Source organism: Pseudomonas sp. E315 (genome assembly GCF_055406205.1).
Genome location: NZ_JBUZPJ010000015.1, coordinates 1 through 112,299, shown reverse-complemented (window position 1 = coordinate 112,299; position 112,299 = coordinate 1). Strand labels below are relative to the sequence as shown.

Below are 112,299 nucleotides of genomic sequence, written 5' to 3'. Positions count from 1 at the left end.
AAGATAAGAATGACGAGGATCTATATCTATTCCCGTTACCTCAAGCAATCGCTGTTTAAGCTGTCTAATCCCGAGCCTTTCAAAATCTTCCTTTATTTTTTTATGCTCACGTTCAACCTCAACCAAGGCGTCTGAATACTGTCGAAATAAATTTCGATAGTTGAGCTGCTCTGCATGATTGAGCGGCGATAACTTAACGCTTAATTGGTCACGTAAAAACTCAATGACCCTTTGTTCAGACCACGCCTCCTCTGACAATAGAAGAGGCCCATTCAATACATCGCTTGGTTGAGTCATTTTTTTAGCTCATAAAATAAGAACCCATGAGCCTAACCACCTACCCGTTAAATAGTGGCTACATAACTACCACCTGCGGTCTCCAGCGTATGAGCATTTATGCCGTGTGCGTTGCAATTGCAGCCTGAGGTGCAGGCTTGGGCTTACGAAACACCAATACGTTGCCCAACATCACCAATACCAAGCCTGCTAACGCAGGGGCAGTCCACTGATAGCCTTCAGCGAAGGCCGACACATTCAGCGCCACCAACGGGAACAGGACGGTGCAGTAAGCAGCCCGTTCCGGCCCCATGCGCCCCACCAGTGTCAGATAAGCCGTGAAGCCAATCACCGAGCCCGGAATGACCAAATACAACAACGAGCCGATATAACGCGTGTTCCATTCCATATTGAACGGGATGCCATTGAGTGCGCAGTAAAGCGCCAGCATGCTTGCGCCATAGAGCATGCCCCAGGCGTTGGTGGTCAGCGGTCTGAGGCCCGCTTTTTGTTGCAGGCTCGACAGCATGTTGCCCGCCGAAAAACACATCGTGCCGAGCAATGCCAAGCCCAGCCCAAGCAGGGTTTGAGGGGTTGCGCTATGGCCGCTCAGTTCTGGCCAAAACAACAGCCCCAAGCCCATTAACCCCAGCGCGCCACCCATCACGACATTGCGCGCGACTTTTTGCTTGAAGAAAATCCGTGCGTTCAGCGCGTTCCATAAGGTGGCGGTCGAGAACACCACGGCGATCAAACCGGTGGTCAACCATTGGCTCGCCGTTAAAAAACACATGAAGTTCACACAGAACAGGCACAACCCCTGCGCTACACAAATCAGGTGCCCTCGCCTGTTCATCACCTGTAATTTGCGGCTGAGCAACAACAGGGCAAACAGCACCAGCGCTGCCAAACCGAAGCGATAAACGATCGATACAGGGATGGCAACCACCCCCAGCTGCAACTTGAGGGCGATCCACGTGGTGCCCCAAATCAGCACAGTCAACAAATACAAGGATAGGTTCATGGCACGCTCCAGAAGATGGCCTTCAGTGTGAGCCGCCTAACCTGCGCGCACTTGCACATTCTTGCGCTTTTGTCTGCCTGGGGCTGGCAGGGCCGTGGCGACAGAGTAGGATCAGCGCGGTGCGCAAACTAATTGAGAACACCCCCTGACCATGCACCCACTCGACACCTTGCAAGTCTTTCAGTCCATGAGCCGCTCGCCCAATGCTCGCCTTGAGCACAGTGCGCAGTTGGGTGATGGCATGGCGGCCGCCTTGTGGACCAACCATCACGACGCCCGCGACTATGAGGCCCCGACGCACCATACGTTGTCGTGTTACATCTCGGGTGGCACCGGAACCTTTCGCCGCGGACAACCCAGCGCCAAGGGCGCGCCGGGCAAACTCTGCGTGCTCCCCGCCGAACAGAGGTCGGCCTGGGTAATCAATGGCGCCATACGCCTGGCCCATGTGTATGTCAGTCAGGAGCAATTTGCGTTGGGCTGCATCCGCTTGCTCGATAAAGAGCCACGTACCTTGCAACTGCGCGAGTTCACGTTTGTGGATGATGCGCAGCAAACTCAGCGCTTTCATCAGTTGATCACGCTGAACTGGAATGAGCCCGGCGAGCGCATGTTAACCAGTAGTCTGGCCAACGAACTGCTGGATCATGCGCTGCTCAGTCAGGTGGGATTACGAGCGGGGTTGCAACTCAAGGGCGGTTTGGCCGCGTACCAGCGTCGCCAGTTAGTCGAAACCATTGAACACCAACTGGCCGAGCCCTTGAGCATTGGTCAATTGGCGGCGCAATGTGCCTTGTCGCCGTATCACTTTGCGCGCATGTTTCGCGAGAGTTTTGGCGTGCCGCCCCATCAATACCTACTGGCCCGACGCCTTAGCCGTGCCCGTCATTTGCTACGCAACAGTTCGTTGGCACTGGGCGACATTGCATTAGCCTGCGGCTTTGCTAGCGCCAGCCACTTCACCAATCGGTTCAAGCAAGCGCTGGGCGCAGCACCGGGCGAGTATCGGGCAGCGTTCAGGTCGTAACCTTGTCGTCGCTGCCGCAGACTGCGAGAGTTTTCGAATCCTTTCGCAGCCTGCGCTAGCGACGACAAGGGTGGGGCGTGATTAAAACTCTAACGTGCTGGACACCGACACTTGGCGCGAATCGCCCATCGACACGAAGGTGCGACTGGCGGCCGAGGTGTAGTAAGTGCGGTCGAACAGGTTTTTGACGTTGAGCTGCAATTTGACCTTTTGCCCTTCGACCTGCGTGTCGTATGTGGCAAAGGCATCCGCCACGGTGTAACTCGGCAAGTCGAAATCGTTCAGCGCATCTCCCGGCCGTTCTCCCACGTAGCGCGCACCCGCGCCAACCCGCAGTTTGTCCCCTCCAATGATTGAACCGAAGTCATACACCGCCGACAGCGAACCACTGTTTTTAGCCACGTTCTGCAAGCGCATGCCTTTGTAGATCGGGTCTTTGGTGACCTCAGCATCGGTGTAAGCGTAGCTGCCAATCAGGCTCCACTGATCGCTCAACTGGCCACTGACATCCAGCTCCAGCCCGCGGGAACTCACTTCCCCGGCTGCCGAGTACACGGTCTCATCCTCGAATGTTGTGGACACCAATACGTTGCGTTTTTTGATGTCGTACAGCGCCAGCGTGCCGGTGATGCGGCCCGGCATGTCGAGTTTGGCGCCAACTTCCCACGACTTGGCTTGCTCTGGCGCAATGGCCGAGTCCAGCACCACTCCCCCGGTGAGCGGGGCGATGGTGGAGTTGGGCTTGAACGATTCGGTGTAGCTGCCGTAGAAGGACAACTCATCGGTGTAGCGGTACACAAGGCCCGCACGCGGTATCCATTTTTGGCCATTGTTGTCGGTATTGGCCTTGAACGGGCGCCCCTTGCCTGCCAGTTGGTCGTACTTTTGGAACCGCCCGCCAGCGACCAAAATCCATTGATCGGTGAGGTGAATCGAGTCCTGCGCGAACAATGAATCACTGCGCAGCAGGTCAGTCTGGTTGCTATCACTGGCGCTGACGGTGGTGCCTGCTTCTTCTCGGCCATACACCGGGTCGAGGTAGCTGAACGGGTATTTGCTGTTTTGGCGAATCAAGTCGGCGCGGTAGATTTTTCGGTACTCATCATCCACGCCAAACACTAAATCATGCTGCATGCCCGCCGCCTGAACCTTGCCTTGCAGGCTGACGGTGGTGAAGCGATCCGTGGTGATTGCGCCTTGGGTGCCGTCCATTTTGCGGGTCAGCGTGCCTTTATCCGGGTCGACTGCGGTGACTCGTACTTGACTGGCATCGTAGGTTTCGCGGTTCCAGCTGTAACCGAAATGAGCTTTCCAGTCGTCACTCAAATCGTGATCGACTTCTAGGCGATACAAGTCCGAACGCCCTTCCATGTTGTTGAACGGCTCATCAAGACGGCGTGTGGCCGGGATATCCAGCGGGTGGTTAGTGTTTGGATTAATTGCCGTGCCGCGATCAAAGGGCGAGAGAAACTCACGGTGCTCGTATGCCAGCAACACTTGGGTGTTGTCGCCGTACCACGCCAGCGACGGCGCGATCAGCGTCTCGCGATGCGTGCCAAAGTTGCGCCAGTAATCTTCGTCTTCGTGATCGACGATCATCCGATAGGCCAACCCCGAATCCCCCAAGGCGCCTGTGCTGTCAAAACTGGCGCCGCTGCCATTTTTGCCCGAGCCGTACGTGGAGCCCCGCACAGTCAGTGCGTTGTACTGTTCCAGTTGCGGCTTTTTGCTAACCACGTTGACCACCCCGCCCGGGTCTTGAATTCCATAGAGCAACGAGGCCGGCCCCTTGAGGACTTCGACCCGATCCGCCGTGGCATTGAGCGCGCGGCCCTGCACGATGGGCATGCCGTCGCGCATGATCGAGCCATCACGGTTGTCGCCAAAGCCGCGCTTCATGACTGAGTCTTGAGTGCTGCCCAGCGTGTTGCCTTGGGTGATGCCACTGATGTTGTTCAGTGCATCATCCAGATTGCGCGGGGCCTGATCGCGAATCACTTGGGCGGCGACCACATTGATGGTCTGCGGGATGGCCATCGTATCGCCTTGGCCGCGCATCACCGAAGTGACTGCGGGTGGCTGATAGCTGGTATCACTTTGCGCCAGCGACGTGATGCTGGTAGCGCCGAGGTTCAAGGCACCCGAGGCAGGCTGGGGTTCAAGGGCAAAGGTATTGGCATCAGTGCGCCGGGCATTAAAGCCAGACTGCCCGAGCAACTGCTGCAAGGCCTGTTCGGCACTCAAGCGGCCTTTAAGCGCCGGGGCTTGCAGGCCAAAGGGGGCTTCGTCGGTGTAGACCACGCTCAAGCCCGTCAGGCGACTGAAGTCATTCAAAGCTTGAGGCAGAGGTTCGGCGGGCTGATTGAACTCAAATACCGCGCCGCCTTGCTGCTGGGCAACGCCTTGAGCCAGTGCAACGTTCAACGGGCTTAACGCCAAGCCCGCCATCATCAACCCACAAGCACCCAACCATTGTTTAACCGAACCGCCTGCCGCTGACGTTGCCCTGGACTTCATGCTCATGACCTGTGTGTGACCTGTAACGGAATGCGAATTTTTCGCATTTTCAAGCACTACACGGATGGCCCGAGGGTTTACCTCACCTCGCCGTCAAAAATAATTTTTCAAATCCTGAGTTAGAGCGCGCCATAAGGCTCAGCGCAGCACAATCACCCGACCAAACAGACTGTGTTGCTCAAAACCAAGCGCGCTTTGCAAAGAGTTGATGACCGCCTGCGGGTCTTGACTTGGGAAGCTGCCACTGATGTGACGTGTGCCCAATTGGGCATTGAGCAGCATAATTTTCCCTGGGTAGTAACGCTTGAGATCGGCCACAACGTCGGCCAGAGGGGTTTTGTAGTAGGTCAGCCAACCCGCACGCCAGCCCAGTCGGCCTTGGCTGTCGACGTGATGAACAACATCAGTCACCCCGGCGTCGTAAGCCAATTGCTGATTAGCGGTAAGAACCTGCTGCGGCGCACCTTTAGCGGCCGTGACCCCCACCCGCCCGGACAACACCGTGACTTGCGCACCGCCCGGCTGCAAGCGCACCTCAAACTCAGTGCCCAGCACCCGCGCTTCGCCACCTTGGGCGTCTACGACAAACGGCTCGCCCGTGTGAGTGACATGAAAAAACGCCACGCCTCTGCGCAGTTGCACATGGCGCTCGCCACCGCTGAAGTGCACTGCAATGGCACTGTCGGCATCCAGCGTCACCTGCGACTGGTCGGCCAGAGTCAGTGTGCGCACTTGCCCCGGCGCACTCACGTAATCGGCCCCAAGGTCGTCCAGCCAACGCTCAGGCTGCCAACCTGCAAAAACACCCACCATCATCAACAAACACGCGGCAATCGCAAGCCCACCCGACCACCGCGTCAAGCGCCTGGACTTAGACACCTTCATCGCCGACAGATACCGCTGCAAGGCCAAGGCCTCTTCATCCGCCAATTGGCTGCCCGCCACCTCGGTCAGTTCCCACAGCACTTGCGCCTGAGCGTAGGCCTCGATGTGAGCGGGGTCGGCCTGAAGCCAGCGGCTAAACGTTGCCTGATCGCCGCTGTCGGGCTGGTCGTGCAGCACGCTTAGCCAAGCCAAAGCCGTGCGCTCTTGCTCGGGAGTGACCTTTGGGCTCGAAGAATTCATCGCTGAGTGGTCTCTGGCGGCTCGCGCAAACTGGCCTTGCAGGCCTCTAGGGCGCGCATCATATGTTTTTCTACCGCACTTTGGGACACGCCCATGACGTTGGCGATGTCAGCGTAGGTACGGCCGTGAATCCGGTTAAGCAAAAATATATGCCGCGTGCGCTCAGGTAGCCCGCGCAAGGCCAGCTCAACCCGGCGCAGATCATTGCCGGCTTCAAGTGCGGCCTGAGGTTCGCACTGTTGAGTCTGCGTCTCCGGTTGCCAATGCTGGTTAACCCGCTCGCGAGAGCCTTCGCTGCGCAAATGGTCAATCGCAATGTTGCCGGCGCAACGCAATAAATACGTGCTGAGTTCTTCTACCTGCACCAAAGGCCGGCGCCAAAAGCGCACGAACAAGTCCTGCACCAAATCGGCAGCAGTTGCCCGGCATCCCACACGGCGGCTCACCAGCGCTTCCATTTGCGGGCGCTGGGACAAAAACACTTGCAGGAAATGCGCACGTCCATGACGCGATTCAGTGCTGGGGCCATCCGGAAATTCGGGAGGATTCATGGGCATCAGGATGAGGGGGAAGAAGGCAAAGGATATTAATGATAAATATTCTCATATGCAAAACCCTGTTAACTGTTGGCTTCATGTTGGCGATCATCGGTGATTGCTCAACGGCATGGCGCGCCCCTACAATGCGAACAATTCTTGTTCTCTAAAGCGTTATCAGCGCAGCTGGAGTGGTCGTTGTCGCAGTCAAACACCGTCGAGACGCTGTATCAGGCCCATAACAGCTGGCTTACGGGCTGGCTGCGGCGCAAGTTAGGCTGCCCGCAAAATGCTGCCGATCTGGCCCAAGACACCTTTATGCGCCTGCTGACCGCTCGCGAAACCTCAGCCATCACCGAGCCCCGCGCCTTTTTGACCACTGTGGCCAAACGCGTGCTGTTCAACCACTACCGACGCCAAGATCTAGAGCGCGCTTACCTGCAAGCGCTGGCAGATATGCCTGAACAAGTGGCGCCCTCTGAAGAAGACAAAGCCATCATCCTGCAAACCCTGCTGGAGTTAGACCAATTGCTCGACGGCCTGCCCGCTCAGGTTAAGCGGGCTTTTTTACTGGCACAGATCGATGGCCTGAGTTACGCCCAAATCGGTGCCCAATTGGGCATTTCCATCGCCACCGTCAAACGCCATTTGAACAAAGCCGCCATGCGCTGCTACTTCGCCCTGTGAACGGCGCATTCAACAGCCCGCCCGACATTTCTTCCGGCGTCGCGGAGCAAGCGGTGAACTGGCTAATAGAAATGCAGGAAGGCGCACTCAGCCCACGGCGTCAGCAAGCATGGGAACACTGGCTGCTGGCGCACAGCGAGCATCAACGGGCATGGGACCATATTCAGCGCATTAACCAACGCTTGCGCGGCCTGTCATCGCCCTTGGCCCACGCCGCTTTAAATGCACCTAAAAGCAGCAGCCGTCGGCAAGCGCTCAAAGTCTTACTGCTATTGGGCGCGGGCTCTGCACTGACTTACGGCCTGCGTGATCAACTGCCCATCACCCCATTAATGGCCGACTACAGCAGCCCGGTTGGCCAGCGCCGCACGTTGCAACTGGACGATGGCAGCCACGTGCGGCTCAACACTGCTAGCGCCATTGATGTGACGTTTGATGCGCAACAGCGCGTGATCCGATTGTTGGAAGGCGAGATGCAATTGATCTGTGCTGCTGACAGTCGCCCGCTGCACGTGCTTACCGCTCACGGCCGTGTGCAGCCGCAACAAGCGCGCATCAACCTGCGCCGCTACCGCGACCACACGCATCTGGCAGTGTTCGAAGGCCGTGTACAACTCACACCTGCAGCTTATGCAGGTGATCCGCTGTGGGTACAGAGCAACCAGCAGTTGAGCTTTAATCGCCAAACTTGGGACACCCCCAAGCCGCTGGATGCAGGCAGCGGCGCATGGGCTGACGGCATGCTGGTCGCCGCACACATGCGCTTAGGCGATTTCATCGCCGAATTAGGGCGTTATCGTCGCGGCCAATTACAGTGCGATCCGGCAGTCGCCAACCTACTGATCTCAGGGACTTACCCGCTGGACGACAGCGAGCGGATTTTAAAGATGATTGAAGTCAGCCTGCCTGTACGAGTCAGACGTTTTACCCGGTACTGGGTGACGGTTGAGGCGCGGGTGTAAGCACACTTTTGTAGTGGCTGCCGAACGCTGCGATAACCCCTTTAGCACCTTCATCTTTTAAAAACTGCGACCGCTCGCAGCCTTCGCCAGCGACAACATTTTATTTATTTCAAATACTGTGAGCTGTTTTCAAATCTGGCGTGACAGAGAAGGAAAGCCACTTCGATTCTTCTCTTTCTCAGGATCTTTGCATGCACGCCCTGTCTTCTCGTCTTACGCCTTTGGCCCGCTCGTTACGTCACTTGTTGCTGGGTGCCAGTTTGAGTTTGAGTGCGTTACCTATGGCCCATGCCGCCACCTCCGATGCCAAGCCTTATCACATCGCGCCGTCGTCATTGGAGACCGCGCTGAACCAGTTTGGGCGTGAAGCCGGGGTGTTGATTTCGTTCAGTTCAGCCGCTGCCAGCGGCATTCAAAGCCGTGGCCTGCAAGGTAATTTCACCCCGGAACAAGGCCTGCAAGCACTGCTCGAAGGCACCGGTTTACACGCTCTCGCACAAGGCCAAGACGCTTTCAGCCTGCAACCGGCGGCGCCCCTCTCAACACCAGTGAGTATTGAATTAGGCACCTCCAGCGTGGTCGGCGACTGGCTGGGCGATGCTGCGCAAATCAATGTGTTCGAACACCCCGGCGCACGGGATGTAATCCGCCGCGAAGAGTTCGAACGCCAGGGCGCCACCACTGCACGCGACGTGCTCAACCGCATCCCCGGCGTCAATGCTCCCGAAAACAACGGCACCGGCAGCCATGACATGGCGCTCAACTTCGGCATTCGCGGGCTCAATCCGCGTCTGGCTACCCGCTCAACAGTGCTGATGGACGGCATTCCGGTGCCCTTCGCGCCCTATGGTCAGCCGCAGCTGTCGTTCGCCCCTGTCAGCATGGGCAACATGGACGCCGTAGACGTGGTTCGAGGCGGCGGTGCCGTGCGTTACGGCCCGCAAAACGTCGGCGGCATCGTCAACTTCGTGACCCGTGCGATTCCCGATGAGCCAACGGTCAAAGCGGGGTTTCAGACCGAAACCAGTCCGTCCTCCACTCAGGACGGCTTCAAAAAAACGGCCAATCTGTTGGCTGGCGGCACCGCAGACAACGGCTTGGGGGGCGCGTTGCTGTATTCCGGCACCCGTGGCGGCGATTGGCGAGAACACAGTGACACGCGCATTGATGACTTGATCCTCAAGGGCAATTATCAGATCGACGAGGCCAATAGCCTTCACGCAATGGCGCAGTACTACGATGGCGAAGCGGATATGCCGGGCGGCCTGAGTACTGCTGCCTACAAAGCTGATCCCTATCAGTCCACTCGCCCGAACGACAAGTTCTGGGGCCGGCGCACGATGGTCAATTTCGGTTATCGCTATCAAGAGGATCGCCGCGAGTTTACGGTTAACAGCTTCTTCACCAAAACCCTGCGCAGTGGCTATCTGGATCAGACCAAATTTTTGTCGCTGTCACCCCGCGAGTACTGGGTGCGCGGGATCGAGACTCGCCTCGCCCAAGGTTTCGATCTGGGCAACACCTCCCACGAGGTCGGCGTGGGTTATCGCTACATCAACGAAGCGGGCCACGAACTGCGCTACCAAACCCCCATCGCGGCTAATCAGTTGCCCACAACCAGCAGCCTGAACGATCGAGATACCCGCGGCGCCACCGAGGCCCATGCGTTCTTCATCGACGACAAAATTGACATCGGCAAGTGGACACTCACCCCTGGCATTCGTTACGAGATGATCGAAACGCAGCAAACCAACAAGCTGACCAACGTTAAATACAAAGGCGACTACAACACCCCGCTGCCGGCGCTGAACGTGATGTACCACGTAAATGACAACTGGAATCTCTACGCCAATACCGAAGGTTCGTTCGGCAGCGTGCAGTACAGCCAGATGCCAAACCGAGTCAAAGGCAGCGAAGTAAAACCCGAAAAAGCCCGCACTTGGGAACTGGGCACACGTTACGACAATGGCAACCTACGCGCGGAAATCGGCGCCTTTTTGATTAATTTCGACAATCAGTACGACAGCAACCAAACCACTGACACGGTGATTGCCCGAGGTGAAACCCGGCACCAAGGTATCGAAGCCAGCGTCAATTACACGCTGGATGGCTTGAGCCCGGTGCTGGCCGGTTTTGACGTTTACGCCAGCTATGCCTATGTTGACGCAACCATCCGTGAAGATGGGCCGAACAAAGGCAATCGTGTGCCGTTCTCCTCCAAAAACAAAGGCACTCTAGGGGTTGGTTATACCGAAGGCCCGTGGAAGGCGAATCTGGACAGCACCTTCCAAAGCAATCAGTTCGCTGACAACGCCAACACACGCACAGAGAGTACGGATGGCAGCACAGGTCTGATCCCCGGTTACATGCTGTTCAACAGCCGTGTGGCCTATGACTTTGGCCATCAACTGTCTGACTTAAACGTGGCCGTTGGGGTGAAAAACATCCTCAACCACACGTACTACACCCGTTCATTTGACGATAACAACAAAGGCAAATACGTAGGTGAGCCTCGCACCCTGTACGTCCAGACCTCTGTTGCATTTTGATTTAAATCAGCCATAGCCCGCACACGCGGGCCCTTGTACCCGTCAAAGGCTGACATCGATCACAGGTTGTTATTTTTCCTGAAAATAGTGCTTGAAATATTTGCTCATCGGCTCAAACACTGTAACTGAGCGATGACGATGAACCTTTAAGCACATAAGGCCGTCAGAACTCACACGAGCACGCTTAGATAAGGGAAGAATTATGCAAATTAACGTCTTTTCCGATAAACACATCAACAGTGACGAACGTACCCAAAACTGGGTTAAAGCGACTGTTGAAGTCACGCTCGAACGCCATCTTGAGGATCTGACTCGAGTCGAAGTCCACCTCAGCGATGAAAATGGCGGCAAGTCCGGGCCGAAAGACAAACGTTGCAAAATGGAGGCTCGACCAAAAGGTCACCAACCGATTTCTGTATCCCACGACGCTGATGAGCTGACGCTCGCCGTTGAAGGTGCTGCGACCAAACTGGAGCATGCTCTGGAGCATTTGTTCGGCAAGCTACGTGGCAAACACACGCCAAAACTGGCCGTAGAAGGCTTTGAGGAAAAAGAGCCAAAGCAGAGCCCTGACGCTTTGCTGGAAGAAGAGTTTTTAGAGAAAGAAAAAGAACTCGAACTCAATAGCTGATCCTGCATTCAGGAGGCACTAAAAAGGCGGGCTTACTTCGGTAAGCCCGCCTTTTTTGCAGCGGCACTGAACGAGCAATTACAGCTCGCCTTTCTCCACTTCCGGGTGTTCGCCCGAACCTGCGCCCGTCTTGCGATGTGGGTTTTCGATCTTCACCGACGGAAACTGCGACGACGCATATCGCACCACCAAAATCGCAAACGCCAGCAACAAAATAGCCCCAGTCAAATACACAACCCCCATATCTGGCGGGTTGTGATGCGACACATTGGAAATCAACAAGCGGGTTAGCGCCGTGATCGCCACATAAATCAGAAAGCGTACGGGCATGTGGTTGGTCTTGACGACACCGAAAACCTGCACTGTCACAAAAAAGACATCTTCAAAACCTTGAGAAGATTTTTCAGTATTTTATGAAAATATCTACTCGAAATTCCACTATCTATCACACACATACAAGGCAGCGACCAAAAAACCTATTCTGGAAAAAGGGTATCTGGACACCATAGGAGCTGATAGCCATAAACATTACGAAATCTGATGACTGCACGCCTACCGCTACAAAAAACCCTGAAAAAATGTAGGAAATTTCTCACATTTTTTTACCGGATGCCGATAAGCAGGAGAAGCCATAAAAATAGGAAGTTCTTGTGAACATTACGGAAGCATTAGAAAAGCTGGGCGAGAAGGTAGAAGAATTCAAAACCACCAAGGACTTAAACATCGCTCGAATCATCGGAGAGGGACTATGTAAAGTTCTTATTCTGAATACTGGAATCGACGAACTAATTCAAAAGTCGGCAGGCAAGACACTACAGCCCTTAACCGACCTGCTTAAAGCGGACACCCTTAACATTGCGGAAGCCCATTTAAAAAAAATTAAATCTTCATTGAATACCATTCAAACTTTTGGAAATATTGAATCTCATTTTGATCAGGCGTTACCCTCAACTCTAGACGAGATCAATAGAGTAGAAACCGCTATTGAAGCGCTACTGGGATATATATTTAACTCCAAAGAAATAATCTATATAGATCAAAAACTCCCAGAAAATCTTTACTCATTCATACATAAGCTAAAAATCAGTAACGAAAACTGGCAGTGTGAAAAAATAATTTCCCTTGTTTATCCAAACCGAGCAAAAACCTTAGAAAGCTCCAGCAAGGAACACAATTTCTACTCCATAAAAGATGCGGACAAACGGAAATTAGGTTTATTTTTTCTGGGGAGAAACGTTTCATTTAAAAATGTTTTAGAAAAATCTCTAAAGAGTTTTGACATAAACTCTCTGTCTAGTTTAACTTTTTTATTCCCTAATGAAATCAGCACAACAACAGGACAGCCAGTAAAAGGCCGGAAGGAATACATAGCAAATCTTTCAATCGCGCTGATCAAAGAGCACACATCAAACAATAAGTCCTTAGAGACCAGACACGAGTTCATCGAGGACTACATTTGGGATATGTGTTTGAGCGATGAAGCCAAGGGCACAACAACAAATCGAAGCGAACCATACTTTATAGACCAGAAACTGCACACTGCTGACTCAGAGATTTTGAGTCTAGATTTCGTCGACGACATTATAGCCAACAAGATACTTGACAAAAAGCCACTTTACCTGATCATCGGCGACGGCGGCGCAGGTAAAACTACTTTCTGCAAACAAGCCGTTCGCAAAATAAACGAACTGCAACACAAAAACAAAAAGAAAGCGGCGATACTAATATCCTCTTACGACATCCCGAACGACATCAGCTCCACAGATACGCAAATTGACTCACTACAAAGCTTATATAACTTAACCTCTAAGACCGCGCATAACCCGATAAGCATTAATAGCCTTTCCCTTAACATCAGTTCTGGAAATCTTCTCGTAATTATCGATGGCCTTGACGAAATACAATCCAAGCTCAAAGAAAAATTTTCGCTTGAACGATTTGTCAATTCTGTAAGAGAGCTAAACGACACCTACCTAAACTGCTCAGTTATAATCGCATCGAGAGAAATCAACAGAACAAACCTTAAGGCCGATGACATAAGCATCTTAAAGCTGAAAGGCTTTGACGACGCGCTAATAGAGCAGTATTTAACGAAGCGTTTTCCAGAGCAGCCGGAAGCAATTTCAAGAGCAAAAAACATAATATCGGAAATCAAAGGAGGAGAGGAGTTAACCCCTTTAATTCTGCGCTTCATTTCCGAACTCGCGGCAGACCCACAACAAGTAAAAATTAGTGATGGCGCTAGCTTATACTTACGAAAAGAAAAACCACTGGACAACGTTATATTCCAGTTAATAAATCGGGAAACAAAAAAGCAAAATCTACCCGCTTCATGCGACCAATACTTTGAAATCCTTAAAGATATAGTCTTTGAATACGGCGGCCAAATTTCCCCGGAAAACCTTAACTACCTAACTGAGATAACGCTCGCCGGAAGTGACAATTTAAACTCATCCCTATATTACGAGAACATAGACAATTCATCTTTCCTTTCTAAAACCTCCGACACCACAGACAGCACCCTAAAACTGAAACATGACTCATTAATTCAGTGGATAAAGTCAAGATACCTCGCTTACCTCATCAATAACAACTCATCAGAAAATGACAAACAGGTCATTAAGGCATTGGCACAAGACTGCTACAAAGGCGGATCTCTAGTTGTAGATATATGCAGATTCAAAAATCAAGAAAGCAACTATGAAAAGTCTGTAATCCTAGCAATAACCCAACAAATTAACGGCTCCGAAAAAGAGCAATCGCAACGGGCAGTCTCTGCGCTAACTTATATTTACTTCCAAAACAAGGCTGGAGATCGCTCTCACAACGTAGAACTACTCACTGAATTATTTAATCCAGATGGGAGTCGCGACTTCAAAAAAATCTCTATCTATGGAGATTTTTATCCGCTAGACTTCTCCAAGTCGGTCATTTCAGATTCTTATTTTAATTCTTTTACCAACCTGTCAAAATCCAACATAACAAATGAAACAAAATTTAAAAATTCAAAATTCGAAAATTTCAGTCGTAACAATTTCGGCAAAAATACCATTTCCAGCAGCAACTTCATCCAATGCACCTTATGCCCCGAACTTAGGCATGTGGTAGAAGCCTCAGAAAATAACGCAGAAAAAAATAGAATCAATATCAAAAACGATATTGAAAAGGTATTGAAAGTAGGTTTTTGGTCCAGTTCTTTCCTATGGAAATCAGAGAAGCTTTATTTACAACAGTGCGCATCACTAAATTCCAAACTCACACTAAAGAAAATACTTGAGACCTTAGTAAATAAAGGAGTTTTAATTAAGGAACGCGCTACTGCATCATCCGATCATGGATTTATCGTTGCAGTTTCCCACCAAAACGAAGTAGAGGACTTCTTAACTCAAGACATAGTTGGAAAAGCCATAAGCGATTTGATTATGGACCTAGCATAAACAAACGATTAAGATGCGAAAAACTCGCATCTTAATATTCATCACTCTTCAAACTTACTTAATTGTTACACACTGAACTATTTAGAACCTCCTTCAGACCGGGCACTTAAAGTCGCGGTCAAAATATCAATCTGTCTTTTCTTTGACTGATGGAAACCGAGCTGAAGCATACCGCACGACCAGAATCGAAACGGAAAGCAACACCACGCCACCTGCCAGGTAGAGAATCCCTTCATCTGGGGATTTGTGATGCGACACATCACTAATCAGCAGTCGGATCAGAGCCGTTACGCCGATGTAGAGCAGGAACCGCAATGGCATATGATTTGTGCGGAAATAGATTCCGCTCATAGCCAGCAGCTCGAGATAGATAAACAGCAGCAGAATGTCATCGACGCTAATTTTTTCCTGATGAAGCATTTCGATGAAAGTGGTAATGCCTGCGTAGACTGTGATCGCCCCAATCCCAAATAGCGCAAGATAATGGAACAGCTCAACCCCGAGGTTCCCAAGACTGTTTGCCCCAGCATGAACCCTTACGCGCATACGATCCGCCCATTTCATACCTACTCTCCCCCGCATACGCCGAAATCGGCAGAAAAACTCAACACAGCAATTTAGAACCAAATAAAGAATACTTACGCCATAAGCCAATGATTTTTATTGATTTTTTGAAAAATAAAGCACTTGGAAAAAATGTTAGATACAGGGGGGGTCGTCTTGAAATAAATCCCGACCATTGCCCCCAGTTCCAGATAAATGAACAGCAGCAGGATGTCATCGATGGTGATGTTGCCCTTCTCCACCATCTGCAAAAACTCCATCACCGCCGCCCAGGCTGTGACAGCGCCGATGGCGAACAGAGCCAGGTAATGGAAGGTTTCAACAAACAGGTTGCCCATCGACTCGGCTAACTCATGAACCTGACGCCGTAGTTTCTCGGCTTTATTTACTCTCACGATGCAGCTCCTTGAATCGACACAAACGGATGATCCGCGATACCCATGACACTTTTTGCATGCAGGAAAAAGGCCAGCCATCGCCAATGAGAAGATGACTGGCGGCTATTAGACACTTCACGCCATCACCCCGCACCTGCTTCACACCTCAATTGCAGCTAGAGTGAAAAAGCCGCTATTCAAAACTCAGCGTTTGGCTTATCCTTTTCGCTGTATATAAATACAGTAATCGCAAGATAACTTATCGTGAAGGCATATGAGGTGGTAAATGGCCGTCGAAGTGGTATACCGCAGCAGCCGAGATCTGGAGCGTTTGTTCATGGATAAAGCCGAAGCTGATCGTCATGACAAAATGCTCGAATTGGCTGAGCTACTGGCAGAAGTTCTGCAAAAAGCTGTGCCGTCGCTGAGCGAGCAGCAAGTTGAAGAAGCGGGTATTTACATGGCGAAAAATCGCGATGTGTTTGCCAAAGCATTCAAAAGCCAGCCCGACGCCTTGTCCGAGCTGCTGGTCGATAGCGAGTAAATCACTCGTTAGCCCCTCCCCTGAATGTTTTTTCAGGGGTGTGATATGGGCGCTGAGCACCACGGGTTTTCTGTCCCACCTCGGAGTAATGTTTTGCGTAGCCTTGGCAACGCTTGATAGCGCCGATGAAACAAAAATTACGGATAAAGCAGCCGTTGCGCCAACTCATCCGAGACCCGTGCCGGTGAGCGCTTTTCTGCTTGGGCATGGGCATAAATACCCGTCAGCCGCTCACTGATACGCAGCAATTGCTGATTGATGGCTTCGGGCTGGGCACCTTGGTGGGTCAGCGCCATGAAGATCAACCCTCCTGAGTTAATGACGTAATCAGGCGCGTACAAAATTCCTCGACGCTCCAATTGATCGGCCACTTGCAGATTGGTCAGTTGGTTATTGGCGCAACCTGCTACCGCCGAACAGCGCAGTTGCGCGACGCTGTGCCAATTGAGCACGCCGCCAAGACCACACGGCGCAAGAATGTCGCAAGGGGTGCTTAACAGGGCCTCACACGCAATCGGGTGCGCGCCCAATTGTTCCATGGCCAAACGTACTTTGCCTGGGTCTGTGTCACTGACCAACAGCTCAGCACCGGCTGCATGCAACTGCTCGGCCAGTGCAAAACCCACCTTACCCAAGCCCTGAATCGCAACGCGCAAGCCTTCCAGATTGTCACTGCCCAGACGCGCCGAAGCCGTGCTGCGAATACCCGCAAATACCCCCATTGCTGCGTGGGGTGAAGGATCACCTGCCGCTGTGGTGCTACTCACGTGTTGAGTGTATTGAGCGATGCAGTCCATATCTGCCGTGGATGTTCCACTGTCGATGGCCGTGATGTAACGACCATGAAGCTGTTCAACACATCGGCCAAAAGCTTCAAATAAAGCCGCGCGGCTCTCCACATGAGCGGCACGCATAATCACCGCTTGACCGCCCCCGGCAGCCAAGCCCGCCAGCGCGGCTTTGTAGCTCATATCTTGGGATAAGCGAACCGCATCGGCTATGGCGCTTTCATCATCGGGATACGCCAGATAACGGCAACCGCCCAGTGCTGGCCCCAGACGAGTACTGTGAATGGCGATCACTGCTTTGAGCCCAGTAATAGGGTCAACACTCAGGTGTAAAGACTCAACGCGAGCGCTTTGCATGAGAGAAAACATGAACAAGCCCTCGAACGGTTATGGGTAATCGCCAGTATAGGCGGCACCGCAAAAAGCGTTGAAGCGCCCGGGCATAAGCCCGGGGCATTTTTGCTTATTAGTGCATAACCTTGCGGCTAAGCACCGCTCAAACAGGTGTGTCTGGTTGGTGTGCAGGGTGTGCTTTGAGGAAAGCCGGGTGATGATCAGCCAATTGCGCCACCCGACTAATGCGCGGGTAAGGTGCCAACGGCACGTTGAAACGCTGCGCCGCATATAACTGCGGGATCAAGTACACATCGGCCAGGCCCGGCTGCTCACCAAAGCAATAACCGTTGTCGCCAATCAGTTGCTCAATCGCTGCCAAGCCTTGGCTGATCCAATGATTAATCCACTGCGTGACTTGCTCTTCGCTTTGCCCCTGATGGCGCAATTGGTTAAGCACGCTGACGTTGTGCAGCGGGTGAATGTCGCACGCGATCAAGGCCGCCACGGCGCGCTCATGCGCACGGGTGGCGAGGTCTTGTGACAGCAGCGGCAACTGTGGGTAGCGCTCTTCAAGGTATTCAATGATTGCAGGCGATTGCGTAATCAACAGACCTTCATCTGTGCGCAAGGCCGGCACGCGGCCTTGCGGGTTGATGGCCAGATACGCAGGCTGACGCTGTTCACCGCCAAGGGCGGCAATCAGGTTGACCGCGGTTGCCTGATAATCCAGCCCCTTGAGCCCCAGCGCGATGCGCACGCGATAAGACGAGGTGGAACGGTAATAGGTGAAGAGTTCCATGACTCGCTCCTTTAGCGCGCCGCGATGACCCGGCCCCGGCACTCACCAAAACCAATGGAGGCGTAACCTTCACGCGTGCAGCGGGCACGCAGGATGATTTCGTCGCCATCTTCAAGGAACTTGCGCACCTCGCCCGAAGCCAACTCAATGGGGTGTTTACCGCCTTCGGTGATTTCGAGCAAGCTGCCCAGCTGCGTACGATCCGGCCCTGACAACGTGCCGGAGCCGAACAAGTCACCCGATTGCAATTGGCAGCCGTTTACGCTGTGGTGCGTCACCAACTGCGCAGCCGTCCAGTACATATTCAAGCTGTTGCTCAAGCCCAGACGATGAGCCGGCAGATTTTGCTCGCGCATCGACTCGGTCAACAGCAACACCTCCAGCTCGATGTCCAAAGCGCCATTGGCTTGATCCTTGGCATCCAGCAAATAGGCCAGAGGCTGCGGGTCCCCTTCAGGGCGAACGGGCTGGGCTCGGCGGAAGGGCTCAAGTGCTTCAGCCGTCACGACCCACGGCGAAATGCTGGTAATAAAACTTTTGGACAAAAACGGGCCAAGTGGCTGGTATTCCCATGCCTGGATATCACGGGCCGACCAGTCATTTAGCAGGCAGAACCCCGCAATGTGCTCAGCCGCGTCGCCGATAGCGATAGCGTCGCCCATTTCGTTGCCTTGACCGATCCAGATCCCCAGTTCGAGCTCGTAGTCCAAACGTGCACACGGGCCAAAATTCGGCTCGGTCTGGCCTGCGGGCATGGTTTGACCTTTAGGTCGACGCACCTGCGCGCCTGAGGCGCGAATGGTCGAAGCACGGCCGTGATAACCAATGGGCACGTACTTGTAGTTCGGCAGCAGAGGGTTGTCTGGACGGAACAATTTGCCAACGTTTTTCGCATGCTCGATGCCGACATAAAAGTCAGTGTAATCACCTATTTTGGCGGGTAGATGCAGCTGACAATCAGCCGCAAGAGGCAGCAGCGTTGCACCTTGAGCCTCGATCTTGCCGCGCAAGGTGCTGCCCTCGCTCAGCAATTCAAGCAAACGTTCGCGCAATGCAACGCGGGCACTTTTACCTAGCGCAAAAAAGCCATTCAACGTGCCACCGATTGCCGCTTCTACTGCCGCTTTAGCCTGACCTTCAAACAAACCCGCTGCCAGTGCGGCCTCCAGATCAAAAATATGCTCGCCAATAGCAACACCACTGCGCGGCGCCGAGCCGTTGAGGCTAAATACGCCCATCGGCAAATTCTGTAGTGGGAAGTCGCTGTGACCATTGGCGGAGGCGATCCAGCTACGGGCATGTGGGGTCTGGGTCATGTTTTATCTCCGGTTCGGGGTGAAGGTTGAGGGCAGCGCGGCCCAACAAGCGTCGTAATCAGATTGCAGTTGAGAGCATTCGAGGGCGAACTGACTAGGACGTAGCACTTGGCTGGTCTCAAACATGAAGGCCATGGTGTTTTCGATCTTGCTTGGCTTTAGCTCGGCTTCAATGGCTTTAACACAGGTTTCGCCGTCGGGGCCGTGGGCGCTCATGCAGCTGTGCAGCGATGCTCCGCCAGGTAAAAAGCCTTCTGCCTTGGCGTCGTAACTGCCCTGAATCAAGCCCATGAACTCGTTCATCAAGTTGCGATGGAACCACGGCGGACGGAAGGTGTTTTCAGCCACCATCCAACGCGGCGGGAATATCACAAAGTCGAGATTGGCCAAGCCCGGCACGCTGGTTGGCGAGGTCAGCACAGTAAAAATAGACGGGTCGGGATGATCAAAACTGACAGTGCCAATGGTGTTGAAGCGCCGCAGATCATATTTGTACGGCACGTTATTACCGTGCCAAGCGACCACGTTCAGTGGCGAGTGATCCAACTCGCAGCCCCACAGCTCACCCAAGAACTTTTGCACCAACGTGACCGGCTGTTGCGAGTCTTGGTAGTGCGCCACGGGGGTCAAAAAATCACGGGGGTTAGCCAGCCCATTGCTGCCAATAGGCCCTAAGTCAGGCAAGCGTAAGGGCGCGCCGTGGTTTTCGGCGACATAGCCCCGTGCTTGTGCGTCGAGCAACTCAACCCGAAATTTCAGGCCACGCGGGATGACCGCAATTTCTAACGGTTCAAGGTCCAAAAGCCCCAATTCGGTGGCAATACGTAAGCGGCCCTGCTCGGGCACCAGCAGCAGCTCGCCATCGGCATTGAAAAATACACGCTGCATCGAAGTGTTGGCGCAATAGTTATAAATGCTGATGCCTGCTGGTTTTTGCGAACCGCTATTGGCAACCATGCCCACCCAACCATCGATGAAGTCTGTGGGCTCAGCCGGTATCGGCAATGGGTTCCAGCGCAAACGATTAGGCGTTACAGCGCCCAGTGGTCCGCCAGTCAATTGCCGCTCAAGCTTGACGAACGCCGGATGACTGGCAGACGGCTTGATTCGGTACATCCAGGTGCGCCGTGATTCACTGCGAACCATGGTAAACGCCGTCCCGGATAGCAACTCGGTGTACAGGCCATAAGGGGCTTTTTGCGGGGAGTTTTGACCAACCGGCAAAGCGCCGGGCAGCGCTTCGCTACTGAATTCGTTGCCAAACCCGGATTGATACGCGAGGGATGACAAAGGCGAGTCGAGGTTCATGGAGCCTCCAGAGTGGAGAATGCAGTTGACTTCGCTCGGCCCTGAAACAGCTTGCGCGTCGCTGCGTTATTTTTGTCGTAATTAGATTACGCATAACGTAATTTGATTGACATTAAGCGTCAAGCTATAAAGACCCCCATTCAATCCGAGAACCAAGCACCTTCATGGAAAAGCCCCGCAGCAGCCCCGACAACACAGGCAAACAAACAGTACGCTCCGCCGAGGTTGGTACTGAGATTCTTAAGGCCTTGGCCGAGTTGTCACCTTCAACCTCTCTGTCGCGTTTGGCTGAACACGTGCAAATGCCTGCGAGCAAGGTGCATCGCTACTTGCAGGCGCTGATAGCCAGTGGATTTGCCGAACAAAATGCCGCCACCAACCATTACGGGCTAGGACGCGAGGCGTTGCGCGTGGGCTTGGCCGCGCTCAACAGTATGGATGTGCTGAAAGTCGCCGCCCTGCCATTGGCCGAATTGCGTGATGACTTGAATGAGACATGCTTCTTGGCTGTGTGGGGTAACCAAGGTGCAACTGTGGTGCATATTGAGGCAGCCGTTCGTGCCGTCACTGTCGTGACCAAACTGGGCTCGGTTTTACCGTTACTCAGTTCATCAACGGGACTTGTGTTTAATGCCTTTCTGCCGGACCGCGAAACGGCTGATTTGCGTGAACAAGCATTCAATACCGAACAGCCCCACCCGCTTCAAACAGCTGACGCCTATGCAGCAATAAGTGAACAGATACGTCAGCGTGGCCTGCATTTTGTTAATGGCTTATTGATGCCCGGCGTCGATGCGTTATCGGCGCCGGTATTTGACGCTACCGGTAAAGTTGCCGGCGTACTGACCGTGGTAGGCCCAACGTCACTGTTCCATGCGGATGAAAACGGGACCGCAGCGCAGCGCTTGCTGGCCACGGCCCGCGCCATCAGTTGGCGGATGGGTTACGAAATGATGGCCTGAAACTTCCATTGGGTTTGAGCTTCTTCCAGCAAGGCGCGCATCAGTTTCTCAGCCGCAGGAATATCTAATGGGGCAAAACGATATTCATCGGCAAAGGTTGAACGCTCAGTAAAAATACCCGTCAGGCTCTGATCGTGAACCTCAACATTGCCCCACTCCAGCGTATTACAACCCAAATGCCACAAGTCTTGGCTGAACGTAACTCGCGGGTTATTTAAGTCAGCAATTTTATTGAAATGAAGGCTTTCGCAATCAATATTGTATTGAGCAAGCTGCTCATTTAAGTACTGACGTACTTTCTCAATCATCTCCGGGGTAACTTTGAAGTTGATGAGGGTATTTTCAACAGCGTCATTGCTAATAGTGTTCAAGATAAAGCTCCTTTTAATACTCCCAGTCCATCCAGCTTCATGCTGTGACTAATTTGACCGGGAGAAACCTTTCGATAGGTCTATTGAACACCTTGCGGCGACGCATAATGCACTACATATGTATCGCACCCCCTATTGCCATTTAAATTAAAAAAGCCACGAAAGCACCGGAGTAGAGCGCTCAAACGCAAAAACGTACTATTACCGATGTTGTAACAGAGATTGTCGTAAACCGGGCTTACTCCCCTTTGAGGGAGCCACTATTCTTGTTGCACTTTCCAAGGGTGTTGAGCGTAGAAAAAGAGCATTGAGTCACCCCCCGACTCTGTCCTTACCAGCATCGGTTCATCACTGGCCACGCCCTTGAACCCAGGTTCACCTTGACGTTGATTTGTAGCTCCTTGATCACACGTCTTCCTTGGCCGCTGTCATTACAGCGGCCTTTTTTATGCCTGCGATTCAAGCGAGTTGCCGAACAAGTGCTAAAGGATCAGGGCCAGCAAAGGTGCCGCGAACAAGTTAAGAATGCCTGTCAGAACCATGACCAGCCCGGCCACAGAACCTTCTTCGCTGCCCACTTCTCGGGCGCGGCTAACACCGGCTCCATGAGCGCCAATGCCAAACAGCGCTCCTCGTGCCAAGCTGCTGCGCAGCGGCAACCACTTAAGCAGGATGCCACCCAAGAGTGCGCCAAATACCCCGGTGAACATCACAAACACAGCTGTGAGTTCGGGCACGCCACCCAGGTCCTGCGCCAGGGGCATCGCGAAAGGCGTCGTAATGGAGCGAGGCACCAATGACAACGCCAGCGAAGTGTCGAGTGACAGCGCCTTGGCCAGCCAAAATGAACTGCCAATAGATGCTGCACTGCCCGCTAGCATGCCCAGCATCAATGCGGCCCAATGTCGCGCCAACAGTTGACGTTGTTGCCAGATTGGCACAGCAAACGCGACAGTTACTGGCCCCAACACCAGCATCAGCCAATGGGTGTTACGTGAGTATTCGGCATAGCCGGTGTGCAGCGGCACGGCCACCGCTAGCAACAAGGCAGGCACCAAAATCAGTGGCGACAAAAGATACCGCCCTGTGCGCCGGTACAACCATCGGCTCAAGCCGTAAGTTGCCAAGGTGAGCATCAGCCAGAACATAGGCATCAGTTCAAACTTCATGGCGCAACCTCCAGCGGCACACCGCTTCGACTGTAAAGGCTGTGACCACCATCACCAGCAGCGTGCTCACACCGATCACTAGCAAAATGCGCCAGCCTTCGTCGCGCACCAGCACGCCATAGTCGAGCAGGCTCATCAACGCAGGTATAAAAAACAACAGCATTTCAGCCATCAGCACACCGGCGCCCAGTTGCAACGCTGCAGGCTTAACCCAACCCAAAGCAAACGCCAGCAACAACAGCGCCATGCCGATCACGCCGCCAGGTATAGGCAAATCCCACCACGCGGCAATCTGACAACCCAGAAAATAAATAGCCAGTAATACGGCAACTTCACTGACCAACCGACCCAAGCGTTTTACATCGAAGCGTTTCATGATGTTTCCATTCCAGACAGGGCTTCAGTTTAAAGACCCCCCTTCCATCCCGAAAACGAATTGTTAGACTGGCAACCATTCCAAGCTGGAATCATGATCATGGAATTCAAACAACTTCGCACCTTTGTTGAAGTCGCCCATCAAGGCGGCTTTACCCAAGCCGCCCAGCGCCTGCATATCAGCCAGTCCGCCGTGAGCAAACAAGTGGCCCAACTTGAACAGCGCTTAAGCACACCTTTGTTTGATCGACTGGGCTCACACGTACGCCTCACGGCTGCGGGTAACGTGGTATTGCAACGCGCCGAAAGCATGCTGCGTTTGCATAACGAGCTGCTCAATGAACTTGATGACTTAAGCGAGCTAAAGCGCGGTGAACTAAGACTGGGTTTGCCGCTGCTGGGCAGTGATGCATTGTTTGCCAGCCTGTTTGCCGAATACCGGCGCCGCTATCCAAATATTCGAGTGCAATTGCTCGAAGGCGGCAGTTTGAATATCGAACAAGCCGTACTCAGCGGCGAGCTGGAACTGGGCGGCAGCTTGACGCCGAAGAACTCGGTGTTTGCCTATCAACCTTTTTGTGATGAACCACTGGATGCGCTGCTCCCGGCTGATCATCCGCTGGCACAAGATGGCAGCGTGCGGCTGGAGCAATTGGCCGATACGCCGTTTTTGCTCTATCAACGCAGTTTTGTGCTCAATGACCGCTTGCTTCAGGCATGCCAACAAATGGGCTTCACCCCCAAAGAAGGTGGCCGCAGTGGGCAGGCAGATTTTTTAGTGGCGCTGGTGGCCGCAGGGCAAGGCGTGGTGCTGCTGCCCAGCGTGGTAGCACGTGGACTGGTGCGCCCTGGCGTGGTGCGTTTAAAGCTCATCGCACCGGATTACCTGCGCTGGGACATTGCGTTTATCTGGCGCGACGGGGCTTATTTGTCGCGAGCAGCTCAAGCCTGGCTGGAGCTGCTTCGCGAACGACCGGTTACTGGGTCAGTGATTTAATGAACTGCTCCACCCACGGCTCTGAATCGCTTTCAGGCGTGACGCTTTCGCTGGAGTCCAGACGCAGCATGGGTTGCACTTCACGCAGGCCCAGCTCAGCGAACAACTCGGTGATGAGTTGGCCGCCGCCGCAGAAGGTGTCGCCGTAGCTCGAATCGCCCAACGCGATCACTGCGCCAGGCAGGCCACGCCAAGCGGCAGGCAGCAGATCACGGATCTCGCTGTACAGCGGCGTAAGGTTGTCAGGCAGTTCGCCCATGCCTGTAGTCGAAGTGACAGCCAAAAAAGCGTCAGGGCCAAATGCCTGAACATCGGCCAGTTTGGCCCGAGGATTGAGCAACACCTCAAAACCTGCATCGCTCAGCAGTTGCTTAGCATGACGAGCGACTTCTTCAGCGGTGCCGTACACCGAGCCGGAAAGGATGGCGACTTTCATCAATCTGATCCTGTAACTGACTAAAAGGCTGGGATATTAACAGGTGAGCGCCGGGTTTCGGTGATAGCGAGTAGACAGCTTGTCGTGATGCCATAAAATGCGTCGACTTAGCCTGACCTCTGGAGCGCTTCGCCGTGATCAATGCCCATTTGCTGCAACGAATGATCGACGCCTCTCAGGACGGTATTGTCATTGCAGAACAAGAAGGCGAGGACAACATCCTTATTTATGTAAACCCGGCGTTTGAAGCGCTAACGGGTTACAGCCGCGACGACGTTCTGTATCAGGACTGCCGTTTTTTGCAGTCCGGAGATCGCGATCAAGGCGCTCTGCAACTGATCCGCGAAGCCATTGCCAGTGGCCAACCCACACGTCAAGTGCTACGCAACTACCGCAAAGACGGCTCGCACTTTTGGAATGAACTGTCTATTACGCCGGTGTTTAATGACAGCGATCAGCTGACTTACTTCATTGGCGTGCAAAAAAATGTCACCCAGCAAGTCAAAGCCCAGCAGCGGGTGACTCAGTTGGAAGCTGAGTTGGCTAGCGTCAAGGCCGAGCTGAACGCACTAAAAGCGACGAATGGATTTAACAAATCGCCAAACTGAAGGTCGTATGCTCACGATCACTGCTTTGTAATCATAATTTTCGAGCCAGATCATGTCACATGACACCCTTCTGACTCAGGACGAGTTGGACTTCATTCAGACAATGCACCACAACCCGTTACTCAACCAGCGGGATGTATCGTCGAGCCTGATGGTCAATGGCATTGCACAAATACGTGACTTGCTCACGCGCTTGGCCGCTCACGAGCAGATCACCATTCAAGCTCAAGTTGCCAACCAGAAGATGAGCTTTCCGCTGCACTTGGTTGAAGATGAATTCCATGCCCAACACCTTCAGGTGGGCGCGCCGAGTATTTTCGAAGACGGGCCAATGATACGTCCTTGGCGCCTGACACTGGCTGAACCAGTGCCGTTGGAAAACATCCGTTCCAGACCCGCAAATTTATGGGTCACGGAGGTGTCGTTCAAGGGATTACTGATTGAAGTGCGTAATGACTCCAGCCCTCCCCGCCAGTTTGCCAAGTGGTTCAGCCCCACAGGTTATGAGCGAATCGCGGTACGTGGCACGCTTGAGTGCAAAACCGAGACAGGTTTGTACGCCTACCGACTAAGCCAAAATGACAAAGATGAAACCGAACGACTGCGTCAGTTCATCTTGCAGCAACACCGATTGGCACACCCAAGCCTGCATGCCTAACCCCACCCGTTCAGGTGTCCAGCGTGCCTTTGAGATAAGCCGCCAAGCGTTGGCTCATTTCTCGCCCTTCACTGCCCAACCAGCCAAAACCCGAGCCTGCCAGCGTTTCGCACGCTAGATCCGTTGCAGCACCCGCTAACAACGTCGAGCAATTCAACGTCTGTGCCAATCGGGTCAAGCGACGATGATGAACTGTGCTCAGCGGGCGGCTGGCAAACACGACAACCGCTTCGGGTTTGATCTTGTCAGCAATCAGCGACAACTCATCCAGCGGCTGCCCCATCGCCAACAACCTGACGGCCAGATCATTGTGACTGAGCAACAACCCGGCAATCAGCAATTCAAGCTCACGGCTCAGTTCTGGCATCGCCACCAGCAACACGCTGCGTGGGGTATTCCATGGTTGCAACTGCAAACGCTGCTGAACTCGCGCCCGCAAAAACTTGTCCAGTAACAACCATTCGCTGGTGCGCCCAAACTCATCCTGCGCACGCATGAGTTGTCGCCACAATGGCAAAAAGATGCTCTGGAATACGACTTCAACCGGATAGCTGGAAAAGATCTGTCCGTACAGACGATCAAGCTCAGCCTCGTCAAACGCACTCAAGGCACTTTGAACCCGCGCTTGCCATTGTCCATGTTCGTCCAAACAAGCGTCTTGAAGCGTCGGAAGGGGCGCTGAGCGGGCGAGCAATTCAGCTACTTTGCTGACAGCAACCCCACGTTCAAGCCAACCCATTACCTGATGCACTGTCTCAATATCGCTCACAGAATAGAGACGGTGCCCACTTTCGGTGCGTGTTGGCTGTATCAAACCATAGCGCCGCTCCCAGGCACGAAGCGTCACTGGGTTAATGCCCGTAAGCCGAGCCACTTCCCTGATGGGGTACAGGGCCTGGGCGTCGGCAGTCGCTGCAACGGGTTGAACATCAGTAATCACAGGCATTGGCAGGGTAAGGACCAAAAGTAGATGGCCGCATTGTACGCCTCATAAAGCACCCCAGGGCCTCAAATCCCCGACTCTCAGCGCAAACAACGGTGTGTGGCGTTATGTTTCAGGAACAATCCTTGCTTGTTTTTAAGGACGCAGCCCACTACCCCGGCGCTACGTTTTGTGACTGCCTTACCCCGGCAGCATCAGCCCCCTGGAGATACACAATGTCTACCTCCCCTGTCACCTTGCTGGTTGCGCGCCGTGTTGCGAAAGGCCGCTATCAAGAATTGATCGCCTGGCTGCACGAAGGCGAACAACTGGCCACGGACTTCCCCGGCTACTTGGGTTCTGGTGTGCTGGCCCCGCCACCCGGCGACGATGAATTTCAAATTATTTTCCGCTTTGCTGACGAAGCTACGCTGCATGCGTGGGAGCATTCCGTATCGCGCAAGGCTTGGCTGCTGCGCGGCAGTGACTTGTTTGCTCACCCATCGGAACATCGTGTCAGCGGAATTGACGGCTGGTTTGGCGCCACAGGGCAACGCCCCCCGCGCTGGAAACAAGCCACTGCCATCTGGCTGGCTTTTTTCCCGGTCTCGTTGCTATTTAACTTTTTGCTAGGGCCGTGGCTGGGCGAACTCGGCTTATTGAGTCGCGTGCTGTTGAGCACCTTGGCCCTGACGCCGTTGATGGTGTATTGGTTTATTCCGTTATCAACTCATTTGCTGGCGGGCTGGCTTCACAGCACACCGAGCAAACGCTTGCCCACTGCCATCGCCCCGCATCGCAGCTAACCAACGACAGGATCGGACTTGGCCTCGGCTCTATACGACATGTTTTTTTACGCTCGCTTAGGCCGCGTTGAAAACATTTCGTAGAGACCCTAACGTCGCGGACGCTGGTATAGTTTTGCCATTACGCCGCGACTGTTTCCGGCATTCCAATACCGAGTCCGTCATGTCCTCTTCGTGTGCTCCGATTCTGATCACGGGTGCTGGCCAGCGCATTGGCTTGCATTGCGCCAAACAATTGCTGGCTGACGGCCACCCCGTGATCATCAGCTATCGCAGCGACAAACCCGGCGTGCAAACCTTGCGCGAGCTGGGTGCTACGACGCTGTTTGCTGACTTTTCGAGCGAAGGCGGTATTCTCGATTTCATTGAGCGCCTTAAAAACCACACCGACTGCTTACGGGCGATTGTCCACAATGCGTCGGCGTGGCTCGCTGAAACCGCTGAAACAGAAACCAGCGCATTCACCCAAATGTTCAGCGTTCACATGCTGGCACCCTATTTGATCAACCTGCATTGCAGCGAGCTACTGACACGCTCAAGCCCGGCCGACATCGTACACATTAGCGACGATGTCACGCGCAAGGGCAGCAGCAAGCACATGGCGTATTGCGCAACAAAAGCCGGTCTCGACAGCCTGACCTTGTCATTCGCGGCTAAACTGGCGCCCCACATCAAGGTCAACGGCATCGCCCCGGCCTTGCTGATGTTTAACCCTGACGACGACGCGGCGTACCGCGCCAAGGCCTTGGCCAAGTCAGCATTGGGGATCGAACCCGGTGCAGATGTCATCTACCAAAGCCTGCGTTACCTGCTGGATAACCCCTATGTGACCGGCACCACATTGACCGTCAATGGCGGTCGGCACCTTATATAAGCCGCCCGCGAGGAAGTATTTTCATGAGCGCATCACTGCCCGAGCATTACCGCGAGATCCTCAAAAGTCTCGGTGAAAACCCTGACCGCGAAGGCTTGCTCGACACTCCAAAGCGCGCCGCCAAAGCCATGCAATACCTGTGTCACGGCTACACCCAAAGCCTTGAAGACATTGTGAATGGCGCCTTGTTTTCCTCTGACAGCGATGAAATGGTGATCGTCGCCGATATCGAGCTGTATTCACTGTGTGAGCATCACCTGCTGCCGTTTATTGGCAAGGCGCACGTGGCCTATATTCCGACTGGCAAAGTGTTGGGGTTGTCTAAAGTGGCGCGCATCGTCGACATGTTTGCCCGACGCCTGCAAATTCAGGAAAACCTCACCCGAGAAATCGCCGAAGCCATTCAGGGCATTACTCAAGCCGCTGGCGTGGCCGTGGTGATTGAAGCCAAGCACATGTGCATGATGATGCGCGGCGTAGAGAAACAAAATTCGACCATGAACACGTCGGTCATGCTGGGTGCGTTTCGCGAACCGAGCACCCGCATGGAGTTCTTGCAATTGATTGGACGGAGCAAGTCGTAATGCCACAACTTCAGCCAGGAATGGCCCGTATTCGCGTCAAAGATCTGTGCCTGCGCACCTACATCGGCATCAATGAGGAAGAAATCCTCAACAAACAGGACGTGCTGATTAACCTCACCATCCTCTATGCCGCGCAGGACGCTGTGCGCGACAACGACATTGATCACGCACTTAACTACCGAACCATCACTAAAGCGGTCATTCACCACGTTGAAGAAAACCGTTTCGCCCTGCTTGAGCGCCTGACTCAAGAACTGCTCGATCTGGTGATGAGCAACACAACCGTGCTGTATGCCGAAGTCGAAGTCGACAAGCCACATGCGCTGCGTTTTGCCGAGTCGGTGTCGATCACGCTCGCGGCCAGCCGCTAACCTGCAACCTTTTGAATCTCGGTGCCCGCCATGACAGCCCAAGAACACCTGGAACTTGAAGCCGCCGCCTTTCGCCGGCTGGTCGCACATCTGGACAGTCGCAAAGACGTGCAAAACATCGACCTGATGAACCTCTCGGGTTTTTGCCGCAACTGCTTGTCCAAGTGGTACAAGGCCGCCGCCGATGAGCGTCAGATTGATCTGAGCCTCGATGACGCCCGCGAAGCTGTGTACGGCATGCCGTACGCCGAATGGAAATCCCTCTACCAGAAAGAAGCCAGCGCCGAACAACAAGCGGCGTTTGCTAAAGGAAAACCGAATGACTGATTTGAATACTCTGCGAGCCAGCCTGAACAGCGGTGAACATTTGTTTGCGGACACGCTGGCGTTTATCGCAGCGCACTACGATTACCAGCCTCAGGCCTTCAACAACGGCGGCGTAGAGAATGCAGCCGGTCAAAATGAAGGCTCGTGCAAAACGTTGGGTTTGGCTCTGCTCGAAGGGTTGAGCGATCAAGAGGCCCTACTCGCCTTTGGTGAGCACTACCGCTCGGTAGTGGCCACCCCGCAAGGCACTGATCACAGCAACATCCGGGCGTTAATTAGCCACGGTTTGGCGGGGGTAAAATTCGACGCCCTGCCGCTGACACGCAAAGCGTAATGGCATTGATCGCGTAGCGCCAAAAGGCTGCGCAGGGGATGCGTCACGCACAAAAAAACCGGCCTGAGCCGGTTTTTTTGACTGCGCGTTATCAGAGTGCTGCGTTTTGCAGACCGTCCAGATAACGCTCAGCATCCAGCGCGGCCATGCAACCGGCGCCTGCCGAAGTAATGGCCTGACGGTAAACGTGGTCAGCCACGTCACCCGCAGCAAACACACCTTCGATGCTAGTAGCTGTCGCGTTACCTTCACGGCCGCCGTGCACAACCATGTAGCCGTCTTTGAGTTCCAATTGGCCTTCGAACAACGAAGTGTTCGGGGTGTGGCCAATGGCGATGAACACGCCGTCGACTTTCAGCTCATCAAAGCTGCCGTCGTTGTTTTTAAGACGAGCACCGGTCACGCCCATGTTGTCGCCCAACACTTCATCCAGCGTCGCGTTCAGCTTGAGTTCGATCTTGCCTTCAGCCACGCGGGCATGCAGCTTGTCGATCAGGATTTTCTCGGCGCGGAACGTGTCACGGCGGTGAACCAGCGTTACTTTGCTGGCGATGTTGGCCAGGTACAGCGCTTCTTCCACCGCCGTGTTGCCACCGCCCACCACCGCAACAGGCTTGTTGCGATAGAAGAAACCGTCACACGTAGCGCAGGCCGAAACACCTTTGCCCATGAACGCTTCTTCAGACGGCAGGCCCAAGTAACGAGCACTGGCGCCAGTGGCAATGATCAGCGCGTCGCAGGTATAAGTGCCGCTGTCGCCGGTCAGGCTGAACGGTTTGTTTTTCAGATCAACTGCGTTGATGTGATCAAACACGATCTCGGTTTCAAAACGCTCAGCGTGTTCACGCATACGCTCCATCAGCGCCGGGCCGGTCAGGCCGTGAACATCACCCGGCCAGTTGTCGACTTCAGTGGTGGTGGTCAGTTGACCGCCAGCCTGCATGCCCGTGATCAGCAGTGGTTTGAGGTTGGCGCGCGCCGCATAAACTGCTGCGCTGTAACCGGCAGGGCCGGAGCCCAGAATAATCACTCGCGAATGACGTACTTCAGACATGACTCACTCCTATGACCGCCCGCATCAAGCCGGGTCGGATCGCCGTTGTAGCGGCTGGAATAAAAAGAGACCGCGAAAGCCTTCAGGCTGTGCCTGAAACTCGCCGATCCTGAAAAAATTGTGGGTGCAGCGTATCGAGGTGGCAGAGATTAAGGAAATACCGTTTAACAATCCAGCTCATAGCAGGTCTCTATATGACTGGATGCGTTTCATAGACGCCTTTGTAACAGTTATTGTCGATCCTGATCCCGCGCTTTCGCTGAACACACAAAGCCGTTAAGGTCGGCCCGTTTTTAACTTGCTCGGAGCACACTATGCCCGCCCCCGTTCTCTCTGGCCCGCACTACCTTCGTGAAGGCCTCAAGCTGGTTCTCAGACCCGGCCTGCGTTTATTCGTGTTGCTGCCGCTGCTGATCAATCTGGTGCTCTTCGTCGGCTTGATATATTTCGCCGGCCATCAGTTCAGCGTTTGGGTCGACGCCTTGATGCCATCGCTGCCCGGCTGGCTGAGCTTCCTCAACTACGTGCTTTGGCCCCTGTTTGTACTGCTAGTGGCTTTTATGGTGTTTTTCACCTTCACCATGCTGGCCAATATCGTCGCCTCACCGTTCAACGGGTTTCTGTCAGAAAAAGTCGAAGTGGTGATACGCGGCACCGATGATTTTCCTGCTTTTAGCTGGGCGGAACTGGTCGCTATGGTGCCGCGCACCTTGGCTCGTGAAATGCGCAAGCTGGGCTACTTTCTTCCTCGGGCGATTGCCTTGCTGATCTTGTCGTTTATTCCGGTGCTCAATCTGATTGCTGCCCCGCTTTGGTTGATCTTCGGCATCTGGATGATGGCGATTCAGTACATCGACTACCCGGCAGACAACCACAAGCTGGGCTGGAACGAAATGCTCGCCTGGCTGCGAGAAAAACGCTGGCAGAGCATGAGCTTTGGCGCAATTGTTTACGTGGTATTGCTGATCCCGGTGGTCAACCTGCTGATGATGCCGGCGGCTGTAGCCGGGGCGACCCTGTTTTGGGTGCGTGAAGGGGGCGAAGACAAACTGACAAGCACCCGCCAAACTCGAACTTCATAAATCCATCATCCCCGTGACACATCGTCGTCATGGCCCCAGCCCACACTGGAGCCATGACCACAGCCTTATTTATCTCCCTGATAACAGAAACCTTCCCGCCTGAAATCAACGGTGTTGCTACCACGCTTGGCCGTTTGTTCGATGGCCTGCGCGCACGTGACCATCAGGTAGAGCTGGTTCGACCGCGCCAAACAACCGATGGCAACCAACGCAGCAGCAAAGGCCTGATGCTTTGCCGTGGCTGGACCGTGCCCGGCTACCCGGGCCTGCAATGGGGCATGGCTTCAACCCACAGGTTGATGAAACGCTGGCAGCAGCAGCGCCCGGATGTGGTGTACATCGCCACCGAAGGCCCGTTGGGGCTTTGCGCATTACGTGTTGCCAGACGATTGGGAATTGCAGTGGTCAGTGGTTTTCATACCAATTTCCAACAGTATTCAAGCCTGTACGGCTTGGGGTTTTTTACCCGATTACTGACCCACTATTTACGCTGGTTTCACAATCGCTCGACCTTGACGCTGGTGCCCAGTAGCAGCCAGCGCTGCGAACTCGAGCGCAGGCACTTTGAGCGTTTGGAGTTGCTTGCGCGTGGAGTCGACAGCAGCCTGTTTAGTCCGGCTAAACGCCACAGTGCATTGCGCCAAAGTTGGGGGCTCAAAGAAGGCGACATCGCCCTGTTGCATGTAGGGCGACTGGCACCCGAAAAAAACCTGACCGCACTCAAACGCTGCCTGGATGCACTGCAAACGCGCTACCCGCAACGTACATTTCGCTTGATCGTAGTGGGTGACGGGCCCAAACGGGCGGCTTTAGAAGCCTCGTTACCAGAAGCCATTTTTTGTGGGACACAAACTGGCGAGGATCTGGCTTGCCACTATGCCTGCGGGGATGTGTTTTTATTCCCCAGCCTCACCGAGACCTTTGGCAATGTGGTGCTGGAAGCCCAAGCGTCAGGTTTGGGAGTGGTGGCCTATGACGAGGCCGCGGCGGGTCAGCATATACGTCATTGCCACAACGGCGTTCTGGCAATGCCGGGCGATGAACATGCCTGGATCGAGGCCGCTTGCTGGTTGCTGGATGACCCAGAAACCTTGCGTACAGTGCGCCTCAATGCGCGCCAGCATGCTCGCCGCCAAGGCTGGCCGGGCATCATCGCGCAATTTGAAAGCCAGTTGCAGCGGGCATGCCAAGGCAAAAAGAATTCAGCCTCGCTGCAAGCACCCGCCACTGCAAAAAAGCGTTAAGCCAACGCTTTTTCAATTGCCTGAATCACACTGGCGTCATCCGGCGCAGTCCGTGGCGAGAAACGCGCCAGCACGCGGCCATCTGGCCCCACCAAAAATTTCTCGAAGTTCCAGGTAATATCCCCGGGAAACTCTGCGCCCTCACCTGCCAGCAGGCGATAAAGCTGATGGCGATCCGGGCCGTTAACCTCCAGCTTGCTGCTCAAGGGGAAGCTAACGCCATAGTTAAGGCTGCAGAACGCTTGAATCTCTTCTTCAGTGCCCGGCTCTTGCCCGGCAAACTGGTTGCAAGGCAAGCCCAGCACGCTGAAGCCTTGATCCTTGTGCTTCTGGTAGAGGTTTTCCAGCGCGGCATATTGCGGCGTCAAACCACATTTGGAGGCGACGTTCACTACCAACACCACTTTGCCCTTGAAGGGTTCCAGTGGTAGCGGCTTGCCGTCCAGCGCGTCTAAGACAAGTTCGTGAAAAGCACTCATGACGGACTCCAAAATTCCGGGATCAGGTTCAGACAATCGCTCCAGATGCCGATTGCCATACGCTTGAAGGATGAAAAAAGGCGCCCGTAGGCGCCCTTTCCTGGCTAGCTCAAGTGAGCTTAGCAGCTGTTATCAGTGCTGATGACCGCCTTCACCGTGAACGTGGCCGTGAGCAACTTCTTCTTCGCTCGCGTCACGAACAGCAACAACCTTAACCTTAAAGTTCAGACGCTGACCAGCCAATGGGTGGTTGCCGTCAACTGTTACGTCGTCGCCGTCCAGATCACGGATCGTCACGATCTGCATTTGGCCGTCTGGCGCGGAAGCGTGGAACTGCATGCCCACTTCCAGTTGGTCAACGCCTTCGAACATGCTGGCGCTCAAAGTACTAACCAGTTCAGCCGAGTATTCGCCGTAAGCGTCTTCTGGCTCAACGGTTACTTCCAGCTCGTCACCAACAGCTTTACCGTCCAGTGCCTTTTCCAGACCCGGAATGATGTTACCTGCGCCTTGCAGGTAAACCAGCGGCGCGCCGCCGGCGGAGCTGTCGATGACCTCACCAGCGTCGTTGGTCAGGGTATAGTCGATGGAGACAGCCTTATTGGCGGCGATCGTCATGGGGCGAGACCTTTTGCAAAAAATAAAGAGTGCGCAAGTTTAACCAAGCAAACGCCCGAAAGCGAACACAACCCAACACAACCAAGACCAACGGATTACTTTGAAAACTTCAACGATCATTGGCTGGCGTCAAGACGAAGAGGAGCACTGGGTCGCTGTACTTTCCTGCGGCCACACCCAGCACCATCGTCATCTACCGCCCTGGCAATCACGCGCTTGGGTACTTGACCCACAACAACGTCAGGCAAAAATAGGCCAACCCTTTGCCTGTGGCTGGTGTGCTCAAGGCGCAGATAGCGCTAATCTTGGCAATTGATTCAGGCACAGGCACCGTTGATGGGCCCTTGCCCTTGCACTGCTCACGTCAGGAAGCTCGCATGCAAACTTTCTTTATCGCCCCCACCGATTTTGGTGTTGGCCTGACATCTATTAGCCTGGGGCTAGTTCGAACGCTAGAACGCGCGGGTTTGAAAGTCGGATTTTTCAAACCCATTGCCCAACCGCATCCGGGCGATACAGGCCCTGAGCGCTCCACCGAACTGATCGCCCGTACTCACGGCCTCAACCCACCCAAGCCATTGGGTTTGGCCCATGTTGAGCGCATGCTCGGTGACGGCCAACTCGACGAGTTGCTAGAAGAAATCATCAGCCTCTATCAAGAAGCCGCTATCGGCAAGGATGTGCTGATCGTCGAAGGCATGGTGCCAACCCGCAGCGCCAGCTACGCCGCACGGGTCAACCTGCACTTGGCCAAAAGTCTGGATGCCGAAGTGATTCTGGTCTCGGCACCTGAAAACGAAGTGCTGACTGAACTGTCTGGTCGAGTAGAGCTGCAAGCACAGTTATTTGGCGGGCCTAAAGACCCGAAAGTGCTGGGCGTCATCCTTAACAAGGTGCGCACCGAAGAGAGCATGGATGCCTTCGCAGCGCGCCTTAAAGAACATTCACCCTTGCTGCGCAGTGGCGACTTCAAGCTATTGGGCTGCATTCCGTATCAGCCTGAGCTCAATGCCCCGCGCACCCGCGATGTGGCCGAGCTGCTTGGCGCTCAAGTGCTCAATGCCGGGGATTATGAAACCCGACGCATGTCGAAAATCATCTTGTGCGCCCGCACGGTGCTCAACACCCTGCAATTGCTTAAGCCCGGCGTGCTGGTCGTCACCCCCGGCGACCGCGATGACATCATTCTGGCCGTGAGCCTGGCCGCGATGAACGGCGTGCCACTGGCGGGCTTGCTGTTGACCAGCGACACCAAACCCGACCCGCGCTTGATGGAGCTGTGCCGTGGCGCGCTACAGGCCGGGCTTCCGGTGTTGTCGGTCAGCACGGGTTCTTACGACACCGCCAATCAGCTTAATCAGCTGAACAAGGAAATCCCGATTGATGACCGCGAGCGTGCCGAAATCATCACCGACTTTGTGGCCAGCCACCTCGACGCCAACTGGCTGCATCAGCGCTGTGGCACCCCGCGGGAAATGCGCCTGACGCCTGCTGTGTTCCGCTATCAATTGATTCAGCGTGCCCAGCAAGCCAATAAACGCATCGTCCTGCCAGAAGGCAGTGAACCGCTGACCGTGCAAGCAGCTGCTATCTGCCATGCTCGCGGCATTGCTCGCTGCGTGTTGCTGGCCAAACCCTCGGACGTTGAGGCCGTGGCCAAGGCGCATGGCTTTGAGTTGCCAGTGGGGTTGGAAATCCTCGACCCGGATTTGATTCGTGCTCGGTACGTTGAACCGATGGTGGCGCTGCGTAAAACCAAAAGCCTCAATGCCCCAATGGCCGAGCAACAACTGGAAGACCCAGTGGTAATCGGCACCATGATGCTGGCGCTAGACGAAGTCGACGGGTTGGTCTCGGGGGTTATTCACTCCACCGCCAACACCATCCGCCCTGCCTTGCAGCTGATTAAAACCGCGCCCGGCTGCACGCTGGTGTCGTCAGTGTTCTTTATGTTGTTTCCTGAACAAGTGCTGGTGTACGGCGACTGCGTGATGAACCCGCATCCATCAGCCACAGAGCTGGCCGAAATTGCCCTGCAAAGCGCTGATTCTGCTGCTGCGTTCGGCATCACGCCACGTGTGGCGATGATCAGCTACTCCAGCGGCGAGTCGGCCAGCGGTGAAGAGGTCGAAAAAGTCCGCGAAGCCACACTGCTAGCACACGAAACGCAGCGCACGCTGCTCATTGATGGCCCCCTGCAATACGACGCAGCAGCCAACGAAGCGGTGGCTCGACAATTGGCGCCTAACAGCCCAGTGGCAGGCCGCGCTACTGTGTTTGTATTCCCGGACTTAAATACCGGCAACACCACCTACAAAGCCGTACAACGCAGTGCTGATTGCGTCAGCCTAGGCCCTATGCTGCAAGGCCTGCGTAAACCGGTGAACGATCTGCCACGCGGCGCGCAAGTGGACGACATCGTCTACACCATCGCCCTTACGGCGATTCAAGCGGCCAACCGACCTATGGATGTGTAAATGCTGGACTTCCTGCCTGCGCCGCTACGCGGCGTCATTGCTTCCCTGCTGTTGGCGATCAACACCATCGTGTGTTGCACGCCATTATTTGTGGTCGCCATTTTTAAACTGTGCCTGCCGTTTGCAGCCGCGCAACGGGTTACCGATTGGCTGATGCGCCATATCCACGAGGCCTGGGTCAGCAACAACAAACTGTGGATGGACTTGCTGCGCAACACCCGCTGGCACATCAAAGGCCTTGAAGGGCTGGACTACGAGCATTCGTATCTGGTGACCAGCAACCATCAGAGCTGGGTTGACATCATGGTGCTGCAATACGTGCTCAACAAACGTATTCGCCCGTTAAAGTTCTTTCTCAAGCAAGAACTGATCTGGGTGCCAGTGATTGGTTTGGCGTGGTGGGCACTGGGCTTTCCATTCATGAAACGCTATTCAAAAGCGTATCTGGCCAAACACCCGGAGAAAAAAGGCGCGGATTTGGCCACCACGCGTAAAACCTGCGCGAAGTTCAAAAATCAGCCGGTGGGGATTTTCAATTTCGTTGAAGGCACCCGCTTCACTGAAGCCAAGCACGCGCAACAAAACTCCCCGTTCCGCTACCTGCTCAAACCAAAAGCGGGCGGCATTGCCTTTGTGCTGGACGCAATGGGCGAACAGCTCAAGTCCATCGTCAACGTGACCATTCACTACCCGGGCGGGCGTCCGGGGTATTGGGATCTGCTGTGCGGCAACGTGAAAGACGTGGTGGTGGTATTTGAAGAGCTGAATATCCCGGCTGAATTTATTGGCAAAAACTACGACCAGGACGCCGAATACAAATTAGCGTTTCAGGGTTGGATCAACACCCTGTGGGAAGACAAAGATCAGTTGCTGGATGAACTGCATCGCGAGTACCCGAAAACCTGATACAAATCCTGCGGCAGCTGCTACAGCGGTTGTGTTGAACCTAAAGTCGTCTCAACAAAAAGCCCGCCACCGATCACTCGGTGGCGGGCTTTTTGGTCACGCCGGCGTTTAAATCGCGCCGCGCTGACGCAACAAGTCCAACACTAACTTGACGCCTTCATCCAAGGTCAGTGACTGGGTGTTTACCACCAAGTCAGCATTGAGCGGTACGTCATACGGGAAGGACTCACCCGGAATGTTGTCGCCGCCCGCTGCGTACAGCCCCTGCGGGTCACGTTCGGCACACACTGCCGGAGACGCCTGAACGTAGACGGTCAGCAAACGATCGCTGCCGATCAGCGCTTTGGCCTGTTCACGCCCCTCAGCATCCGGTGCAACGAACGCCGCCAGTGTCAGCAAGCCAGCTTCGTTGAACTGACGTGCCACGTGGGCGGCACGACGCCAGTTTTCGGTGCGTCCAGCGCGATCCTGCGGCAAACCTTTGTTCAGGTCATGGCGCAGGTTCTGGCCGTCCAATACAAACACTGCACGCCCCATGTCGAACAACTTGCGCTCAACGGCATACGCCAACGTGCTTTTGCCCGCGCCCGACAAGCCGCTGAACAACACGGTGGCCGGTTGCTGACCGAAACGCTGAGCACGTTCTTCAGTCGTCACATGCGCCAACGGGCCGTGATGCGTCGCGGTGCCGTGACTCAATGGTTGAGCGACGATCATGCCCGCGCCCACTGTGCCGTTGGTCAAACGGTCGATGATGATGAACGAGCCCGTCGTGCGGTTGCTTTCATAACCATCCAACGCGATCGGGGCGTCCAGGCTGATTTTGACTTTGCCGATCTCGTTCAGTTGCAAAGCACTGGCCGGGCCTTCTTCGAGGGTGTTCACATCGACTTTGTTAACGATGCTGGCAATCGAACCCGGCACGTAGCTAGTAGCGCGCTTGATGTCGTACTTTTTGCCCGGCAGCATTGGCTCTTCGGCCATCCACACCAGCATGGCTTCGAAGCTGTCGGTCACTGGCGGCACATTGTCGGCATGCACCAACAAGTCGCCACGAGAAATATCAATTTCGTCTTCCATAGTCAGCGTGACCGCTTGACCCGGCCCTGCGTGCTCCAGCTCGCCCTCAAAGGTGACGATGGATTTGACCCGACTGCTTTTGCCCGACGGCAGCACAACAATTTCGTCACCCTTGTGCACGATGCCGCTGGCCAAGGTGCCGGCAAAGCCTCGGAAGTTCAGGTTCGGACGGTTGACGTATTGCACCGGGAAGCGAAGATCGGTCAGGTTGCGGTCGGCGGCGATTTCTACGGTTTCGAGAATCTCCATCAACGACTGGCCGGTGTACCAAGGCGAACGCTCGCTCTTGTTCACCACGTTGTCACCTTTAAGGGCAGACATCGGCACAAAGTGCAGGCTGGTCGGCTTCATCTTCAAGCCTTCAGCAAACGCCAGGTAGTCGGCCTTGATCGACTCAAACACACCTTCATCAAAACCTTTGAGGTCCATTTTGTTGATGGCCACAACGATGTGTTTTATGCCCAACAACGAGGCGATAAAACTATGACGGCGGGTTTGGGTCTGCACGCCATAACGGGCGTCGACCAAAATGATCGCCAGATCGCAGGTGGACGCACCGGTGGCCATGTTGCGGGTGTACTGCTCATGGCCCGGGGTATCGGCGATGATGAATTTGCGCTTGGCAGTCGAGAAATAACGGTACGCCACGTCGATGGTAATGCCCTGCTCACGTTCAGCTTGCAGGCCATCTACCAGCAGCGCCAGGTCGATATCATCGCCCGTGGTACCGCTTTTTTTCGAGTCGCGGGTAATGGCTTCCAAATGGTCTTCGTAGATCATTTTGGAGTCGTGCAGCAGGCGCCCGATTAGGGTGCTCTTGCCGTCATCGACGTTGCCACAGGTCAGAAAGCGCAACATCTCTTTGCGCTCGTGCTGGCCCAGGTAGGCGAGGATGTCCTCGCTGATCAAATCAGATACGTGCGACATGACAACCCCTTAGAAATAACCCTGACGTTTTTTATCTTCCATGGAGCCGGCGCCATCGTGATCGATGACTCGGCCCTGGCGCTCGGAAGTACGCGTCAGGAGCATTTCCTGGATGATGTCCGTCAGCGTTTCGGCCTCGGACTCTACCGCGCCAGTCAACGGGTAGCAGCCAAGTGTACGGAAACGGACCTTTTTCTTGACGATACGCGCCTTGTCTTCATCAGACAGGTGCTCAAGGATGCGCTCGTCGTCGATCATGATCAGCGTGCCGTTCTTCTCGATAACTTCACGCTCGGCCGCAAAATACAGCGGCACAATCGGGATGCCTTCAAGGTAGATGTATTGCCAGATATCGAGTTCGGTCCAGTTGGACAACGGGAACACACGAATCGATTCGCCCTTGTTGACGTTGCCGTTGTAGACGTTCCACAACTCAGGGCGCTGATTTTTCGGGTCCCAGCGGTGCTTGCTGTCACGGAACGAATACACACGCTCTTTGGCGCGGGATTTCTCTTCATCACGACGCGCGCCACCGAAGGCAGCATCAAAACCGTACTTGTCCAGCGCCTGCTTAAGGCCCTCGGTTTTCATGATGTCAGTGTGTTTAGCGCTGCCGTGAGTGAAAGGGTTGATGCCCTGCGCCACGCCGTCCGGGTTGACGTGAGTGATCAACTCAAGGCCCAGCTCAGCGACCATCTTGTCGCGAAAGCTGTACATCTCCTGGAATTTCCACTGGGTGTCGACATGCATCACCGGAAACGGCAACTTGCCAGGGAAAAATGCCTTGCGTGCAAGGTGTAGCATCACGGCGGAATCTTTACCGATCGAGTACAGCATGACCGGGTTATCGAACTCGGCAGCCACCTCGCGGATGATGTGGATGCTTTCCGCCTCCAGCTGTTTCAGATGCGTCAGTTTGTCGACCATGGCTACTCACGAAAGCTATCTTATGAACGGCCTGCGGGCCGTGTTCGAGGGTCGAATGCTAGCACAGCACCTTCTTCTATTGAGGGCGCCAACTAGATCGAAAAGGTCTAAGAATAGATCGACGGGTTTGGCCATTCACGCTCGATCCGTAGGCGCTGGCGCAGCCTGCGATCTTTTATGTGGATCAAAAGATAGCAGGCTGCGCCAGCGACTACGGACCAAGGGTCAGATTGGGTTAGGGCAATCGATAAACAGATGTTCCAGCGCAAATCGTCGGGCCAAATAGTCGCCCAAGGCTTGCACGCCATAACGCTCGGTGGCGTGATGCCCGGCGGCAATAAAGCTGATGTCGTTTTCGCGGGCGCTATGAAAGGTTTGCTCTGACGCTTCGCCGCTCAGGTACAAATCAACACCCGCCAGCACTGCTTGGTCGATGTAACCCTGACCGCCGCCGGTGCACCAACCTACGCGGCGAATCATCTCGCTGCCTTCGATCAGCAAGGGCTCGCGCCCCAAGGCGTCCTGCACGCGGCGGGAAAAATCGCGAGCACTCACCGGCTCGCTCAAAGACCCCACCAGCCCCACCACTTTGGCGTTGCTGGGGTCCAGCGGGCCTTCAACTGTAATGTCCAACTGACGCGCCAACTGCACGTTGTTGCCCACGTCAGGGTGTAAATCCAACGGCAGGTGATACGCCAACAAGCTGATATCGTGCTTGAGCAGGGTTTTGAGGCGGCGCTGCTTCATGCCGGTGACACATGGGTCTTCGCCCTTCCAGAAATAGCCGTGGTGCACTAACACCAAGTCAGCCTTGGCCTCGACCGCCGCATCAAGCAATGCCTGACTGGCCGTGACGCCGCTGACAATGCGCAGCACTTGCGGGCGACCTTCAACCTGCAAGCCGTTGGGGCAGTAATCGCTGATTGCAGCGCAATTGAGGTAACGATTTGCTTCTTCTACCAGCGTGCTCAGGGCGACAGCCATAAAAGACTCCTAAATATAGCGTTCAGAGCCGTTCGGCCCTCGTATAATGGCCGCCATTATGGGCCGTCATGGTGGCTCTGCAACCTTCAGGACTTAGTTCAATGCTCAAGGCTTTGCGTTTTTTTGGCTGGCCGCTGCTGGCCGGCGTACTTATCGCTTTGCTGATTATTCAGCGTTACCCCCAGTGGGTCGGGCTGCCGAGCCTGGACGTTAATCTGCAACAAGCGCCTCAGACTGCGTACATGCAACAGGGCCCGGTGACTTACGCCGATGCCGTTACCCGCGCAGCCCCCGCAGTGGCCAACCTGTACACCACCAAAGTGGTGAACAAAAACGCCCGCCCCTTGTTTGAAGACCCGCAATTTCGCCACTTTTTTGGCAACAACGCGCCCAAGCAAAAGCGCATGGAGTCCAGCCTGGGTTCGGCCGTGATCATGAGCCCCGAAGGCTATTTGCTGACCAATAACCACGTGACCGTGGGAGCTGATCAAATTGTGGTGGCACTTAAGGACGGCCGCGAAACACTGGCTCGCGTGATCGGCAGCGATCCCGAGACCGACCTGGCCGTGCTCAAAATTGACTTGAAAAACCTGCCCTCCATCACCATTGGCCGCTCCGACACCCTGCGTATCGGCGACATTGCACTGGCCATTGGTAACCCGTTCGGGGTGGGCCAAACCACAACAATGGGCATCATCAGTGCCACAGGCCGTAACCAGTTGGGCCTCAATAACTACGAAGACTTCATTCAGACCGATGCTGCGATCAACCCTGGTAATTCCGGAGGCGCGCTGGTGGATGCCAACGGCAATCTGACCGGGATCAATACAGCGATTTTTTCCAAGTCGGGAGGGTCACAAGGCATTGGTTTTGCCATTCCAATCAACCTCGCAATGGAAGTCATGAAGTCGATCATCGAGCATGGTCAGGTAATTCGCGGCTGGCTAGGGATTGAAGTGCAACCGTTGACGCCTGACTTGGCGGAGTCGTTCGGCATGAGCGGGCGCCCAGGCATTGTAGTGGCGGGGATCTTCCGAGACGGCCCGGCGCAAAAAGCGGGCCTGCAATTGGGCGATGTGATTATGAGTATTGATGGTGCGCTGGCGAGCGACGGTCGTCGCTCGATGAATCAGGTGGCACGTATCAAGCCATCGGACAAAATCAGCATTCAGGTGATGCGTAACGGTAAAGAGCTAAACCTCACCGCCGAAGTTGGCCTGCGGCCACCGCAAGAACAGCCACCGCAGTCTGAAGATTGACCCATTAGCCCGTGGGAGCTGCCGTAGGCTGCGATTTTTTAGATTAAAAGATCGCAGCCTGCGCCAGTATCTACAGGTTCTGATTACAAATCAGACAACCCTTCAATCAACGCCGCGTTCTGCTCTGGCGTACCAATGGTGATACGCAAGAACTGTGCAATACGCAGTTGCTTGAAGTGGCGCACGATCACGCCTTGCTCGCGCAACTTGGCTGCCAGCGCCGCTGCGTCATGCTCCGGGTGACGCGCGAAAATAAAGTTCGCCGCCGAGGGCAACACCTCAAAGCCTAACGCCTTCAATTGCCCCACCACCTGCTCACGGCTGTCGATCACGGCCTGACAGGTTTGATTGAAGTAAGCACGATCTTCAAACGCAGCCGCCGCCCCCACGATAGCCAAACGATCTAGCGGATAAGAGTTAAAGCTGTTTTTGATCCGCTCCAGAGCTTCGATCAAATCCGGATGCCCTACCGCCAGCCCCACACGCAATCCAGCCAGCGAGCGAGATTTTGACAAGGTTTGCGTGACCAACAGGTTTGGGTAGCGATCCACCAGACTGATGGCCGTTTCGCCGCCAAAGTCGATATACGCCTCATCCACCACAACCACGGAGTCAGGGTTGGCCTTGAGCATGTGCTCGATAGCGTCCAACGCTAACAGGCAACCCGTTGGCGCATTTGGATTGGGGAAGATGATCCCGCCGTTGGGCTTGGCGTAGTCCGCAGGTTGAATCTGAAACTGCGCATCCAACGGTACCGCGTCGAACTCAATGCCGTACAGGCCGCAATAAACCGGATAGAAGCTGTAGCTGATGTCCGGGAACAGCAGCGGTTTATCGTGCTGAAACAAACCATTGAACACGTGCGCCAGCACTTCATCAGAACCGTTACCGAGAAACACCTGATTGGTCTGCACATCGTAATAGTCAGCGACCGCCTGCTTAAGCAGGTCGCTGTTAGGGTCGGGGTACAAACGCAGGTTGTCGTTGATCTCGGCCTGCATCGCGGCCAACGCCTTAGGCGAAGGCCCGTAGGGGTTTTCGTTGGTGTTGAGCTTGACCAGCTTGGCCAGCTTCGGTTGCTCACCCGGCACGTAAGGCACCAGTGCTTTAACGAATGGACTCCAAAACTTGCTCATAGTTATTGCCCCTGTTCGGTGTCAGCGATGATCCGGTATTCGGCGCTACGGGCGTGCCCTGTCAGCGACTCACCGCGGGCCAGAATAGAGGCCGTTTTGCCCAACTCAGATGCGCCTTGCTCGGAGCAAAAGATGATCGACGAACGCTTTTGGAAGTCATAAACACCCAGCGGCGACGAGAAACGCGCTGTGCCGGAAGTAGGCAATACGTGGTTCGGGCCTGCGCAATAGTCACCCAACGCTTCGCTGGTGTGACGCCCCATAAAGATCGCGCCCGCGTGGCGGATCTGCGGCAGCCAGGCTTGCGGGTCAGCGACAGACAGCTCCAAGTGCTCAGGCGCAATGCGGTTGGCCACGTCGATGGCTTGCTGCATGTCTTTCACCAAAATCAGCGCACCCCGGCCATTGATTGAGGTGTTGATGATGTCGGCACGCTCCATAGTAGGCAGCAGTTTGGCGATACTCGCGGCCACTTTATCGAGGAACTCGGCATCCGGGCTGACCAAAATGGCTTGTGCGTCTTCGTCGTGTTCGGCCTGGGAGAACAAGTCCATGGCGATCCAGTCCGGGTCTGTCTGACCATCACACACCACGAGGATTTCCGAAGGCCCGGCAATCATGTCGATGCCCACCTGACCAAAAACGTGACGTTTGGCAGTGGCGACATAGATGTTGCCCGGCCCAACCACTTTGTCGACTTTCGGCACGCTCTCGGTGCCGTAAGCCAGCGCAGCCACTGCTTGCGCGCCGCCGATGGTAAACACACGATCCACACCCGCGATGCAGGCCGCTGCCAGCACCAGTTCATTGATCTCGCCGCGCGGAGTGGGTACGACCATCACCACTTCGGTGACGCCTGCCACTTTTGCAGGAATTGCGTTCATCAACACCGACGATGGGTACGAGGCCTTACCACCCGGCACATACAGGCCTGCCCGATCCAGCGGCGTGACCTTTTGGCCCAACACGGTGCCGTCGGCTTCGGTGTAAGTCCAAGAGTCTTGTTTCTGCTTTTCGTGGTAGCTGCGCACACGTTGAGCGGCTTTTTCCAGCGCTTCACGTTGAGGCGCGGTGATGCGGGTCAGCGCCAGTTCGAGTCGTTCGCGTGGCAGGATCAAGTCCGCCATCGAAGCCACTTGCAAGCCGTCGAAACGCTGGGTGAACTCAACCAGTGCTGCGTCACCGCGCTCACGCACGGCCTTGATGATGTCGAGCACACGCTGATTGACCGAGTCGTCGGACACGCTTTCCCAGCTCAGCAAATGATCCAGATGCTGCGCGAAGTCCGGGTCAGCAGCGTTGAGTCGGCGAATGGCAGTGGGAGCGGTCATAGCGAGGGCCTCGGTAATTGGCGAATGCTTAGAATTAATGATGTTGCTGAGCTCAGGCGCCCCAAGACTACCAAGCTGTCCGCGTGGGCACCTGAGATTTCTGGCTATTACGCGGATAGATGGGCGCGACTCAAGGTCGCGCAGATGAGTCAGCCGTGATGTCGCGATTCCACTGCTTTGCGCAGGGTGTCGATCAGGGCTTGAATGCGGGCGTGTTGCATTTTCATGGATGCCTTGTTAACCACCAGACGGGAGCTGATGGCGGCAATGAATTCCTGAGGTTCCAGGCCATTGGCACGCAAGGTGTTACCGGTATCGACTACGTCGATGATTTTGTCGGCCAAACCAATCAGCGGGGCCAGTTCCATCGAGCCATACAGCTTGATGATGTCGACCTGACGGCCTTGTTCGGCGTAATAGCGCTTGGCTACGTTGACGAACTTGGTCGCCACTCGCAGGCGACCCTTAGGCTCTACAGCGCCAACGGCACCTGCGGTCATCAGTTTGCATTGAGCAATTCGCAGATCCAGCGGCTCGTACAACCCTTGGCCACCGTATTCCATCAGCACATCTTTGCCCGCGACACCCAGGTCTGCGGCGCCATGCTCAACGTACGTTGGCACGTCAGTGGCACGTACGATCAATAGACGTACATCAGGCTGGGAGGTCGGGATGATCAGCTTGCGGCTTTTGTCCGGATTCTCGGTCGGCACAATGCCCGCTTCAGCCAGAAGCGGCAACGTGTCGTCAAGGATACGGCCCTTGGACAGTGCAATGGTCAGCATGGGAAACGTAAGTCCTTATCAGGGTACTTATGCCCGGGCACAATCGGTGCCGGACAAGCATCGAGCCTGATAAGCAGGCTCGATTTGAACGATTCAAGGCCAGGTAAAGTAGCGCTTTTGGGCGTTTACGTCACCTGGCGACTGGACACGGTCCGTGTGCCCAAGATGTCTGACACCAAAAACTAGCCCGGAACGCGGCGAATTTTGGCACCCAGCATTTGCAGTTTTTCTTCGATGCACTCGTAGCCACGGTCTATGTGGTAGATGCGGTCGATCAGGGTGTCGCCTTCAGCAACCAGTGCCGAAATCACCAAGCTGGCCGAAGCACGCAGGTCGGTCGCCATGACAGGCGCGCCCTTGAGTGTTTCAGTACCGGTGACGATGGCAGTGTTGCCTTCGACCTGGATTTTGGCGCCCATGCGGTGCAGTTCGTACACGTGCATGAAGCGGTTTTCAAAGATGGTCTCGATCACAGCGCCTGTGCCTTCGGCAATGGCGTTGAGCGAAATGAACTGTGCCTGCATGTCGGTCGGAAATGCCGGGTACGGCGCGGTGCGCACGTTCACAGCTTTAGGACGCTTGCCGTGCATGTTCAGCTCAATCCAGTCTTCGCCCGTGGTGATCTCGGCACCGGACTCCTTGAGCTTTTCAAGCACCGCTTCAAGGATGGTTGGATCGGTGTCCTTAACCTTCACACGGCCACCGGTCACGGCAGCAGCAACCAGATAAGTACCGGTCTCGATACGGTCTGGCATCACCTTGTAAGTAGTTGGGTGCAACTTCTCAACGCCATCGATCGTGATGGTGTCAGTGCCTGCACCACTAACCTTGGCGCCCATAGCGTTCAGAAAGTTAGCCAGGTCGACGACTTCAGGCTCACGCGCCGAGTTTTGCAGTACGCTGCGGCCCTTGGCCAATGCAGCAGCCATCATGATGTTTTCAGTACCAGTCACACTGACGGTATCGAAGAAGAAGTTGGCGCCACGCAAACCGCCTTCAGGCGCCTTGGCTTTGATGTAGCCGCCTTCGACGTCGATGATTGCGCCCATGGCTTCAAGACCACGGATGTGCAGATCAACAGGACGCGAACCAATAGCGCAACCGCCAGGCAGAGCTACTTCGGCTTCACCGAAACGCGCAACCATCGGGCCCAGCACCAGAATCGAAGCACGCATGGTTTTAACCAATTCGTACGGAGCGATCAGAGTTTTGATGGTATTGGGGTTGATCTCGACGCTGAGTTTTTCGTCGATCACAGGCTCAATGCCCATGCGACCGAACAACTCGATCATGGTGGTGATGTCGTGCAGGTGCGGCAGGTTGGCTACGGTAACCGGGCCATCGCACAGCAAGGTTGCAGCCAGAATCGGCAGGGCAGAGTTTTTTGCCCCGGAAATGCGGATCTCGCCATCAAGACGGGCACCGCCAGTAATAATCAATTTATCCATAACAATCTCGACGCCAATGGGCTCAGGGGGCTCAGGTGCGCTCGGCCCAGGCCGCGCTGCTGAAGAATTTCATAGTGACCGCATGGATGCTGCCATCAGCGATCCACGGGTTCAAATGGGCATAGATGCTTTGTTGACGCTTAACCGGGCTCAAGGCCACCAGTTCGTCACTAATCACGTTCAGCTGAAAGTTGCAGCCTTCGCCCTCAACTTCTACCTGGGTTCCAGGCAGCTTTCCCTCAAGAAAGCTCTTCACTTCTACGGCCTGCATGCTCAACCTCAATCGGCGCCCAACGCGCGCGGGTCGGCCATCATACAAAAAAGCCCCGCGCCTGCGAACCCCGGATAACAGGACTCTGACGGGGGGCCTCTCTATAAGTGGCTATTAATGATGTGCCAACAGCTCGGTCAAACCCGAAACCTGAGCGATTTCGCGCATGTCTTCGGGCATCGCACGAATGCTCAATGGCTTGTTCAAGGCTTGTGCATCACGCATGAAGCACAGCAACAGCGACAAACCGACGCTGCTGGATTTGGTAACCGCCGAGCAATCTACCACCAAGGTTTTAGCCAAGGCTTTATTGATTAGCGCCTGACCTTCCTTGCGCAAGCGCGGCCCGGTCTGGTAGTCGAGCACACCGCTGAGGCGCAACTCGCTCTCACCCGCCAGGGTGACGGCGGCGTCACTCATTTTTCAATGGCCTTATCGGTCACTTCTTTCGCTTTGGCCACTTCGCCAGCCCAACCATCGATGGTTGCATCCAGGTTGTTGCCATTGCGTTGCATGGCATCGGCGAACTGGTCACGGAACAGCTTGCCAATATTGATGCCATTGATGATCACGTTGCGCACTTTCCACTCGCCGTTAACCTTGTTAAGGGTATAGGACAGAGGATAAATGGCCCCGTTGTCGCCCTTGACGGTCATGTCGACGCTGGTGCGATCGCCGCTTTCATCTTTGGCTGGCCCAACGGTGATGCCCTGATTCTTGAATTCGAGCAAGGCATTGCCATAGAACTGCATCAGGCTGCGTTTGAAGTTTTCTTCAAAGCGGTGCATTTGCGCAGGCGTCGCCTTGCGCGAATACTTCACGGTCATGATGCTTTTGGAAATACCTTCCACGTCCACCGCAGGCCCGACGATGCTGTTCAAGGCATCGTAAAACTTACTTGGGTTCTGCTTGTACTCTTCTTTATTGGCAGCAAGATCTGCCAGCAATCGAGTCGTGGTATCCGACACAATGTCATGGGCCGATTGCCCCGGTGCAGCATTTGCCATCAACGGAAGTGCTGCCGCCAGAATCACCAGCAGGCCACGGCGCAAGAGAGAAATCATCAAAACACTCCTTATTTGGCGTCTTTGCTAACGGTATTGAGCAGGAACTTGCCGATCAGGTCTTCAAGAACCAGTGACGATTGCGTGTCGTGAATCGTTCCGCCGTCTTTGAGCAGGGTGTCTTCCCCGCCCACGCTGATACCGATGTACTTCTCGCCCAGCAGGCCTGCTGTGAGGATAGACGCTGTCGAATCAGTCGGCAGGTTATCCACTTGCTTTTCAATTTGCAGCGTGACGCGAGCTGTGAAGTTGTCACGATCCAGGTCAATGGCTGTAACTTTACCGATAGTGACACCCGCCATAGAGACCTTGGCGCGCACGGTCAGGCCGGCAATATTGTCGAAATAGGCATACAACTTATAGGTGTCGTTGCTGGCGGTCGGGGACAGTCCACTGACCCGAAGGGCGAGCAATAGCAAAGCCAGGATGCCAGCCAGCAGGAACAGGCCGACACCGATTTCCATGGTGCGGTTTTGCATCAGAAATCTCCAAACATCAAGGCGGTCAAAATAAAGTCCAGCCCGAGTACAGCCAAAGAGGCATACACCACGGTCTTGGTAGTGGCACGGCTGATCCCCTCTGAAGTGGGCTCGCAGTCATAACCTTGAAACACGGCAATCCAGGTCACCACAAAAGCAAAGACGATGCTTTTGATGATCCCGTTAAGCACGTCACCATTGAAGGTCACGCTGTTCTGCATGTTGGCCCAGTAAGAACCGTCGTAGACGCCCAACCAGTCCACCGCCACCCATGAACCACCCCAGATTCCGACCACGCTGAAAATCATCGCCAGTATGGGCAGGGAGATAAACCCGGCCCACAAACGTGGCGCGATGATGTACTTCAGTGGGTCGACCCCAATCATTTCCAGGCTGGACAGTTGCTCGGTCGATTTCATGTTGCCGATTTCAGCGGTCAATGCAGACCCGGCTCGCCCGGCGAACAACAGCGCAGTCACCACTGGCCCCAGCTCACGTAACAGGGTCAAGGCAACCATTTGCCCTACCGCCTGCTCGGAACCGTAACTGGACAAGATACTGAAGCCTTGCAGCGCCAATACCATGCCGATGAATACGCCGGAAACCACAATAATCACCAGCGACATGACGCCTACGGAGTGCAGTTGTTTGAGCAACAGCCCAAACCCACCGCCAAGACCGCCACGCCCCAGCAATGCGTGAAACAGGAAAATCGTCGAACGCCCCAGTACCGAGACAATGTCGATCCCGGCCCGCCCGAACAATCCGACGCGGTCCATAATTGATTGTTTGCGCATCAGCGCTTCCCCAGAAGATCGGTTCGGTAGTCCGACGCCGGAAAGTGAAACGGAACCGGGCCATCGGGGTCGCCCGTCATGAACTGACGAATGCGCGGGTTATCGGCGTTCATCAGCTCTTGCGGCGTACCCTGCCCCAGCACCTGACCATCCCCGACCACATATAAATAGTCGGCGATACTCGCTGTTTCGGCCAAATCGTGAGAAACCACAATACTGGTGATCCCTAACGCATCATTGAGCAGACGAATCAGTCGTACCAGCACACCCATAGCAATTGGGTCCTGGCCGACAAACGGCTCGTCATACATCAGGATTTGCGGATCAAGAGCAATGGCTCGCGCCAGCGCTACACGGCGCTTCATGCCTCCGGACAACTCGTCTGGCATCAGATCAATGGCACCGCGTAGCCCTACCGCCTGCAGTTTAAGCAGCACGATGTCGCGGATCATTTCTTCCGGCAGCTCGGTATGAACCCGCAGCGGGAAGGCAACGTTCTCGAATACATCCAGATCGGTAAACAGGGCACCGCTCTGAAACAGCACGCCCATATGCTTGCGAGCATCGAACAAATCGCTGCGCGACAGCGTCGGCAGGTTCTGATCGTTGACCCACACCTCACCGCTGCTGGGACGCAGTTGCATTCCCATCAAGCGCAAAAGGGTGGTCTTGCCGCAGCCGGAAGGCCCCATGATTCCCGTGACTTTGCCACGTGGAATTCGAATATCGACGTTATTGAAGATGCTGCGCGTACCGCGCTTGAAGGAGACGCCCTTCAGCTCGACCGCGTAGGCGTTATCGGCACTCATCTAAACTCCTTGCGATGCAGCCTCTGCCTCTCACCCGGACACCAAGCTTCTTAATAAAGAAGCACGCGTTCCTTGAGCGGGCCGAACTGGCGGCGAACTATATCACTGCTGATACTGACCGCCCAAGGCCGAAGGAGTGCCCATTAAGGTTCAATTCAGGTTCAAGGCAATAAAATCAAGTCAATATCTCATCCCCTCTGTGCCTCTTTGTTGCATGAGACAACAAAGCACGACGATCTAACGTGAGGGTTTTGCACATAACCGCTATAATCGCTGCCTTTTCTCAGGCTACCCGACTTCAAACATGAGCCAATCCAGCGACCTGATTCAATCTGCCCAACGCACCATCCGCCTCGAACTGGAAGCTGTACAAAGCTTACTGACTCGTATCGACGCAGATTTCGTACGCGCTTGCGAGATGATTCTAGCCAGCAAAGGCCGGGTAGTCGTGGTTGGGATGGGCAAGTCCGGGCACATCGGCAATAAAATTGCTGCCACCCTGGCCAGCACCGGCACCACGGCTTTTTTTGTACATCCGGCCGAAGCCAGTCATGGCGACATGGGCATGATTACCCGCGATGACATCATCCTCGCGCTGTCCAACTCCGGCACAACCGCCGAAATCGTGACCTTACTGCCGCTGATTAAACGCTTGGGTATCCAACTGATCAGCATGACTGGCAACCCACAATCGCCGCTGGCCAAAGCCGCCGATGTGAGCCTTGACGCCAGCATTGCACAAGAAGCCTGCCCGCTGAACTTGGCCCCTACATCCTCCACCACGGCAACCCTGGTGCTGGGCGATGCGCTTGCCATTGCGCTGCTCGAAGCCCGTGGCTTTACCGCTGAAGACTTTGCCTTTTCGCACCCGGGCGGTGCGCTGGGTCGTCGCTTGCTGCTTAAAGTCGAAAACGTCATGCACTCGGGTGACGAGTTGCCGCAAGTGGTACGCGGCACTCTGCTTAAAGAAGCATTGATGGAAATGACCCATAAAGGTTTGGGCATGACGGTCGTTATTGAACAAGACGGACGCTTGGCCGGGATCTTCACTGACGGCGACCTGCGTCGCACCCTGGATCGCGAGATTGATGTGCGCAGCGCAACCATCGACGCAGTAATGACACCTCATGGCAAAACAGCGCGGGCTGACATGCTTGCTGCTGAAGCCTTAAAAATCATGGAAGACCACAAAATCAGCTCGCTGGTTGTTGTTGACAAGGAAGACCGCCCGGTGGGCGCCTTGAACATGCACGACTTGCTGCGCGCAGGAGTAATGTAATGTCCAGCGAACTGCTTAAACGCGGTAAAAACATCAAACTTGCCATTTTCGACGTAGACGGCGTGCTGACCGACGGTCGTCTGTACTTCCTTGAAGATGGCAGCGAGTTTAAAACCTTCAACACGCTCGACGGGCAAGGCATAAAAATGCTGATGGCCGCTGGGGTGCAAACGGCAATCATCAGTGGCCGCAAAACACCTGTGGTCGAGCGTCGCGCACACAATCTGGGCATCCCTCACCTGTATCAGGGCCGAGAAGATAAATTGGTGGTGCTGGACGAGCTTCTCGGCCAACTCAACCTAAGCTATGAACAGGTCGCCTATTTGGGTGATGATCTGCCAGACCTGCCGGTGATACGCCGTGTTGGTTTGGGCATGGCAGTTGCCAACGCTGCCAGTTTTGTTCGAGAGCACGCCCACGGCGTTACTCAGGCACGCGGCGGCGAAGGCGCTGCCCGCGAATTTTGTGAGCTGATCCTGCAGGCCCAAGGCCGTCTGGATGCCGCCCATGCCGCCTACCTATAGAGCGTTCTATGCTGAGTAAAAAAATTCGCAACATTGGGCTGTTTACAGTCATCGCGGCGTTGTTCGCAGCGGTGGGTTACTGGAACATCAGCCCGCAACGCTTTCTCGACAAACCCGTTGTGGCTGTCGATAAAAACGCTATCGATTACTTCGCGACCAATGCCCATAGCCTGCAATACCTGCCGGACGGCAAGTTGCAGTATGAGATGACCTCCGACAAGCTTGAGCACCTGCAAGCCTCCGAAGTCACCCTGCTGACCAACCCCGACCTGCAAATGTATCGCGGCACAACCTTCCCGTGGCACGTTCAAAGCGAACGCGGCGAGGTGAACGCCGATGGCACCGAAGTTGAACTGATTGACTCGGTACGCGTGGCTCGCACTGACGAACAAAATCGCACGCTGATTATTACCAGCACCCGCATGACAGTATTCCCACAGAAGCAATATGCGCAGACCGATCGAGACGTTAGAATCGACGGCGCTGGCGGCGTGACGACTGGCAAGGGAATGAAAGCATATTTGAAAGACGGCAGGATGGACCTGCTGTCCAACGTAAGAGGACAGTATGAGTCTCGTTAAAACCCTCCCTTTATTGCTCAGCTTGAGCGCAGCACTGGGAAGCGTGAGCGCCTGGGCTCTGCCGAACGACACCGAACAGCCTATCCGCATTCAGGCTAACGAAGCTCAGCTGGATGACAAACAAGGCGTCGCAACCTACAAGGGCGATGTAATCATCACTCAGGGTTCGATGAAAATTACAGGTAACACCGTCACTATCACCCGTAACGCTGCAGGTGAAATTGATGTGGTGACGTCTGTTGGTAACTTGGCCTACTTCGAGCAACTGCAAAAAGCCACAGACCCTAAACCGGTTCAGGCCTATGCCGTGACCATTCAATACCATGCGCCGCAAAACCGCATCGTGCTGATCGACAAAGCCAAGGTTATCAACGATGGCAACACCACCGAAGGCGAGAAAATCGTCTACGACACGGTGAAACAAGTCGCCAATGCTGGCCGAGCCAATGGCAGCAATGTGACTGCGCCTCGTCCGCGCATCGACATGGTGATTCAACCGAAGAAAAAAACTGACGCGCAGAAGGCCCAGTAATGGCAACTCTGAAAGCCCAGCATTTGGCTAAAAGCTACAAGAGCCGTCAGGTGGTGCGTGATGTCAGCCTGTCGATCGACAGCGGGCAGATCGTTGGTTTGCTCGGCCCTAACGGTGCGGGCAAGACCACCTGCTTCTATATGATTGTAGGCCTGGTGCAGGCCGATCAAGGTCGCGTACTGATCGATGATCTGGACGTCAGCCACCAACCTATGCACGGCCGTGCTCGCGCCGGCATTGGTTATCTGCCGCAAGAAGCGTCGATTTTTCGCAAGCTGTCAGTCGCCGATAACATCATGGCGATTCTCGAAACGCGCAAAGAACTCGACAAGGCTGGTCGTCGTAAAGAGTTGGAAGGCCTGTTGCAGGAATTCCATATCAATCACATCCGCGACAACCTCGGCATGAGCCTGTCCGGTGGCGAGCGTCGTCGCGTAGAAATTGCCCGCGCATTGGCAACCGCACCCAAGTTCATCCTGCTCGATGAGCCCTTTGCGGGCGTTGACCCCATCTCCGTGGGCGACATCAAGCAAATCATCTACCACCTCAAAGCCAAGGGCATTGGCGTACTGATCACCGATCACAACGTTCGTGAAACCCTCGATATTTGCGAAACAGCCTACATCGTTAACGACGGACAACTGATTGCTGAAGGTGATGCTGAAACCATTTTGGCCAACGATTTGGTGAGAGAAGTGTACTTGGGTCATGAGTTCCGCCTGTAATCCAGGGCACTGCGTGGTCTGGAGCGAATAGGCCAACCTAAAATCCACAGATTTTTAATTGCCAAAGCGCTCTAGGCAAACGCATCGGTTTCAGGCATATAATTTGCTTAAGTTTGGCGCTCACGCGCCCTGTAGTGGATGGCGCCATGTGCGCCGGCGAATAAGGTGTTAAGCCCCTGCCATGAAACCATCGCTAGTCCTGAGAATGGGCCAGCAGCTGACGATGACACCGCAGCTGCAACAGGCCATCCGCCTGCTCCAATTGTCGACCCTCGACCTGCAACAGGAAATCCAGGAAGCCCTGGAGTCCAACCCGATGCTCGAACGCCAGGAAGAAGGCGACGACTTCGATAACGCAGATCCATTGGCCGACAACATCGAGCAAAAACCCAATAACGACGTTCAAGAACCCTCCTACCAAGAGTCCGCCCCAACCGTGGACAACCTGGAAGAAGGCGAATGGAATGAACGCATACCCAATGAGCTGCCCGTCGATACTGCGTGGGAAGACGTTTATCAGACCAGCGCCAGCAGTTTGCCCAGCAACGACGATGACGAGTGGGACTTCACCACCCGAACCTCGGCGGGCGAAAGCCTGCAAAGTCATTTGCTCTGGCAATTGAACCTGGCCCCCATGTCTGACACCGATCGCCTGATCGGCGTAACACTCATCGACTGCATCAACAATCAGGGCTATCTCGACGAAACCCTCGAAGAGATTCTCGAAGCTTTCGATCCTGAGCTGGACATTGAGCTTGATGAGATCGAAGCCGTGCTGCACCGAATTCAACAATTTGAACCGGCAGGTATTGGCGCACGCAATCTGGGCGAATGCCTGCTGCTGCAATTACGCCAGCTACCCGAAACAACCCTTTGGCTGAACGAAGCCAAGCGATTGGTCACCGACTACATCGATCTGCTGGGCGCTCGCGACTACAGCCAATTGATGCGCCGCATGAAGCTCAAGGAAGACGAGCTGCGTCAGGTAATTGAACGGGTGCAAAGCTTAAACCCGCGTCCAGGCTCACAGATCGAATCCAGCGAAGCCGAATATGTCGTGCCTGACGTCATCGTACGCAAGGACAACGATCGCTGGCTGGTAGAACTCAACCAAGAGTCTGTGCCACGCCTGCGAGTTAACCCGCAATACGCAGGTTTTGTGCGCCGGGCCGACACCAGTGCCGACAACACTTTTATGCGCAATCAGTTGCAAGAAGCTCGCTGGTTTATCAAAAGTCTGCAAAGCCGCAACGAAACCTTAATGAAAGTGGCCACCCAAATCGTCGAGCATCAACGCGGCTTTCTGGAATACGGCGACGAGGCCATGAAGCCTTTGGTTTTGCATGACATTGCTGAGGCAGTTGGCATGCACGAATCAACTATTTCGCGGGTCACTACGCAAAAATTCATGCATACCCCACGCGGTATTTATGAATTGAAGTACTTTTTTTCCAGCCACGTGAGCACCTCTGAAGGCGGCGAATGCTCGTCTACAGCCATTCGCGCAATCATCAAAAAACTGGTCGCCGCTGAAAATCAGAAAAAGCCGTTGAGTGACAGCAAGATCGCTGGTTTACTGGAGGCACAAGGCATTCAGGTAGCCCGTCGCACGGTCGCCAAATACCGCGAATCCCTTGGGATTGCGCCGTCCAGCGAGCGTAAGCGTTTGATGTAAGCAACGGGCCACAGCGTTTCAGTGGCAGGCTTGTCGGCCTGCCACTTTGTGCAATGGCATCAAAGGAGAAACTGTATGCAAGTCAACATCAGTGGACAGCATCTGGAAGTTACCGAACCGCTGCGCACCTACATCGGCGAAAAACTCGACCGATTAGAGCGTCACTTCGACAAAATCACCAACGTGCAGGTGATTCTCTCTGTTGAAAAGCTGCAACAGAAAATCGAAGCCACTCTGAATATTCCCGGCGGAGAGGTTGTCGCCAATGCCGTGCATGAAGACATGTATGCCGCCATCGACAGCCTCACCGACAAGCTTGATCGCCAACTGAAAAAGCATAAGGAAAAGACCGTAAGCCTGCTTCAAGGCGCGACCGGTCGTTAATACCCCCAACCCATGATTCGACTTGAAAATATCCTGACCCCCGGCCGTTCCTTGGTGAACGTGCCGGGCGGCAGCAAAAAGAAAGTTCTCGAACAAATTGCCAACCTGATCGGCCGCGAAGTGCCTAGTCTGGATAAGCAAGATGTTTTTGAGAGCCTTATTGCCCGTGAAAAACTGGGTTCCACCGGTTTTGGTAACGGCATCGCTATCCCCCACTGCCGCCTCAAGGGGTGTGAGTCGCCTGTTAGCGCCTTACTGCACCTTGACGCTCCCATAGATTTCGACGCCATCGATGGCGCGCCGGTCGACCTGCTTTTCATTTTGCTGGTGCCAGAAGCGGCAACCGATGCACACCTGGAACTGCTCCGGCAGATTGCCAGCATGCTCGATCGTAAAGACGTGCGCGAAAGACTGCGTGCAGCATCCAGCAACGAAGCGCTGTATCAGGTTGTTCTGGACGTACAGAACGGTCATTAATCATGCGCTTAGTCATTGTCAGCGGCCGCTCAGGCTCCGGTAAAAGTACTGCCCTCGCCGTCCTCGAAGACAGTGGTTTCTATTGCATCGACAACCTGCCAGCCGGCTTATTGCCAGAGCTGGCCGAGAGGGCGTTGATTCACACTGAACTGGCCCAGCCGCTGGTGGCCGTATCTATTGATGCGCGCAACCTGCCGAGCCACTTGTCGCGCTTTCCGCAGTTACTTGAAGAAGTCCGCAATCGGCATATCCAGTGCGATGTTCTGTACCTGGATGCCGACGAAGAGACCCTGCTCAAGCGCTTCTCGGAAACACGTCGCCGCCACCCACTCAGCAGCGCAAGCCGATCGCTGGCCGAGGCCATTCGCGACGAAACTCACTTGCTGGGGCCGATTGTCGACTTGGCCGACCTGACCATTAACACCACCAATCTGAACCTTTATCAGTTGCGCGACACCATCAAGTTGCGCCTGCTAAACAAGCCAGAGCCCGGCACCGCTTTTTTAATTGAGTCCTTTGGATTCAAGCGTGGTATGCCTGTCGATGCTGATCTGGTGTTTGACGTACGCTGCCTGCCCAATCCGTATTGGAAGCCCGAACTGCGGGAGCAGTCCGGCCTGGATCAGCCCGTGGCTGACTACCTTGCAGCACAACCTGACGTCGAAGAAATGTTTCAGGACATCTCCAGTTACTTGCTAAAGTGGCTGCCCCGCTTTGCTGCCAGCAATCGCGCTTACGTCACGATCGGCATCGGCTGCACAGGTGGGCATCACCGCTCGGTTTACCTGACGGAACGCTTGGGCAAGTGCCTGCAAGAAGCCCTTAAAAACGTTCAGGTTCGCCACCGCGACCTTATTTAAAAGGATCAACCCTGCGATGCCCGCACTGGAAATTGAAATCATCAACAAGCTGGGCTTACACGCCCGGGCATCCGCAAAGTTCGTCGGTATCGCAGGCAAGTATCCATGCCAGATCAGGGCGGGTCGCACACCCGATTCGATGGTTGATGGCAAGAGCATCATGGCCATGATGATGCTCGCCGCAGGCAAAGGCACCACCATCCACCTGAAAACCGAAGGCGAGCAAGCGCAAGAAGCGCTGGACGCTTTGGCTGCGCTGATCAACAACTACTTCGACGAAGGTGAGTAACTCACTCAATGTGTAGCCATGTAGCCGCTGGCGCAGGCTTCAATTGAATGCGCTGCGCTCGCACTCTTGAGCCCGACCTTATCGCAGCCTGCGCCCGCCATTACATGAGATTGACAGCCGCTACCCCAGCGCCGTGTCCATCACCATCATCAAGCAGAAGCCCACACACAATCCCAGGCTGGCCAGTTTTTCGTGTCCATTGCGCCTCGACTCCGGGATCACCTCTTGCGTCACAACCAATAACATTGCCCCTGCTGCCAGCGCCAAGCCCATTGGCAATAACACTTCAGCCAAGTTGACCAACCAGGCACAGAGCAATGCAAATACCGGTTCGACCAAACCTGATGCAGCGCCAATCAAGAACGCTTTGACCCGCGACATACCAGCGCCAGCCAGCACCAGCGCAATCACCAACCCTTCCGGCACATCTTGCAACGCAATCCCCATCGCCAAGCTGTCCGCATCTGGCATGCCGCCGCCTGCTGACACACCAACAGCCATCCCCTCAGGAATGTTGTGCGCCACAATCGCAATGACAAACAGCCAAATCCGCGGCGCAATGACAGGCTCATCAGGGTGCTGGGTAAACATTTGCGGCCCCAGACCCGACACTTTTCGATCAACCATAAACAGGCAAAAAGCCCCGAGCAGGATGCCCGCACTGATCAGCCCGCTTGAGCCCCAGGATGACAGGCCAAGGTTCTGCGCCGCAGCAATGCCCGGCACAATCAACGAAAACGCCGTCGCCGCTAACATCACCCCCGCACCAAAACCCAGCAAGGTGTCGCTGACAGCCACGGGCATTTTGCGGATAACCAACACCGGGACAGCGCCAAGCGCGGTGCCTAACGCGCAAAGCGCACCGCCCTGTAACGCCCGCAACAATTTAGGTTCAAGATCCAGCCAGACCAATCCCTTGGCCACCAGTAACGCTGTGCCCGCCAACAGCAAGAGCGAACCCAGTGCATAGCGAAACATCCGCACACCGGTGACCGCTAATATTTGCGTGCCCATAATCAGCGCTAATCCTTTTATTGGGCTTGGGTCAGTGCCGCCTGATAGCGCCGCGCAACTTCAGGCCAGTTGATCACGTTGTAAAACGCATTGATGTATTCCGGACGGCGGTTCTGATAGCGCAGGTAATACGCGTGCTCCCATACGTCCAGACCCAGGATTGGCGTATTGCCATTCATCAGAGGGCTGTCCTGATTGCCGCTGCTTTCAACTACCAAGGTTTTTTGCGGGGTCACACTCAACCATGCCCAGCCACTGCCAAAGCGGGTTAAGGCCGCCTTGGTGAACGCCTCTTTAAATGCGTCCAGGCCGCCCAGTTGCTCATCGATCGCCTTGGCTAATGCGCCGTCTGGTTTGCCGCCCCCTTTGGGGCTCATGACTTCCCAAAACAACGAATGGTTGGCGTGCCCACCGCCTTGGTTGATAACGGCGGCCCGTAATTTTTCGGGCAATTGATGAACACTGGCGACCAGTTTTTCCACGGGCCATTGCGCCCACTCAGTCCCTTCCACCGCCGCGTTGAGGTTGTTGATGTAGGTCTGGTGATGCTTGGTGTAGTGAATTTCCATGGTCTGAGCATCAATATGCGGCTCAAGCGCGTCGTACGCATAAGGCAAGGCAGGCAAAGTAAAAGTCATATCAATGTGCTCCTGGATGATGGCTGCTGACACTTGAAAGTGTGTGGCTGGATTGAGCCACGTTGCTTTTGAGCAATAAGCTGGAGCGTGGATACTCACCGTGCTCACTGATGAAGTTCAAAAGTTCGACGTAAGTTTTGCTGCTCTGTCGAAATGCTGCCTCACGCAGCTCAGGCGTCAGACGAGCGTTTTGCATGGTCAGTAATAAGCGCTGATGAATCGCGCACAAATACTCAACGCTCTCCTCCGGCTGGCTGAGGCGCAGGTGCAGATCGGCAAGGTTGTGGTGTGAAATAACACACGCAGCCACTGCTTCGTCGGCATCACTCCAGCGCTCAAACAACACTTGAGCCAGCGCAAGCGCCTGCAAGTAATGCTCTCGTGCATCGACCAGCTCGCCCTCGGCGAAACAGCGATTGGCTCTTTCGATCGTGCGTTTCCAGTGCTCCATGTGAACCTCCAAAGCAGTGTCGATACGTTAAACGCCGCCTGCTGTCAGCTTCTCGGGGTCAAGCAAATCTTCAAGCTGGCTACGTGACAGGTCGGTGTATTCGAGGGCGACATCAATCACTGGGCGACCTTGTTGATAGGCCGTCTTAGCGATTTCAGCCGCTTTTTGATAACCGATGATAGGGTTCAGTGCCGTCACCAGAATGGGGTTACGTGACAGCGCTTCTTTGAGCTTGGCCTCGTTGACCTTAAAGCTGGCAATGGCCTTGTCAGCCAGCAGCCGACTGGCGTTGGCCAGCAGTTCAATGCTGCTCAGCAGGTTTTGGGCAATCACCGGCAACATCACGTTTAACTCGAAGTTGCCTGACTGGCCCGCAATGGTGATCACCGAATCGTTGCCTATCACCTGTGCGGCAACCATTGCCGTGGCTTCCGGGATAACCGGGTTCACTTTGCCCGGCATGATTGATGAGCCCGGCTGCAAAGCTTCTAGTTCAATTTCGCCCAAACCGGCCAGTGGGCCCGAGTTCATCCAGCGCAGGTCGTTAGCGATTTTCATCAACGACACGGCCGTGGCTTTGAGTTGCCCTGACACAGCCACCGCGGTGTCTTGCGAGCCGATCAAAGCAAAGAGGTCTTTGCCCGGCGTGAACGTGATGTGGGTCAGTGCGCTGAGTTGCTGACTGAACAACCCGGCAAATTGCGGGTGTGCGTTAATCCCGGTGCCCACCGCTGTGCCGCCCTGCGCCAGCGATTGCAACGCTGGTTGCAGGTTATGCAGGTGCTCAATATTGGCCTTGAGCTGTTGCGCCCACCCATTGAGTACCTGGCTCATGCGCACTGGCATCGCATCCATTAAATGGGTACGGCCCGTTTTAACGTACTGGTGAACCTGCTCAGCCTTGCGCTCAATCACCTGCACCAGGTGCGTCAGCGCTGGTAACAACTGCTCATGCAGCCCAAGCGCCGCACTGACGTGAATGGTGGTCGGGATAATGTCATTGCTGCTTTGCCCGCAATTGACATGATCGTTCGGATTGACCGACTCACCGAGTACACGCGTGGCCAAGGTAGCAATCACTTCGTTGGCGTTCATGTTGGAGCTGGTGCCTGAGCCGGTCTGGAATATATCGACCGGAAAATGCTCCATAAAATCACCTGCCAGCAAGATCTGCGTCGCCTCGACGATAGCCTTGCCCTGTGCCTCGCTGATTTGTTTGAGTTCAACGTTGGCTTGGGCAGCGGCGGCTTTGGCCAGAATCAGTGCGCGAATGAATTGCGCAGGCATACGTTGATGACTGATCGGGAAGTTATCGACCGCACGCTGGGTTTGGGCGCCATATAACGCGGCTTCCGGTACGCGCAACTCGCCCATGCTGTCACGTTCGATACGGGTGTTATTCATCGGGAAATCCTTGCACCAGTTCTTCAAGTGGAATGGAAGGCAGCAACTCGCACGTCGCCAGTTGCCAGGCAAAGCTTTGCCAGCGTTTGAGCCGGCAAGTACAAAGCGCTTGAGTTTCGAGGTCGCGCAGCGGGCGCCATGCTTGATCAAGACACAGGCTGCGCCAATGCCAAGGCAATGCGGGGTCGCTCGCGGTGTCCAGCAAAAGCCGAAACGAGGTAGCGGCAATTGTCCAGGTAGAGGTAGTGGTGCAGCAGGCAAGGTAACGGCCTTCGGCCAGATAGTGCTCAATCAGGCGCGGTTCGTCTGGCGCCAGACCACAACGGATCTGACGGCTCATCCAACGCCAACTTTCTAGATAAGGCCCCTCATGCAACGCAGAACTCATGACCTAGGCTCGCTCGATAATGAGATTCATTATTAGGCGATATTGATTATCAAAACAACCCTGCGAAAGGATAAGGCCTGAACCCATCGTTCAACTTGCGGGAGCCGCGCACACAAAAAAGGCGTATCCCCTCATCAGGTGATACGCCTTGGTGTGGCACACGGCAGATTTAGCTGCCTGCAACCATCATGCGCTCAATCAACACCGAGCCGGTGCGGATGTTGCTGCGCAGTTCCAAGTCATTACCCACGGCCACAATCTGCTTGAACATGTCGCGCATATTGCCGGCAATGGTCACTTCCTGAACCGGGAACTGGATCTCGCCATTCTCGACCCAGAAGCCCGCCGCACCACGGGAGTAATCACCTGTCACCATGTTTAAGCCACTGCCCATCAGCTCAGTGACAAACAAACCGCGCCCCATACGACGAATCAACGCAGCCTGATCTTCATCACCGTGAGTCACAAACAGGTTATGTACGCCACCGGCGTTAGCAGTGCTTGGCATGCCCAGCTTGCGGCCTGAGTAAGTACTCAATATGTACGACACCAACTCGCCATCTTTGATAAACGGCTTGGCATAAGTCGCCAGACCATCGTTATCAAACGACGAACTGCCCATCGCGCGCATCAAGTGCGGGCGCTCATCCAGCGTCAACCACTCAGGGAAAATCTGCTGGCCCATCGCGTCCAACAAGAAAGACGACTTGCGATACAAGTTGCCGCCCGAGATCGCCCCCAAAAAGCTGCCGAACAAGCCACCGGCCAATTCAGCCGAAAACAAAACCGGCACTTCACAGGTCGGCACGGGGCGCGCGCCCAAACGACGCGCAGCACGCTCGGCGGCACGCTGACCAATCGTGGCAGCGTCCATCAACAACTCGCCCTGACAATTAACGTCATACCAGTAGTCGCGCTGCATCTGGCCGTCGCCTTCGGCGATCATCACGCAGCTGAGGCTGTGACGAGTCGACGCTGAACCGCCGATAAAGCCATTACTGTTGCCATAGACCCGGCAGCCCTGATGGGTGCTAAGGGTTGTGCCATCTGCGTTTTTGATCCGGCTATCGGCCTCAAAGGCAGCCGCTTCACAGGCCAATGCTTGCTCGATGGCTTGCTCTGGCGTGATGTCCCAAGTGTGGAACACATCGAAGTCTTTCAAGTCGCGCGCCATCAAACTGGCATCGGCCAAGCCCGAGCTTTCGTCTTCAGAGGTGTGCTTGGCAATCGCCAGCGCTGCCGCCACTGTTTCGCGAATAGCATCAGGGCCTGTGGCCGACGTGCTGGCCGACCCCTTGCGCTGCCCCACATAGAGCGTAATGCCAAAACCCTGGTCACGATTGAACTCAACGGTTTCAACTTCGCGCTGACGTACAGAAGTCGACAGGCCCTGCTCAAGCGACACCGCCACTTCGCAGGCGCTAGCGCCCTGACGCTTGGCTTCGGCGATGATTTGCTCGACCTGCTCTTGCAGTGCCGGCAAGGCCTGCGGGCCGACGCTTTGTACTGCACTCATGGTTTTCTCCACTCAAATTCTGTTTTCGGTAGGGCCGCCGAGCGACCGGGCCGGACAAGTGGCCCCCGACTGGTTATCATGGCGGCGTTTCTTTGCGGACTGCCACCATGGTTGATTCTTACGACGACGCCTTCGACGGCGAAAAAAGCAAAACACAGGTCAAAAAAGAGCTTCATGCTCTGGTTGATCTGGGCGAGCGTCTCACGACGATCAAGCCTGATTTGCTGAACAAAATGCCTTTGACCGACGCTATGCGCCGAGCCTTGGCAGATGCTCCAAAACACACGGCTAATATTGCGCGCAAGCGGCATATCCAGTTCATCGGCAAGCTGATGCGCGATCAACCGATCGACGAAATTCTTGCAATGCTCGATCAAGTGGATGCCTCTTCTCGTCAATACAACGAACGTTTTCATGGCCTCGAACGCTGGCGTGATCGCCTGATCGAAGGCGATGACGATGTACTGGAAAAATTTGTCGCCGAGTTCCCTGAAGCCGATCGCCAGCAATTGCGTTCGATCGTGCGTCAGGCCAAACACGAGCTGGCTCATAACAAGGCGCCGGCCTCAAGCCGCAAATTGTTCAAGTACATTCGTGGGTTGGACGAGACGCAACGCGGCTTGCGTTAACGCTCGTTCGCGGATGGGTTGCCCCGCAACCCATCCGCTTCCCATCAACCGCCAGTACCGCCCACGGTAATCGCGTCAATTTTCAGGGTTGGCTGACCAACGCCCACCGGCACCGACTGCCCATCCTTGCCACACGTGCCCACGCCGCTGTCCAGCGACAGGTCATTGCCCACCATCGACACCTTGCTCATTGCTTCCGGCCCGTTGCCAATCAGGGTCGCGCCTTTGACTGGCCGAGTGATTTTGCCGTCCTCGATCAGGTACGCCTCGCTGGTGGAGAACACAAACTTGCCGCTGGTGATGTCCACCTGCCCGCCACCCAAGTTGGCGCAGTAGATGCCCTTTTTCACCGAGGCGATGATTTCAGCCGGATCACTCTGCCCGCCCAACATGTAAGTGTTGGTCATGCGTGGCATTGGCAAGTGTGCATACGACTCACGACGACCATTGCCCGTGCGGGCTACGCCCATCAGCCGAGCATTGAGTTTGTCCTGCATATAACCCTTGAGTACGCCGTTTTCGATCAGCGTGGTGCACTCGGTCGGGGTGCCTTCATCGTCCACAGTCAACGAACCCCGGCGCCCTGCCAAAGTACCGTCATCAACGATGGTGCACAGTTTGGAAGCAACCATTTCGCCCATGCGCCCGCTGTAGGCCGAACTGCCCTTGCGATTAAAGTCACCTTCCAACCCATGACCCACGGCTTCGTGCAACAACACACCCGACCAGCCAGAACCCAGCACCACTGGCATCGTGCCCGCAGGGGCTGGCACGGCTTCAAGGTTAACCAGCGCCTGGCGCAATGCTTCACGGGCATAGCCCATAGCGCGGTCGTCAGTCAGGAAATAACGATAGTCGGTACGCCCGCCACCGCCGTGCCCGCCACGTTCACGGCGACCATTTTGCTCAACGATCACGCTGACATTAAAACGTACCAAAGGCCGCACATCGGCTGCCAAACCGCCATCGGTAGAGGCGACCAAAATACGCTCCCACACACCAGCCATGCTCACCGTAACTTGCTGAATGCGCGGATCAAGGGCACGAGTGGCTGCATCGACACGCTTGAGCAACTCGACCTTTTCAGCACGGCTGATGACTTCCAGCGGGTTATCTGGCGCATACAACTGAGCAACATCTTGGGTGGTGAACGCCTGCACAGTGCCATTTTGACCCGCGCGGGAGATAGAGCGCGCAGCCCGTGCTGCCAAGCCCAGAGCCTCCAGCGTGATCGCGTTGCTGTAAGCAAAACCGGTTTTCTCGCCAGACTGAGCACGTACGCCCACGCCCTGATCGAGGTTGAAACTGCCTTCTTTAACGATCCCGTCTTCCAACGCCCACGACTCGGAAATCTGGCCCTGAAAGTACAAGTCGGCTGCATCAATACCCGGCCCGGCCAAATCGCCCAGCACCGACTGCAGGTTTTCGATCGTGACACCGCCCGGTGCCAACAGGTGTTCGCTGACTGAGGTCAACAACTCGCTCATATTCACTCCGTCTTGGCCCCTGTTTCAGCGTCTTTGAGCACTGAACCCACGGGCCTGAATTAGCCTTGCGTTGCAGGTCGCTGTGCGCCCTGCGAAAAAAAGCGCCGGTGGCTGACCACCGGCATGCGCGCCCTGATGGCCGCTTGTTCTGTACTGTCGCGCTCGGCCAGCAATACGCCTTCACCTTGCGCTTGCTCTGCCAGCACCCGCCCCCAAGGGTCGATAATCGCAGCATGTCCAAAGGTTTCACGTGGGCCAGGATGCACACCACCTTGAGCCGCCGCCAACACATAACATTGGGTTTCGATAGCCCGTGCCCGAATCAGAACGTCCCAATGCGCCGCCCCTGTGACTGCCGTAAACGCCGAAGGTGCGGTAATCAATTCAGCTCCGGCTGCGCGTAACTCGCTGTACAACTCCGGAAAGCGCAAGTCGTAACACACGCTCAGACCCAGCTTGCCCACAGGCGTGTCAGCAACCACAACACGCTCACCCTGAGCATAGTCATCAGATTCTCGGTAGCGGCCACGATTATCTGACACGTCCACGTCAAATAGATGCAGCTTGTCATAACGCGCCACAGGCTCGCCGTCTGCGTTAATCAGCAACGAACAGGCATTCACCTTGGCAGTCGGCTGACCTTCTGGCGGTAGAGGCAACGTCCCGGCAACTATCCATAACTTGAGGTCGCGAGCGGTCTGTTTCAACCACGGCAAGATCGGCCCTTGGCCTGCAGCCTCTGCGCGACCGATATCCGCGATATCTCGACGCCCCATCGCCGCGAAATTTTCAGGCAATACCGCCAACTGTGCGCCAGCCTCTGCCGCGCGCTCCAGCAAACGGCGCGCCTGAATCAAGTTAGCCAGCACATCGCTCTGGCTAACCATTTGAATCACTGCAAGCGACATGGCGTACTCCCGATGGACATATGACAAGCGCCGACACCTACTAGGATTGATGCCGATGCCATGCTACTCCTAGCGCTTCTCAAAAGGCTTGTCGAAGGTGATTTTCGGGTCAGTCCACGGGCCTTGAATGCTGTATTGCACGCTGGCAAAACGCGAAACCTGATCACCGATCAGTTTGTTGATCAAAAACAGTGCGCCACCCACTGCCGGAGCGCCTACCAACAAAGCGGCTATCGGCAAGTTATTGGTCACCGGCAGTGTTACCAGCAACTTGGCGTTAACCTGATCGGTCACCATATTCAGCGTGCCATTAAGTTCAAGGTTGGTTGAAGGGCCTGTCATCAGAATCGGCGTGGCGGTGCTGTAAACGCCGTTGTTGGCATTGAGAAAACCCTTCACACGGTCATAACTCAGACCTTTACCGAACAGGTCCGAGAAGTCCAGACGCAGTCGCCGACCGATGGAGTTAAAGTTCAGCAGGCCAAAAATACGCAGCACTTGAGCACTGCCGTCCACTTCAACAAACTGGCCTTTGTTCAATGAAGCATCCAGCGTCCCTGAGAACCGTTTAAGGGCAATCCAGGCAGGTGAGCCTGGCCACTTACAGTCCACATCGACATGAAAGTTATCGCTGGTGACACTCGGCGCAAAGCCCCAGTTTTTAAGCACGTCACCTAAGTTGCGCCCGCCAAGGCGGCCCTTGTACCAACTGTTGGTGGCGCCGGGCAGGCCTTCCCAGCCACCCGAACCTTCAAGCAGTAAGCCTTTGAGCCCCAAGTTGAGCGTGTTGAGTTGAATACCGCGACTGGTCGGACGAATTTTCAACGACCAAGCGCCTAACAAGTCAGGTCCCAAATACAACTGACGAATCAGAATATCCAGCGCCGGAATGCTGCGCGGGTTAACTGAAGCCAGTGGGTCAGGAGCATTCTCGTCAGTCACCGCTTTAGGGTCAGAGGCAGGTATGCGAATACTTTGCATCGTTACGACAATCGGGGCGTTCTTGGCATCGGGTAGCGTCACTGCGCCCAAGGCTTGCTTGCTGTCAATTTGCAGCGCCCAAGAGGCCGCATTGCGTTTCATGACCAAATGAACCTGATCGAGCTGCGTGCCAAAACCGATTAACTTGCCCACCTTAAAGTCAGCGCTGCCAAGCAACTGCTTGGCGCTGCCTCCTGGATCATTGCCCGCGTAGCGCTCAACCAAAGCCTGCCACGGCGCAACATCCAGCTGCGACAGCACGCCGCGAATACGCAAGCCCTTGCTGGCGGGCAGCACCGCAGTGCCATCCCCCAGAAACAACTCCCCGCGGCCTTGTTCAAACTTGCCATTGGGCGCGGCAAAGGTCAGGTTGACCAAATTGCCATAATCAAACCAATAACGACGCTCAGCCCCCTGCAAGGTCATGCGAAATACACTGTCGCGGCTTTCGTTGGCTGCCAGACCAAAAGGTGCAGGCAGGTCAATCACTGCGCCTTTAAGGTTAGAGCTGACCCGCATCTGACTATCTGCGCCGTCCAGCGTGAGTTGCAACTGATAGGGCAGATCGCCCGTGACCGGAATCGGCTGTTTGAACTTCAGCCAGTCAGTCAGCTTTTTAACCCCAACCTGACCATTGGCCACCACACGGGTACTGGGACTACCCGGCTTACCCTCCGCAAAAATCTGCGCGTTGATGGGCCGGTCAAATGCGCGGGCCGTGATCGCTTTGCCGCTCAACCCTTTGGCACTGTCAAAGCGAAAATCGCCTTTCAGTTGAGTCAACTCCAGCTCGGGATCGCTAATTTTCAAACGTGCCTTATCGGTTTTGAAGTCCACCAGGATTTTGGGCTCTTCGCCTTTATCCAGTGGGATATCAAGATCAACACGCCCTTTTAGCGAGCCGTCACCTTGCCAGCCGGCGAAGGTCGAGGCCGTACCAATGGGGGCTTCCTGAAGGATTTTCAGGCCGTCGCCCAATCCGCCCTCAAAATCGCCGTCCAAAAACAGGTGGCTAACTTTGCCGCTCGGAACGTGAGGAATATTGACCGCTACATCGCGCACTTGGGTGTCGAGCAACTGCCCTTTACTGGCCATGATTCGCACGCCGCTGTCTTCAATAAAGACATCACCAGACACATTACGCACATGCGGCCAACCCGGCTGAAAGGCCAGTTCAGCTCCATGAACCTTAAAGAACAGGCTGATGTTGCGCGCCGCCGCCACGGCATCGTGACTGAGCGAGCCTTGGTACTGAAAGAACCCCTCCTCCACAGCGCCCTTGATGATCGCCGTGCTCAACCATTGCGTCAGGGCCGGGCTTAATACTTGCGGCAGGTACTTGGTCGTGAAGCGTCCATCGCCATCGGTCAGACCGACCCGCAGGTCCATGTAGTCTTCCGATGAGTGATCCATGTGAATACGGATCAAGAAGTCAGCTGCAATCTTGCCTTCTTCCCCCAGCACTTTGATATAGGGCGCAATCAGGGTGAAGCTGTTTGCATCCAGCGTCCATTTGAGCAAGGCGTTGGCTTGCAGATACTGCCAAGGCTTGGCGAAGATCGGGGCCAGATGCAAAGAGAAGTCTTTGCTGTCCAGGCGCAGTTCGCCCTTGCCCAAGTCGCCGCTGATTGAACCGCTGACATTGCGCGCCGCCGGAGCGCCGTGCGTGGCATCAAAGCCTACTTGCTGCAAGTTGGCGGCAAAGCTGAGTTTTTGATCGCCTGTCTCGTGAGGTCGGTAGTCCGCCAGCACGTTACGCAAACTGCCTGTGACCTTGAGTTGATCAATAACCTTGGCGACGGCTTCGGGCACCGGCGCCAGTGAATCCATTAGCGGCGTAATCGGCGTCAAGTCCAGACGATCAGCCTGCACATGCCAGCGTTCTTGTGTGGGGTCTTGTGCTAAAAACTGCTGCAATTGCAGGCGGGTTTCCCAGCGTTTGGAGCCAATGTCCATTGCCAGAGAATCGAGCACGACCTTAAAGCCTTGCTCGCTGCGCTGAGCCCACGCATGCAACGCCAGATTCTCAAGCGTTTCAGCCTTGCGCTTGGCATAAGCGCCTCGCAGTTTCGGCGCATTCAAACGAGCCACTGCACTCTGGACTGTGCCATTGCCCCAGTTGAGCCAAAATTCACCCCCGGCTTTAAGCTCAGACACTGTCCACGGCTGAACCAAGCTGTCGGGTAACCAACGCGCCCAATCACTTTGCGGCAAGCTTACGTAGGCTTGGGCGGCACCTTCACGCCAGCGACTGGCCTGAATCTGTGTTCGGATGCTCATGGAAAGGGGCTGGCCATCGGGCAACGTCAGTCGTGCGTCCAAACGTTGATCCGAGCTTCCAACATCTAGGGTCAACCCCACATAGGTCAGGGTCAGCGGCGATTGTTTGAAGGGCTCCAGCGTGATCTGGCTGTCGAGTAACGAAACTCGCGCAACTTTTTGCAACTGATTAAGCAGTTGCTCAGGGTCCAGTGGCGCATCGTCTTGCACGGGCAAACCTTCGAGAGCCCAATGGCCGTCTTTGTCCTGACGCAAGCTGAGCTGCAAGCCGTTGAGCTGCAAACGACTAATACGTATGTCTCGGGCCAGCAAACTGCCCCATACGTCGGGGACAACTTTCACCTCGTCTAAACGCAAGGCACTGTTGCCCTCACCGACCATTACGTCATGGACCAATAACACCGGGGCCATTGCACTCCAGCGACCTTCAAGGCTGCCGATGGTCACCGGCATGCCCAAGGCTTCGCGAGCTTTGGTTTGAACCTCTACGCGATATTCAGCAATGAGTGGCGTGAGTTCACGACCGAGGCTGACGTACAACGCCGTCAGCACCAGCAGCAACGCACATAGACTTAATCCCCAGCGGGTCAGCGCGGCAAAAAAGCGTGTCAGACGCTCCATGTCAGGTGGCCCCTTCAGTAATGATAGAAGGGGCTCATTTGGGCCCCCTTTTTAAGCGTATACGACGTCACGTACCTCAGAGCAGCACCACGTCGTATTGTTCCTGGGAATACATCGTCTCGACCTGAAAACGAATCGTACGCCCGATAAAACCTTCCAGCTCGGCTACGTTGCCAGACTCTTCATCCAGCAGGCGGTCAACCACTTTCTGGTTGGCCAGCACCCGATATCCCACAGCTTGATAAGCCCGTGCTTCACGCAAAATTTCGCGGAAGATTTCGTAGCAAATGGTTTCAGGGGTTTTCAGCTTGCCACGGCCCTGACAACACACGCACGGCTCGCACAACACCTGCTCCAGACTTTCGCGGGTGCGCTTACGCGTCATTTGCACCAGTCCCAACTCGGTAATACCGATGATGTTGGTCTTGGCGTGATCACGCTCAAGCTGCTTTTCAAGTGTGCGCAACACCTGACGCTGGTGCTCTTCATCTTCCATGTCGATGAAGTCGATGATGATGATCCCGCCCAGATTTCGCAGACGCAGTTGACGCGCAATGGCTGTCGCCGCTTCAAGGTTAGTCTTGAAGATGGTTTCTTCAAGGTTGCGATGGCCTACAAACGCACCCGTATTCACGTCGATGGTGGTCATGGCTTCTGCCGGGTCAACCACCAGATAACCACCCGATTTGAGTGGCACCTTGCGGTCCAGCGCCTTTTGGATCTCGTCTTCTACACCGTACAAGTCAAAGATCGGACGCTCGCCGGGGTAATGCTCCAGACGATCAGCAATTTCCGGCATCAGCTCGGCGACAAATTGCGTGGTTTTTTGGAAGGTTTCTCGCGAGTCAATCCGAATTTTCTCGATCTTCGGGCTGACCAAATCACGCAGCGTGCGCAGCGCCAGCCCCAGATCTTCATAAATGACAGTAGGCGCGCCAACCGTTTTAATTTGCGCGCCGATCTGGTCCCACAAGCGGCGCAGATAACGGATGTCCATTAAGATCTCATCCGCCCCAGCACCTTCAGCCGCTGTGCGCAGGATAAAACCGCCCGCTTCTTTAATGCCTTCTTGGGCCACGCAGTCGCTGACGACTTGCTTGAGGCGTTCACGCTCAGCTTCGTCTTCGATCTTCAACGAAATCCCGACATGCGCGGTACGCGGCATGTACACCAGATAACGCGAAGGAATGGACAGCTGCGTTGTCAGGCGCGCGCCTTTGGAAGCAATCGGGTCTTTAGTGACTTGCACCACCAGGCTTTGGCCTTCATGCACCAGCGCGCTGATGCTTTCAACGGCCTGACCTTCGCGCTGGGAAATCTCGGCGGCATGGATAAAGGCAGCACGATCCAGACCGATGTCGACAAAGGCAGCCTGCATGCCGGGTAAAACCCTGACGACCTTACCTTTATAGATGTTGCCTACGATGCCACGGCGCTGCGTACGCTCAACATGCACCTCTTGCAGAACACCGTTCTCTACCACCGCCACGCGCGATTCCATCGGCGTGATGTTGATCAGGATCTCTTCACTCATGGCTGGGTCTCGTTCAGGCGTCATCACATTAGTGCCAAGTCACGTAGGGCGCAGATTTCAGCGCACGATTAGGTTTTGCCAACAGGGTATGCCGAAATGCCCGAGCAGTTCTGCGGTTTCGCAAACGGGCAAGCCGACGACGGCGGAATAACTGCCATTGAGGTTGGCCACAAACACCGCAGCCAACCCCTGAATGGCGTAGCCCCCGGCTTTATCGTGTGGCTCCCCGCTGGCCCAATAACGGCTGGCTTCGTCTTCACTGATGGTTCTGAAAGTTACACGACTGCGCACTACGCGGGTTTCGCAGCGCTGTGCATCATTAATAGCGACGGCGGTCAGCACCTCATGTTCGCGCCCGGATAATCCCATCAACATGGCCAGAGCATCGGCCTGATCGACAGGTTTGCCGAGAATGCGGTCATCCAAAACCACCGCCGTATCAGCCCCCAACACACAAAAGTGGTGGTGCGATATTGATGCACGCAACTGCTCGCGCCCCGCGAGCGCCTTTTCACGTGCAAGGCGCTCCACATAGGCCACGGGGGACTCATTCAGGAGAGGGGTTTCATCGATGGCGGCGCTGACTGCGCTGAACGGCACGCCAATTTGAGTCAGTAACTCGCGTCGGCGCGGTGAGCCAGAGGCCAGATAAAGCGGTGTCATCGAGACATCTCCCTGTCAAAGTGCACAAACCAGGAAATGGCTCGCGATCCAGTCAATTGATTTTGAAGCGTCTGCGCAACCCACGAAGCCCGTGGCTGACCCAAGGCCAAAGCAAAGCACTGACCAGCGCCGGTAATACCAGCGCCAAGGTAGGTTGGCGGTTGCCAGTCAAGGCGCTGAGCCACAACTGAGCCAACTGAGCCAAACCGAAAATCACCAAAATAACCAAGCTTTGCTGCCACATCGGAAACATTCGCAGGCGCTGCTGAAGGGACAACACCAAGAAGGTGATGAGGGTCAAAATCAACGCATTTTGCCCAAGCAAGGTGCCGTACAGCACGTCTTCCATCAGGCCCAGACACCACGCGGTCACCATGCCCACCTTATGCGGCAAGGCCAGAGCCCAAAAAGCCAACAATAGAGCCAGCCACAACGGGCGCAGGATTTCCATGAACTGCGGCATCGGCGAAATGCTGAGCAGCAGGCCAATTGCAAATGTGAGCCAGACAATCCAGCCATTACGCGAGCGAGTACCCGCCATTATTGCCTCTCCCGAGTAGTGGCCGGCGCAGCGGCTGGCGGCTTGGCTGCGGCAGCTGGTGCGGCAGGGGCTGGTTTTTTCACAGCCTTGGGGTCAGGCGCTGTCGGAGCCTGAGCCGCTGCGGGTGCAGTGGCTACAGGCGCAGGCGTGACAGGTTTGGGCACCGTCGCGGGAATAATCGTCGCGTCACCCGTTTGCTCAGCTTCCTGGGCTTGAGCCGCCTCGTTGGCGCGCTCTTCCGGGGTTCGGCTGTCACTGAATACCAGCAGCAAATAGCGGCTGCGATTCAGGGCTGCGGTTGGAACGGCACGCACAATGGCAAACGGCTGGCCGGAGTCATGAATAACCTCTTTCACTGTCGCCACCGGATAACCCGCCGGGAACCGCTGCCCCAAACCCGAGCTCACCAACAGGTCGCCCTCTTTGATGTCTGCCGTGTCTGCTACGTGGCGCAGCTCCAGTCGCTCGGGATTACCCGTACCACTGGCGATAGCGCGCAGACCGTTGCGATTGACCTGCACAGGAATGCTGTGAGTAGTGTCAGTGAGCAACAACACACGCGAGGTGTATGGCATCAACTCAACCACTTGCCCCATCAACCCGCGAGCATCAAGCACCGGCTGCCCCAGCACCACGCCGTCGCGCTCACCTTTGTTGATGATGATGCGATGGGTGAATGGGTTAGGATCCATGCCGATCAACTCGGCCACTTCAACCTTCTCATTGACCAGCGCTGAAGAGTTCAGCAACTCGCGCAAGCGAACGTTCTGCTCGGTCAAGGCCGCCAATTTTTGCATGCGCCCCTGAAGCAGAATGTTTTCCGTTTTGAGCTTCTCGTTTTCAGCAACCAGCTCTGTGCGACTGCCGAACTGACTGGCAACACCCTGAAACAGGCGCTGCGGCAAATCGGTAATCCAGTAGGACTGCATCAACACCAGCGACATTTGACTGCGCACAGGCTTGAGCAATGTGAAACGGGCATCGACCACCATTAATGCGACCGATAGCACGACCAGCACCAATAAGCGCACGCCCAATGAGGGGCCTTTGGAAAAGAGCGGTTTAATAAGCCGCTCCTCCGGGGCAAGGGTTCAATGTATTCATACGGCTTCAAGCGGCCTGGATGAAGATTGACAAAAGATAAACGCCAAAAGGCAGCACTGCAAAGTGCTACCTTTTGGTGATAACCATCGAACTGTAACCACCGATATTATTCGCTGGAGAGCAGGTCCATCGTGTGTTTATCCATCATTTCCAGCGCACGACCACCGCCACGCGCAACACAGGTCAGCGGGTCTTCGGCAACGATTACCGGCAGGCCTGTTTCCTGAGCCAGCAACTTATCGAGGTCACGCAACAGTGCGCCACCCCCCGTCAGTACCAGACCACGCTCTGCAATGTCCGAAGCCAGCTCTGGCGGAGATTGTTCCAGTGCGCTTTTCACGGCCTGAACGATAGTTGCCAGCGACTCTTGCAGAGCCTCAAGCACTTCATTGGAGTTCAGGGTGAAGGCACGTGGTACGCCTTCAGCCAGGTTACGGCCACGTACGTCGACTTCACGTACTTCACCGCCCGGATAGGCTGTGCCGATTTCCTGCTTGATACGCTCAGCCGTCGACTCACCGATCAGGCTGCCGTAGTTACGACGCACATAAGTGATGATCGCTTCGTCGAAACGGTCGCCACCAACCCGTACGGATTCAGCGTAAACCACACCGTTCAGGGAGATCAGCGCGATTTCAGTGGTACCACCACCGATATCGACGACCATCGAACCGCGAGCTTCCTCAACCGGCAAGCCGGCACCGATGGCAGCTGCCATTGGCTCTTCAATGAGGAAAACTTCACGGGCACCGGCACCCAGTGCCGACTCACGAATGGCGCGACGCTCAACCTGAGTCGATTTGCACGGTACGCAAATCAGCACGCGAGGGCTTGGCTGCAGGAAGCTGTTCTCGTGAACCTTGTTAATGAAATATTGCAGCATCTTTTCGCAGACGCTGAAGTCGGCAATAACGCCGTCCTTCATTGGGCGAATAGCGGCAATGTTGCCCGGTGTACGGCCCAGCATGCGCTTGGCCTCGGTGCCGACGGCAACGACACTTTTCTGGTTACCGTGCGTCCGAATAGCCACAACCGATGGCTCATTCAGGACAATACCGCGCTCACGCACGTAAATAAGGGTGTTGGCAGTGCCCAGGTCGATGGAAAGATCGCTGGAAAACATGCCACGCAGTTTCTTGAACATGGGAAAGGGACCCTAGGCAACGCGTGGGTAAAAAAGTGCGGCAAACTCTAACAACGACAGGGATTTTGGGCAAGGCACCAATATGTTAAATTGGACGCTTTTCCGAGCACCAGCCCCCACAATCGCGGCCATATGACCGTAGAAATGCGGTAGTGTTCCGACAATCTAACACACGGATAGCATCCGTCTTGTTTTCCACTGGAGAATCCCATGGCGCTTGAACGCTCCGACGTGGAAAAAATCGCTCATTTGGCCCGCTTGGGTCTCAATGATGCCGATCTTCCACGCACCACCGAAGCCCTTAACAGCATTTTGGGGCTGATTGACCAGATGCAGGCTGTCGACACCACCGGTATAGAGCCTCTGGCCCACCCACTGGAAGCCAGCCAACGCCTGCGTGCAGACGTCGTGACTGAGACTAATCATCGCGAGGCCTATCAGTCCATCGCACCAGCGGTCGAAAACGGCCTTTATCTGGTTCCGAAAGTCATCGAGTAAAGGGAAAGTGCCTGCATGCATCAATTGACTCTGGCCGAGATCGCCCGCGGACTCGCCGATAAAAAGTTTTCTTCCGAAGAGCTGACCAAGACCCTGCTGGCGCGCATCGCCCAGCTTGATCCTCAGCTCAACAGCTTCATCACCCTCACCCAAGACCTTGCGCTAGAGCAGGCCAAGGCCGCTGACGCACGTCGCGCCAAGGGTGAAACCGGCGCACTGCTGGGCGCACCGATTGGGCACAAAGACCTGTTCTGCACCCAGGGCGTGCGTACCAGCTGTGGCTCGAAGATGCTCGACAACTTCAAAGCCCCGTACGACGCCACTGTTGTTGCCAAACTCGCGGCTGCCGGTGCCGTGACGCTGGGCAAGACCAACATGGACGAGTTCGCAATGGGCTCGGCCAACGAATCAAGCTACTACGGCGCCGTTAAAAACCCGTGGAACCTTGAGCACGTGCCTGGGGGATCGTCCGGCGGTTCAGCGGCGGCCGTTGCCGCTCGTCTATTACCGGCTGCAACAGGCACCGATACAGGCGGCTCGATCCGACAGCCGGCTGCGCTGACTAGCCTGACCGGCCTGAAACCGACCTACGGTCGTGTGTCGCGCTGGGGCATGATCGCTTACGCCTCCAGCCTCGATCAGGGCGGCCCTTTGGCACGCACTGCCGAAGACTGCGCGATTTTGTTACAAGGCATGGCTGGTTTCGACCCGCAAGACTCCACCAGCATCGACGAACCTGTGCCGGACTTCAGCGCCAGCCTTAATGGTTCGCTGCAAGGCCTGCGCATCGGCGTGCCAAAAGAGTACTTCAGCGAAGGCCTGGACCCACGCATCGCCGAGCTGATCCACAACAGCATCAAAGCGCTTGAAAAACTCGGCGCTGTGATCAAGCACATCAGCCTGCCAAACATGCAGCACGCTATTCCTGCGTACTACGTGATCGCGCCAGCCGAAGCGTCTTCCAACCTCTCGCGTTTTGACGGCGTGCGCTTCGGCCACCGTTGCGAAGACCCGAAAGACCTGACCGACCTGTACAAACGCTCGCGCGCAGAAGGCTTCGGCCCTGAAGTACAACGCCGGATTCTGGTAGGTGCCTACGCTCTGTCGGCGGGTTACTACGACGCTTACTACCTGCAAGCGCAAAAAATCCGTCGCCTGATCAAAAACGACTTCATGACTGCATTTAATGAAGTCGACATCATCCTCGGCCCAACCACGCCTAACCCAGCCTGGAAAATCGGCGCTAAAAACAGCGACCCGGTTTCGGCCTATCTGGAAGACGTGTACACCATCACCGCCAACCTCGCGGGCCTGCCGGGCCTGTCGATGCCAGCCGGTTTTGTCGATGGCTTGCCTGTCGGCGTGCAGTTACTTGCGCCCTACTTCCAGGAAAGTCGCTTGCTTAACGTCGCTCACCAGTATCAGTTGAACACTGACTGGCACACGCGCACACCTGCCGGCTTCTGAGGAGAAACATATGCAATGGGAAGTTGTGATCGGGCTGGAAATTCACTCCCAGCTCGCCACCCAATCAAAGATTTTCTCCGGTAGCGCCACGACCTTCGGCGCTGAGCCAAACACTCAGGCCAGCTTGGTTGACCTTGGCATGCCGGGCGTATTGCCGGTACTGAACCAGGAAGCCGTGCGCATGGCCGTTATGTTCGGCCTGGCAGTGGACGCTGAAATCGGTCAGCACAACGTGTTTGCACGTAAAAACTACTTCTACCCAGACCTGCCCAAGGGCTACCAGATCAGCCAAATGGAGTTGCCGATCGTCGGCAAAGGCCATTTGGACATCACTCTGGAAGACGGCACGGTCAAACGCGTGGGCATTACCCGTGCGCACTTGGAAGAAGATGCGGGCAAAAGTTTGCACGAAGATTTCAGCGGCGCCACCGGCATCGACTTGAACCGAGCGGGCACCCCCCTGCTTGAAATCGTTTCCGAACCTGACATGCGCAGCGCCAAAGAGGCCGTTGCCTACGTGAAAGCCATGCACGCACTGGTGCGTTACCTCGGCATTTGCGACGGCAACATGGCTGAAGGCTCGCTGCGTTGCGACTGCAACGTGTCGATTCGCCCAGTCGGCCAGGCCGAGTTCGGCACTCGCTGCGAGATCAAGAACGTCAACTCGTTCCGCTTCATCGAGAAAGCGATCAACAGCGAAGTACAACGCCAGATCGAACTGATCGAAGACGGCGGCAAGGTCATTCAGCAGACGCGTCTGTATGACCCAAACAAAGACGAAACCCGCGCCATGCGCAGCAAAGAGGAAGCCAACGACTACCGTTACTTCCCTGATCCAGACCTGCTGCCGGTAGTCATCGAAGACTCGTTCATCGAAGACGTGCGCGCCACCCTGCCAGAACTGCCTCCGCAAAAACGCGAGCGTTTCCAGTCACAGTTCGGTTTGTCTGCCTACGACGCCAGCGTGCTGGCATCGAGCCGCGAACAAGCGGATTACTTCGAAAAAGTCGTGAGCATCAGTGGCGATGCCAAACTGGCCGCCAACTGGGTCATGGTTGAGCTGGGCAGCCTGCTCAACAAGCAAGGTCTGGATATCGACCAGTCGCCAGTCAGTGCTGAGTTGCTGGGCGGCATGCTGCTGCGCATCAAGGACAACACCATCTCCGGCAAAATTGCCAAAGTGGTGTTCGAAGCGATGGCCAATGGCGAAGGTTCGGCAGATGAGGTCATTGAAAAGCGCGGCCTCAAGCAAGTGACCGACAGCGGCGCCATTGAGAAGGTGCTGGACGAAGTGCTGGCAGCCAATGCTGAGCAGGTCGAACAATACCGTGCGGCTGATGAAGCCAAGCGCGGCAAAATGTTCGGTTTCTTTGTCGGCCAGGCGATGAAAGCCTCCAAAGGCAAGGCTAACCCGCAACAAGTCAACGAACTGCTGAAAAGCAAACTCGAAGGCTAAAAGCAAAATTTTGCGAACGACACTTTGTAGTCGCTGACGAGGGATGAGGCTGCGATAAGGCCTCAAGGGCCTTCAAAATAGCGGGGCTGCTTCGCAGTCCCTCGACAGCGACTACACGTTTTTATCAGGCTCGCATAAAAGGATTCCTCCCATGAAGCGGCTACTCGGCGCCTGCGCCCTGCTCAGCTTGCTCGCCGGCTGCGCCAGCCATGACATAGACCCACGCGGTTATGACGAAACCGGCGTCGCCTCTTATTACGGAGCTCGCCACCACGGCAAACGCACTGCCAGCGGTGAACCCTTCAACCAACATGCACTCACTGGCGCCCATCGCAAACTCGCTTTCGGCAGCCGAGTATTGGTCACCAACCTGAGCAACAACAAATCCGTCGTCGTACGCATCAATGATCGAGGGCCGCACACCCGTGGGCGTCTGATTGATCTTTCGCGCCAAGCCGCCCAGCAGTTGGGTATGCTGCGCAGCGGCACAGCCAAAGTCCGGGTTCAGGGCTTGAATGATTAACCGACGGAGTGGTCGTTATTTTGGGCTTAAGCGTTTTATCAACATGGAATCTACTGCAATTGCTGTGCGGCCTTGTGATGCTGATCGCTGGCGCAGAAGTGCTGGTGCGCTGCGCTGTGCGTATCGCGGCCAACATGAAAGTTCGCCCACTGCTGGTCGGTTTGACCGTAGTTGCGCTGGGCAGCAGTGCACCGCAAATGGCTGTCAGCCTACAAGCAGCGCTTAATGGCACCTCAGATATTGCCGTCGGCAGTGTCATCGGCAGTAACATCTTTAACGTCCTCGTCACTCTTGGCCTTTCAGCCCTGATTATTCCCCTGCGCGTGTCACGCCAATTGGTGCGTCTGGACATTCCGCTGATGATCATTGCCAGCGGGCTAGTGTTTGCCTTGGCGCTTAACAAAGAACTCGACCGCTTGGATGGCGTGTTACTGCTGTGCGGCCTGGGAGGTTATCTCGCCCTGTTGCTGCGCCAATCGCGTTACAGCGGTCATCACCATGTCAGCCAGCAGCACCCCCAAACTTCATGGCTGCACAATGTATTGATGATGCTCTGCGCCTTGCTACTGCTGGGGCTGGCCGGGCATTTACTGCTCGGCGCGGCGCTTGAAGTGGCGACAGAGCTGGGACTGTCAGAACGCATCATCGGTCTAACCATCATCGCCGTCTGCACTTCACTGCCTGAACTGGCCACCTCATTGATCGCTGCCCTGCGCGGCCAACGTGAAATCGCAGTTGGCAACGTCATCGGCAGCAACGTATTCAATCTGCTGGGCGTGCTCGGCTTCACGGCGCTTGTGGCTCCCACGCCACTGTCTGTCTCACCCAATGCGCTGGCGTTCGACCTTCCGGTCATGCTCGGCGTCGCAGTGCTGTGCTTGCCCGTGTTCTACACCGGCTACCGCGTAACACGGGCCGAAGGCTTGTTGCTTCTTGGGTTGTATTTAGCGTACGGGCTGCACGTGGTGTCCTTTACCACCGGCATGCCGTTGGCCGCAAAGCTCGAACACATGATGCTGTTTTATATCTTGCCGGCGCTGCTGGTGTTTTTGCTGTTCAGCACCCTGCGCGCGTGGCGTCGACAACACTGAGGAGTTTAGCGATGGACAGTAAAAAGACCGGCCTTGAAATGCGCCGTCAGGTGATGGGCGATGCGTTTGTCGACCGCGCACTGGGCAATGCCACCGACTTCACCCAGCCGCTGCAAGACTTCGTTAACGAACACGCCTGGGGCGGGGTTTGGAACCGCGAAGGGCTGCCACTCAAAACCCGCAGCCTGATCACGCTGGCCACTTTGACCGCACTCAAATGCCCGCAGGAACTAAAAGGCCATGTGCGCGGCGCGCTTAACAATGGCTGCACCGTTGATGAAATCCGCGAAGCATTGCTGCATTGCGCGGTTTACGCAGGTGTACCGGCTGCGATCGACGCCTTCCGGGCAGCGCAAGAAGTCATCGAAACCTATCAAGCTTGATGCCTTGGGCGGCTAAATCCAGCCGCCCCACTGCAACACAAAAATCCCGATATTGGTCGTGATCGCGGCCATCAGGGTGGTGATGACGATAATGGCGGCCGCCAACTCATGATTGCCATTGGCCGCACGGGCCATCACAAAACTGGCGGCCGCTGTTGGGCTGGCGAAGTATAAAAACAGCGTGCCCAACTCTGCCCCGCGAAAGCCATACAACCAAGCCCCCAGCGTGGTCAGCAACGGCAAGCCGACCATCTTGACCAAACTCGCGCTGATCGCTAAATCCCCACTCTTGCGCAAGCTGGCCAATGACAATGTTCCGCCAATACAGATCAACGCCAGCGGCAACGTCATGGCCGCCAGATACTCGCCGCAGCTTTGTAACCAAGTGGGTAAAGCAATTTTGAACGTTGCAAACGGGATTGCCGCCAGCACGCTAATGATGAGCGGGTTTTTCAACACGCTTTTGCAGATGCTCCACGGGTCGGACTTGATGACCGGGCTATAAACCGCCAGCACGACCGTCGACAAGGTGTTGTAGAGCAAAATCACCAACGCGGTGAGTATCGCCCCCAGCGAAATACCGTAATCACCGTACATGCTGGCCGCCAACGCCAAACCGATAACGGCGTTGTTCCCGCGAAAAGCACCTTGGGTGTAGATCCCACGGTCTGCTCGTGGGCAGCGCCAGATCGACCAGCCCCAAGCCAGCGAAAAGCTGACCAGCGTAGCCACCGTGAAATAACCAAGCAGATGGGGTTGCAGAGCGGTATTCAGATCAGCGTGCAAAATCCCCAGAAACAACAACGCCGGCATGGTGACGTTAAACACCAGTGCCGACGCTGTGTGGATAAAGCTGTCATTGATCCAACCCACGCGCTTGAATACCACACCCAGAAACAGCATGGCGAACACAGGCGCAGTGATATTGAGTGTCTGAAAAAAAATCGCCAACATGCCGAGCAATCCAATGAAAGTCGTTAGGTGGCTAATCTTAAGTCAGAGCCCAAACTAAAGCCTCCTTTTAAAAAGGCTTTAACAGGCTGATTTACATCCCTTTAACGGCGTAGATCCCAGCAGCGTTGCGCCAATAGGCTTTGTAGTCCATGCCGTAACCAAAGACATAACGATCCACACACGACAAACCCGCGTAATCGGCTTTCAGCCCCGGGCTCGCCTTGCGGTCGTGATCCTTGTCGATCAGCACCGCCGTGTGTACTTGACGGGCGCCAGAGTGCTTACAGAAATCAACAATGGCACTCAAGGTGTGACCTTCGTCGAGAATGTCATCGATGATCAACACATGGCGGTCCATAAAGGACACTTCTGGCTTGGCTTTCCAGAACAGATCGCCGCCGCTGGTTTGATTGCGGTAGCGAGTCGCGTGCAAGTAAGACGACTCAAGCGGAAATTTCAGATGGGTGAGCAGCTTGCCAGCAAAAATCAGGCCGCCGTTCATCACACAAAACACCACTGGATTTGTCTCAGCCATTTCGGCCGTGATTTGCGCGCCAATGCGGGCGATTGCCGCTTCAACTTCAGCTTCGGTGTACAGGCAGTCAGCCTCTCGCATGACTTGACGGATATGCTCGAGATCAGCAGACATGACGCTCTCCAGGGGGGGTTGCACAAGAAAAGCGGGCAAAGGTACGCATCCGCATGGCTCAGATCAAGCATTTATGGACTAACGTTCGCTAATGTCTGTAGGACATCCCCCCGGATTAGATTAATCTAGGCCGGTTTTTTTGCCTGCCCCGGAGCTTTTCCCTATGCCTATCCGTGAGATCCGCCATCCGCTGATCCGCCACAAGCTCGGCCTGATGCGCCGCGCTGACATTAGCACGAAGAACTTCCGCGAGCTCGCTCAGGAAGTCGGCGCGTTGCTGACCTATGAAGCCACCAGTGACCTGACCCTCGAAACTTATGAGATTGAAGGCTGGAGCGGCACTGTCCAAGTTGAAAAAATTGCCGGTAAAAAAATTACCGTTGTACCGATTCTGCGCGCCGGTATCGGCATGCTTGAAGGCGTTCTGAGCCTGATCCCGGGCGCAAAAGTCAGCGCCGTCGGTGTTGCCCGCAATGAAGAAACCCTTCAGGCCCACACCTATCTAGAAAAACTCGTACCGGAAATCGACGAGCGTCTGGCGATGATTATCGACCCGATGCTGGCCACCGGTTCGTCGATGGTTGCCACCATTGATCTGCTGAAAAAAGCCGGCTGCAAAGAAATCCGCGCCATGGTGCTGGTGGCTGCACCCGAAGGTATTGCTGCCGTTGAGGCCGCTCACCCGGACGTGATCATCTACACCGCCTCCATCGATAATCGTCTCGACGAGCACGGCTACATCATTCCGGGCTTGGGCGATGCCGGCGACAAGATCTTCGGCACCAAGCAAAAGGACGCATAACATGCAGGACGAGTTCAACGACCCGCTCTGGCGCCAGATTATCTCGGGTGCTCAGATGCTCTTCGTGGCCTTTGGCGCGTTGGTATTGATGCCTTTGATTACCGGCCTCGACCCTAACGTCGCGCTGTTCACGGCGGGTCTCGGGACTCTGCTGTTCCAGATCGTGACCCGGCGCCAAGTGCCGGTCTTTCTGGCTTCGAGTTTCGCTTTCATTACCCCGATCATTCTCGCCAAAGGCCAATTCGGCCTCGCAGCGACCATGGGCGGCGTGATGGCAGCCGGTTTCGTGTACACCTTTCTGGGTTTCGCGGTAAAGCTCAAGGGCACCGGTTTTATCGATCGCCTGCTTCCACCCGTGGTCATTGGCCCGGTGATCATCTCTATTGGTCTGGCGATGGCTCCCATTGCAGCGCACATGGCCATGGGCCGCGCTGAGGATGGCACCGAGTTGATTCACTACCAGACGGCCATGCTGATCTCGATGCCTGCCTTGCTGACCACCTTGATCGTGGCGGTATTCGGTAAAGGGATTTTCCGTTTGGTGCCGATTATTGCCGGTGTGCTGGTAGGTTTTGCGATGGCGTTTTACTTCGACGTGGTCGACACGGCGAAAATCGCTGCCGCGCCGTGGTTTGCTCTGCCGCACTTCACTGCACCCGAGTTCAACTGGCAGGCGATTCTGTTTATCGTCCCCGTGGCATTGGCCCCGGCCATTGAACACATCGGCGGCGTGATTGCTGTGGGTAGCGTGACAGGTCGCGATTACCTGAAAAAACCTGGGCTGCACCGCACCTTGTTTGGTGATGGCATTGCTACAACCGCAGCAGGTCTGCTGGGCGGCCCGCCAAACACCACCTACGCCGAAGTCACTGGCGCCGTGATGCTGACCAAGAACTACAACCCGAAAATCATGACCTGGGCGGCGATCTTCGCCATCAGCCTGGCATTTATCGGCAAGTTCGGCGCATTACTGCAAAGCATTCCAGTGCCTGTGATGGGCGGGATTTTGTGCCTGCTGTTCGGGTCAATTGCTGCGGTCGGGATGAACACCCTGATTCGCCACCAAGTTGACCTGAGCGAAGCGCGCAATCTGGTGATTGTGTCGGTAACGCTGGTCTTCGGGATTGGCGGCGTGCTGATCGGCACAGGCATGGGCCCAGAAGACTTCGGCCTCAAAGGCATTGCACTGTGCGCCATCGTGGCCATCGCGCTGAACCTGATCTTGCCGGGCAACGACAGCTGGAAAAACAAGAAAGGTGACGACCCGATTATCTAAGTCGGCCAAAACCTGCTCTTCCTTGTAGGAGGGGCTTGCTCGCCAGCAAGCTCCCTCCTACAAGGTTTATCCCTTACAACGCCAATGGCGCCCTTTCACACAACTTATTCAACGCCGCAGCCCACTGCGGGCTGTCATTCAAGCAAGGCACCAGCACCAACTCCTCGCCCCCCGCCGCAATAAACTGTTCGCGTCCGCGATCACCGATCTCTTCCAGGGTTTCAATGCAGTCAGCGACAAAGGCCGGGCACATCACCAAAATCTTTTTTACGCCCTGCTTGGCCAAGGCATCCAGACGCGCCTCGGTGTAGGGTTCAATCCATTTGGCACGCCCCAAACGAGACTGGAACGCAACCGACCACTTACCTTCCGGCAACCCCATCTGTTCAGCAAACGCCTGTGCTGTGCGTAAACATTGCGCTCGGTAACAAGTTGCCAAAACCGCAGGCGATGCGTTCTGACAGCAATCCTCATTTTTGAAGCAGTGATTGCCCGTAGGGTCGAGCTTGCGCAAATGCCGCTCGGGCAAACCGTGAAAGCTTAACAACAGATGATCGTAGTCTTGCTCAAGATGCGGCTTGGCACTGGCCACCAGCGCATCAATGTATTGCGGCTGATCGTAAAACGGCTGAACAATCGAGAATTGAATCGCCAGCTTCTGGCTCTTGACCACACGCTTGGCTTCTTCAATCACCGTGGTGACCGTGCTATCAGCGAACTGTGGATAAAGCGGCGCCAGCGTCACCTTCCTGATGCCCTGGGCCGCCAAGCGCGTGAGCACGGTTTCAATAGAGGGCTCGCCGTAGCGCATTGCCAGCTCCACAGGGCCTTGCTTCCACTCGCGGGTCATCGCCTGCTGCAAGCGACGACTGAGCACCACCAATGGCGAGCCTTCGTCCCACCAAATGGAAGCATAGGCATGGGCCGATTGTTCAGGACGCTTAATCAAAATCAACGACACCAGCAAACGGCGAACCGGCCACGGTAAGTCGATCACGTAAGAGTCCATCAAAAACTGGTTCAGGTAGCTGCGTACATCCGCTACCGAAGTAGACGCCGGCGAACCCAGGTTAACCAGCAACAGCGCGTGGTCGGTCATGCAACATCCTATTTCAGAGGCGGGCGGACAAGTCATCCAAAGCCGCACGCAAATCAGTGAACTGAAAAGTAAAACCGGCGGCCAGCAATTTGGCGGGCTTGGCCCGCTGGCCGCCCAGCAATAACTGCGACAACTCGCCCAAACCTGTGCGCAAAACAAAAGCCGGCAGCGGCATAAACGCAGGGCGGTTCAACACCTGGCCAAAGGTTTTGGCGAACTCTGCATTGCGTACCGGCTGCGGCGCGCAGGCATTATATGGGCCCTGCGCTGTATTCTCATGCACAAGAAAATCAATCAGGGCTATTTGATCGTTGATGTGAATCCACGGCATCCATTGCCGACCATTGCCGATGGGCCCGCCCAGCGCCAGTTTGAACGGCACCCGCAGGCGCGACAAAAAGCCGCCCTGGGCTGCCAACACCAACCCCGTGCGCACCAACACCACACGAATGCCTAACGCCTGAGCACGCTGTGCGGTTTCTTCCCAAGCAATGCACAAGTGGCTGGCGAAATCCTCACTGACAGGTGGCGACTCTTCCGTCAATTCGCGTTCGCCCCCATCTCCGTACCAACCAACAGCAGAGCCTGAAATCAGCACAGACGGCTTTTGCTCGCGGGTTTCAAGCCAGGCGATAAGCGTTTCTGTCAGGGTAATCCGACTGCTCCACAACAACGCCTTACGTTTGTGAGTCCAAGGTCGGTCAGCAATGGGAGCACCTGCTAGATTCACTACTGCGTCAATGGGCTCATGTTCGAGTTCCTGGAGATTAGCCACGCCTCTGACATCAGCGCCGCACAGTTGATGTACCTGCTCAGGACGGCGACTCCAGACGCTCAGGCGATGACCTTGGGCTAACCAATGACGACACAGTTGGCGGCCTATTAAGCCCGTACCGCCGGTCAGCAATATGTGCATGAGTTGAACCTCGCAGGGAGTTTTATCCAGAGCACTGGTCTATTTTTATAGAAAGACCCCTTTTGTTCGGGCCACTGACTTTTTAAAGAATAGGCCAGACTGGCCTCGCAGGCGCACTAAAACTTATACCAAAAAATAAAATTGTACAGGTATTACCGACGACGTAGTCTGTGCAAACAGGAACGAGGCCAATATGACTGTACCTATCGCAATTATTGGGACCGGCATTGCCGGGCTTTCGGCAGCCAGTGCGCTGCATAAAGCAGGACACGCCGTGCATTTGTTCGATAAAAGCCGTGGCAGCGGCGGCCGCATGTCGAGCAAACGCAGCGACGCTGGGGCGTTGGATTTGGGCGCGCAATATTTCACGGCACGCGATCGCCGATTTGTCGCTGAAGTCCAGCAGTGGCAAGCCAAAGGTTGGGTCGCAGAATGGGAACCCCATCTGTACAACCACAAAGATGGTCAGCTCACGCCCTCTCCTGACGAGCAAACCCGCTGGGTCGGCAGCCCACGCATGAGCGCCATTACCCGCGGCCTGTTAGGGCATCTCACAGTGGATTTTTCGTGCCGCATTACTGACCTGATTCGCGGTGAAAAACACTGGCACCTGCTCGATGCCGAAGAGCGCACCCACGGCCCCTTTAGCCACGTGATCGTTGCCACCCCGGCGCCACAAGCAACCACTTTACTGGCCAGCGCACCCAAACTGGCAAGTGCCGCTGCTGGGGTCAAAATGGAGCCCACATGGGCCATCGCTCTGGCCTTCGACACGCCTCTTGATACACCAATGGAAGGCTGCTTTGTGCAAGACAGCCCACTGGACTGGCTAGCCCGCAATCGCACCAAACCTGGACGCGACACAACACTCGACACTTGGGTGCTGCACGCCACCAGTGCCTGGAGCAAAGAGCACCTAGACCTGCCCAAAGAAGCCGTTATTGAGCACTTGCATGGCGCTTTTGCTGAGTTGGTTCACTGCACCATGCCAGCGCCAACGTTCACACTTGCGCACCGCTGGCTCTACGCTCGCCCTGCGGTGGCCCATGAATGGGGTGCTCTGGCCGATGCGGACTTGGGCTTATATGCCTGCGGCGACTGGTGCTTGTCGGGCCGCGTCGAAGGTGCCTGGCTCAGCGGGCAGGAAGCTGCGCGCAGGCTGATCGAGCACTTGTCTTGAACCGAATTAATCCGCGCAAATTATTGCTGTCAAAATGGACAGCAGTTCACCCCACGAACCGCGAAAAACACTTTCTGGTGACCGAGTTGTTTTGCGATGAAACAGACAAGGTGCTGGAGGTTGAACTGCAAGCGGTTTTAACCCGCAACAGCCAACGCATTGACTGGCAAAGCCTTCAAGACCCCCATAAATGGGCAATGGGCTGGCAGTAAGCCAGCCCATCAGGGATCACAATCACGAGCTTGCCGTTCACTGCATCGTCAAAACAAAACGCCCCTTCCAAATACCTGTACAAAAAAATTGACTTGTACAACGTCAAGCCTATGATGACCTTTAAGTTGTACATCAAAAAAAGATGTACAACTATTTTTTGGAGGTTCGCCACATGACCATCATCGACTCACCCCATCGCAAACCCAAAATTGCCATCAGCGCGTGCTTGCTCGGTGCTGAAGTTCGTTATAACGGTGGGCACAAAGAGTCACGTCTGTGCAGCCAAACCCTCAACGAACACTTCGACTTTGTACCCTTGTGCCCAGAAGTTGCCATCGGCTTAGGCACTCCGCGTCAGCCGATTCGCTTGATAGGCGATCCTAAAAACCCTCAAGCCGTAGGCAGCATCAATAACGAGCTGAATGTCACCCAGCCTCTGCACGATTACGGCGTGAGCATGGCTGCTGTGCACACTGATATCAGTGGCTACATTTTCATGCAGAAATCCCCGTCCTGCGGGCTCGCACGGGTCAAGGTGTATCAGGACAAAGGCCGCCCTGCTGAGTTAAGTGGCCAAGGAATTTACGCCAACGCTTTTTGCGCTGCACACCCAGATTTGCCCGTCGAAGAAGACGGCAGGCTGAACGATCCGGTGCTGCGTGAGAACTTCCTGACCCGGGTGTTGGCCTACAGCGCCTGGCAAGACTTGCTCAAGCAAGGCATCACGCGCAGAGACCTGACCGAGTTTCATGCCCGTTACAAGTATCTGCTGATGGCCCATCACCCTGTTCAGTACAGAACCTTGGGCAATTTACTGGGGAGCATGGGCAAGAACGACCCTAAAGCCATCGCACCGTATTACTTCAGCGAACTGATGAAAGCACTCAAACAGTGTGCAACTCGCCGCACCCACACCAATGTGTTGCAACACCTGAGCGGCTACCTTAAGCAATCCATCAGCACCGAAGACAAACAAGAGGTTCAGCACCTGATTGGTCAGTACCTGCAAGGGATTGTGCCGCTCATTGTCCCGCTGACACTGCTCAAGCATCACTTCCGCCAACATCCAGATCCCTACATCTCGCGTCAGGTTTACCTACAGCCACACCCGGAAAACCTCAGCCTGCGTAATGCGATCTGACCATGAGCCAAAACCCGGTAGACAACAACGCCAGCCCTCCTGATTACGATCAGGCGCTGGCCCAAGGCTGGCTGCCCATTCGCGAAGTAGCCCGCGTGACAGGCGTAAACGCCGTGACACTTCGGGCATGGGAGCGACGTTATGGCTTGATCATTCCGCACCGGACAGCCAAAGGGCATCGCCTGTATTCAGCCGAGCATGTTCAGCGCATCCAGCAGGCCCTTATGTGGCTTAACCGTGGCGTTTCAGTTAGCCAGATCAAGCCGCTTCTCGACATGCCCCCCGCGCACAACGAACCCGCGAACAACGATTGGCATGCGTGGCGCCAGACCCTGAGCCGAGCCATCAGTGACTTGGCCGAACACACACTTGATAACCACTTTAACCAAGTGATGTCGCTCTACCCCACACGAACACTGTGCCAATACCTGCTACTTCCACTGTTGAGCGAATTGGAACAACGCTGGCAAGGCCAATTTGGTGCGCAGTTGGAACAAGGTTTTTTTAACGTTTGGCTGCGCAGCAAATTGGGGGCCCGGATTTACCACAACAACCGCTCGCTAAGCGGTGCACCCGTTGTGCTGATCAATCACTCAGACCGAGCCTTCGAACCTCATCTGTGGCTCAGCGCTTTGCTGGTCAGCAGCAGCCACTGCCCGGTTCAGGTATTTGACGCGCCGCTGCCCAACGGTGAACTGGCGCTCGCGGTCGAACGCCTTAAAGCCCGCGCCGTTGTGCTCTATTCGAGCAAACCGATCAACACCCACAACCTGTCAAAACTTTTAAATGGCATTGAGTGTCCCACTCTCATCTCGGGGCCAACCGTCCGCATCCACAACACCGAGTTAACCGTACTCACGACTGAAATCGCAGGATTGTCTTTGGCGCACGACCCGGTAGAGACCCACCAACGTCTCGCCCAGCTCGGGCTGTGCTAGCTCTCAAGCGTTTGCCCTAGGAACTAACATGCAACTGATCTGGCTGCGCAACGATCTGCGCCACTACGACAACACAGCCCTGAGCGCAGCCGCCGAACGCGGCCCCACTGTCGCCGTGTACCTCATCACTCCCGAGCAATGGCTGGCCCACGACGACGCCCCGTGTAAAGTCGATTTTTGGCTGCGCAACCTGCGCTGTTTAAGTGACAGCCTGATGCAACTCAATATCCCATTACTGATCAAAACGACGCCCGCTTGGAGCCAGGCCCCCGGCGTACTTCTCGAACTGTGCCAGCAATTAGGCGTTGAACAGGTTCACGTTAATCAGGAATACGGCATCAACGAAACCCGACGTGATCAAGCCGTCGAGCAGGCACTTGATGCCCAAGGCATCGGTTTTCAGCGCTATCTTGACCAACTGTTATTTCAGCCCGGCAGCATCCTCACCCGTTCGGGTACCTACTTTCAGGTGTTCAGCCAGTTCCGGAAAACCTGCTACAACCGGTTGCACATGGCGTTGCCACAGATCGTTGCCAAGCCAAACACCCAAGCGCCTTTATCCGTTTTGCGAGATGCCATCCCAAATTCCGTGGAAGGGTTTACTACACCCAACTCATCACTGCGCGAGCTATGGCCTGCCGGGGAGGACGAAGCTCGCCAGCGCTTAATACGTTTTGCCGATGAGCAAATTCTCTATTACCAAAGCGAGCGGGATTTACCTGCTAAACCGGGCACCAGCCAGCTTTCGGCCTACCTCGCAGCAGGCGTCATCTCACCTCGCCAATGCCTGCACGCGGCACTGCAAAGCAATCATGGCGAGTTCGAAAGTGGTAACCTTGGCGTTTTTACCTGGATCAGTGAACTGCTATGGCGTGAGTTCTATAAACATATTTTGGTCGGTTACCCGCGGGTTTCTCGGCATTGCGCCTTCCGCCCAGAAACTGAAAACCTGCCTTGGCGTGACGCCCCTGACGAACTTGCGGCTTGGCAGCAAGGGCGTACGGGCATCCCAATCATCGACGCGGCCATACGCCAACTGCTCGAAACCGGCTGGATGCACAACCGGCTACGCATGGTAGTGGCGATGTTTTTAACCAAAAACCTGCTGATTGACTGGCGCGAAGGCGAACGTTTTTTTATGCGCCATTTGATTGATGGCGACTTGGCAGCCAACAACGGCGGCTGGCAGTGGAGTTCATCGACCGGTACGGATTCGGTGCCATATTTCCGAATTTTCAACCCGATCAGTCAGTCTGAACGCTTCGATCCTGAAGGTCGTTTCATTAAGCATTGGCTGCCTGAACTCGCCGAGCTAAACAAAAAAGAAGTGCATAACCCTGCATCGGCAGGCGGGTTGTTTGGTGTGGCCAACTATCCGCAACCCATAGTTGATTTAAAACGCAGCCGCGAGCGAGCGCTTAACGCGTTCAAAAACCTGCCTTCGCGTCAACACGTTGAAGAGCGTAATGAGCAACTTTGCTCACCCGCTTAGAGCGTTTTTCGAGCCCTTTTGCTCGCCATGATGTGAGCGAGGCCCAAGAATGCTGCGCAGCGTTTGTCAGCGGATTCACACCTGATGCAGGTGCTGCCTTACACTGCGCCCCCTATGACCAACATCCCGCTGACCGACCTTACCGAACCCGCCGTCACATGCTCAACGTGTGCGGCATGCTGCTGCCAACTGGAAGTGATGCTGATCACCGAAACCGGTGTACCCGAACGCTTTATCGACCACGACGATTGGGGAGGTGAAGTGATGCTGCGACTCGATGATGGCTGGTGTGCAGCGCTGGATCGCAACACCATGATGTGTACCATCTACGAAAAACGGCCGCTGATTTGCCGCGAGTTCGAGATGGGCGATGTTGAATGCCTTAACGAACGTCAAGGCATCGCCACGGCATATCGCTGAATATCAAAACCCTGTTGTCGCTGCCACAGGCTGCAATGTCTGCCTGGTGCCCTTGCGGCAGCGACTTCACGGCTTAGAGCGGCATCGTGTAATGCAGCGCGTAGCTTTCTATCCCGTCATTGGTGCTGGAAATGCCGGCATTAGAGTAGTGAGTGGCCCGAATACCCACTTCATGCCCGCCCACAAAACGCAGACCAAACCCTATCCGGTCTTCAAACTGGAACGCCGTCCCCAGCTTTTGCTCTTCAACCTCGGTGTTGGAAAACAGCGCCAGCCCTATTCCTGCTTCGATATAAGGCTTGACCGTTTCACCGGCGAACTCATACACAAAGACCGGTGAGAATGACAGGCTGCTCGTCCCGGATGATTTTTTACCGTCCCAATAGGTGTAAGCCCCATCCCAATACCCGGTCAGGCGGCCTACATCACTTTGCAGCCAGCTTGTGTCCCAGTCGGACTTCAAGCCCAAACGGTAGGTCATGGACGATTGGCTGGTGTGCCCTACTGCAAATTCAACACCGGCAGCTTGCGCCGCAACACTATGCCCCAGAGTAGCCGCTGCAAGTGCAGCCAAGCAAAACAGTCGCTTCATAAGAAAAATCCTATTTTCATATGCGTATCGGTAAATTGTTGTGTGCCTCATCAGGCAAGCGTTATGAAGCGGATCAGCGCGTATTAGTTCAAATAAGTGACGCCGCTTTCACACTTTTTTTACATGCCGAAGCTTCGCACAACGCCAGATTTATTCCACAACGAAGGTAGGATATTTCTCATCTTTTCTGGGGAGGCGCTGGTCCAGAACTGAGTTTCACGGGCTGGACCTACAGCCAACAGCGTGCGTTCATCCAATAAACGCTGAAGCTGACGAGCCACGGCAGCGCCGGTATCAATCAGGATGATTGACGAGGGCAGCATCTGGCTGAGCAGAGGCTTGAGGAAAGGATAATGCGTACACCCCAGAATGATCGTGTCGCAATTGGCCGCCAGCAAAGGCTCAACATAGCCCCGCAACAATGTGATTAAAGCGTTGCTGTGCAAATCACCGGCTTCAATCAACTCCACCAGGCCCGGGCAAGGCTGGGTAATTACCCGCACATCGCTGGCAAAACGGTCGAGCAAGGCCGCAAATTTGGCGCTTTGTAAAGTGCCTGTGGTTGCGAGCACGCCGACGACACCGCTGCGGGTAGCCGCTGCTGCAGGTTTAACCGCAGGCTCCATGCCGACAATAGGCCAATCGGGAAAACGCTGACGTAACTCGGCCACACCCGCAACTGTCGCTGTATTGCACGCCAACACCAGAGCCTTGGCACCTTGCTGCTGGAAAAACTCAGCAATCACAGCGCAACGCTGGCGAATAAAATCGGGGGTTTTCTCGCCATAAGGAATATGCCCGCAGTCGCCGACATACAACAACGACTCATTGGGTAGGCGCTGCTCAATTTCTTTGAGAACCGACAACCCTCCGACGCCAGAGTCAAATACGCCAATCGGCGCCTCACTCATGGGCAGCACCACATACGCTGCACGCAGGGTCTCGCTTGACCCGCAACTCACGAAAGCGGGTGCCCAGCGCATCAATCAACAGCAAGCGCCCAATCAAAGGTTCACCGAAACCGGCCAACACTTTGAGCGCCTCAAGTGCTTGCAGGCTACCGACTAACCCCACCAACGGCCCAATCACACCGGCTTCGCTACACGTCAGTTCATCATCACTGCCATGCCCATATAAGCAGTGATAACAAGGGCTCTGCGGCTGACGCGAATCAAATACCGACAACTGGCCTTCCAGTCGAATCGCTGCGCCACTGACCAGCGGCTTGCCCGCCACGACACACGCCACATTGACGGCTTCGCGGGTGCCAAAGTTGTCACAACAATCAAGCACCACATCAACAGCGGCCACAGCTTGGGCCAAGGAATCAGCATCCAGCGCCGAGCGATGAGCGATGAGCGTGATCTCTGGGTTGATGGCTTGAAGCCGACTCAGGGCTGAATCGACTTTGCTCATGCCCACACTGGGGGTGTCATGAATAACTTGGCGTTGCAGATTAGTCAGGTCAACGCTGTCGAAGTCAGCCAAATGCAACTCACCAACCCCGGCGGCGGCCAGATACAAAGCGACTGGCGAACCCAGGCCGCCCAGACCGACGATCAACACCTTGCTGCTTTTAAGCTTCAATTGGCCGTCGATATCGACCTGTTGCAGCAGGATCTGTCGGCTATAGCGCAACAGTTCCTGATCTGTCAGCACGGCAGGCGACCCAACGTAATGCGCTCGTGACCACCCAAGTCCTTGCGGCTTTCAACGTGCTCAAAGCCTGCGACTTGCAACAGGTCACGTACCGCAGCAGCCTGATCGTAGCCGTGCTCCAGCATCAACCAGCCACCGGCATTGAGGTGTTTAGCCGCTTGGGCAACGATGTGGCGAATGTCGTCCAACCCATCGGCGCCCGCTACCAATGCACTTTCAGGCTCAAAACGCACATCACCTTCAGCCAGATGAACATCACCAGCAGCAATGTAGGGCGGGTTGCTGATAATCAGATCGAAGTGTTGACCCGCCAATGCACTGAACCAGTGACTGTTCAGCACGCTGACGTTTTCGAGCTGTAAGCGCTGACGATTGCGCTCGGCCAGCGCTACCGCTTCCAATACGCGATCCACTGCCTTGACCTGCCAGGCCGGGCGTTCGCTAGCCAACGCCAACGCAATCGCACCACTGCCAGTGCCCAAATCCAGCACATTGGCGGGGGTGGCGGGCAGTAGATCCAACGCCGTTTCGACCAACAATTCGGTATCAGGTCGCGGAATCAGCGTATGCGGTGCCACTTCGAGATCCAGCTTCCAAAACCCTTGCTGGCCCAAAATATAGGCCACAGGTTCGCCAGCCCGGCGACGTTGCAGGTACTGCGCAAAGGTTAATGCCGCTTCACTGCTGACAATTTTTTCAGGCCAGGTGTGCAAGTAACTGCGCGACTTGCCCAAGGCAGCAGCCAGTAACAACTCCGCATCCAGACGCGCTGTGGACGAGTCGGGCAGTTCAGCCGCACGTAACAAGCTGGCAATAATGGTCATTTATTCACCCAGGGCTGTCAGTTGATCAGCCTGAAATTCCGCTAACAACGGCTCGATGACGGCATCAACGCCGCCCGCCAGCACGTCATCCAAAGAGTACAAGGTCAGGTTGACGCGATGGTCTGTCACCCGCCCTTGCGCAAAGTTGTACGTGCGAATGCGCTCAGAACGATCCCCGGAGCCCACCAGCGATTTACGCTCGCTGGCAATGGCATTGGCCGCAGCGCTGGTTTGCTGGTCATTCAATTTGGCTGACAGCCAAGACATGGCTCGGGCACGGTTTTTGTGCTGCGAACGCTCTTCCTGACACTCCACCACGATGCCCGACGGCAAGTGTGTGATGCGAATGGCCGAGTCGGTTTTGTTAACGTGCTGACCACCCGCGCCCGAAGAACGGTAGGTATCAACCCGTAAATCAGCCGGGTTGATCTCGATGGCTTCTTGCTCGTCCGGCTCTGGCAGTACGGCAACCGTACAGGCGGAAGTGTGAATACGGCCTTGAGATTCAGTCGCCGGAACACGCTGCACGCGATGTACGCCGGACTCAAACTTCAACTTGCCGTAAACACTTTCACCTTCAACACGGGCAATGACTTCTTTGTAGCCGCCATGCTCGCCAACGCTTTCGGACAGGATCTCTACCCGCCAGCCACGACGCTCTGCGTAACGCGAGTACATGCGAAACAGATCGCCCGCAAAAATAGCCGCCTCATCACCACCCGTACCGGCTCGAATTTCGAGGAATACGTTGCGACCATCGTTCGGATCTTTGGGCAGTAACATGCGCTGCAAGTCGCCTTCCAGTTCGATCAGCCGCTCTTTGGCTTCGCGAACTTCTTCAACCGCCATTTCACGCATATCGGGGTCGCTGTCCTTGAGTAACGCCTGAGCGCCTTCAAGGTCGGCCTGTACTTTCAGCCATTGGCCGTAGGCGGCAACAATGGGTTCAACTTCTGCGTACTCCTTGGAATACGCGCGGAACTTGGTTTGATCCGAAATAACTTCGCCATCGCCAAGCAACGCGGTCAATTCTTCAAAACGGTCCTGGAGAATGTCCAGCTTATTAAGCAGTGACGCTTTCATTACGATTTTTTATCCGCAGAGCTATCCGATGAGCCCTCACCGAGGGCAAAAAGTTCTTGGGCCATGGCCAGCGCATCGAGGCGGCCTTCGGCGGAAAGCTTTTTCAGTTGCACGCTGGGCGCATGCAACAGCTTATTAGTCAGACCGCGTGCCAGTTGTACCAGCACGTCTTCAGGATTGCTGCCATTAGCGAGCATTCTTTGGGCCTTTTGTAGCTCTTCATCGCGTAGGCGTTCGCTTTGTTGGCGGTAGGCTTTAAGCACATCAACAGCCGCCAGCTCGCGCAAGCGCACCATAAAGTCTTCGGCACCAATACTGACCAGCTCTTCCGCTGCCTGAGCTGCGCCTTGGCGACTCTTGAGGTTTTCAGCAACGACTTCATGAAGGTCATCGACGGTATAGAGGTAAACGTCGTCCAACTCGCCGACTTCAGGCTCGATATCGCGAGGAACAGCAATATCAACCATGAAAATTGGTTTGTGCTTACGCAGCTTGAGCGCACTTTCGACAGCGCCCTTACCCAGAATCGGCAATTGGCTGGCGGTGGAGCTGATCACGATATCGCTGTGTACCAGCTCTTGGGGAATATCGGACAGCAACACCGCGTGCGCACCAAACTGTTCAGCCAGACTGCTGGCACGCTCCAGTGTGCGATTGGCCACCACGATACGTTTGACCCCCAGATCATGCAGATGGCGAGCGACCAACGTGATGGTCTCTCCGGCACCGATCAACAATGCCTGGCTGCGCTGCAAATCGCTGAATATCTGCTTGGCCAAACTCACCGCTGCAAATGCTACCGACACCGGGTTTTCACCGATGGCCGTGTCGGTGCGCACTTGCTTGGCCGAATTAAAGGTGGCTTGAAACAAACGCCCCAATAATGGCCCAACAGTGCCCGCTTCACGCGCAACGGCATAGGCAGACTTCATCTGCCCCAGAATTTGCGGCTCGCCCAACACCAGCGAGTCCAGCCCCGATGCCACGCGCATCATGTGACGAACGGCAGCATCGTCTTCATGAATATAGGCGCACGATCGCAGCTCATCGAAGCTGAGGTTGTGGTAGTCGGCCAACCATTTCAGCACTACATCTGCCGAAAGCTGGTCTTGCTCTATATAGAGTTCACTGCGATTGCAGGTGGAGAGGATCGCAGCTTCGCGGCTGTCGGTGAGGCGGCAGAGCTGCTGCAAGGCCTCAACCAACTGCTCAGGGGTAAAAGCCACGCGCTCGCGGACGTCTACTGAAGCAGTCTTGTGGTTAATACCGAGTGCAAGGAAGGCCATTCAAGATCGCTGATGATGACGAGAAGCCGGCAATTGTCCTACTTCGTCAGATCCAGAACAACCATTGCTGACTATTGTCTCTATAGTTAAGGTCTGTTGACGCCCACTTAGACAGCATCACAGACCCAGATATCGATAGTCGCACCTGTTATGGTTTGCGCTATCGCATGTGTCATGATGCCCGGACCGCAGGTAAGTCGCCCTTCTTATATATGAATAGATCCTCCGCGTTACTCCTTGCTCTCGTCTTTCTCAGTGGCTGCCAGGCCTTGGCCCCCACGTCCCCGGATGACTCGTCGCCGGTCGAAGACGCCACCCCCGCCCCGCAAAAGCCCACGGTCTACAGCTCGTTCAGCCAAGATACGCTGTATAGCCTGCTGAGCGCTGAGCTGGCCGGCCAACGTAATCGCCTGGATATCGCCCTTGATAACTACGTGACCCAAGCGATCAACACCCAAGACCCGGGCGTTTCTGAGCGTGCGCTGCGCATAGCGGAGTATTTGGGTGCTGACCAGGCCGCGCTGGATACGGCGCTAATTTGGGCCAAAAACGCGCCGGACGACCTTGAGGCACAACGTGCAGCGGCCATTCAATTAGCGCGCAACGGTCGCTACGACGATTCCATCGTGTACATGGAAAAAGTCCTGCAGGCCAAAGGCGATACACACTTTGATTTCCTCGCCTTGTCTGCGATCGAAACTGACGCCGATACGCGCAACGGCCTGCTGAAAAACTTTGATCGCTTGCTCGCTAAATACCCAGATAACGGCCAGCTGATTTTCGGCAAGGCCTTGCTGATGCAACAAGACGGCGATGCCGAAGGCGCGCTGCGATTGCTGGAAAAAAACCCGCCTCAAGATGGCGAAATAGCGCCCACCCTGCTGCGCGCACGCTTACTGCAAAGCCTGAATCGCGGTGATGAAGCCCTGCCACTGCTGCAAAAAACCATTCGCCAATACCCGGACGACAAACGTCTTGCTCTGACCTATGCCCGCACGCTGGTCGAACAAAACCGTATGGATGAAGCTAAAACTCAGTTCGCCAGCCTGGTTCAGCAATACCCGGAAGACGACGAACTGCTTTTTTCTCTGGCGCTGGTGTGTCTTGAAGGCAAGTCCTGGGATGAAGCGCAAGGGTATTTGGAAGAGCTGATTGAGCGCGACAGCCATGTCGATTCGGCGCATTTAAACCTTGGGCGCATTGCCGAAGAGCGAGATGACCCGCAAGGTGCGCTGATCGAATACGCACTCGTAGGGCCAGGCAACGATTATTTGCCAGCCCAGTTGCGTCAGGCCGATATTTTAATGAGCCATGGCCGCAGCGCAGAAGCCTCCAGTAAATTAGCCGCAGCTCGAGACGCACAGCCTGATTACGCCATCCAGCTGTACCTGATTGAAGCCGAAACACTGGGCGCAAATGATCAGACCGACTCAGCCTGGAATGTTCTTCAGCAAGCATTGAAGCTCTACCCGGACGATCTCAACCTGCTTTATTCGCGCGCCATGCTGGCCGAAAAACGTAACGACCTGGACCAAATGGAGCGTGATTTACGCGCCATTATTCAGCGCGAACCCGACAACGCTATGGCATTGAACGCGCTGGGCTACACCTTGTCAGACCGAACAACGCGTTACGCCGAAGCCAAAACATTGATCCAACAGGCCTACGATTTAAACCCGCAAGACCCGGCAGTGCTCGACAGCTTGGGGTGGGTAAATTTCCGCCTTGGTAATTTGGATGAGGCTGAACGCTTGCTGCGCCAAGCGCTGGAGCGCTTCCCCGATCAGGAAGTTGCCGCTCACTTGGGCGAAGTGCTGTGGGCCAACGGCAAGCAGCGTGAAGCCAAGCAAATCTGGGGCAAGTTTCTTAAAGAAAACCCCGACAGCCCTATTCTGCGCAAAACCGTCTTGCGCTTGACCGGATCTGAGACTCTTTAAATCATGCGTTTTCGTCACCTGCGACACATTATTGCTTTTAGCCTGATCGCCCTGCTCGCAGGTTGCTCGATGTTTGGCGCCCGCGAATCGGTTGAAGGCCACGGCAGTCCGGCCTTATGGTCAGAGCACAAACAACAACTGACCCAACTGGACGGCTGGCAAATAAACGGCAAAGTTGGCATTCGCGCCCCTAAAGATTCGGGCAGTGCCACACTGTTTTGGCTGCAACGTCAGGATTATTACGACATTCGTCTTTCCGGGCCGCTAGGCCGAGGTGCCGCGCGGCTAACCGGTCGCCCAGGCAATGTCAGCCTTGAAGTCGCCAATCAGGGCCGCTATGAAGCGCCAACACCTGAAGCATTATTAGGCGAACAACTGGGTTGGAGCTTGCCGGTATCGCACCTGATCTGGTGGGTTCGTGGCCTGCCTGCACCTGACAGCAAAAGCCGCGTCACACTGAACGCGGATAGCCGCCTAGCCAATCTGGAACAGGATGGCTGGAAAATTGAATATTTAAGCTATGTCGAGCAAAACGGCTTCTGGCTGCCTGAGCGCATCAAGCTGCACGGCACAGAACTGGACATCACGCTGGTCGTAAAAGATTGGCAACCTCGTCAGTTGGGACAATGACATGCAAAAAGCACCTCTGATTTTGCCCTCCCCGGCAAAATTAAACTTGATGCTTCACATTCTTGGCCGTCGAGAAGATGGCTACCACGAGCTGCAAACGTTGTTTCAATTTCTCGATTACGGCGATGAAATGACGTTTTCGGTACGTGAAGACGGAAAAATCTGTCTACATACCGAGTTTGCAGGCGTGCCTCATGATCAAAACCTGATTGTGAAAGCAGCCAAAAAACTTCAGCAGCAATCCGGCTGCCCCCTCGGCATTGATATCTGGATTAAAAAAGTGCTGCCTATGGGCGGCGGTATCGGCGGCGGCAGCTCCAATGCTGCGACAACATTGCTGGGGCTCAACCATCTTTGGCAATTGGGCTGGGACCAAGACCGCCTCGCCACTCTGGGCCTGAGTTTAGGCGCTGACGTTCCCGTTTTCGTGCGCGGACACGCAGCTTTCGCTGAAGGTGTGGGCGAGATTCTTACACCTGTTGAACCAGAAGAACCTTGGTATTTGGTACTTGTTCCGCAAGTCGCTGTAAGTACAGCAGAAATTTTTTCACATCCTTTGTTGACACGTGACTCTTTGCCCATTAAAGTGCGCCCCGTTCCCAAGGGAAACAGCCGAAACGACTGCCAAGCAGTGGTAACGGAGCTTTACCCAGATGTACGTAAGGCTTTGAATTTGTTAGGTAAATATACCGAAGCAAAATTAACTGGAACTGGAAGTTGTATATTTGGGGCCTTCCCAAACGAAGCAGATGCTGATAAAGTGCTGCACCTTCTTACAGAGACCCTTACAGGGTTTGTAGCTAAAGGAAGCAACGTTTCGATGTTGCATCGCAAACTACAAGATCTGTAAAAGGAAACGGGTACACGGTACTCGTAGCAACAGATACAGGGGCGTCGCCAAGCGGTAAGGCAGCAGGTTTTGATCCTGCCATGCGTTGGTTCGAATCCAGCCGCCCCTGCCATTTCTTATACTCATCCAGGTTACCCTCAGCCTTCAGGTACTGCGCGTGTCCAAGATGATGGTCTTTACGGGGAACGCTAACCCCGATCTGGCTCGGCGTGTCGTACGTCAGCTGCATATCCCACTCGGTGACATTTCTGTCGGTAAGTTTTCCGACGGCGAGATTACCGCTGAGATTAATGAAAATGTCCGCGGTAAAGACGTTTTCATCATTCAGCCGACTTGTGCTCCGACCAACGATAACCTGATGGAACTCGTCGTGATGGCTGATGCCTTCCGCCGCTCCTCAGCTACTCGTATTACTGCTGTTATTCCTTACTTTGGTTATGCCCGTCAGGATCGCCGTCCGCGTTCTGCACGTGTGGCTATCAGCGCAAAAGTTGTTGCTGACATGCTTACCGTAGTCGGCATCGATCGTGTTCTCACGGTTGATTTGCATGCTGACCAAATTCAGGGCTTCTTCGATATTCCTGTAGATAACATCTATGGCTCCCCAGTTTTGGTGGATGACATCGAAGATCAGCGCTTTGAGAACCTTATGATTGTGTCCCCGGATATCGGCGGCGTCGTGCGTGCACGTGCTGTTGCCAAGTCCTTGGGCGTCGATCTGGGGATCATCGACAAACGCCGTGAGAAAGCCAATCACTCGGAAGTGATGCATATCATCGGTGATGTTGAAGGGCGTACCTGTATTTTGGTTGATGACATGGTCGATACCGCCGGCACTCTGTGCCATGCGGCAAAGGCCCTGAAAGAGCATGGCGCTTCCAAAGTGTTCGCCTACTGCACACACCCTGTGCTGTCGGGTCGGGCAATCGAGAATATCGAAAATTCCATGCTGGATGAGCTGGTGGTGACTAACACCATTCCGCTGTCCGCAGCTGCACAAGCCTGTTCGCGTATCCGTCAATTGGATATCGCACCGGTTGTGGCTGAAGCGGTTCGCCGCATCAGCAATGAAGAATCGATCAGTGCGATGTTCCGTTAAGGGCCCTGCCCTTTTCTGATGTCACGCTGACGAAAAGCGCCCCGCCCCAACAACCCGTTGGGGCGGGGCTTTTTTGCCCATACCGTCCATAGCGCTGGTCGCAAACGCTAGGTCGGATGTGGTTATTTTGGAGATACAACATGAACGATTTTACTCTGAATGCTGAAGTGCGTTCCGACCTGGGGAAAGGTGCGAGCCGCCGCCTGCGTCGTCTCGCAAGCCTGGTTCCAGCTGTAGTTTACGGTGGCGACAAAGCCCCTGAATCCATCAGCATGCTGGCTAAAGAAGTTGCCAAACTGCTCGAAAACGAAGCTGCTTACAGCCACGTTATCGAATTGACCGTTGGCGGCGTTAAGCAAAACGTAATCATCAAAGCTCTGCAACGTCACCCGGCTAAAGGCCACGTGATGCACGCTGACTTTGTACGCGTTGTTGCTGGTCAGAAGCTGACTGCACACGTTCCAGTGCACTTGATCAACGAAGCAGCACCGATCAAGAAAGGCGGCGAAATCTTCCGCGCTACCACCGAGCTGGAAGTTTCTTGCCTGCCGAAAGACCTGCCTGAGTTCATCGAAGTCGACATGGCTGAGACTGATGTTGGTAGCGTAATTCACCTGTCTGACCTCAAAGCCCCTAAAGGCGTTGAGTTCGTAGCTCTGGCACACGGTAACGACTTGGCAATTGCCAACGTTCACGCTCCACGTGTTGCACCAGAAGACACCGCAGCAGAGTAATTCATTACTCTGTTGTTGGAGTTTTGAGAAACATCGCGAGCTAACACGCAGCGAGTAAAGCGGACAAGATCGCGAAGTTTACTCACGTAAACCCGCATTTTTGTCCGTTTTCGCCGCTAACCGTTAGCGGCGATGTTATCCACAACTCCATAGAAGGGCCCTTGTCGTGACCGCCATAAAACTGATCGTTGGCCTGGGAAATCCAGGCACCGAATACGAACAGACCCGGCATAACGCAGGGGCCCTTTTTGTTGAGCGTCTCGCGTCGGCAAACGGGGTAAACCTCGCTGCGGACCGCAAGTATTTTGGCCTGACCGGGCGTTTCAGTCATCAGGGTCAGGATGTTCGTCTGCTGATTCCCACCACCTATATGAACCGAAGCGGCCAAGCCGTTGCGGCGCTTGCCGGTTTCTACCGCATTGCGCCTGAATCCATATTGGTGGCCCACGACGAACTCGATCTCCCACCGGGTGTTGCCAAGCTAAAGCTGGGCGGCGGTCATGGAGGTCACAACGGGTTGCGCGACATCATCGCCCAACTGGGAAACAACAATAATTTCTACCGTCTGCGGCTAGGCATTGGCCACCCAGGCGTCGCCAGCATGGTGTCCAACTTTGTTCTGGGTCGAGCGCCTCGCGCCGAACAGGAAAAACTGGACGCCAGCATCGATTTTGCCCTCGGCGTGCTGCCGGATATCCTCGCCGGGGAATGGAACCGTGCGATGAAAAACCTGCACAGCCAGAAGGCCTGACTCTACTCCTCGGGGAAAACACCATGGGATTTAACTGCGGCATCGTCGGCCTGCCTAACGTCGGCAAGTCCACCCTGTTCAACGCCCTGACCAAATCAGGTATTGCGGCTGAGAACTTCCCCTTCTGCACGATCGAACCGAACACCGGTATCGTGCCGATGCCCGACCCACGTCTGGACGCGCTGGCTGCCATCGTTAAACCTCAGCGCATCTTGCCAACCACCATGGAGTTCGTTGATATCGCAGGCCTTGTGGCCGGCGCATCCAAAGGTGAAGGCCTGGGCAACAAGTTTTTGGCCAACATCCGCGAGACCGATGCTATCGCTCACGTGGTCCGCTGCTTTGAAGACGAAAACGTTATCCACGTTTCCAACAGCGTTGACCCAAAGCGTGACATCGAAATCATCGACCTTGAGCTGATCTTCGCCGACCTCGACAGCTGCGAAAAGCAACTGCAAAAAGTCGCGCGTAACGCCAAAGGCGGCGACAAAGACGCAGTCGCTCAAAAAGCTCTGCTGGAACAGCTGATTGCTCACTTCACTTTGGGCAAACCGGCACGCAGCCTGATCAAAAACATGGACGCCGATGAGAAGCAAATCATCAAAGGCTTCCACCTTCTGACCACCAAGCCTGTGATGTACATCGCCAACGTGGCTGAAGACGGTTTCGAAAACAACCCGTTGCTCGACGTGGTAAAGGCCATTGCCGAAGAAGAAGGCGCAATCGTGGTTCCGGTCTGTAACAAGATCGAAGCTGAAATTGCCGAGCTTGACGACGGCGAAGAAAAGGACATGTTCCTTGAAGCGTTGGGCCTTGAAGAACCAGGTCTGAACCGCGTTATCCGTGCCGGTTACGAAATGCTTGACCTGCAAACCTACTTCACTGCTGGCGTTCAAGAAGTACGCGCTTGGACAGTTAAAGTAGGCGCTACCGCTCCGCAAGCAGCCGGTGTTATCCACACCGACTTCGAAAAAGGCTTCATCCGCGCCGAAGTCATCGCCTACGACGATTTCATCCAGTACAAGGGTGAAGCTGGCGCGAAAGAAGCCGGTAAATGGCGTCTGGAAGGCAAGGAATACATCGTTAAAGATGGCGACGTTCTGCACTTCCGCTTCAACGTATAAATGGCGATTGAGTGCATTTGAGCCTGCTGTATTAAGCCTCAGACAACACTGAACCCGCACAGCAAAAGCCCATCACCGCCCCCTACTTGTTTGGGGTCGGTGATGGGCTTTTTTGTTTCAGTGCTGCTCAGTAGTTGCACGCTGTGTCGATAAACACTCCCGCACTGTGGGAACAGAAAAGCTTTCGCTAGTGCTTGCTACCCGACAGCACCGGGTAGGGGGACCGAATCATTCCTCAAGCCCTCCAAATACGCCAGACGATTTTCCTTGTGGATACGTTGGGTGGCGGTTCGATCTGGGTAGCAACGCATAAACATGTTGGTGAAGTGCTCACCATAATGAATACGTTCTTTGCTGCCCGGCTCCGACAACGGGTAAGCAGATGCTTTAAAGGCAGGCTCATGAAAATAAGCGCAGGCAAAACGCTCGCGGGTGTTGAGCTTAACCTTGTGCGGCGTGGAAAGTAGCTGGCCGCCAGTCATGAACTGCATGATATCGCCCGGAAAAACCGTCCACACCCGAGCCGTGGGTGTCACGTAAGTCCAAGGTTCGTCGTGCTCAAACATCCCGGCAGAACTTTCACCAGGCACCCAGTTACGATTGCGCTTCTCTCCCTCCACCGGAGGGCGAATGTACAAACCACCCACATCGTCCTGAGTGGCAATAACCAACAATCCATAGTCAGTGTGTGCACCAATACCGCGCGACAGTGTGGATGTTTGGGGCGGGAAGCGCAGCACACGCATGTGATGCCAACCATCATGCGTTAAATCAGTGAATGTGTTGATGGGCAACTCAAGGCCGAGCGCCGTCAGTTTGAGCAGCCGCTCGCCCGCTAGACCAAGTGCCTGCATAAAGGCTTCCATGCTTTTTTGATAGGTATCACTGGGCCAAGGCACTGGACCGTGGCAAGGCCAACCGGCACTTACACGCGGATCACTTTGCGGCACATCTTTGCAGACAGTAAATATTTCAGGATTATCAGGTTTACCGGCGGTGACTTCTTCGCCTGAAGCCACATAACCGCTGTAGGTCAGATCGCTAACACAGCGACTCTTGAAAGCCAGCGGCTGCTGGCAAAACTGCTTGCTAGCGGCCATAGCCTCCTGAGTTGCTCGATCCTGCTCACTGTCGGTTTTGATTTGAAAGATGCCATCTTTTTGCCAAGCCTTAATCAGCGCTCTTCCCAGCAAAATGTCTGCGGTGCTGCCCGTGACCTCTGTAGGCAACTCGAAAGTCTGTAGATTGGTCATGCTCGTCTCCTTTTTATCCATATAAAGGGACGAATGCTCACTCTAAACGGCGCCAAGCAAAAATGCTAAAGCGACGAAAAACCACCATGCCGTTAAGGCACGAACCATGAGCGTCCTTGCTCCCCCAAACCGTTGGGGTAAAACCCACTGTAGTAGACGGCCATGCAATATGAGCGGGCAGGCTCAACAAGCAGACAAGCGGCAATAGGTAGGCAACAGTGCAGGCCTAAAACATTAGCCCGCATTGTTGATCGGCTAAGGTCTATGGTTACAAGCATTCAATCGAATAGAGGGAGCTTCAATGATTCCCCGCGCCAACGTTCTCGTAAGCTACAAAAACTCACTGCTCGACAAGATCAAAACCCGCTGGGCTTCAGGCTGGCGTGACGCCCTCGCCTCTGCCATCGCGGCAGCATTGGCCTGGGTGTTAGCCAAACACCTGTTTGGCCACGCTCACCCTGTATTTGCCGCTATCAGCGCTGTGGTTTGCTTGGCGCCCGGCCTGCCGAGTCATGGCAAGCAAGCTGTGGGGCTGATGGTCGGCGTTGCCACCGGGATTATGGTCGGGGAAGCGGCCCTTTGGCTTCCAGACAGCTACCCATTGCTGCGCATCGGTTTTGCGACCTTCTCAGCCATCGCTATCGCAGCCCTGTATGGCTTGGGAGCAGTGGTGCCGATTCAGGCGGGTGTGTCGGCTGTTCTGATGCTGGCAGTCGGCCCAGAAAGCGCTGGCGTCGTGCGCATGCTGGACGTGTTGGTCGGGGCTGGCGTCGGGTTGGTGTTTAGCCAAGTGCTGCTCACCCCAAACCCTATTGGCATCATTGATAGCTCAGCCAAAGACTTGCTGGAAAAGCTCGCCAAAGGGTTCGGTAAAAACCTTCAGGCACTTGAAGAAAACGATCAGGGCAAAGCGCAAAACGCTGTGCTGATCTTCTCCCGTGCCCACGACAGCCTGATCGCCCTGGAGACCGGGATCAACAGCGCACGCAATACGGCGCGCTGGACGTTACGCGGACGTTTTGTGTCCAGCGAGGTCAAGGACATTGCCCGTCGTTACGAGCGACACGCGGTGCGCCTGTATGCCAGTTCTCTGCTATTTGCTGAAGCCTTCGCTGATGCCTTGCGCAAGGAACAAGGCCCGCCGCCAGCCTCGCTGCATGAGCGGCTAGCAAGTGTAGCCTCAGGGTGTGCCGCGATCGCCGACGGCAATGAGCGTCCAGTGCTGCTGCCCGTAGCGCCCATCGAAGTGGCTGACGCCGTGTCTGCGCCTTGGCAACTGTGCTTACAACACTTGAGCACCGTCGAAAGCGCCTTGCTGACCTTTGGTTTTTCTACCCAAAAAGAGCCGCCTGCTGTGTAGGTGCGAACGGGCTCACACCTACACCGACTGCGTTAAACCTTTTTGGTGCGCGGCAAGAAAATCGCAAGCACACCAAAGAGTGGCAGGTACGAGCACAGGCTGTAGACGTATTCGATGCCGTGAATATCAGCCAAATGGCCGAGCAACGCGGCGCCAATCCCGCCAAAGCCAAACATCAGACCAAAGAAGATCCCTGCGATCATCCCAACATTGCCGGGCACCAGTTCTTGCGCGTACACCACAATCGCTGAAAACGCCGAGGCCAGAATGAAGCCAATAATCACACTCAGCACGCTGGTCCAAAACAGGTCAACGTAAGGCAGCAACAGCGTGAATGGCGCCACACCCAAAATCGAAAACCAGATCACGGCCTTACGCCCGATACGGTCACCGATAGGGCCGCCAAAGAATGTTCCCGCCGCCACAGCTCCCAAGAACAGGAACAAATACATCTGTGAACTGGCGATCGACACGTCGAACTTTTCGATCAAGAAAAACGTGTAATAGCTGGTCAGGCTCGCCATGTAGAAATACTTGGAGAACACCAACAAACCGAGCACCACCAATGCAGTGAGCACACGCTGCTTGGACAGGCCGTGAGTAGCTTTTTGCCCTGCTTTGAGCTTGAACAGGTTTAAGTGGCTGCGATACCAGCGGCTGATGGCGTACAGCAGCACTACAGCAAACAGCGCGAACAAGCCGAACCATGCGACGTTGCCTTGGCCGAAGGGAATGATAATTGCCGCGGCCAGCAAGGGGCCAAATGCAGACCCCGCATTACCGCCCACTTGAAAGGTTGATTGCGCAAAGCCGTAACGTCCGCCCGAAGCCAGTCTGGCCACGCGCGATGCTTCCGGGTGAAACGTAGAAGAACCAATCCCCACCAGCGCCGCGGCCAGCAGGATCAAAGGGAAACTGCCCACTTGAGACAGCATTAAAATCCCGATCAGGGTGCAGACCATGCCTGCGGGCAGTAACAAGGGATTGGGATGACGGTCGGTGTAGTAACCCACCCACGGCTGTAACAGCGAAGCGGTTAGCTGAAACGTTAGCGTGATCAGGCCAATCTGAGTAAAGGTCAGATCGTATTTGGCCTTGAGCATTGGATAGATCGACGGCAGAACAGCCTGGATCAGGTCATTAATCAGGTGAGCCAGCGCTACCGCACCAATAATACGCAGGACTAACGGACTGGTTTGCGGCGCCTGAGAAGCAGACGTTGTTTTTGTTTGAGCATTGCTAAGAGCCATAACGGTTTCCGAACATCAGGTGAATGCGCACTTGCAGGTGCGCCAATGTGCCATTTTTTTACAAGATATTGCCATCCAAAGGCCGGAAAACCTTAAGCGTTTGATAGAACAAAGATTTTTTAAGATATTTGCTTGACACAAGCTCAGTACGAGGGAATAATGCGCGCCATTGGCTACATAGCTCAGTTGGTTAGAGCATAGCATTCATAATGCTGGGGTCCGGGGTTCAAGTCCCTGTGTAGCCACCAAACGCTTGTTTACAGATGTCTCCATGAGTCTATAAACAGTACAAGAAGCCCGCCTAGTGCGGGCTTTCTTGTATCTGGGGGTTTCTCCTTGTCTCCCCCTATACCTTCCCTCCGTGTATCCCCCTGTGTATCCTCGACAAATAATTGAACCGAGGGGATACAAGCCGAAATGAAGCGATCCGAGATAAAACGCCGCCCCCTTTCCGACACCGCATTGGCCGGCCTGGAACCTGATGCCAGCGAGTATCGCGAGCTGGACGGGAGCGGCCTTTATTTCCGCGTGAAGCCTGATGGCCAAAAGTCCTGGCAGCTTCGTTACAAGAAGCCAGACGGGAAATGGTCATGGCTCGGGCTCGGTGGTTACCCCGAGGTGAGCGGATCAGTCGCTAGGCAGAAAGCTGCCGAATTGCGCAGCGACGCCGCCGGCGGCAAAAACCCGATCGTTACCAAGCAGGCTCGCAAAAAAGCAGAGAGGGATATTGCCGGCGAGACATTCGAGCCATTGGCGAGAGAGTGGTACACCTCGCGTCTAACCAACTGGGATGCGGGTACCGCCAAGCGAATAATCGGCGCCTTGGAACGTCACGTATTCCCGGTGTTCGGCAAGCGCCCCTATGCCGACATCACTCCGCTTGAGTGGATGGAGTTTCTGCGCGGCATGGAGCAACAGGGAATCCTCGAGCAAATGAGCCGAGTGCGCTTCTACTGCCGAGACGCCTACGACTTGGCCAGGGTAACCGGCCGGGCAACCCACAACCCGCTTGAGGGCCTGCAAAAATACCTCCAGTCCGGCAAGGCCGAGAACTATGCCCACGTCTCACCTGACGAGCTCCCGGGCCTGATCCGTGCCATTGCTGCCTATCCGCACGCCCACGATGTGCGCCTCGGTCTGCGCCTGCTAAGCCTGTTTGCCGTGCGCCCTAGCGAGCTGCGCGAGGCCCGGTGGTCGGAGTTCGATTTCACCAAAAAACTCTGGACGATCCCAGTCGAGCGCAAAGGCCGCAAAAAGGGACTTGAGCACCTAGTGCCACTGTCGTCTCAGGCGATCGAGGCGCTGGAGGAACTGCGCCAGTACACCGGCAGCTATCCCCTTCTGTTCCCCGGCCGTAGCGACCACACTAAGCCACGTAGTGACGCCGTATTTCTCATGGCGCTGCGCCGTATGGGATATGAGGGCCGACAAACAGGTCACGGTTTCCGGCATATCGCGTCGACAGTGCTCAACGAGAACGGGTTCGACGAGAACCACGTCGAGGCCCAGCTATCGCACAAAAAACCAGGTGTTGCTGGCGTCTACAACAAGGCCCAGTACCTGCCGCAGCGCAAAGTGATGATGCAATGGTATGCGAACTACCTTGATGGCCTTGCAGGCGGCGTAATAGTGCAAGGAAACTTCGGGCAAAGGGCCTGAGCCGGGCCTTCCAAGGTACTCGTAGACACATATAGACTGAAGTCTAACGCTGTTCAATTGCAGGCGATCAGACACACACAATATGTTGGCCCGCATAGCCGCACGGGGAGAGAAGTCCCCCCATACGGCCAGTCGGCGTGTCATTACAGGGTGACGGGATAGGGGTTGATCATGGAAACGGATAAAGAGTTTGATGCCTTTACCGACGAGGCTCCGTTCAAGCCAATATGGCGGCTGCCCGTTATGCAAGCACGCGCCAGGCTGGTACTTGCGAACCGATCAGAACATGAGATCAGAGTAGCCGCCTCTACTATCGAGTGGCTCACCAACGAATATTTTGAAAAAGAGAAATAATCTTGGATCACCCACCAAGTGAAAACCAATGGCTCAATACTCCGTGATCCCCCCGAGGAGGACCGGACGGAATATGGATTGGGAACGCTGGTCGATCAAAACCCTGACATCATTTCTGATGAGTTCGACTTTCCGAATGAAGAGAACACTACCCGCCTAGAGGCACTGGAGGATAGTTTAAAAGGAGTCGACCTTGATGATGAGAATTTCCCTGACGCAAAACCCTATGAATACTTCGCAGTTGTCAGGCACTGGTTTCCACCTGGATTTACAAGGTTTTGTATCGCATCGAGTACTATCCACATCCGCAGTTACTGCATTACTCGACAGTCATGTCAATCAGTCAATGGGGATTGGATGAGCACTCAAAAATGTGAATTGGTTCACTTAACGCTTTTCAAACACGGTGCGAAGTCATTTTTGGCCGCGCTGGATGACGCGGGTATTCCTCATGGCCCCGTCCGTATGTACTCAAGCTCTCCTAAAAACTCAGGGCTTGTCGAAGCAATTACAGCTCTATCTGACGCGATGCCTTGGAATGCAATAGCGAAGGTAATAATTGCATGGATTGATGCAAGAAAAAGTAGAGAAGTAATCATCTATACAGAGGGTGGTGAGTCTTTCCATGCAAAGGGCTACTCAGCATCTGATGTTCAAAAGCTACTCCAGATTTCCACGAACGTTGCCATCATTGATACCAAGCCTGCTGATGAGCAATGACGGTTTGCCCTGCTTGAATCGTCCCTAGTTTCGAAGATGCCTCGAACGGCTGCAAAGGGTCGAAACCTGCCGGTATCTAAACAGGTATCCACGGGTTGGTGTTGGTCCGCGGTGGATACCTCGGCGGTGACCAGGTGTGGTGACCGCCATAAGTTGTAGAAGTTCAGACTTGATCTGACAGTTACCGGATTTGCGGTCATGACTGTCAGGTCAAATTCAGTTGATCATCTTGGCCTGCCAGATTTTCTTTCCG

At 55.1% G+C, this 112,299-nt stretch carries 115 protein-coding genes, 2 tRNA genes and 3 pseudogenes (1 of these 120 only partly in view); 61 read left to right on the top strand and 59 right to left on the bottom strand.

What is annotated here, in order from left to right:
* Both ACZRJQ_RS18985 and ACZRJQ_RS18980 read right to left on the bottom strand, forming a co-directional pair.
* Positions 1–297: the start of a hypothetical protein gene (locus tag ACZRJQ_RS18985; protein ID WP_463979866.1), read on the bottom strand. 549 nt of this gene lie to the left of the window's left edge; 297 of the gene's 846 nt are visible here — the first part of the coding sequence; its start codon is at positions 295–297; its stop codon lies beyond the left edge, outside the window.
* 97 nt (positions 298–394) lie between these two features.
* The gene (locus tag ACZRJQ_RS18980) at positions 395–1,300 is read right to left on the bottom strand and encodes a DMT family transporter (protein ID WP_463979865.1); all 906 of its coding nucleotides are present in this window, start codon (positions 1,298–1,300) and stop codon (positions 395–397) included.
* A 151-nt stretch (positions 1,301–1,451) separates the two neighbouring features.
* On the opposite strand from ACZRJQ_RS18980, the gene ACZRJQ_RS18975 reads away from it, so the two are divergent.
* Positions 1,452–2,327, top strand: coding sequence for a helix-turn-helix domain-containing protein (locus tag ACZRJQ_RS18975; RefSeq protein WP_463979864.1), 876 nt, complete (start codon positions 1,452–1,454; stop codon positions 2,325–2,327).
* Positions 2,328–2,408: 81 nt separating this feature from the next.
* Here ACZRJQ_RS18975 and ACZRJQ_RS18970 read toward each other — a convergent pair whose 3' ends face one another.
* From ACZRJQ_RS18970 to ACZRJQ_RS18960, 3 genes are all read right to left on the bottom strand, one after another.
* Entirely contained in the window at positions 2,409–4,844 is a 2,436-nt protein-coding gene (locus ACZRJQ_RS18970) for a TonB-dependent siderophore receptor (protein ID WP_463979863.1), read from the bottom strand.
* A gap of 138 nt (positions 4,845–4,982) precedes the next feature.
* A complete protein-coding gene (locus tag ACZRJQ_RS18965) occupies positions 4,983–5,969 on the bottom strand; it encodes a FecR family protein (protein WP_463979862.1) in 987 nt (328 codons plus the stop codon).
* Positions 5,966–6,526: an RNA polymerase sigma factor gene (locus ACZRJQ_RS18960; RefSeq protein ID WP_463979861.1), complete on the bottom strand. Its 561-nt coding sequence runs from the start codon at positions 6,524–6,526 to the stop codon at positions 5,966–5,968. Before ACZRJQ_RS18960 ends, ACZRJQ_RS18965 begins: the two co-directional genes overlap by 4 nt.
* Before the next feature lie 177 nt (positions 6,527–6,703).
* Between ACZRJQ_RS18960 and ACZRJQ_RS18955 the strand changes: the two genes are divergently transcribed.
* The 4 genes from ACZRJQ_RS18955 (at position 6,704) to ACZRJQ_RS18940 (ending at position 11,334) form a co-directional block, all read left to right on the top strand.
* Positions 6,704–7,192 carry a sigma-70 family RNA polymerase sigma factor gene (locus ACZRJQ_RS18955; protein ID WP_463979860.1) on the top strand — a complete coding sequence of 163 codons (489 nt, stop codon included), beginning with the start codon at positions 6,704–6,706 and terminating at the stop codon, positions 7,190–7,192.
* Positions 7,189–8,154, top strand: coding sequence for a FecR domain-containing protein (locus ACZRJQ_RS18950; protein WP_463979859.1), 966 nt, complete (start codon positions 7,189–7,191; stop codon positions 8,152–8,154). Before ACZRJQ_RS18955 ends, ACZRJQ_RS18950 begins: the two co-directional genes overlap by 4 nt.
* Positions 8,155–8,345: 191 nt before the next feature.
* Positions 8,346–10,703, top strand: coding sequence for a TonB-dependent Fe(3+) dicitrate receptor FecA (fecA, locus tag ACZRJQ_RS18945; RefSeq protein ID WP_463979858.1), 2,358 nt, complete (start codon positions 8,346–8,348; stop codon positions 10,701–10,703).
* A 202-nt stretch (positions 10,704–10,905) separates the two neighbouring features.
* The gene (locus ACZRJQ_RS18940; protein WP_463979857.1) at positions 10,906–11,334 is read left to right on the top strand and encodes an HPF/RaiA family ribosome-associated protein; all 429 of its coding nucleotides are present in this window, start codon (positions 10,906–10,908) and stop codon (positions 11,332–11,334) included.
* A 78-nt stretch (positions 11,335–11,412) separates the two neighbouring features.
* Here ACZRJQ_RS18940 and ACZRJQ_RS18935 read toward each other — a convergent pair.
* Positions 11,413–11,676 (bottom strand): annotated as a pseudogene (locus ACZRJQ_RS18935) (phosphate-starvation-inducible protein PsiE); the annotation flags it as partial.
* A gap of 308 nt (positions 11,677–11,984) precedes the next feature.
* Between ACZRJQ_RS18935 and ACZRJQ_RS18930 the strand changes: the two are divergent.
* Complete coding sequence (locus tag ACZRJQ_RS18930; protein WP_463979856.1) at positions 11,985–14,771, top strand: NACHT domain-containing protein; 2,787 nt, start codon at positions 11,985–11,987, stop codon at positions 14,769–14,771.
* A 126-nt stretch (positions 14,772–14,897) separates the two neighbouring features.
* Here ACZRJQ_RS18930 and ACZRJQ_RS18925 read toward each other — a convergent pair whose 3' ends face one another.
* Together ACZRJQ_RS18925 and ACZRJQ_RS18920 are read right to left on the bottom strand one after the other, a co-directional pair.
* Positions 14,898–15,335, bottom strand: coding sequence for a phosphate-starvation-inducible protein PsiE (locus ACZRJQ_RS18925; protein WP_463979855.1), 438 nt, complete (start codon positions 15,333–15,335; stop codon positions 14,898–14,900).
* A gap of 152 nt (positions 15,336–15,487) precedes the next feature.
* Positions 15,488–15,730: pseudogene (locus tag ACZRJQ_RS18920) on the bottom strand (phosphate-starvation-inducible PsiE family protein); the annotation flags it as partial.
* 268 nt (positions 15,731–15,998) lie between these two features.
* Here ACZRJQ_RS18920 and ACZRJQ_RS18915 point away from each other — a divergent pair.
* Positions 15,999–16,256, top strand: coding sequence for a YebG family protein (locus ACZRJQ_RS18915; protein ID WP_019410845.1), 258 nt, complete (start codon positions 15,999–16,001; stop codon positions 16,254–16,256).
* 137 nt (positions 16,257–16,393) lie between these two features.
* Here ACZRJQ_RS18915 and ACZRJQ_RS18910 read toward each other — a convergent pair whose 3' ends face one another.
* The 4 genes from ACZRJQ_RS18910 to hmgA all read right to left on the bottom strand — a co-directional run bounded on the left by ACZRJQ_RS18910 (position 16,394) and on the right by hmgA (position 20,803).
* Complete coding sequence (locus ACZRJQ_RS18910) at positions 16,394–17,413, bottom strand: Glu/Leu/Phe/Val dehydrogenase family protein (RefSeq protein ID WP_463979854.1); 1,020 nt, start codon at positions 17,411–17,413, stop codon at positions 16,394–16,396.
* A gap of 127 nt (positions 17,414–17,540) precedes the next feature.
* On the bottom strand, positions 17,541–18,179 hold the full coding sequence (maiA, locus tag ACZRJQ_RS18905) for a maleylacetoacetate isomerase (protein WP_463979853.1): 639 nt from the start codon (positions 18,177–18,179) through the stop codon (positions 17,541–17,543).
* 11 nt (positions 18,180–18,190) lie between these two features.
* Positions 18,191–19,495 carry a fumarylacetoacetase gene (fahA, locus tag ACZRJQ_RS18900; protein WP_463979852.1) on the bottom strand — a complete coding sequence of 435 codons (1,305 nt, stop codon included), beginning with the start codon at positions 19,493–19,495 and terminating at the stop codon, positions 18,191–18,193.
* A gap of 3 nt (positions 19,496–19,498) precedes the next feature.
* Positions 19,499–20,803 (bottom strand): homogentisate 1,2-dioxygenase, encoded by a 1,305-nt coding sequence (gene hmgA, locus ACZRJQ_RS18895; RefSeq protein WP_463979851.1) that lies wholly within the window; start codon positions 20,801–20,803, stop codon positions 19,499–19,501.
* A gap of 164 nt (positions 20,804–20,967) precedes the next feature.
* Between hmgA and ACZRJQ_RS18890 the strand changes: the two genes are divergently transcribed.
* On the top strand, positions 20,968–21,765 hold the full coding sequence (locus tag ACZRJQ_RS18890) for an IclR family transcriptional regulator (protein WP_463979850.1): 798 nt from the start codon (positions 20,968–20,970) through the stop codon (positions 21,763–21,765).
* On the opposite strand, the gene ACZRJQ_RS18885 is transcribed toward ACZRJQ_RS18890, so the two are convergent.
* From ACZRJQ_RS18885 to ACZRJQ_RS18875, 3 genes are all read right to left on the bottom strand, one after another.
* The gene (locus ACZRJQ_RS18885) at positions 21,747–22,136 is read right to left on the bottom strand and encodes a hypothetical protein (protein WP_463979849.1); all 390 of its coding nucleotides are present in this window, start codon (positions 22,134–22,136) and stop codon (positions 21,747–21,749) included. The two genes, ACZRJQ_RS18890 and ACZRJQ_RS18885, sit on opposite strands and share 19 nt — an antisense overlap.
* 482 nt (positions 22,137–22,618) lie before the next feature.
* The gene (locus ACZRJQ_RS18880) at positions 22,619–23,305 is read right to left on the bottom strand and encodes an LrgB family protein (protein WP_463979848.1); all 687 of its coding nucleotides are present in this window, start codon (positions 23,303–23,305) and stop codon (positions 22,619–22,621) included.
* Positions 23,295–23,681 carry a CidA/LrgA family protein gene (locus tag ACZRJQ_RS18875; RefSeq protein WP_463979847.1) on the bottom strand — a complete coding sequence of 129 codons (387 nt, stop codon included), beginning with the start codon at positions 23,679–23,681 and terminating at the stop codon, positions 23,295–23,297. Before ACZRJQ_RS18875 ends, ACZRJQ_RS18880 begins: the two co-directional genes overlap by 11 nt.
* A 99-nt stretch (positions 23,682–23,780) precedes the next feature.
* Here ACZRJQ_RS18875 and ACZRJQ_RS18870 point away from each other — a divergent pair, with 99 nt between their 5' ends.
* Positions 23,781–24,677 carry a LysR family transcriptional regulator gene (locus ACZRJQ_RS18870; protein ID WP_463979846.1) on the top strand — a complete coding sequence of 299 codons (897 nt, stop codon included), beginning with the start codon at positions 23,781–23,783 and terminating at the stop codon, positions 24,675–24,677.
* Here the strand turns inward: ACZRJQ_RS18870 and ACZRJQ_RS18865 are convergent.
* A complete protein-coding gene (locus ACZRJQ_RS18865) occupies positions 24,658–25,113 on the bottom strand; it encodes a flavodoxin (protein WP_463979845.1) in 456 nt (151 codons plus the stop codon). The genes ACZRJQ_RS18870 and ACZRJQ_RS18865 overlap by 20 nt on opposite strands.
* Before the next feature lie 134 nt (positions 25,114–25,247).
* On the opposite strand from ACZRJQ_RS18865, the gene ACZRJQ_RS18860 reads away from it, so the two are divergent.
* Entirely contained in the window at positions 25,248–25,721 is a 474-nt protein-coding gene (locus tag ACZRJQ_RS18860; RefSeq protein WP_463979844.1) for a PAS domain-containing protein, read from the top strand.
* A gap of 52 nt (positions 25,722–25,773) precedes the next feature.
* Entirely contained in the window at positions 25,774–26,379 is a 606-nt protein-coding gene (locus ACZRJQ_RS18855) for a hypothetical protein (protein WP_463979843.1), read from the top strand.
* A 10-nt stretch (positions 26,380–26,389) separates the two neighbouring features.
* Here the strand turns inward: ACZRJQ_RS18855 and ACZRJQ_RS18850 are convergent, their stop codons facing one another.
* Positions 26,390–27,325 carry a MerR family transcriptional regulator gene (locus ACZRJQ_RS18850; RefSeq protein WP_463979842.1) on the bottom strand — a complete coding sequence of 312 codons (936 nt, stop codon included), beginning with the start codon at positions 27,323–27,325 and terminating at the stop codon, positions 26,390–26,392.
* Between the two features lie 212 nt (positions 27,326–27,537).
* Here ACZRJQ_RS18850 and ACZRJQ_RS18845 point away from each other — a divergent pair, with 212 nt between their 5' ends.
* The 6 genes from ACZRJQ_RS18845 to ACZRJQ_RS18820 all read left to right on the top strand — a co-directional run bounded on the left by ACZRJQ_RS18845 (position 27,538) and on the right by ACZRJQ_RS18820 (position 30,597).
* Positions 27,538–28,107, top strand: coding sequence for an antibiotic biosynthesis monooxygenase (locus tag ACZRJQ_RS18845; protein WP_463979841.1), 570 nt, complete (start codon positions 27,538–27,540; stop codon positions 28,105–28,107).
* Positions 28,108–28,270: 163 nt separating this feature from the next.
* A complete protein-coding gene (folM, locus tag ACZRJQ_RS18840; protein WP_463979840.1) occupies positions 28,271–28,981 on the top strand; it encodes a dihydromonapterin reductase in 711 nt (236 codons plus the stop codon).
* A gap of 23 nt (positions 28,982–29,004) precedes the next feature.
* Entirely contained in the window at positions 29,005–29,565 is a 561-nt protein-coding gene (gene folE, locus ACZRJQ_RS18835) for a GTP cyclohydrolase I FolE (RefSeq protein WP_463979839.1), read from the top strand.
* Positions 29,565–29,936 (top strand): dihydroneopterin triphosphate 2'-epimerase, encoded by a 372-nt coding sequence (gene folX / locus ACZRJQ_RS18830; RefSeq protein WP_463979838.1) that lies wholly within the window; start codon positions 29,565–29,567, stop codon positions 29,934–29,936. Before folE ends, folX begins: the two co-directional genes overlap by 1 nt.
* Before the next feature lie 30 nt (positions 29,937–29,966).
* Entirely contained in the window at positions 29,967–30,263 is a 297-nt protein-coding gene (locus ACZRJQ_RS18825) for a DUF1244 domain-containing protein (RefSeq protein ID WP_463979837.1), read from the top strand.
* On the top strand, positions 30,256–30,597 hold the full coding sequence (locus ACZRJQ_RS18820; RefSeq protein ID WP_463979836.1) for a HopJ type III effector protein: 342 nt from the start codon (positions 30,256–30,258) through the stop codon (positions 30,595–30,597). Before ACZRJQ_RS18825 ends, ACZRJQ_RS18820 begins: the two co-directional genes overlap by 8 nt.
* 91 nt (positions 30,598–30,688) lie before the next feature.
* Here the strand turns inward: ACZRJQ_RS18820 and trxB are convergent, their stop codons facing one another.
* Complete coding sequence (gene trxB, locus ACZRJQ_RS18815; protein WP_463979835.1) at positions 30,689–31,651, bottom strand: thioredoxin-disulfide reductase; 963 nt, start codon at positions 31,649–31,651, stop codon at positions 30,689–30,691.
* A 314-nt stretch (positions 31,652–31,965) separates the two neighbouring features.
* On the opposite strand from trxB, the gene cysZ reads away from it, so the two are divergent.
* Together cysZ and ACZRJQ_RS18805 are read left to right on the top strand one after the other, a co-directional pair.
* Complete coding sequence (cysZ, locus tag ACZRJQ_RS18810) at positions 31,966–32,733, top strand: sulfate transporter CysZ (RefSeq protein ID WP_463979834.1); 768 nt, start codon at positions 31,966–31,968, stop codon at positions 32,731–32,733.
* Between the two features lie 29 nt (positions 32,734–32,762).
* The gene (locus ACZRJQ_RS18805; protein WP_463979833.1) at positions 32,763–33,977 is read left to right on the top strand and encodes a glycosyltransferase family 4 protein; all 1,215 of its coding nucleotides are present in this window, start codon (positions 32,763–32,765) and stop codon (positions 33,975–33,977) included.
* On the opposite strand, the gene ACZRJQ_RS18800 is transcribed toward ACZRJQ_RS18805, so the two are convergent.
* A complete protein-coding gene (locus ACZRJQ_RS18800; protein WP_463979832.1) occupies positions 33,974–34,456 on the bottom strand; it encodes a glutathione peroxidase in 483 nt (160 codons plus the stop codon). The two genes, ACZRJQ_RS18805 and ACZRJQ_RS18800, sit on opposite strands and share 4 nt — an antisense overlap.
* Before the next feature lie 132 nt (positions 34,457–34,588).
* Positions 34,589–35,074 (bottom strand): FKBP-type peptidyl-prolyl cis-trans isomerase, encoded by a 486-nt coding sequence (locus ACZRJQ_RS18795; protein WP_463979831.1) that lies wholly within the window; start codon positions 35,072–35,074, stop codon positions 34,589–34,591.
* Between ACZRJQ_RS18795 and ACZRJQ_RS18790 the strand changes: the two are divergent.
* The 3 genes and pseudogenes from ACZRJQ_RS18790 (at position 35,043) to ACZRJQ_RS18780 (ending at position 38,457) form a co-directional block, all read left to right on the top strand.
* Positions 35,043–35,390, top strand: a pseudogene (locus ACZRJQ_RS18790) (DUF3565 domain-containing protein). The gene ACZRJQ_RS18795 and the pseudogene ACZRJQ_RS18790 overlap by 32 nt on opposite strands.
* A 61-nt stretch (positions 35,391–35,451) precedes the next feature.
* Positions 35,452–37,551 (top strand): phosphate acetyltransferase, encoded by a 2,100-nt coding sequence (gene pta / locus ACZRJQ_RS18785; RefSeq protein WP_463979830.1) that lies wholly within the window; start codon positions 35,452–35,454, stop codon positions 37,549–37,551.
* Entirely contained in the window at positions 37,552–38,457 is a 906-nt protein-coding gene (locus ACZRJQ_RS18780) for an acyltransferase (RefSeq protein WP_463979829.1), read from the top strand.
* 108 nt (positions 38,458–38,565) lie between these two features.
* Here the strand turns inward: ACZRJQ_RS18780 and cysN are convergent, their stop codons facing one another.
* The 3 genes from cysN to ACZRJQ_RS18765 form a co-directional block, all read right to left on the bottom strand.
* Complete coding sequence (cysN, locus tag ACZRJQ_RS18775; RefSeq protein WP_463979828.1) at positions 38,566–40,464, bottom strand: sulfate adenylyltransferase subunit CysN; 1,899 nt, start codon at positions 40,462–40,464, stop codon at positions 38,566–38,568.
* Positions 40,465–40,473: 9 nt separating this feature from the next.
* Positions 40,474–41,391: a sulfate adenylyltransferase subunit CysD gene (gene cysD, locus ACZRJQ_RS18770; RefSeq protein ID WP_463979827.1), complete on the bottom strand. Its 918-nt coding sequence runs from the start codon at positions 41,389–41,391 to the stop codon at positions 40,474–40,476.
* Positions 41,392–41,616: 225 nt separating this feature from the next.
* Positions 41,617–42,375 (bottom strand): Nif3-like dinuclear metal center hexameric protein, encoded by a 759-nt coding sequence (locus tag ACZRJQ_RS18765; RefSeq protein ID WP_463979826.1) that lies wholly within the window; start codon positions 42,373–42,375, stop codon positions 41,617–41,619.
* Positions 42,376–42,476: 101 nt separating this feature from the next.
* On the opposite strand from ACZRJQ_RS18765, the gene algW reads away from it, so the two are divergent.
* A complete protein-coding gene (gene algW / locus ACZRJQ_RS18760; RefSeq protein ID WP_463979825.1) occupies positions 42,477–43,634 on the top strand; it encodes a Do family serine endopeptidase AlgW in 1,158 nt (385 codons plus the stop codon).
* Between the two features lie 83 nt (positions 43,635–43,717).
* Here algW and hisC read toward each other — a convergent pair whose 3' ends face one another.
* The 10 genes from hisC to ACZRJQ_RS18710 form a co-directional block, all read right to left on the bottom strand.
* The gene (gene hisC / locus ACZRJQ_RS18755; protein ID WP_463979824.1) at positions 43,718–44,770 is read right to left on the bottom strand and encodes a histidinol-phosphate transaminase; all 1,053 of its coding nucleotides are present in this window, start codon (positions 44,768–44,770) and stop codon (positions 43,718–43,720) included.
* A 2-nt stretch (positions 44,771–44,772) separates the two neighbouring features.
* Positions 44,773–46,101, bottom strand: a complete 1,329-nt coding sequence (hisD, locus tag ACZRJQ_RS18750) for a histidinol dehydrogenase (protein WP_463979823.1) — start codon at positions 46,099–46,101, stop codon at positions 44,773–44,775.
* Between the two features lie 149 nt (positions 46,102–46,250).
* Entirely contained in the window at positions 46,251–46,886 is a 636-nt protein-coding gene (gene hisG, locus ACZRJQ_RS18745) for an ATP phosphoribosyltransferase (RefSeq protein ID WP_463979822.1), read from the bottom strand.
* 182 nt (positions 46,887–47,068) lie between these two features.
* On the bottom strand, positions 47,069–48,334 hold the full coding sequence (gene murA / locus ACZRJQ_RS18740) for a UDP-N-acetylglucosamine 1-carboxyvinyltransferase (protein WP_463979821.1): 1,266 nt from the start codon (positions 48,332–48,334) through the stop codon (positions 47,069–47,071).
* A 31-nt stretch (positions 48,335–48,365) separates the two neighbouring features.
* A complete protein-coding gene (locus tag ACZRJQ_RS18735; RefSeq protein WP_003439919.1) occupies positions 48,366–48,605 on the bottom strand; it encodes a BolA family protein in 240 nt (79 codons plus the stop codon).
* A gap of 114 nt (positions 48,606–48,719) precedes the next feature.
* Positions 48,720–49,025 carry an STAS domain-containing protein gene (locus ACZRJQ_RS18730; protein WP_463979820.1) on the bottom strand — a complete coding sequence of 102 codons (306 nt, stop codon included), beginning with the start codon at positions 49,023–49,025 and terminating at the stop codon, positions 48,720–48,722.
* The gene (locus ACZRJQ_RS18725) at positions 49,022–49,669 is read right to left on the bottom strand and encodes an MlaC/ttg2D family ABC transporter substrate-binding protein (RefSeq protein ID WP_463979819.1); all 648 of its coding nucleotides are present in this window, start codon (positions 49,667–49,669) and stop codon (positions 49,022–49,024) included. Before ACZRJQ_RS18725 ends, ACZRJQ_RS18730 begins: the two co-directional genes overlap by 4 nt.
* A gap of 11 nt (positions 49,670–49,680) precedes the next feature.
* A complete protein-coding gene (gene mlaD / locus ACZRJQ_RS18720; protein ID WP_463979818.1) occupies positions 49,681–50,148 on the bottom strand; it encodes an outer membrane lipid asymmetry maintenance protein MlaD in 468 nt (155 codons plus the stop codon).
* Positions 50,148–50,945 (bottom strand): lipid asymmetry maintenance ABC transporter permease subunit MlaE, encoded by a 798-nt coding sequence (gene mlaE, locus ACZRJQ_RS18715; RefSeq protein ID WP_463979817.1) that lies wholly within the window; start codon positions 50,943–50,945, stop codon positions 50,148–50,150. Before mlaE ends, mlaD begins: the two co-directional genes overlap by 1 nt.
* Positions 50,945–51,754 (bottom strand): ATP-binding cassette domain-containing protein, encoded by an 810-nt coding sequence (locus ACZRJQ_RS18710; protein WP_463979816.1) that lies wholly within the window; start codon positions 51,752–51,754, stop codon positions 50,945–50,947. The genes mlaE and ACZRJQ_RS18710 overlap by 1 nt, the downstream gene beginning before the upstream one ends.
* A gap of 304 nt (positions 51,755–52,058) precedes the next feature.
* On the opposite strand from ACZRJQ_RS18710, the gene ACZRJQ_RS18705 reads away from it, so the two are divergent.
* From ACZRJQ_RS18705 to ACZRJQ_RS18660, 10 genes are all read left to right on the top strand, one after another.
* Complete coding sequence (locus tag ACZRJQ_RS18705) at positions 52,059–53,033, top strand: KpsF/GutQ family sugar-phosphate isomerase (RefSeq protein WP_463979815.1); 975 nt, start codon at positions 52,059–52,061, stop codon at positions 53,031–53,033.
* Positions 53,033–53,557 carry a KdsC family phosphatase gene (locus ACZRJQ_RS18700; protein ID WP_463979814.1) on the top strand — a complete coding sequence of 175 codons (525 nt, stop codon included), beginning with the start codon at positions 53,033–53,035 and terminating at the stop codon, positions 53,555–53,557. Before ACZRJQ_RS18705 ends, ACZRJQ_RS18700 begins: the two co-directional genes overlap by 1 nt.
* 8 nt (positions 53,558–53,565) lie before the next feature.
* Complete coding sequence (gene lptC / locus ACZRJQ_RS18695) at positions 53,566–54,138, top strand: LPS export ABC transporter periplasmic protein LptC (RefSeq protein WP_463979813.1); 573 nt, start codon at positions 53,566–53,568, stop codon at positions 54,136–54,138.
* Entirely contained in the window at positions 54,125–54,670 is a 546-nt protein-coding gene (gene lptA / locus ACZRJQ_RS18690) for a lipopolysaccharide transport periplasmic protein LptA (RefSeq protein WP_463979812.1), read from the top strand. Before lptC ends, lptA begins: the two co-directional genes overlap by 14 nt.
* Positions 54,670–55,395 (top strand): LPS export ABC transporter ATP-binding protein, encoded by a 726-nt coding sequence (gene lptB / locus ACZRJQ_RS18685; protein ID WP_463979811.1) that lies wholly within the window; start codon positions 54,670–54,672, stop codon positions 55,393–55,395. Before lptA ends, lptB begins: the two co-directional genes overlap by 1 nt.
* 181 nt (positions 55,396–55,576) lie before the next feature.
* The gene (locus tag ACZRJQ_RS18680; protein ID WP_463979810.1) at positions 55,577–57,070 is read left to right on the top strand and encodes an RNA polymerase factor sigma-54; all 1,494 of its coding nucleotides are present in this window, start codon (positions 55,577–55,579) and stop codon (positions 57,068–57,070) included.
* A gap of 75 nt (positions 57,071–57,145) precedes the next feature.
* Entirely contained in the window at positions 57,146–57,454 is a 309-nt protein-coding gene (hpf, locus tag ACZRJQ_RS18675) for a ribosome hibernation-promoting factor, HPF/YfiA family (protein WP_463979809.1), read from the top strand.
* A 12-nt stretch (positions 57,455–57,466) separates the two neighbouring features.
* Positions 57,467–57,931, top strand: coding sequence for a PTS IIA-like nitrogen regulatory protein PtsN (gene ptsN / locus ACZRJQ_RS18670; RefSeq protein ID WP_463979808.1), 465 nt, complete (start codon positions 57,467–57,469; stop codon positions 57,929–57,931).
* 2 nt (positions 57,932–57,933) lie between these two features.
* Positions 57,934–58,791: an RNase adapter RapZ gene (gene rapZ / locus ACZRJQ_RS18665; RefSeq protein ID WP_463979807.1), complete on the top strand. Its 858-nt coding sequence runs from the start codon at positions 57,934–57,936 to the stop codon at positions 58,789–58,791.
* Between the two features lie 16 nt (positions 58,792–58,807).
* Positions 58,808–59,080 (top strand): HPr family phosphocarrier protein, encoded by a 273-nt coding sequence (locus ACZRJQ_RS18660; RefSeq protein ID WP_463979806.1) that lies wholly within the window; start codon positions 58,808–58,810, stop codon positions 59,078–59,080.
* A 120-nt stretch (positions 59,081–59,200) separates the two neighbouring features.
* Here ACZRJQ_RS18660 and ACZRJQ_RS18655 read toward each other — a convergent pair whose 3' ends face one another.
* The 6 genes from ACZRJQ_RS18655 to pmbA all read right to left on the bottom strand — a co-directional run bounded on the left by ACZRJQ_RS18655 (position 59,201) and on the right by pmbA (position 64,491).
* The gene (locus ACZRJQ_RS18655) at positions 59,201–60,094 is read right to left on the bottom strand and encodes a ZIP family metal transporter (protein WP_463979805.1); all 894 of its coding nucleotides are present in this window, start codon (positions 60,092–60,094) and stop codon (positions 59,201–59,203) included.
* A 17-nt stretch (positions 60,095–60,111) separates the two neighbouring features.
* Entirely contained in the window at positions 60,112–60,732 is a 621-nt protein-coding gene (locus ACZRJQ_RS18650) for a superoxide dismutase (protein ID WP_463979804.1), read from the bottom strand.
* Between the two features lies 1 nt (position 60,733).
* Positions 60,734–61,183 (bottom strand): hypothetical protein, encoded by a 450-nt coding sequence (locus ACZRJQ_RS18645; protein WP_463979803.1) that lies wholly within the window; start codon positions 61,181–61,183, stop codon positions 60,734–60,736.
* A gap of 27 nt (positions 61,184–61,210) precedes the next feature.
* The gene (locus ACZRJQ_RS18640) at positions 61,211–62,587 is read right to left on the bottom strand and encodes a class II fumarate hydratase (protein ID WP_463979802.1); all 1,377 of its coding nucleotides are present in this window, start codon (positions 62,585–62,587) and stop codon (positions 61,211–61,213) included.
* Positions 62,580–62,975: a FagA protein gene (locus ACZRJQ_RS18635; RefSeq protein WP_463979801.1), complete on the bottom strand. Its 396-nt coding sequence runs from the start codon at positions 62,973–62,975 to the stop codon at positions 62,580–62,582. The genes ACZRJQ_RS18640 and ACZRJQ_RS18635 overlap by 8 nt, the downstream gene beginning before the upstream one ends.
* Positions 62,976–63,144: 169 nt before the next feature.
* Positions 63,145–64,491 carry a metalloprotease PmbA gene (pmbA, locus tag ACZRJQ_RS18630; protein ID WP_463979800.1) on the bottom strand — a complete coding sequence of 449 codons (1,347 nt, stop codon included), beginning with the start codon at positions 64,489–64,491 and terminating at the stop codon, positions 63,145–63,147.
* Between the two features lie 107 nt (positions 64,492–64,598).
* On the opposite strand from pmbA, the gene yjgA reads away from it, so the two are divergent.
* Positions 64,599–65,120: a ribosome biogenesis factor YjgA gene (gene yjgA, locus ACZRJQ_RS18625; RefSeq protein WP_463979799.1), complete on the top strand. Its 522-nt coding sequence runs from the start codon at positions 64,599–64,601 to the stop codon at positions 65,118–65,120.
* Between the two features lie 44 nt (positions 65,121–65,164).
* Here the strand turns inward: yjgA and tldD are convergent, their stop codons facing one another.
* From tldD to mreB, 8 genes are all read right to left on the bottom strand, one after another.
* Entirely contained in the window at positions 65,165–66,607 is a 1,443-nt protein-coding gene (gene tldD, locus ACZRJQ_RS18620) for a metalloprotease TldD (protein WP_463979798.1), read from the bottom strand.
* Positions 66,608–66,666: 59 nt separating this feature from the next.
* Complete coding sequence (locus ACZRJQ_RS18615; RefSeq protein ID WP_463979797.1) at positions 66,667–67,515, bottom strand: carbon-nitrogen hydrolase family protein; 849 nt, start codon at positions 67,513–67,515, stop codon at positions 66,667–66,669.
* Between the two features lie 69 nt (positions 67,516–67,584).
* Positions 67,585–71,397: a YhdP family protein gene (locus ACZRJQ_RS18610; RefSeq protein WP_463979796.1), complete on the bottom strand. Its 3,813-nt coding sequence runs from the start codon at positions 71,395–71,397 to the stop codon at positions 67,585–67,587.
* Positions 71,398–71,473: 76 nt separating this feature from the next.
* Positions 71,474–72,931, bottom strand: coding sequence for a ribonuclease G (gene rng / locus ACZRJQ_RS18605; protein ID WP_463979795.1), 1,458 nt, complete (start codon positions 72,929–72,931; stop codon positions 71,474–71,476).
* Between the two features lie 57 nt (positions 72,932–72,988).
* The gene (locus ACZRJQ_RS18600; RefSeq protein ID WP_463979794.1) at positions 72,989–73,594 is read right to left on the bottom strand and encodes a Maf family protein; all 606 of its coding nucleotides are present in this window, start codon (positions 73,592–73,594) and stop codon (positions 72,989–72,991) included.
* Positions 73,595–73,646: 52 nt separating this feature from the next.
* Positions 73,647–74,135, bottom strand: coding sequence for a rod shape-determining protein MreD (gene mreD / locus ACZRJQ_RS18595; protein ID WP_463979793.1), 489 nt, complete (start codon positions 74,133–74,135; stop codon positions 73,647–73,649).
* Positions 74,135–75,202 (bottom strand): rod shape-determining protein MreC, encoded by a 1,068-nt coding sequence (mreC, locus tag ACZRJQ_RS18590; protein WP_463979873.1) that lies wholly within the window; start codon positions 75,200–75,202, stop codon positions 74,135–74,137. Before mreC ends, mreD begins: the two co-directional genes overlap by 1 nt.
* 143 nt (positions 75,203–75,345) lie before the next feature.
* Positions 75,346–76,383 carry a rod shape-determining protein MreB gene (gene mreB, locus ACZRJQ_RS18585; RefSeq protein ID WP_002555108.1) on the bottom strand — a complete coding sequence of 346 codons (1,038 nt, stop codon included), beginning with the start codon at positions 76,381–76,383 and terminating at the stop codon, positions 75,346–75,348.
* Positions 76,384–76,593: 210 nt separating this feature from the next.
* Here mreB and gatC point away from each other — a divergent pair, with 210 nt between their 5' ends.
* The 6 genes from gatC (at position 76,594) to ACZRJQ_RS18555 (ending at position 81,801) form a co-directional block, all read left to right on the top strand.
* Positions 76,594–76,881, top strand: a complete 288-nt coding sequence (gatC, locus tag ACZRJQ_RS18580) for an Asp-tRNA(Asn)/Glu-tRNA(Gln) amidotransferase subunit GatC (RefSeq protein WP_047273347.1) — start codon at positions 76,594–76,596, stop codon at positions 76,879–76,881.
* 15 nt (positions 76,882–76,896) lie between these two features.
* A complete protein-coding gene (gene gatA / locus ACZRJQ_RS18575) occupies positions 76,897–78,348 on the top strand; it encodes an Asp-tRNA(Asn)/Glu-tRNA(Gln) amidotransferase subunit GatA (RefSeq protein ID WP_463979792.1) in 1,452 nt (483 codons plus the stop codon).
* A 10-nt stretch (positions 78,349–78,358) separates the two neighbouring features.
* On the top strand, positions 78,359–79,804 hold the full coding sequence (gatB, locus tag ACZRJQ_RS18570; RefSeq protein WP_463979791.1) for an Asp-tRNA(Asn)/Glu-tRNA(Gln) amidotransferase subunit GatB: 1,446 nt from the start codon (positions 78,359–78,361) through the stop codon (positions 79,802–79,804).
* A 151-nt stretch (positions 79,805–79,955) separates the two neighbouring features.
* Positions 79,956–80,327, top strand: coding sequence for a septal ring lytic transglycosylase RlpA family protein (locus tag ACZRJQ_RS18565; RefSeq protein WP_463979790.1), 372 nt, complete (start codon positions 79,956–79,958; stop codon positions 80,325–80,327).
* A 77-nt stretch (positions 80,328–80,404) separates the two neighbouring features.
* Positions 80,405–81,418, top strand: coding sequence for a calcium/sodium antiporter (locus ACZRJQ_RS18560; protein ID WP_463979789.1), 1,014 nt, complete (start codon positions 80,405–80,407; stop codon positions 81,416–81,418).
* Between the two features lie 11 nt (positions 81,419–81,429).
* Positions 81,430–81,801, top strand: a complete 372-nt coding sequence (locus ACZRJQ_RS18555; protein ID WP_463979788.1) for a carboxymuconolactone decarboxylase family protein — start codon at positions 81,430–81,432, stop codon at positions 81,799–81,801.
* 12 nt (positions 81,802–81,813) lie between these two features.
* On the opposite strand, the gene ACZRJQ_RS18550 is transcribed toward ACZRJQ_RS18555, so the two are convergent.
* Positions 81,814–82,755 carry an AEC family transporter gene (locus tag ACZRJQ_RS18550; RefSeq protein ID WP_463979787.1) on the bottom strand — a complete coding sequence of 314 codons (942 nt, stop codon included), beginning with the start codon at positions 82,753–82,755 and terminating at the stop codon, positions 81,814–81,816.
* 91 nt (positions 82,756–82,846) lie between these two features.
* A complete protein-coding gene (locus ACZRJQ_RS18545; RefSeq protein WP_463979786.1) occupies positions 82,847–83,404 on the bottom strand; it encodes a hypoxanthine-guanine phosphoribosyltransferase in 558 nt (185 codons plus the stop codon).
* Positions 83,405–83,567: 163 nt separating this feature from the next.
* On the opposite strand from ACZRJQ_RS18545, the gene upp reads away from it, so the two are divergent.
* Positions 83,568–84,206, top strand: a complete 639-nt coding sequence (gene upp, locus ACZRJQ_RS18540) for a uracil phosphoribosyltransferase (RefSeq protein WP_463979785.1) — start codon at positions 83,568–83,570, stop codon at positions 84,204–84,206.
* 1 nt (position 84,207) lies between these two features.
* Positions 84,208–85,482 (top strand): uracil-xanthine permease family protein, encoded by a 1,275-nt coding sequence (locus ACZRJQ_RS18535; protein WP_463979784.1) that lies wholly within the window; start codon positions 84,208–84,210, stop codon positions 85,480–85,482.
* Between the two features lie 73 nt (positions 85,483–85,555).
* Here ACZRJQ_RS18535 and hemH read toward each other — a convergent pair whose 3' ends face one another.
* Positions 85,556–86,581, bottom strand: coding sequence for a ferrochelatase (gene hemH, locus ACZRJQ_RS18530; protein WP_463979783.1), 1,026 nt, complete (start codon positions 86,579–86,581; stop codon positions 85,556–85,558).
* 13 nt (positions 86,582–86,594) lie between these two features.
* A complete protein-coding gene (locus tag ACZRJQ_RS18525) occupies positions 86,595–87,497 on the bottom strand; it encodes a TIGR01777 family oxidoreductase (RefSeq protein ID WP_463979782.1) in 903 nt (300 codons plus the stop codon).
* Positions 87,498–87,690: 193 nt separating this feature from the next.
* Between ACZRJQ_RS18525 and ACZRJQ_RS18520 the strand changes: the two genes are divergently transcribed.
* The 6 genes from ACZRJQ_RS18520 to ACZRJQ_RS18495 all read left to right on the top strand — a co-directional run bounded on the left by ACZRJQ_RS18520 (position 87,691) and on the right by ACZRJQ_RS18495 (position 92,881).
* Complete coding sequence (locus ACZRJQ_RS18520; protein WP_463979781.1) at positions 87,691–88,677, top strand: NAD(P)/FAD-dependent oxidoreductase; 987 nt, start codon at positions 87,691–87,693, stop codon at positions 88,675–88,677.
* The gene (locus ACZRJQ_RS18515; RefSeq protein WP_463979780.1) at positions 88,674–88,889 is read left to right on the top strand and encodes a TIGR02450 family Trp-rich protein; all 216 of its coding nucleotides are present in this window, start codon (positions 88,674–88,676) and stop codon (positions 88,887–88,889) included. The genes ACZRJQ_RS18520 and ACZRJQ_RS18515 overlap by 4 nt, the downstream gene beginning before the upstream one ends.
* A gap of 173 nt (positions 88,890–89,062) precedes the next feature.
* Positions 89,063–90,031: a YbgA family protein gene (locus ACZRJQ_RS18510; protein ID WP_463979779.1), complete on the top strand. Its 969-nt coding sequence runs from the start codon at positions 89,063–89,065 to the stop codon at positions 90,029–90,031.
* Positions 90,032–90,033: 2 nt separating this feature from the next.
* Positions 90,034–90,969 carry a MerR family transcriptional regulator gene (locus ACZRJQ_RS18505; protein ID WP_463979778.1) on the top strand — a complete coding sequence of 312 codons (936 nt, stop codon included), beginning with the start codon at positions 90,034–90,036 and terminating at the stop codon, positions 90,967–90,969.
* A gap of 28 nt (positions 90,970–90,997) precedes the next feature.
* Positions 90,998–92,461, top strand: coding sequence for a deoxyribodipyrimidine photo-lyase (phrB, locus tag ACZRJQ_RS18500; RefSeq protein ID WP_463979777.1), 1,464 nt, complete (start codon positions 90,998–91,000; stop codon positions 92,459–92,461).
* Between the two features lie 114 nt (positions 92,462–92,575).
* A complete protein-coding gene (locus ACZRJQ_RS18495; RefSeq protein WP_463979776.1) occupies positions 92,576–92,881 on the top strand; it encodes a YkgJ family cysteine cluster protein in 306 nt (101 codons plus the stop codon).
* Between the two features lie 73 nt (positions 92,882–92,954).
* On the opposite strand, the gene ACZRJQ_RS18490 is transcribed toward ACZRJQ_RS18495, so the two are convergent.
* From ACZRJQ_RS18490 to hemA, 6 genes are all read right to left on the bottom strand, one after another.
* On the bottom strand, positions 92,955–93,473 hold the full coding sequence (locus ACZRJQ_RS18490; protein WP_463979775.1) for an acyloxyacyl hydrolase: 519 nt from the start codon (positions 93,471–93,473) through the stop codon (positions 92,955–92,957).
* A gap of 119 nt (positions 93,474–93,592) precedes the next feature.
* Positions 93,593–94,384 (bottom strand): glutamate racemase, encoded by a 792-nt coding sequence (gene murI / locus ACZRJQ_RS18485; RefSeq protein ID WP_463979774.1) that lies wholly within the window; start codon positions 94,382–94,384, stop codon positions 93,593–93,595.
* Positions 94,377–95,132 (bottom strand): molybdopterin-synthase adenylyltransferase MoeB, encoded by a 756-nt coding sequence (locus tag ACZRJQ_RS18480; RefSeq protein WP_463979773.1) that lies wholly within the window; start codon positions 95,130–95,132, stop codon positions 94,377–94,379. The genes murI and ACZRJQ_RS18480 overlap by 8 nt, the downstream gene beginning before the upstream one ends.
* Complete coding sequence (gene prmC / locus ACZRJQ_RS18475; RefSeq protein ID WP_463979772.1) at positions 95,126–95,956, bottom strand: peptide chain release factor N(5)-glutamine methyltransferase; 831 nt, start codon at positions 95,954–95,956, stop codon at positions 95,126–95,128. Before prmC ends, ACZRJQ_RS18480 begins: the two co-directional genes overlap by 7 nt.
* Entirely contained in the window at positions 95,957–97,039 is a 1,083-nt protein-coding gene (gene prfA, locus ACZRJQ_RS18470) for a peptide chain release factor 1 (RefSeq protein ID WP_463979771.1), read from the bottom strand.
* Positions 97,039–98,325 (bottom strand): glutamyl-tRNA reductase, encoded by a 1,287-nt coding sequence (gene hemA, locus ACZRJQ_RS18465; protein ID WP_463979770.1) that lies wholly within the window; start codon positions 98,323–98,325, stop codon positions 97,039–97,041. The genes prfA and hemA overlap by 1 nt, the downstream gene beginning before the upstream one ends.
* A gap of 212 nt (positions 98,326–98,537) precedes the next feature.
* Between hemA and ACZRJQ_RS18460 the strand changes: the two genes are divergently transcribed.
* From ACZRJQ_RS18460 to ychF, 8 genes are all read left to right on the top strand, one after another.
* Positions 98,538–100,262, top strand: coding sequence for a tetratricopeptide repeat protein (locus tag ACZRJQ_RS18460; protein ID WP_463979769.1), 1,725 nt, complete (start codon positions 98,538–98,540; stop codon positions 100,260–100,262).
* Between the two features lie 3 nt (positions 100,263–100,265).
* Positions 100,266–100,892 (top strand): lipoprotein insertase outer membrane protein LolB, encoded by a 627-nt coding sequence (gene lolB / locus ACZRJQ_RS18455; RefSeq protein ID WP_463979768.1) that lies wholly within the window; start codon positions 100,266–100,268, stop codon positions 100,890–100,892.
* Between the two features lies 1 nt (position 100,893).
* Positions 100,894–101,742 (top strand): 4-(cytidine 5'-diphospho)-2-C-methyl-D-erythritol kinase, encoded by an 849-nt coding sequence (gene ispE / locus ACZRJQ_RS18450; RefSeq protein WP_463979767.1) that lies wholly within the window; start codon positions 100,894–100,896, stop codon positions 101,740–101,742.
* Positions 101,743–101,779: 37 nt separating this feature from the next.
* Positions 101,780–101,854, top strand: a tRNA-Gln gene (locus tag ACZRJQ_RS18445).
* A gap of 45 nt (positions 101,855–101,899) precedes the next feature.
* A complete protein-coding gene (locus ACZRJQ_RS18440) occupies positions 101,900–102,841 on the top strand; it encodes a ribose-phosphate pyrophosphokinase (RefSeq protein ID WP_019825119.1) in 942 nt (313 codons plus the stop codon).
* A 140-nt stretch (positions 102,842–102,981) separates the two neighbouring features.
* The gene (locus tag ACZRJQ_RS18435) at positions 102,982–103,575 is read left to right on the top strand and encodes a 50S ribosomal protein L25/general stress protein Ctc (protein ID WP_463979766.1); all 594 of its coding nucleotides are present in this window, start codon (positions 102,982–102,984) and stop codon (positions 103,573–103,575) included.
* Between the two features lie 166 nt (positions 103,576–103,741).
* Positions 103,742–104,326 carry an aminoacyl-tRNA hydrolase gene (gene pth / locus ACZRJQ_RS18430; RefSeq protein ID WP_463979765.1) on the top strand — a complete coding sequence of 195 codons (585 nt, stop codon included), beginning with the start codon at positions 103,742–103,744 and terminating at the stop codon, positions 104,324–104,326.
* A 23-nt stretch (positions 104,327–104,349) separates the two neighbouring features.
* Positions 104,350–105,450 (top strand): redox-regulated ATPase YchF, encoded by a 1,101-nt coding sequence (gene ychF / locus ACZRJQ_RS18425; RefSeq protein ID WP_463979764.1) that lies wholly within the window; start codon positions 104,350–104,352, stop codon positions 105,448–105,450.
* A 197-nt stretch (positions 105,451–105,647) separates the two neighbouring features.
* On the opposite strand, the gene ACZRJQ_RS18420 is transcribed toward ychF, so the two are convergent.
* A complete protein-coding gene (locus ACZRJQ_RS18420; RefSeq protein ID WP_463979763.1) occupies positions 105,648–106,703 on the bottom strand; it encodes a 2OG-Fe(II) oxygenase family protein in 1,056 nt (351 codons plus the stop codon).
* Between the two features lie 301 nt (positions 106,704–107,004).
* Between ACZRJQ_RS18420 and ACZRJQ_RS18415 the strand changes: the two genes are divergently transcribed.
* A complete protein-coding gene (locus ACZRJQ_RS18415) occupies positions 107,005–108,063 on the top strand; it encodes an FUSC family protein (RefSeq protein ID WP_463979762.1) in 1,059 nt (352 codons plus the stop codon).
* A 32-nt stretch (positions 108,064–108,095) separates the two neighbouring features.
* Here the strand turns inward: ACZRJQ_RS18415 and ACZRJQ_RS18410 are convergent, their stop codons facing one another.
* Positions 108,096–109,313 carry an MFS transporter gene (locus ACZRJQ_RS18410; RefSeq protein WP_463979761.1) on the bottom strand — a complete coding sequence of 406 codons (1,218 nt, stop codon included), beginning with the start codon at positions 109,311–109,313 and terminating at the stop codon, positions 108,096–108,098.
* 171 nt (positions 109,314–109,484) lie between these two features.
* Here ACZRJQ_RS18410 and ACZRJQ_RS18405 point away from each other — a divergent pair.
* The 4 genes from ACZRJQ_RS18405 to ACZRJQ_RS18390 all read left to right on the top strand — a co-directional run bounded on the left by ACZRJQ_RS18405 (position 109,485) and on the right by ACZRJQ_RS18390 (position 112,046).
* Positions 109,485–109,561: transfer RNA gene (locus ACZRJQ_RS18405), tRNA-Met, on the top strand.
* A gap of 169 nt (positions 109,562–109,730) precedes the next feature.
* Complete coding sequence (locus ACZRJQ_RS18400; RefSeq protein WP_463979760.1) at positions 109,731–110,972, top strand: tyrosine-type recombinase/integrase; 1,242 nt, start codon at positions 109,731–109,733, stop codon at positions 110,970–110,972.
* A 171-nt stretch (positions 110,973–111,143) separates the two neighbouring features.
* Positions 111,144–111,326, top strand: coding sequence for a hypothetical protein (locus ACZRJQ_RS18395; RefSeq protein WP_463979759.1), 183 nt, complete (start codon positions 111,144–111,146; stop codon positions 111,324–111,326).
* Between the two features lie 78 nt (positions 111,327–111,404).
* Entirely contained in the window at positions 111,405–112,046 is a 642-nt protein-coding gene (locus tag ACZRJQ_RS18390) for a hypothetical protein (protein WP_463979758.1), read from the top strand.
* The last annotated feature ends 253 nt before the right edge of the window (positions 112,047–112,299 follow it).

Bases quoted from the DNA above. Each gene is read 5' to 3' on its own strand.
- ACZRJQ_RS18710 (WP_463979816.1), bottom strand. From the start codon at position 51,754: ATGAGTGCCGATAACGCCTACGCGGTCGAGCTGAAGGGCGTCTCCTTC.
- ACZRJQ_RS18635 (WP_463979801.1), bottom strand. From the start codon at position 62,975: ATGAGTTCTGCGTTGCATGAGGGGCCTTATCTAGAAAGTTGGCGTTGG.
- cysN (WP_463979828.1), bottom strand. From the start codon at position 40,464: ATGTCGCACGTATCTGATTTGATCAGCGAGGACATCCTCGCCTACCTG.
- tldD (WP_463979798.1), bottom strand. From the start codon at position 66,607: ATGAGCGAGTTGTTGACCTCAGTCAGCGAACACCTGTTGGCACCGGGC.
- ACZRJQ_RS18780 (WP_463979829.1), top strand. From the start codon at position 37,552: ATGCTGGACTTCCTGCCTGCGCCGCTACGCGGCGTCATTGCTTCCCTG.
- ACZRJQ_RS18650 (WP_463979804.1), bottom strand. From the start codon at position 60,732: ATGACTTTTACTTTGCCTGCCTTGCCTTATGCGTACGACGCGCTTGAG.
- folX (WP_463979838.1), top strand. From the start codon at position 29,565: ATGCCACAACTTCAGCCAGGAATGGCCCGTATTCGCGTCAAAGATCTG.
- ACZRJQ_RS18795 (WP_463979831.1), bottom strand. From the start codon at position 35,074: ATGACGATCGCCGCCAATAAGGCTGTCTCCATCGACTATACCCTGACC.
- hisD (WP_463979823.1), bottom strand. From the start codon at position 46,101: ATGACCGCTCCCACTGCCATTCGCCGACTCAACGCTGCTGACCCGGAC.
- fecA (WP_463979858.1), top strand. From the start codon at position 8,346: ATGCACGCCCTGTCTTCTCGTCTTACGCCTTTGGCCCGCTCGTTACGT.
- ACZRJQ_RS18705 (WP_463979815.1), top strand. From the start codon at position 52,059: ATGAGCCAATCCAGCGACCTGATTCAATCTGCCCAACGCACCATCCGC.
- ACZRJQ_RS18850 (WP_463979842.1), bottom strand. From the start codon at position 27,325: ATGCCTGTGATTACTGATGTTCAACCCGTTGCAGCGACTGCCGACGCC.
- lptA (WP_463979812.1), top strand. From the start codon at position 54,125: ATGAGTCTCGTTAAAACCCTCCCTTTATTGCTCAGCTTGAGCGCAGCA.
- murA (WP_463979821.1), bottom strand. From the start codon at position 48,334: ATGGATAAATTGATTATTACTGGCGGTGCCCGTCTTGATGGCGAGATC.
- mreD (WP_463979793.1), bottom strand. From the start codon at position 74,135: ATGGCGGGTACTCGCTCGCGTAATGGCTGGATTGTCTGGCTCACATTT.
- ACZRJQ_RS18970 (WP_463979863.1), bottom strand. From the start codon at position 4,844: ATGAAGTCCAGGGCAACGTCAGCGGCAGGCGGTTCGGTTAAACAATGG.
- ACZRJQ_RS18555 (WP_463979788.1), top strand. From the start codon at position 81,430: ATGGACAGTAAAAAGACCGGCCTTGAAATGCGCCGTCAGGTGATGGGC.
- ACZRJQ_RS18560 (WP_463979789.1), top strand. From the start codon at position 80,405: ATGCTGATCGCTGGCGCAGAAGTGCTGGTGCGCTGCGCTGTGCGTATC.
- ACZRJQ_RS18615 (WP_463979797.1), bottom strand. From the start codon at position 67,515: ATGTCGCTTGCAGTGATTCAAATGGTTAGCCAGAGCGATGTGCTGGCT.
- ispE (WP_463979767.1), top strand. From the start codon at position 100,894: ATGCAAAAAGCACCTCTGATTTTGCCCTCCCCGGCAAAATTAAACTTG.
- ACZRJQ_RS18890 (WP_463979850.1), top strand. From the start codon at position 20,968: ATGGAAAAGCCCCGCAGCAGCCCCGACAACACAGGCAAACAAACAGTA.
- ACZRJQ_RS18550 (WP_463979787.1), bottom strand. From the start codon at position 82,755: ATGTTGGCGATTTTTTTTCAGACACTCAATATCACTGCGCCTGTGTTC.
- ACZRJQ_RS18875 (WP_463979847.1), bottom strand. From the start codon at position 23,681: ATGAAACGCTTCGATGTAAAACGCTTGGGTCGGTTGGTCAGTGAAGTT.
- folM (WP_463979840.1), top strand. From the start codon at position 28,271: ATGTCCTCTTCGTGTGCTCCGATTCTGATCACGGGTGCTGGCCAGCGC.
- ACZRJQ_RS18510 (WP_463979779.1), top strand. From the start codon at position 89,063: ATGACCATCATCGACTCACCCCATCGCAAACCCAAAATTGCCATCAGC.
- hemH (WP_463979783.1), bottom strand. From the start codon at position 86,581: ATGACCGACCACGCGCTGTTGCTGGTTAACCTGGGTTCGCCGGCGTCT.
- ACZRJQ_RS18865 (WP_463979845.1), bottom strand. From the start codon at position 25,113: ATGAAAGTCGCCATCCTTTCCGGCTCGGTGTACGGCACCGCTGAAGAA.
- mlaD (WP_463979818.1), bottom strand. From the start codon at position 50,148: ATGCAAAACCGCACCATGGAAATCGGTGTCGGCCTGTTCCTGCTGGCT.
- ACZRJQ_RS18880 (WP_463979848.1), bottom strand. From the start codon at position 23,305: ATGAAGTTTGAACTGATGCCTATGTTCTGGCTGATGCTCACCTTGGCA.
- prfA (WP_463979771.1), bottom strand. From the start codon at position 97,039: ATGAAAGCGTCACTGCTTAATAAGCTGGACATTCTCCAGGACCGTTTT.
- ACZRJQ_RS18495 (WP_463979776.1), top strand. From the start codon at position 92,576: ATGACCAACATCCCGCTGACCGACCTTACCGAACCCGCCGTCACATGC.
- algW (WP_463979825.1), top strand. From the start codon at position 42,477: ATGCTCAAGGCTTTGCGTTTTTTTGGCTGGCCGCTGCTGGCCGGCGTA.
- ACZRJQ_RS18410 (WP_463979761.1), bottom strand. From the start codon at position 109,313: ATGGCTCTTAGCAATGCTCAAACAAAAACAACGTCTGCTTCTCAGGCG.
- lolB (WP_463979768.1), top strand. From the start codon at position 100,266: ATGCGTTTTCGTCACCTGCGACACATTATTGCTTTTAGCCTGATCGCC.
- ACZRJQ_RS18735 (WP_003439919.1), bottom strand. From the start codon at position 48,605: ATGCAGGCCGTAGAAGTGAAGAGCTTTCTTGAGGGAAAGCTGCCTGGA.
- ACZRJQ_RS18420 (WP_463979763.1), bottom strand. From the start codon at position 106,703: ATGACCAATCTACAGACTTTCGAGTTGCCTACAGAGGTCACGGGCAGC.
- pmbA (WP_463979800.1), bottom strand. From the start codon at position 64,491: ATGAGTGCAGTACAAAGCGTCGGCCCGCAGGCCTTGCCGGCACTGCAA.
- hisC (WP_463979824.1), bottom strand. From the start codon at position 44,770: ATGAGCAAGTTTTGGAGTCCATTCGTTAAAGCACTGGTGCCTTACGTG.
- ACZRJQ_RS18975 (WP_463979864.1), top strand. From the start codon at position 1,452: ATGCACCCACTCGACACCTTGCAAGTCTTTCAGTCCATGAGCCGCTCG.
- ACZRJQ_RS18910 (WP_463979854.1), bottom strand. From the start codon at position 17,413: ATGTTTTCTCTCATGCAAAGCGCTCGCGTTGAGTCTTTACACCTGAGT.
- ACZRJQ_RS18725 (WP_463979819.1), bottom strand. From the start codon at position 49,669: ATGATTTCTCTCTTGCGCCGTGGCCTGCTGGTGATTCTGGCGGCAGCA.
- maiA (WP_463979853.1), bottom strand. From the start codon at position 18,179: ATGGAACTCTTCACCTATTACCGTTCCACCTCGTCTTATCGCGTGCGC.
- ACZRJQ_RS18680 (WP_463979810.1), top strand. From the start codon at position 55,577: ATGAAACCATCGCTAGTCCTGAGAATGGGCCAGCAGCTGACGATGACA.
- ACZRJQ_RS18855 (WP_463979843.1), top strand. From the start codon at position 25,774: ATGTCACATGACACCCTTCTGACTCAGGACGAGTTGGACTTCATTCAG.
- ACZRJQ_RS18700 (WP_463979814.1), top strand. From the start codon at position 53,033: ATGTCCAGCGAACTGCTTAAACGCGGTAAAAACATCAAACTTGCCATT.
- ACZRJQ_RS18925 (WP_463979855.1), bottom strand. From the start codon at position 15,335: ATGAAATGGGCGGATCGTATGCGCGTAAGGGTTCATGCTGGGGCAAAC.
- ACZRJQ_RS18520 (WP_463979781.1), top strand. From the start codon at position 87,691: ATGACTGTACCTATCGCAATTATTGGGACCGGCATTGCCGGGCTTTCG.
- mlaE (WP_463979817.1), bottom strand. From the start codon at position 50,945: ATGCGCAAACAATCAATTATGGACCGCGTCGGATTGTTCGGGCGGGCC.
- ACZRJQ_RS18415 (WP_463979762.1), top strand. From the start codon at position 107,005: ATGATTCCCCGCGCCAACGTTCTCGTAAGCTACAAAAACTCACTGCTC.
- trxB (WP_463979835.1), bottom strand. From the start codon at position 31,651: ATGTCTGAAGTACGTCATTCGCGAGTGATTATTCTGGGCTCCGGCCCT.
- ACZRJQ_RS18490 (WP_463979775.1), bottom strand. From the start codon at position 93,473: ATGAAGCGACTGTTTTGCTTGGCTGCACTTGCAGCGGCTACTCTGGGG.
- ACZRJQ_RS18870 (WP_463979846.1), top strand. From the start codon at position 23,781: ATGGAATTCAAACAACTTCGCACCTTTGTTGAAGTCGCCCATCAAGGC.
- gatA (WP_463979792.1), top strand. From the start codon at position 76,897: ATGCATCAATTGACTCTGGCCGAGATCGCCCGCGGACTCGCCGATAAA.
- ACZRJQ_RS18730 (WP_463979820.1), bottom strand. From the start codon at position 49,025: ATGAGTGACGCCGCCGTCACCCTGGCGGGTGAGAGCGAGTTGCGCCTC.
- ACZRJQ_RS18565 (WP_463979790.1), top strand. From the start codon at position 79,956: ATGAAGCGGCTACTCGGCGCCTGCGCCCTGCTCAGCTTGCTCGCCGGC.
- gatC (WP_047273347.1), top strand. From the start codon at position 76,594: ATGGCGCTTGAACGCTCCGACGTGGAAAAAATCGCTCATTTGGCCCGC.
- gatB (WP_463979791.1), top strand. From the start codon at position 78,359: ATGCAATGGGAAGTTGTGATCGGGCTGGAAATTCACTCCCAGCTCGCC.
- ACZRJQ_RS18645 (WP_463979803.1), bottom strand. From the start codon at position 61,183: ATGGAGCACTGGAAACGCACGATCGAAAGAGCCAATCGCTGTTTCGCC.
- ACZRJQ_RS18805 (WP_463979833.1), top strand. From the start codon at position 32,763: ATGGCCCCAGCCCACACTGGAGCCATGACCACAGCCTTATTTATCTCC.
- upp (WP_463979785.1), top strand. From the start codon at position 83,568: ATGCCTATCCGTGAGATCCGCCATCCGCTGATCCGCCACAAGCTCGGC.
- ACZRJQ_RS18535 (WP_463979784.1), top strand. From the start codon at position 84,208: ATGCAGGACGAGTTCAACGACCCGCTCTGGCGCCAGATTATCTCGGGT.
- ACZRJQ_RS18600 (WP_463979794.1), bottom strand. From the start codon at position 73,594: ATGACACCGCTTTATCTGGCCTCTGGCTCACCGCGCCGACGCGAGTTA.
- ACZRJQ_RS18395 (WP_463979759.1), top strand. From the start codon at position 111,144: ATGGAAACGGATAAAGAGTTTGATGCCTTTACCGACGAGGCTCCGTTC.
- folE (WP_463979839.1), top strand. From the start codon at position 29,005: ATGAGCGCATCACTGCCCGAGCATTACCGCGAGATCCTCAAAAGTCTC.
- prmC (WP_463979772.1), bottom strand. From the start codon at position 95,956: ATGACCATTATTGCCAGCTTGTTACGTGCGGCTGAACTGCCCGACTCG.
- ACZRJQ_RS18800 (WP_463979832.1), bottom strand. From the start codon at position 34,456: ATGAGTGCTTTTCACGAACTTGTCTTAGACGCGCTGGACGGCAAGCCG.
- ptsN (WP_463979808.1), top strand. From the start codon at position 57,467: ATGATTCGACTTGAAAATATCCTGACCCCCGGCCGTTCCTTGGTGAAC.
- cysD (WP_463979827.1), bottom strand. From the start codon at position 41,391: ATGGTCGACAAACTGACGCATCTGAAACAGCTGGAGGCGGAAAGCATC.
- yjgA (WP_463979799.1), top strand. From the start codon at position 64,599: ATGGTTGATTCTTACGACGACGCCTTCGACGGCGAAAAAAGCAAAACA.
- ACZRJQ_RS18940 (WP_463979857.1), top strand. From the start codon at position 10,906: ATGCAAATTAACGTCTTTTCCGATAAACACATCAACAGTGACGAACGT.
- ACZRJQ_RS18960 (WP_463979861.1), bottom strand. From the start codon at position 6,526: ATGCCCATGAATCCTCCCGAATTTCCGGATGGCCCCAGCACTGAATCG.
- ychF (WP_463979764.1), top strand. From the start codon at position 104,350: ATGGGATTTAACTGCGGCATCGTCGGCCTGCCTAACGTCGGCAAGTCC.
- hisG (WP_463979822.1), bottom strand. From the start codon at position 46,886: ATGCTGACCATTGCACTGTCCAAGGGCCGTATCCTTGACGACACGTTG.
- hemA (WP_463979770.1), bottom strand. From the start codon at position 98,325: ATGGCCTTCCTTGCACTCGGTATTAACCACAAGACTGCTTCAGTAGAC.
- ACZRJQ_RS18765 (WP_463979826.1), bottom strand. From the start codon at position 42,375: ATGGCTGTCGCCCTGAGCACGCTGGTAGAAGAAGCAAATCGTTACCTC.
- murI (WP_463979774.1), bottom strand. From the start codon at position 94,384: ATGAGTGAGGCGCCGATTGGCGTATTTGACTCTGGCGTCGGAGGGTTG.
- phrB (WP_463979777.1), top strand. From the start codon at position 90,998: ATGCAACTGATCTGGCTGCGCAACGATCTGCGCCACTACGACAACACA.
- ACZRJQ_RS18610 (WP_463979796.1), bottom strand. From the start codon at position 71,397: ATGGAGCGTCTGACACGCTTTTTTGCCGCGCTGACCCGCTGGGGATTA.
- hpf (WP_463979809.1), top strand. From the start codon at position 57,146: ATGCAAGTCAACATCAGTGGACAGCATCTGGAAGTTACCGAACCGCTG.
- ACZRJQ_RS18655 (WP_463979805.1), bottom strand. From the start codon at position 60,094: ATGGGCACGCAAATATTAGCGGTCACCGGTGTGCGGATGTTTCGCTAT.
- ACZRJQ_RS18435 (WP_463979766.1), top strand. From the start codon at position 102,982: ATGAACGATTTTACTCTGAATGCTGAAGTGCGTTCCGACCTGGGGAAA.
- ACZRJQ_RS18545 (WP_463979786.1), bottom strand. From the start codon at position 83,404: ATGTCTGCTGATCTCGAGCATATCCGTCAAGTCATGCGAGAGGCTGAC.
- lptC (WP_463979813.1), top strand. From the start codon at position 53,566: ATGCTGAGTAAAAAAATTCGCAACATTGGGCTGTTTACAGTCATCGCG.
- fahA (WP_463979852.1), bottom strand. From the start codon at position 19,495: ATGACCCAGACCCCACATGCCCGTAGCTGGATCGCCTCCGCCAATGGT.
- ACZRJQ_RS18505 (WP_463979778.1), top strand. From the start codon at position 90,034: ATGAGCCAAAACCCGGTAGACAACAACGCCAGCCCTCCTGATTACGAT.
- ACZRJQ_RS18980 (WP_463979865.1), bottom strand. From the start codon at position 1,300: ATGAACCTATCCTTGTATTTGTTGACTGTGCTGATTTGGGGCACCACG.
- ACZRJQ_RS18460 (WP_463979769.1), top strand. From the start codon at position 98,538: ATGAATAGATCCTCCGCGTTACTCCTTGCTCTCGTCTTTCTCAGTGGC.
- ACZRJQ_RS18400 (WP_463979760.1), top strand. From the start codon at position 109,731: ATGAAGCGATCCGAGATAAAACGCCGCCCCCTTTCCGACACCGCATTG.
- cysZ (WP_463979834.1), top strand. From the start codon at position 31,966: ATGCCCGCCCCCGTTCTCTCTGGCCCGCACTACCTTCGTGAAGGCCTC.
- ACZRJQ_RS18965 (WP_463979862.1), bottom strand. From the start codon at position 5,969: ATGAATTCTTCGAGCCCAAAGGTCACTCCCGAGCAAGAGCGCACGGCT.
- pta (WP_463979830.1), top strand. From the start codon at position 35,452: ATGCAAACTTTCTTTATCGCCCCCACCGATTTTGGTGTTGGCCTGACA.
- mreB (WP_002555108.1), bottom strand. From the start codon at position 76,383: ATGTTCAAGAAACTGCGTGGCATGTTTTCCAGCGATCTTTCCATCGAC.
- rapZ (WP_463979807.1), top strand. From the start codon at position 57,934: ATGCGCTTAGTCATTGTCAGCGGCCGCTCAGGCTCCGGTAAAAGTACT.
- ACZRJQ_RS18915 (WP_019410845.1), top strand. From the start codon at position 15,999: ATGGCCGTCGAAGTGGTATACCGCAGCAGCCGAGATCTGGAGCGTTTG.
- ACZRJQ_RS18640 (WP_463979802.1), bottom strand. From the start codon at position 62,587: ATGAATAACACCCGTATCGAACGTGACAGCATGGGCGAGTTGCGCGTA.
- hmgA (WP_463979851.1), bottom strand. From the start codon at position 20,803: ATGAACCTCGACTCGCCTTTGTCATCCCTCGCGTATCAATCCGGGTTT.
- ACZRJQ_RS18845 (WP_463979841.1), top strand. From the start codon at position 27,538: ATGTCTACCTCCCCTGTCACCTTGCTGGTTGCGCGCCGTGTTGCGAAA.
- ACZRJQ_RS18820 (WP_463979836.1), top strand. From the start codon at position 30,256: ATGACTGATTTGAATACTCTGCGAGCCAGCCTGAACAGCGGTGAACAT.
- ACZRJQ_RS18825 (WP_463979837.1), top strand. From the start codon at position 29,967: ATGACAGCCCAAGAACACCTGGAACTTGAAGCCGCCGCCTTTCGCCGG.
- lptB (WP_463979811.1), top strand. From the start codon at position 54,670: ATGGCAACTCTGAAAGCCCAGCATTTGGCTAAAAGCTACAAGAGCCGT.
- ACZRJQ_RS18660 (WP_463979806.1), top strand. From the start codon at position 58,808: ATGCCCGCACTGGAAATTGAAATCATCAACAAGCTGGGCTTACACGCC.
- rng (WP_463979795.1), bottom strand. From the start codon at position 72,931: ATGAGTGAAGAGATCCTGATCAACATCACGCCGATGGAATCGCGCGTG.
- ACZRJQ_RS18525 (WP_463979782.1), bottom strand. From the start codon at position 87,497: ATGCACATATTGCTGACCGGCGGTACGGGCTTAATAGGCCGCCAACTG.